We start from the raw sequence: 115,343 nt of genomic DNA, 5'->3' as shown, positions 1-115,343 counted from the left end.
GCCGAGGGCTACCGGGCGCTGTGGAACGCGCGGAAGCGGGTCGCCGCACGCACCGGCCTGCACGTCGTACGCGTGGAACACCTGCTGAACAGGTACGGCGCCATGGCGGAGGAGGTCCTGGAACTCATCGCCGCCGACCCCTCCCTCGGGGAACCGCTGCACGCCGCCGACGACTACCTGCGCGCCGAGGTCGTCTACGCCGCCTCCCACGAAAGCGCGCGGCACCTGGACGATGTACTGACCCGGCGCACCCGTATCTCCATCGAGACCTTCGACCGGGGTACGCGCAGCGCCCGCGAGGCCGCCGAACTGATGGCGCCGGTACTGGGCTGGGACAAGGACCAGGTCGAACGCGAGGTCCAGCACTACGAGAAGCGGGTCGAGGCCGAGCGGGAGTCGCAGCGCCAGCCGGACGACCTGACGGCGGACGCGGCCCGGCTGGGGGCGCCGGACATCGTGCCACGGTAGGGGCCGCCGGGGCGGGTGTGACGCAGGGTCACCCCGCCATGCTCCCTGCCCGCTCGCCCGGTTGGCGCCAGAGGCACCCTGGGCGTCGAGCGCTTGTCGGGTGAGGGACAATGAAGGCTCTGTCAGGGCGGGTTGCATGAGGGGACGCATGTCGGAGGCGGAGCGGGCGGGGACATCCCGTACGGACAAGAGCGCACGTCTCCTCGCCGGGCGGTACCGGCTGGGAGACGTGCTCGGCCGCGGCGGCATGGGGACGGTGTGGCGGGCCGAGGACGAGACCCTGGGGCGCACGGTCGCCGTCAAGGAGCTGCGGTTTCCCGGGAACATCGACGAGGAGGAGAAGCGGCGCCTGATCACGCGCACGCTGCGCGAGGCCAAGGCCATCGCGCGGATCCGCAACAACAGCGCCGTGACGGTCTACGACGTGGTCGAGGAGGACGACCGGCCGTGGATCGTGATGGAACTCGTCGAGGGCAAGTCGCTCGCCGAGGCCATCCGTGAGGACGGCCTGCTGGAGCCGAAGCGCGCGGCGGAGGTCGGCCTCGCCGTCCTCGACGTCCTGCGCTCCGCGCACCGCGAGGGCATCCTGCACCGCGACGTGAAGCCGTCCAACGTACTGATCGCCGAGGACGGCCGGGTCGTCCTCACCGACTTCGGCATCGCCCAGGTCGAGGGCGACCCGTCGATCACCTCCACCGGCATGCTCGTCGGCGCCCCCTCCTACATCTCCCCGGAGCGCGCCCGCGGCCACAAGCCGGGACCGGCCGCCGACCTGTGGTCGCTCGGCGGGCTGCTGTACGCGGCGGTGGAGGGCTCCCCGCCCTACGACAAGGGCTCCGCGATCGCGACGCTGACCGCGGTGATGACGGAGAACCTGGAGGAGCCGAAGAACGCGGGTCCGCTGCGGGACGTCATCTTCGGGCTGCTCAACAAGGACCCCGCCCAGCGGCTCGACGACACGGGCGCCCGCGCGATGCTCAACAAGGTCATCCACGCCCCGGACAGGGCGGCCGAGACCGAACCGGCCGACGCCACCAAGGTGGTGCCGCTGCCGGCGCAGCCGGACGAGCGGTCCCGTCGGGGCGGTTCGGCGGGCGCCGGGGGCAGGCGGGGCGAGGAGGCCGGGGAGCGGTTGCGCGGGGCGCTGCGTTCCGTGCGCAAGGCCGCCGTGGGGGCCGGTGCGGCCGGTGCCGCGGCCACCTCCCGCACCAAGCCGGGCGGGGCCGACCGGGCCGCCTCCGGCGCCGCGGGGGCCTCCGCCGCCCCGGGTTCCGCCGGGACCGCCGCCACGTCGGCGCCGGGATCGGGCGCCGGGACCGGAGTGGGCTCGGGCCACGGCGGGCCGAACGCGCCCGCGGGTACCCGGAGTTCCGGCTGGCCCGTCGTACCGCCGCCGGACCTGCCGCCCCGGTCCGTGCCCCGGGCGCCGCTCACCGACGTGGTGCCGCGCAGGACGCTGGTGATCATCGCGGTGATCGTGGCGCTCGCCGTGCTCGGCACCGTACTGGCCCTCACGCTCGGCGGCGACGACGAGAACGGCGCCCAGGGCGGCAGCGGTGACAAGGCCGTCGCCACCGCGACCGGCGACACCAAGCAGGACGAGGAGAGCGGGACCGGTACCGACGGCACCGCCTCGGACCCGGCGACGGAGGACGGGACGCCGGGCGGCGCCCCGGGCACCGGAGCCGGCGAGTCGGGCGACGCCGGGACCGGGTCGGGCGATGCCGGGAAGCCGGACGACGACGAGGGCGCGGCCGCCACCCACCAGGGCAAGCAGGGTTACACACTTGGACTCCCCGAGGGCTGGAAGTACCGGACCACGGGCTCCGCGGGGGACCGGTTCGCCGGACCGAACGGGCAGAAGCTGCTCGTCGCCTGGACGTCCACGCCCAAGGACGACCCGGTCGCCGACTGGAAGAACCAGGAGCGGAGCATGGTCCGCTCCCAGTACAAGAAGATCCGCATCGAGAAGGTGGGCTACCGGGGCTGGAACGCGGCCGACTGGGAGTTCACCTACACGGACGGCGGCACCAAGTACCGGACCGTGGACCGGGGGTTCGTCGTCAACGACCACCAGGGCTACGCGCTCATGTACACCGCCAAGGCCGCCGACTGGGACAGTGACCTGCGCCGGGACACCTGGCGGACCCTGACGAAGACCTTCGAGCCCAAGTCCTGAGTCGGCGGCGCCCGGGTTTGAGCGGTCCGATATCTGGCATCCCCTCTTTGCGGGTTGCCTCCGGCACGTATCGTGAGTGCTTGCGGACCGTACGCAGCCGGAACGGCCCGCCGGGCGAACGGAATTGACCGACGGGCTGCCGGGGGTGTCGACGTGGACGACTACGCGGGACGGGTACTCGCCGACCGCTACCGCCTGCCCCTGCCGCCGTCCGACGAGTACGAACTCACCGAGACCCGGGCCTTCGACACCTACAGCGGTCAGGAAGTGCTGGTCCGGCAGGTGCCGTTGCCGGAGGTCGTCGAGGCGGAGGTGCTCGACGCGGACGGCCTGCCCGACGGCTTCACGGCCCGGGACGGCGCCGGGCGGCCCCCCGGCAGGCGGTCGCCGGCCGCGCACGGCGGACAGCGGCGGCCCGCCGACCCGGTGGTACGCCGTGCCGTCGAGGCGGCGCAGGCCGCCGCCGCCGTCCCCGACCATCCGCGCCTGGACCAGGTCTTCGACGTGTTCGCCGAGGGCGGTTCGCTGTGGGTCGTCAGCGAGCTGGTGGCCGCCAGGCCGCTGGCCGCCCTGCTCGCCGAGCAGCCGCTGACGCCGTACCGGGCGGCCGAGGTGGCCTCCGACATCCTCCTGGCGCTGCGGGTTCTGCACACCTACGGCTGGGTGCACCGCAACATCACCGCGCGCACGGTGCTCGTCTGCGACGACGGGCGCGTGATGCTGACCGGCCTGGCGGTCGGGGCGGCGGAGGAGGCCCTGTGCGGATACGACCCGGTGCCCGCCCCCGAGGGCGAGGAGGGCCCCGGCTCCGCGGTCGCCCCTGACGGGACCTTCGGCCGGGGTGGTGGCGCGGGTGGTGGCGCGCAGACCGCCGCCCCCGGGCCTGGTGGGTCCGAGGGCGGGGCTGGGCGCTCCGGTCCCGGTGGTGGCGGGGTCACGGCCGCTGGTCCGGGTGGTGCCGGGGTGACGGCCGCCGGTCCGGGTGGTGTCGGCTCAGGGTTCTACGGTCCGGGTGGTGTCGGCTCAGGGGCCCCCGGTCCCGGTGGTGCCGGGTTCGGGGCCGTCGGCCCCGGGGGTGTGCAGACCGGGATGCTCGGGCCCGGCGGTGCCGATCCCGAGGCCGCCCGGCGGGCCGCCATCGAGGCACGGGCCGCCGGCGGGCTGCCGGTGCCCGGGGTCCAGGGGCCGGGTGGGGCCTCCGCCGGGCTCGCCCCCACGCCGCTCGACAGCGGCGGGGACGCCCGTGCCGCGCGCGCCGGAGCGATCGCCGCGTACCGCGCCGGTGCCCGGGCCGCGGCCCGCGTCCAGGAGGCGCAGAACGGCCGCACGGCCCTGCCCGGCGCCCGCCCCGCCCCCGACGACGACACCGGCCTGCCTCCCGGCACCCCCGGCACCGGACCCGTCGGGGTGCGGCCTTCCCACGCGGCCGGCCCCGAGCAGGCGCCGCACGCCGTCGGCCCCGGCGCGGAGCCCGGCCCTCCCCGCGCCGCCGGTCCGGGCACCCCCTCCGCGGCCGCCCGCTCCGCCTACTCCGCCGGCCCCGGCGCCGCGCCCGGCGCCGCCTCGCCCGGGCAGATCGCCGACCCCTACGGCGTACGCACGACCTCCTGGCACGGCGCCGCGCCCCGCCCCACCGGCGACCCGGCCGCCGCCGCGCCCCCCGCCCCCGCGGCCGGACGGGCCCTGCCCGCCGCCCCCCACCAGGAGGCCACCGCCGCGCCCGCCGGGCACTGGGACGACCTGGTCTCCCGCGCCCCCGCGCCGCGCGGTCCGGCCACCGCACTCGCCGCCGAGCGGGCCCGGCAGACGCGGATGGCCGTGGTCGGACCGGTGACCGAGCGCTGGGCGCCGGAACAGGCCGGGCCGGTGCACGAGAACTGGCAGCTGGCCGCGCCCATCGGCCCCGCCACCGACCTGTGGGCGCTGGGCGCGCTGCTCTACCGTGCCGTACAGGGACATGCGCCCTACCCGGAGGAGTCGACCGCCGAGCTGGTGCAGATCGTGTGCGCGGAGCCGCCGGCGTTCGCCGAGGAATGCGGACCGCTGCGGCCGGTCGTGGAGTCGCTGCTGCGTCAGGACCCCACCGAGCGCATCGACTTCGAGGAGCTGCGCGGCTGGCTGCGTTCACTGGTGCGGTCGGCACCCGAGCCGGAGGCCGGCCTGCACGTCGTCTCGGCCCCGCCCGCCGAGACCAGCCGGCTGCCCATCGTGCGCCGCCGCGGCGAGCTGGTGCGCAGGCGGCGTGCGGGACTGCCCGCGCACCACGGACGGCACAAGCGGGGCAAGCGGGACACGGCCCGTTCCCCGCGCAGCCTCGGCCGGACGCTGCTCCTGGTGATACTGCTCGCCCTGGCCGGAGCGATCGCCTACGCCATGTTCCTCATGCCGAAGAGTGACACGGACGGCGACGGGGCCACCGACCGGACGGGCGCCGTCGGCGAGGCGAGCCAGGCCCCGCCCGAGCGGTCCCCGGACCCCGGCAGCGAGCCCCGGCCGGAGCAGACGTCACCGAAGGACGACCCCAGTGCCTCGGAGACGGGCACCGGCTCCACCGAGACGCAGACCAACGACCCCGACGTCGCCGACGGGTTCGCCCTCCGCAAGGACCCCGAAGGCTTCCGCGTCGCCGTCGCCGAGGGCTGGAACCGCACGCCCCGCAACGGCAGCGGCCAGGTCGTCTACGCGAAGGGCGACTTCGAGCTCGTCGTCGTACCGGGCCGGGACCGCGCGGCCGAGTTCGGCGACGACCCGATGGTCTACCAGCGCGACAGCGAGCCCGAATTGGCGCCGTACCGCGCCTCCAGCTGGGCCACCTCCAGCGGGCTGAAGACCATCGAGGTCGGCGGACGGACCATGGCGGAGGGGCAGTTCACCTGGACCGGCGCCGGTGGCGGCGAGCTGTACGTACGTAACGTCGCGATCCTGATCGACGGGCGCTACCACGTGGTGCAGGTCCGTGGCCCGGAGGCGGAACGGGACGAGGTGAGCCGGCTGTTCGAACAGGCGTCGGCGACCTATCAGTACACCCGCTGACCGCAGTTCGGCCCGATGGTTGTCTTCTGTCACGGAAAGCGACAACCGTCACAGAGCGGTATCCATGCCACCCCGCCCGTTCCCCGGACGGGGGCCGGTCCCTAGTCTGACCCTGACAAGACCATTGCGGGGCAACGTGAATCAGATGCAGGGCCGGCTCGTCGCGGGCCGATACCGGCTCGGGGACGCCATCGGCAGCGGCGGCATGGGCCGGGTGTGGCGCGCACACGACGAGGTGCTGCACCGGACCGTCGCCATCAAGGAGTTGACCGCCGCGCTCTACGTCTCCGAGAGCGACCAGGCGATACTGCTGGCGCGTACCCGGGGCGAGGCGCGCGCGGCGGCGCGGATCAACCACTCGGCCGTCGTCACCGTTCACGACGTACTCGAACACGACGGCCGGCCCTGGATCGTGATGGAGCTGGTCGAGGGCCGTTCGCTGGCCGACGCGGTCAAGGACGAGGAGCGGGTCGAGCCGCGGGACGCGGCCCGTGTCGGCCTGTGGGTGCTGCGCGCCCTGCGTGCCGCGCACACCGCCGGTGTCCTGCACCGCGACGTCAAGCCCGGCAACGTACTGCTCGGTGACGACGGCCGGGTGCTGCTCACCGACTTCGGCATCGCGCAGATCGAGGGCGACTCCACCATCACGCGGACCGGAGAGGTCGTCGGCTCCGTCGACTACCTGGCGCCGGAGCGCGTCCGCGGCCACGATCCCGGCCCCGCCTCCGACCTGTGGGCGCTCGGCGCGACGCTGTACACGGCGGTGGAGGGCAGGTCGCCGTTCCGCCGCACCTCACCGCTCACCACCATGCAGGCGGTCGTCGAGGAGGAGGCCACCGAGCCCCGGTACGCCGGTCCGCTCGCGCCCGTCATCAGCGCCCTGCTGCGCAAGGACCCGGCCTCGCGGCCCGACGTGACCGAGACGGAACAGATGCTCGCGGAGGCCGCGGAGGGACGGCGGCCGAACGCGGCCCAGGCGTATGTGCCGACGCGGTACTCGGGCCCGCGGGGGGCGGGTGACACGGCCCGCCCCGGGACACCGGGGCCGGGACCGGTGCCGACGGGCGGGACGGCCGCGACGCCGTACCGGCCGATGACCGGTCCGGCGGCGGTCGGTCCCACGGCCGTCGGTCCCACGGCGGCGGGTCCCGGCCCGTCGGGCCCCACGGCGGCGGGGCACGCGCCGACCGGCCCCACGGGCGTCGCTCCCGTACGGTCCCGGCGCCGCCGCCTGCGCACACTCGCCCTGGTCGTCGCCGTCGCCGCCCTCATCGGCGCGGGCACCGCCGTGGTGCTGCAGCAACGGGACGGGGGTTCGACGGCCGGGCAGGACCCCACCCACTCGCCGTCCCCCTCCGCCTCCGCCACGACCGGCAAGGGCCCCGGCGGGTCCGTCCCGGCCGGTTGGGTCCGCCGGGACGACCCGGTGGGTTTCAGCCTCTACCTGCCCGAGAACTGGCAGCGGAAGGTCTTCGACGACGACGGCGAGCTGAAACAGGTCGACTACACCCCCGACGGGGGCGAGCACTTCATCCGCATCGCCGTCGACACCGCCCCCGACTACAACGACCCGTACGCCCATCAGCTCGACCTGGAGGTCCAGCTCCAGCGGCTGGTCGACTACCGGCGCGTCACCCTGGAGCGGACCACCTACCGCGACCGCGAGAGCGCCCGGTGGGAGTACACCTGGACCGCACTGGCCAAGGACACCCCCTTCCCCGGTCCGCGCCGCGCCGTCGAGGAGACGTACATGTCCCGTGACGGCGTCGAGTACGTCATCTACATGTCGGCGCCCGCCGAGGACTGGGAGACCGCGCGGCAGCAGTTCCGGACGGTGCTGCAGAGCTGGCAGGAGAAGACCGCCTGACCCGCGCCGTGTGATGGCCGGAAGCCGTCGCAACGACGCCCGCTGTCCGTCGGTTGTCGGCCACCCGGGTTACGGCGGCCCGGAGCCCGTCCGTCCGGTGGGGCATGATGGGCGCATGGTGACCGAGGGGGCGGGCGGGCGTGTCATCGCGGGCCGTTACCGGCTCCATGAGCGACTCGGCCGCGGCGGCATGGGCATCGTGTGGCGGGCGACCGACCAACTGCTCGGCCGCGAGGTGGCCGTGAAGGCGCTTCCCCTCGACGAGACCCTCTCCGCCGCCGAGGCCCGGCGGCGCCGGGAGCGCACCCTGCGCGAGGCCCGCGCGGTCGCACAGCTGAGCCACCCTCACGTCATCGTCGTGCACGACGTCGTCGAGGACGACGAACGCGCGTACATGGTCATGGAGCTGGTCGACGGCGGCTCGCTCGCCGACCGCGTCCTCGGCCACGGCCCGGTCGACGCCACCGAGGCCGCCCGGATCGGCGTCGCCCTGCTCGACGCCCTGCGCACCGCGCACGCGGCCGGGATCCTGCACCGGGACGTGAAGCCGTCCAACGTGCTGGTGGCCGAGGACGGCCGGGTCGTCCTCACCGACTTCGGCGTGGCCCAGGTCGCGGGCGCCACCACGCTCACCGAGACCGGCTCCTTCGTCGGCTCCCCCGAGTACACCGCCCCCGAGCGGATGTCCGGTGCCGGGACCGGACCGGAGTCCGACCTGTGGTCGCTGGGCGTGCTGCTGTGCGCGATCCTCAGCGGCGCCTCGCCCTTCCACCGCGACTCGCTGGGCGGCGTCCTGCACGCCGTGGTCACCGACGAGATCCGTCCGCCCGCTCAGGCCGGGCCCATCCTTCCGGTCGTACAGGGCCTGCTGGAACGCGACCCGGAACGGCGGCTGGACGCGGCGGAGGCCGAGCGGATGCTGCGCGCCTTCCTGACCACGGGCCGGACTCCCACGCCGCCCCGGTCCGGTGAGCCCCGGCGCATGACGCGGGGCGTGCTCATGGCGGTGGTGCTCGCGGTACGCCGACGGGTCCGGCGTCCGTGACGCCGTCTTCGCAACGCGCCTAAACAGGAGATAAGCGGCAGCGTGCGTCACGGGTCTGTGACCGCGGCGGACGGTTGGTGGATGCGGACACGCCTGGCGCGATATGGATGGACCCATGAGCAGCAACGGGGGACCCCGCAACGGGTCGGACGAGCCGACGAGTTTTGGCCTGCGACCACCGAATCAACCCGTCGCCGTGCCACATCCCGGCAACCCGTACGCGGCACCCACCCAGGCCGTACCGCCGCAGTCGCCGTCGCGGCCCGGTCTGTTGGAGTCGCCCGCGCAGGACGCGGGCGCCGGGCGGCTCATCGCCGGCCGCTACCGGTTGATCTCCAAGCTCGGGCACGGCGGCATGGGCACGGTGTGGCGGGCGAAGGACGAGACCGTGGACCGCGAGGTGGCCGTCAAGGAGCCCCGCGTACCCGACCACCTTCCCGAACGCGAACGAGACAACGCCTTCGAACGGATGCGCCGCGAGGCGCGCGCCGCGGCCCGGCTCGACCACCCCGCGGTGGTCAACGTGCACGACGTGGCGGTGGTGGACGACCAGCCGTGGATCGTGATGGAGCTGGTGCGGGGCCGCTCGCTGGGCGACGCGTTGCAGGAGGGCACGCTGGGCGCGCGGGAGGCGGCCCGGATCGGCCTGGAGGTGCTCGGCGCGCTGGAGGCCGCGCACGCGGCCGGCATCCTGCACCGGGACGTGAAGCCGGACAACGTACTGCTCGGCCGGCACGACCGGGTCGTCCTCACCGACTTCGGCATCGCCCAGATCGAGGGCGAGACCAACCTCACCGACACCGGCGGCTTCGTCGGCTCGCCCGAGTACATCGCCCCGGAGCGGGTGCTGGGCCAGCGCCCCGGTCCGGCGAGCGACCTGTGGTCGCTGGGCGTGGTGCTGTACGCGGCGACGGAGGGCGTCTCGCCGTTCCGCCGCAGCAACACCCCCGCCACGCTCCAGTCCGTGCTCAACGCCGCGCCCGCGCCGCCCGCCTCCGCGCAGGGGCCGCTGGCCGAGGTCATCACGGGCCTGCTGGACAAGGACCCGGCGCGCCGTCCGGACGCCGCCCGGGTCCGCGCCCTGCTGAGCGCCGCCGCGAACCCGCCGGAGCCGGCACCCACCCAGGTCGTACACATCGGCGGGGCGGACGGGTCGTCCCGGCCGGTGTCCAAGTGGAGTGTGCGGCTGGGCCGCAACGCGTGGATCACCCTCGGCGCGGCGGTCGTCGCGGCGGCGGTGGCGTCGTACCTGGTGATCGCGGAACCCTTCGCGGGGCCCCTGCCGGAGGGGTGGAAGAAGCACGACCTCGGTGGGAAGTCCGGCATGAGCGTCGGTGTGCCGGCGGCGTTCGTGAAGCTGAAGCACCCCGACAAATGGGACGGCACCACCGAGTCGTTCGCCGACCCGAGCGGCGCGATCACCGTCCACGTGGACCGTGACATCAAGGCCGACGACGAGGACGACGACATCCCGGACACCGCGGGGGCCAACGCCTGGGCGGACTGGGAGATGCTCAAGGACGGCGAGTACTCGTGGAACTTCGCCGACAAGCCCGCTCCCAGGGGTGAACCGAGCGAGACCGAGTACAAGGGCAAGAAGGCCGCCGAGAACACCATCGCCTACACGACGGCCGACACGCAGAACCCCCGCGAGCGCGAGTACCACATCCTCTACTACCGGGCGGACAACGGCGACATGTACAAGGTCTCGATCGACTACCCCCGCAAGGGGTACTTCGCGGACGAGGGACGGGAGATCGCCCGGACCGTCGTCGCCAACTGGGAGGTCGGCCAGCTCTGATGGAAGCCCAGGGGCACCTGGTCGGCGAGCGGTACCGGCTGCTGAGGCGCGTCGCCTCCGGCGCCTCGGGAACCGTCTGGCAGGCCTTCGACGAACGCGCGGCACACGACGTCGCCGTCAAGCAGCCGCGGCTGCCCGGTGACCCGGCGGACGAGACGTACCGCCGGGCCGCCCACCGCCTCTACCGCGAGGCACGCGCCGCCGCCCGTGTCGACCACCCCGCGGCCGTCCGCATCCACGACGTGGTCGTGGAGGAGGCCGGACTCGACGGACTGCCCTGGATCGTCATGGAGTGGGTCCCCGGCGAGTCCCTGCAAGAGGTGCTCCGGCGCGGCCCGGTGCCGGCGCCCGAAGCGGCCCGCATGGGGCTCGCGGTGCTCGGCGCGCTGCGGGCGGCGCACGCCGTCGGCATCGTGCACCGCGCGGTCAGGCCCGCCAAGGTGCTGCTCGGCCCGCACGGCCGCGTCGTGCTCACCGACTTCGGCACGGCCCGCGCACCGGGCGAGGACGCCCCCCGGGGCGCCGGTCCCGCGGCGGACCTGCGCTCGCTGGGCGTCCTCCTGCACACCGCCGTCGGGAACTGGTCGCCGTCCGGGCCGCTCGACCCGGTGATCGAAAGGCTGAGGGCCGAGGACGCCACCCGGCGACCGGATGCCGAGGAGGTCGCGCGGCACCTGGAGGCGGTGGCCGGCGCCCCCCGGTCCGCTCCGGACCGAAAAGAAGTGATCAGGTCCAGCCCCACCGGGTAACCTCCTGATCAGCGCATTTGTTGCCAGCGATCACTGGCATTGTGTGAGTACTCGGTGAATCCCGATTACCGACGGGTACACAAAGCCCTCGCGGCGTCATACCCTGCGGCTCATGACGGATGCGCAGGCCCCGGAAATCACCGGCACGAACCCTCTCGCCCCCGCCCCCGAGGGCGCCCGCACCGCTGCCGACGTGGTCACGCCCGAGCTGGTCGCCCAGCTCACCAAGGGCGTGGCCGGCTCCGGCCGCACCGCCAACCACACGCCGTTCACCGGCGAGAGGCTGGCCGACCTGCCCGAGTCGACGCCCCAGGACGTGGCCGGCGCCTTCGAGCGGGCCCGCGCCGCCCAGGCCGTGTGGGCGCGTACGCCGGTGCGGCAGCGTGCCGCCGTCCTGCTGCGCTTCCACGACCTGGTGCTGGAGCGCCAGGCCGAGGTCCTCGACCTCATCCAGCTGGAGACCGGCAAGGCCCGCCTGCACGCCCACGAGGAGGTCCAGGCCGTCGCCGTCGCCGCCCGGCACTACGGCCGCAAGGCCCCGGCGTACCTGCGCCCCAAGCGGCACACCGGCGCCGTGCCGACCCTGACGAAGGTCACCGAGCTGCGCCACCCGCGCGGCGTCGTCGGCCAGATCGTTCCGTGGAACTACCCCTTCGAACTCTCCGTCGGAGACGCGCTGCCTGCCCTCGTGGCCGGAAACGCCGTCGTGATGAAGCCCGACACCGAGTCCTGCCTGACCGCGCTGTGGGCTCGTGACCTGCTGATCGAGGCCGGACTGCCCGCCGACGTCCTCCAGGCCGTCATCGGCGTCGGCCCCGTCGTCGGCCCCGAGGTCGTCAAGCACGGCGACTACATATCCTTCACCGGCTCCACCCGCACCGGCCGCGAGGTCGCCACCGTCGCCGCCGACCGCCTGGTCGGCGTCTCGCTGGAACTCGGCGGCAAGAACGCCATGCTGGTGCTGGAGGACGCCGACATCGAGAAGGCCGCGGCGGGCGCCGTCCGCGCGTGCTTCTCCTCCGCCGGCCAGTTGTGCGTGTCCATCGAGCGGCTGTACGTCCACGAGTCGGTCGCCGACGTCTTCCTGGACCGCTTCGCCGCCCGCACCCGCGCGATGCGCCTGGGCCGGGCCCTGGCCTACGGCGCCGACATGGGTTCGTTGGTCAGCGGGCATCAGCTGGAGACCGTCAAGCGGCACGTGGAGGAGGCCGTCGCCAAGGGCGCGCGGATCGTCGCGGGCGGCGTCGCCCGCCCGGACATCGGCCCGTACTTCTACGAGCCGACCATCCTCGACGGCGTCACGGACGCCATGACCCTGTGCCACGAGGAGACCTTCGGCCCGGTCGTCTCCGTCTACCGCTTCAAGACCGAGGACGAGGCGGTCGAGCAGGCCAACTCCACGCCGTACGGCCTGAACTCCTCGGTCTGGACGAAGGACGCCCGGCGCGGCCACGAGGTCGCCGCCCGGCTGCGCACCGGCACCGTCAACATCAACGAGGGGTACGCGTCCGCCTACGGCAGCGCCCAGTCCCCGATGGGCGGCATGAAGGACTCCGGCCTCGGCCGCCGGCACGGCTCCGAGGGCATCCTCAAGTACACCGAGGCCCAGACGGTCGCCCACCAGCGCCTGCTGCCGATGGCACCGTCGCTGGGGATGGACGACGAGAAGTACGCGGCGTTCATGAGCCGGAGCCTGCGCCTGATGAAGGCATTCCGCTTCCGCTGAGCAGTCCGCCACCAGTACCCGTTCTCAACGAGGAGAGCACGTGTCGCAGGAGAAGTCTGTCCAGACCCGGGACGAGAACGGGTACGACTACGACGTCGTCGTCGTGGGGTCGGGGTTCGGCGGATCCGTCTCCGCCCTCCGCCTCACCGAGAAGGGCTACCGCGTCGGCGTCCTGGAAGCCGGCCGCCGCTTCACCGGTGAGTCACTGCCGAAGAACTCCTGGGACCTGAAGAACTACCTCTGGGCCCCGGGGCTCGGCATGTTCGGCATCCAGCGCATCCATCTGCTCGGGAATGTCATGGTCCTGGCAGGCGCCGGGGTCGGCGGTGGTTCCCTGAACTACGCCAACACCCTCTACGTGCCGCCGAAGCCCTTCTTCGACGACCCCCAGTGGCGTGACATCACCGACTGGCACGACGAACTGACGCCGTACTACGACCAGGCCAAACGCATGCTCGGGGTCCGCCTGAACCCGACCATGACCCCCTCCGACGTACACCTGAAGGGCGCCGCCGAGCGGATGGGCGTCGGCGACACCTTCCACATGGCGCCGGTCGGCGTCTTCTTCGGTGACGGTGAGGACGCCGACGGCACGGTGAAGGCGAAGCCGGGCGAGCAGGTGCCCGACCCCTACTTCGGCGGCGCGGGCCCCGACCGGACGGCGTGCAACGAGTGCGGTGAGTGCATGACCGGCTGCCGGCGCGGCGCGAAGAACACCCTCAACGAGAACTACCTGTACCTCGCCGAGAAGGCGGGTGCCGTCGTGCACCCGATGACGACGGTCGTCTCGGTCACCGACGACTCGCGCGGCGGGTTCGCGATCGCCACCCTCCCCACCGACCGGCAGAAGAAGGGCGCGGGCCGCACCTTCACGGCCCGCCGGGTCGTCATAGCCGCCGGCACCTACGGCACCCAGACCCTGCTGCACCGCATGAAGGCGAACGGACAGCTCCCGTACATATCCGACAAGCTCGGCGAGCTGACCCGCACCAACTCCGAGGCCCTGGTCGGCGCCCAGACCGACGACCGGCGCTACCGCAAGGCCACCGGCGAGTCACGGGCCGACTTCACGCGCGGCGTCGCCATCACGTCCTCGATCCACCCGGACGCCAACACCCACATCGAGCCGGTCCGCTACGGCAAGGGCTCCAACTCGATGGGCGGCCTGTCCATCCTCCAGGTCCCGTACGCCGGGCACACCGCCTCGGGCGCGTCCCGCGTCCTGGGCTTCCTGGGCCACGCGGCCAAGCACCCGATGCTGGTCCTGCGGTCCCTGTCCAACCGCCGCTGGTCGGAGCGGACCATCATCGGCCTGGTGATGCAGTCCCTGGACAACTCCCTGACCACGCACCTGAAACCGACGGGCGTCGGCAAGGGCCTGCTCACCGCCCGCCAGGGCCACGGCTCGCCCAACCCCAAGCAGATCAAGGCGGCCACGGAGGGCGCCTCCGCACTCGCCGCCGAGATCAACGGCTTCGCCGGCTCGAACGTCGGCGAGCTGATGGGTACCCCGCTCACCGCCCACTTCCTCGGCGGCTGCCCGATCGGCGCCTCCCGCGAGAGCGGCGTCATCGACCCGTACCACCGGCTCTACGGCCACCCCGGCATCTCGGTCGTCGACGGCGCCGCGGTCTCCGCCAACCTGGGCGTCAACCCGTCCCTGACCATCACGGCGCAGGCCGAGCGGGCGATGTCGTACTGGCCGAACAAGGGCGAGAGCGACCCGCGCCCGGCGCAGGGGACGGCCTACGAGCGCCTGGCCCCCGTCGAGCCCAAGGCCCCAGCCGTCCCGGCGGAGGCCTTCGGCGCGCTGCGGCTGCCGTTCCTGGGAATGCCGGCGGTGCCGCCGAAGAAGTAGCGCAAAGGTGAGAGGGACCTGCGCCCCCCTCCGAGCGCAGGTCCCTCTCACCCAGCCTGTGTTACGCCGGTCCGTGCTGTGTCACGCGTCCGCGCCGGCCTTGCGCCGCCGCACCGCGAACACGGCGCCGCCACCGACGACGACGGCGAGCCCGCCGACGAGGCCGATCATCGGCAGTGCGGAACTGGAACCGGTCTCGGCGAGGCTGCCGGTGACCTCGGGCGTGTCGGCGGCCGGCTTCTCGACGGCCACGGGAGCCTTGCCGCCTTCCTGCGGCTTGGTGCCCTCGGTGTCCGTACCGGCGGCCACGATCTGGAACTTGTAGGCGACGTCACCGAAGCCGGTGCACTCGCCGTCCGCGTCGCCGTAGATGGTCGCGCCGAGCGTGAAGCCGGCGCCGACCGGGGCGTCGGACCTCACGTTGATCCGCATCGGGATGTCGACCTCGTAGTCGGGCGCCAGCTCGTCGGTGTAACCGATGTAGCCGACCGCGTAGCCGAACTCGTTGAGGTCCTCCCAGATCTTGTCGTCGGGGTTCCAGGCCTGGAGGCTGACCTTCTTGCTCTCGAACAGCTCCTCGCCGTTCCGGTCGGCGGAGGCACCGGCCAGGTATTCGAGGTTCTGGAGTGTGGAGCCGGAGTTGTTGGCCACGTTCAGCGAGAACTTGTGCCAGCCGCTGCCCACCGCGATCTCGCCGGGCAGGCCCGTGATGCCGACGTCGACCTTGGTGTCCTCGCACACCGACGGCTCGGGGGCCGGGGTCTCGGTCTCCTCGGGCGCGGAGGTGCTCGGCGACGGCGAGGCGGGCGTGGAGGTGGACGTGCTGGGCGCCGGGGACTCGGGGGCCGAGGTGCTCGGAGAGCTGCTCGGGGAGTCGCTCGGCGGGGGAGCGGTCTCGCTCGTGGACTGGCTCGGAGACGGGTCCGTCGGGGGCGTGCTCTCCGGTGCGGTCTCGCCGGCGGAACTGGTCGGCGGCGGAGACGTCGGCGTGTCACCGGTCGCGTAGGCGGCCGGCGCCGCGAGCAGCGCCACCGGGGCGATCACTGCCGTGGCGGCCGCAGCTGCCATGGCGCGACGAAGCTTCATGAAGACCTCGGGTAGTCCGGCGTACCGCGCATGGCGATACGGGAGAGTCAGGGAGGCCTCCGCGTGTGGGGCGCGGGTGTGGCCCTTGGTTCGGTCCGTACGCCTGTTTGATCTGTGAAAGCTGTGAATGGTTGCCCTCGAACTCACAGAACTTTTATGTGGCGTGCGTCACTCAGGGCCGGCGAAAGAGGCGGCGGACATGGCGAAGGGCCCCGCGGGATGTGTGCCGCGGGGCCCTTCCTCGGCCAGCACCGGCGTCAGGGCAGCGCCGGTGCCTCGGAAGCGGCGCCGGGGGGTTGCGCCGCTTGCTTCGAATGGCATGCGGTTCCGAATGCCGAATGGCCGTGCAGTCGAGTGGGCCGAGGGACTCGGCCGCCCCGTCGGCCGGCCCCGGGCGTCCCCGGAGCCGGCCGTTCTCTTGGGTGACCGGGCTGCTGTCCCCTGCCGTCCGGTCACTTTCCTGGAGCGAGGTCCCACGACGTGCGGCACGATCCGCACGTCTCATCGCTCCAGTGAGCCACGCGTGGTTCTTTCGGGCCCGCCCCTGGCTGACACGGACACCGGGACAACGAAGCCGCTCGCGTGCCGGTCACGCGCCGTACGGGTGAGAAGGCGCCCGAACTCAGATGCGACGCTCGGGCCCGGCGCTCAGACGCGCCCGCGGCACAGTTCCAGCATCGTCATCGCCAGCGCCGTACCCGGCTTGCCCAGCGCCTGCCGGTAGTGGTCGAGGACCTCCATCTCGCGGGAGAGGTTCACGCGCCGGCCGCCGGAGGTGATCCGCGCCTCCTGGATGACCGCGGAGACGGCCATCCGTTCCTGGATCAGCCCGATGATCCGGTCGTCCAGTGCGTCGATGCGCTCCCGGGCGCCCGTGATCACGTCGGCTGCCTCGGTGGTGCGGGCGCCGGTCTTGTCTGCCGCGGTGACGGTCATGTCGGTGTCTCCTCGCCGAAGGGGGTGGTGCCTCTGGCCGACGGGATCCGCAAACGCCAGGCGCCCCGGGCCTTGTCGGCCCGGGGCGCCTGGGAAGTCGCTTGTCAGTTGCTCAAGCAGCACGACCATGGCAGCCGGTGGGCCGGTTGCCATAGGTAAACAGGAAGGTCTGGTGCGTGAGCATGAGGCCAGTATGCCCCGGGGGCGGACGGTGTCCAAGCCGGTTCGTATGGTGAGACGCGGGGGAGGGGGTGACCGTGACGCCGCGGGCGGGGCGGGGCCACCCGCCCACCTCGGTAGAATCGGCAGTACAAGACCCCCGCCCGACCGCCGGAAGGCACCCCGTGTCATCAGCGACTCCCGCTGCCGCCGCCCCCGACACCGTCCTGGTCGTCGACTTCGGCGCGCAGTACGCCCAGCTCATCGCCCGTCGTGTCCGCGAGGCGCGGGTCTACAGCGAGATCGTGCCGAGCTCCATGCCGGTCGCGGAGATGCTCGCCAAGAACCCGGCGGCCATCATCCTCTCCGGCGGCCCCTCGTCGGTGTACGAGCCGGGTGCCCCCACCCTCGACCGCACCCTGTTCGACGCGGGCGTCCCCGTCTTCGGCATGTGCTACGGCTTCCAGCTGATGGCGCAGACCCTCGGCGGCACCGTCGACAACTCCGGCGCCCGTGAGTACGGCCGTACCGAGCTGTCGGTCTCCAGGCCGTCCTCCACCCTCTTCGAGGGCACCCCGGCCGAGCAGGCCGTGTGGATGTCGCACGGCGACGCCTGCTCCGCCGCCCCCGAGGGCTTCACCGTCACCGGCTCCACGGACGTCGTGCCGGTCGCCGCGTTCGAGAACGACGAGAAGAAGCTCTACGGCGTCCAGTACCACCCCGAGGTGATGCACTCCACGCACGGCCAGCAGGTCCTGGAGCACTTCCTGTACCGGGGCGCGGGCCTGCGCCCGGACTGGACCACCGGCAACGTCATCGAGGAGCAGGTCGCTGCGATCCGCGAGCAGGTCGGCGACCGGCGCGCCATCTGCGGTCTGTCCGGCGGCGTGGACTCCGCCGTCGCCGCCGCCCTCGTCCAGAAGGCCATCGGCTCCCAGCTGACCTGCGTCTACGTCGATCACGGCCTGATGCGCCAGGGCGAGACCGAGCAGGTCGAGAAGGACTTCGTCGCCGCGACCGGCGTACAGCTGAAGGTCGTGGACGCGCAGGAGCGGTTCCTGAAGGCGCTGGCCGGGGTCTCCGACCCCGAGGAGAAGCGGAAGATCATCGGCCGCGAGTTCATCCGGGTCTTCGAGCAGGCCCAGGCCGAGATCATCGCCGACCAGGGCCCCGCGGTCGAGTTCCTCGTCCAGGGCACCCTCTACCCGGACGTGGTCGAGTCCGGCGGCGGCACCGGCGCGGCGAACATCAAGTCCCACCACAATGTCGGCGGGCTGCCCGAGGACCTCGAGTTCCAGCTCGTCGAGCCGCTGCGCAAGCTGTTCAAGGACGAGGTCCGGATGGTCGGCCAGGAGCTGGGCCTGCCGGACGAGATCGTCCAGCGCCAGCCGTTCCCCGGTCCGGGCCTCGGTATCCGGATCGTCGGCGAGGTCACCAAGGAGCGGCTCGACCTGCTCCGCGAGGCCGACGCCATCGCCCGCGAGGAGCTGACGGCGGCCGGCCTCGACCGCGACATCTGGCAGTGCCCCGTGGTGCTGCTCGCGGACGTCCGTTCCGTCGGCGTCCAGGGCGACGGCCGCACCTACGGCCACCCGATCGTGCTGCGGCCCGTCTCCTCCGAGGACGCGATGACGGCCGACTGGTCCCGGCTGCCGTACGACGTGCTCTCCAAGATCTCGACCCGCATCACCAACGAGGTCAAGGACGTCAACCGGGTCGTCCTCGACGTGACGTCGAAGCCGCCGGGGACGATCGAGTGGGAGTGATCCCCGGCCCTACGCGCGCCTGACCGTGCGCAAGGGCTCCCCGGGCTGCCAGATCTGGACGACCAGATTCTCGCCCTCGACGTAGGTCCGCACGACCTCCGTCAGCTCGGTACGGAAGAGGTGGAACGGCTCCGGCGGTTTCACCTCTTTCACGTATCCGGCCCGCGCCTCGGCGTCCTCGACCTCCACCGCCCGGCCGCCGATCCGCACGTCCCCACCGCCCATGCCGGTGCCGTCCCCCGGATTGGCCTGCAACGCGAACCGTGCGTCGCGGCGCAGGTCGAGCGCCTTCAGCGAGCCCGGCATCATGCCGAGCCACAGCTCGCCGCTCAAGAAACGCACCTCCAGGCCGGTGGTGCGGGGCGAGCCGTCCCTGCGCAGGGTGGCGAGGGTGTGGTGGGTGTACGCGCCGAAACGTGCCTCGACGGTGGCGGCCAGTGCGGGTTCGGCGGTGGCGAAGTCGGACCAGTTGGCTACGGCGCTCGTGGCAGCGGTTCGTGGTGTCATACGCCGAGTCTCCACCCGAAACCCGACACCTTCTGTCGGTATTGCGCCTCGCGGGGTCACGTTCAGAAGCCCCGGAGCACCGCCGCCTTCGTCATGGCGAACTCCGCGTCCGTGAGGACGCCGCCGCGGTGCAGCTCACCCAGTTCGCGCAGCCGGCGCAGCAGGACGTCGTGATGATCGGACGGCGGCGGTGCGGGACTCCGGATCCCGGGCCGTGGCCCGCTCCCGGCGGACTCCGGAGCGGTGCCGTCCGCGTCACCCGTACGGGCGGACGGATGCGGCAGCCGGGCCGTGACCGCGGTGGCGATCAGCGCGGTGAGCAGGTCGCGGCGGGCGCTGCCCCACAGGTCCAGGGCGTACGGGTCCTTCTCCGGCGGCAGCTTGGAGGACACCGTCTCCCGGGTCACGAACCGCAGGAAACCGTCCTCGGCCCCGGAGTTGGGCAGCCACTCGACCCGCACCAGGTCACCGACGTCGATGATCCGCGGACCGGTGGCGCGTTTGACCCGGTCGGAGGCGTCGGCCCAGTCGATCCGCACCTGGGTGCCGTCGAAGGAGACCGTGCCGTCCGAGGAGCGCACCGAGACCGGCACCGGCGGCCCGGGCAACAGGTAGTCCTCGGTGGGCTCCTTGGGGATCTGGTCGAGGAGCAGCGCGTGGCGGATCTCCTCGGCGACGTACTCGGCGATCCCGCAGCGGTCGATCTCCACCGTCAGCCGGTACGGGTCCGCCGCGTCGGGCAGCCGGCCGCCGGTTGCCTGGAGGAGGGGATCGGCGCCCTCGCGCAGCCTCAGCCGCAGCCGTCCGCGTTTGCGTTCCGGCTCGAAGCCGACGCCCGCGACGGCCTCCAGCGGCACCGAGACCTCTCCGTACGTCTGCCGGAACAGTGGCACCGAGCGGTGCAGGCCCGGCGTGATCCGGACCGTACTGCCGTCGAACGCCCAGGTCCCGTCGCGCTGGATGATCTCGGCCATAAGGGAATTCTCGCAGCCGGGTCAACACGGCGGTCCGCGTGTCACCCGCGCTGAGCAGAGCGGACCGGGGGCGCCGGGCGTGCGGGGGGTGGTGTACGGCACAATTCGCTGTCGTCCCAAGGGACTTACGGGTCCTCCACGGGCGGCGCGGCAGTGCTGTCGCGGATGCCGGCGCAGGTGTCGGCGTAGCTGGTGTCACTGGGTTTCGCAGGGGTTCGGGAAGGCAGGCGTCGGGCGTGGCGGTGCAGGAGGCGAGACGCGGGAGCGGCTCGGACAAAGGCGCGTACGAGGCGGCGCACGGGGGTGGCTGCACCTGCGGGGACTGCCCGCACGGCGCCCGTGAGGGGCACCGGCGGGCGGTCGCCGCGTTCCTGCTGCGGCGGGACGAGTTCGCGGCCGGACAGGGCCTGCCGGCCGCGGTGGCCCACTCGGCCTCCGCTTCCCGGCAGTGGGTCTCGGAGGAGTTGACCCAGTCCGCGGAAGTCGTCGCCGAACGCGGTCGCGCCGAGGGCGAGGCCTGGCTCGCGGCACTCGGGCGCCGCACGGCGACCGTCGTGTGGGCCGGGGTCGTACTGCTGCTGCTCGGGCAGTCGCTCACCGCGATCGGTGCCGGCTGGACCGCGGCGCGCACCGCCGGGCTCGCGGCGGCGCTGGCCGTGGCCGGTGCGCTGACGGCGGCGTCGTGGTTCCACCGCGCGCGGGGCGGGGCGCTGGCCCCGGTCATCGGCGAGGACAACCGCCTCTCCACCTCCCGGGCGGTGGCGGCGGCCTGGGTGCTCTTCGTCGCCTACGCGGTGCTCGTCCTGGCCGGACAACTGGCGGTGGCCTCGGGCCCCGGTCGACGGGACGCGTTGATCTCCGGGCTCGAACTCGCCCGCGGCGCCGGTGCGGTGACCGTGCTCGCGGTGGTGTGCGGGATCGCGGTCCTGGTGCGGCGAGTGGTCGGACTGCGGGTGCTGGGGCAGCGGCTGCAGAAGGTACGGGCGGACCGGCCGCGCGCGGCCGACCTGCTGACGGACGACGCGGGCCGCGGGGCCTTCGCCGACATCCAGTACGTGGTGATCAGCACCGTCGCGCTGGTGTTCGCGGCCGTACGGCTGGCCCGGCGCCCGGAACAACTGCCCGACCTGCCGTGGGGGCTGGCGGTCGTCGTGCTGGTGTCGGCGGCGACCTACGTGGCCGGGAAGTACGCGGAGGGCGGGCGCCCCGTGGTCCTCTCCGTGGTCCGGGCACGGGAGGCCGGTGACCTGGACGCCCCGATCCGCACCGGCGACGACATCGAGATCCGGGGCGCCGGCTTCGTACCGCCGGGCGCGCAGCGCGCGGACCGCCTGTCCCGGATGGTCGTCCGCATCGGCGCGGTCAACGTCCACGTACCTCTGGTCCCGGTGACCGGCGGCTTCAGCAACCCCACGGACGACCTGCTGACGGTCCCGGTACCGGCGGACGTGGAACCGGGCCGGGTGGACGTCCAGGTCGTCACGAGCGCGGGCGTGGAAACCAACCGGTACGCGATCGACGTGACGGACTGACGCCCGCCGAACCCGCTGCCGACCGTCAGCCTGTCGAAACCGGGACCTGTCGAAACCGGGACCTGTCGAAACCGGGACCTGTCGAAACCGGGACCTGTCGAAACCGACAGGAAGAATCCGGTCGCAGAGGGATTGAGAGAGGCCCCCACGTCGTACGTATGGTCTGGTGGGGGTCTCGGCACGCGCGGGCGAGAGGCGGCTGGCAGTGATGACTCACGGAATGCGGACGGATGCGTACACCTCGCATCCCGGCGGCGGAGACTGGCGTGACCACGCCACCCGGTACGCCCTCCTGCCCCTACGGATCTTTCTGGGCGTCACCTTCATCTACGCGGGCTTGGACAAACTCACGGACAGCGCCTTCATGAAGGACGCGGGCGCCGGCTCGGTCGGCGACATGATGCGGACCGTCCGCGACTCCTCGGCCATCCCCGCCCTGGTCGACCTGGCCCTGAAGAGCCCCGCCGGTTTCGGCTACGCCATCGCCCTGGGCGAGCTGGCGGTCGGCATCGGCACCCTGCTCGGACTGCTGACCCGACTGGCGGCGCTCGGCGGCGCGCTGATCTCGCTCAGCCTGTGGCTGACCGTCAGCTGGGCCTCCGACCCGTACTACTACGGCAACGACCTCGCCTACCTCATGGCCTGGATCCCCCTTGTCCTCGCGGGTGCCCCGCTGCTGTCACTGGACGCCGCGCTGCGCTCCCGCCGACGACAGCGGAGGGGCGGGTACCGGTAGTTGCCCGCGGGTACCGGTGGTCGCCCGAGGGTGCTGGTGGTCGTGCGCGGACGCCGTGGTTGCCCGCGGGATACCGGTAGTCGCGCGCGGACACCGGTGGTTACCCGCGGACGCCGGTGTTGCCCGCGGACGCCGGTGGTCGCCCGCAGGTACCGGTGGCCGTCCGCCAACCCGCGAGCCGCGAACCCGCGAGCCGCGAACCCGCGAGCCGCGAACCCGTCACCTGCCCACCGCGCCGCCCCTCCCGTCAGCCGGGGAGATCTGCCCGGCGCTCGTCCCTGCCCGCGCGGAGTGCTCCGCGGCGTCGGTGCACGGCCTGGGCCAGGACCCCGACCGCTCCCGCGGTGCAGAGGCCGCCCACGACGAGGGGGATCAGCACGAACCACGGCGTCTCCCAGAGGCCGCCCGCGTCGCCGACGTAGATGACGCCCGCCAGGGTCAGGAAGAAGCCGGCGACCAGTCGTCCGGGCTGGAACCTATGACGCAGCACGGGTCACCTCCGCCTGTCCGACGCCGACCTGGAGGTCGAGGTCGAGCGTGCCGGCGTTCTTGACGCCCGTGGCGGGGGTCAGGGTGACCTCCTTGTGCTTGCCCGGTGCCACGTCCACGTCCTTCTTGTCGTCGCCGGGCAGCTGGATGTCACCCACGCCCACCTCGACGCTCAGCCGCACGGTCACGTCCTGCGGCACGACGACCTGTATTCGGCCCATGCCCACGTCCGCCCGGGTGGTCACCGTCTGCCCCTCGGCCAGGTCCAGCCCGGACAGGTCGAGGGTGCCGCTGCCGGTACCGATGTCGTACTGCTCGCGTACGCCGGCCACCGTCGTGGGCTCCCAGGTGGTCCGGACCCAGTCGGTGCCGACGTCCTTGGGCACGGCGGCCGATCCGGCGAGCAGGCCCGCAGTGATGATCGCCAGGAAGATGGAGCCGGCCCCGGTGCGCCCGAGGAAGGCGCTGACCGCGATGCCGACGCCGAAGACGGCGAGGGCGCAGGCCAGGCCGGTCTGCAGACTGGTGCCGAGCGGGTGTTGGTCCCAGGTCAGCCGGGAGCCGAGGAACGCCGCGAGCAGGGCGAGGAGGAACACCCAGCCGCCGATCCCGCGGGGACCGCGCGGTTGCGGGGACCGCGAGCGCCGGTCGTTCGCGGCGGGGCGGTCACGGTACTGGCCCCCGCGGCCGATGTTGACGGCCGCCGCGATGTCGCGGGCCTCGGAGTCCGGTGGGCCCCACAGATAACCCGTCCCGCCGACGTGGGTGCCGTCCTTGACTATGGGGTCGCGCCACCAGGAGGGCCAAGTGATCATGATCGGGGGTGCCTGGGCCTCCGGTGGAGCGTCGGCGGCGGCCTGGGCGGAGAGCGGATCGGGGTCGGGAGCCTTCCGCTGCCGGGACCAGTACCCGGCGCCCGCGAGGACGAGGGAGAGGACGACGGCGAAGGTCAGCACCCCGCCGTTGTTCAGCATGGTCAGGAAGACCCCGCAGCCGACCAGGGCGAACAGCACGGCCGCCAGCGCCTGGCCGTCGACCCGGCCGGTCAGCAGCTTGCGCACCTCGTTCTCGTCCTCGTCGTCGTATGGGACGAAGAGCCAGGCGAAGCCGTAGAAGATGAGGCCGATGCCGCCGGTCGCGGAGAGCACGGCGAGGGTGATCCGGAAGATCACCGGATCCATGTCGCACTGCCGCCCCAGGCCCGCGCACACCCCGGCGAGCGTCTTGTGCCGCCGGTCGCGCCGGAACCTGTGGGGCGGACCGGGGACATCGGCGCCGGCGGGGGCGCCCGCGTCGGCCGCGGCACCGCCCGCGGCGTCCGCGGCATCCGCGGCGGGCGGGGCGCCCTGCGGCCCGGCGCCCAGCGGAGGGCGCGGGCCGGAGCCGGGTCCCGGACCCGTCGCGGCGTGCTCGTGATCTGTCATGAGTCCATGGTGACGGGCGCGGCGCCGTGACGGCAGTCGGTTCGACCCTGGTCGGACCCTGATATCGGCCCTGACACGACGCCGGGGGAGCGTTCGAAGATCCCCGGGCCCGAAGATCAGGGGAGTCTCGGGGACCGACCCTGATGCTCCGGCTCCCTCGGCCGTGTGACCATCTGTGTCATGCCGGAAGCCGCAGCAGCACCACTCGTCGAACCGCGGCCGCCGCGCAAGCTCTACCGCAGCAGCGACGGACGCTGGCTCGGTGGCGTGGCGCGGGGGCTCGCCGGACACCTCGGGCTGCCCGTCATCTGGGTACGGTTCGCCTTCGTCGGCCTGTTCATGGCCGACGGCCTGGGCGCGCTGCTGTACGCGGCCTTCTGGTTCTTCGTACCCCTGGGCGTCGGCGGTGTCGACGCCCAGCGGCCGCCGTCCCTCGTCACCTCCGAGCCCTCGCCGGACGGCCGCCGCAGACTCGTCGCCCGCAAGCCCGACAAGGGCCAGATCGTCGCCCTGCTCCTCATGGTCGTCGTGGCCCTGGTCTTCGTGGGCAACGTCGACCTCGGCGGCGGTGCCAAGGCCTACCTCTGGCCGACCGTGCTCGTCGGCGCCGGCGTCGCCCTCGTCTGGCGCCAGGCGGACAACGCCCGCCGGGCCCGCTGGGCCGAGGTCGGGCGCCACCGGCGCACCGTCACCGTGCTGCGCTCCGTGGCCGGCGTCCTGCTGGTGACGGCCGGCGCCACCGGCATCTTCGTCCTCCAGGGGTCCGCCGCCCACCTCGGCTCCGTTCTCCAGGCGGCCCTCGCCGTCCTCGTCGGTATAACGCTCCTCGCCGGCCCCTACCTGGTACGCATGACGCAGGACCTCTCCGAGGAGCGGCTGATGCGCATCCGGGCCCAGGAGCGGGCCGAGGTCGCCGCCCACGTCCACGACTCGGTGCTGCACACCCTGACCCTGATCCAGCGCAACGCGGAGAGCGCGGGCGAGGTGCGCCGCCTGGCCCGCGCCCAGGAGCGCGACCTGCGCGCCTGGCTCTACAAGCCGGAGGGCAACGGCAAGGACGAGGACGACGAGCCCACCACCCTCGCCGAGGCAGTGAAGCGCAACGCCGCGGAGGTCGAGGACAAGCACGGCGTCCCCATCGAGGTCGTGGTCGTCGGCGACTGCCCGCTCGACGAGAGAATCAGCGCACAGATGCAGGCCGGACGCGAGGCGATGGTGAACGCGGCCAAGTACGGTGGCGAGGGCGGCGCCGTACAGGTCTTCGCCGAAGTCGAGGGCAGGACGGTCTTCGTGTCCGTCCGGGACCGCGGCCCCGGCTTCGACCTCGACTCGATACCCGCCGACCGGATGGGCGTCAGAGAATCGATCATCGGCCGCATGGAGCGCAACGGCGGCACGGCGCGACTGCGCGCGGTGCCGGACGGCGGCACGGAGGTCGAGCTGGAGATGGAGAGGGCGGAGAAGACGTCATGAGCGACCCGACCGAGGCGAACGGAACGGCGGGAGAGGGCGAGGCGGCCCAGCCCGCACAGCCGGCGGACGGCGGCGCGGGGGAGCGTCACGTGCGCGTGGTGCTCGTCGACGACCACCGCATGTTCCGCACCGGCGTCCAGGCCGAGATCGGCCAGACCGCGCAGACCGGCGTCGAGGTCGTCGGCGAGGCCGCCGACGTCGACCAGGCCGTCACGGTCATCACCGCGACCCGGCCGGAGGTGGTCCTCCTCGACGTACACCTCCCGGGCGGTGGCGGTGTCGAAGTCCTGCGTCGCTGCGCTCCCTTGATGAGCGACGCCGACCAGCCCGTCCGCTTCCTCGCCCTGTCCGTCTCGGACGCGGCGGAGGACGTGATCGGCGTGATCCGCGGCGGCGCCCGGGGCTACGTGACCAAGACGATCACCGGCACGGACCTGGTGAACTCCGTCTTCCGCGTCCAGGAGGGCGACGCCGTCTTCTCCCCGCGCCTGGCCGGCTTCGTCCTCGACGCGTTCGCCTCCACCGACGCCCCGCCGGTCGACGAGGACCTCGACCGCCTCACCCAGCGCGAGCGCGAGGTGCTGCGCCTGATCGCCCGCGGCTACGCGTACAAGGAGATCGCCAAGCAGCTGTACATCTCGGTGAAGACGGTCGAGTCCCACGTCTCGGCGGTGCTCCGCAAGCTCCAGCTGTCCAACCGGCACGAGCTGACGCGGTGGGCCACGGCACGGCGGCTGGTCTGACCATGCGTGCACGGCATCTGGTCGGATCGGGTTCGGCCCCAGAGCCCCCGGTCCGCCGTTGCCGGAGCGGCCGGAGCGGCCCGGCGACTCGTCGGGCACGCGCGTGCAGGCGCTACGCCACCCGCGTAGCCCCCGCGAACGGCATCTGGTCGACGGGGGCGACGCGGACCGGTGCCGACGGGTTCGGGGCGTGGATCATCCGGCCGTCGCCGACGTAGATGCCGACGTGGCTGATGCCCGAGTAGAAGAACACCAGGTCCCCCGGAAGCAGTTCGGACCGTGGGACACGGCGGCCCGCGTCGATCTGGGCGTAGGTCGTGCGGGGCAGGGAGACGCCGGCGGCGCGGTAGGCGGCCTGGGTGAGGCCGGAGCAGTCGAAGGCGTCGGGGCCGGTCGCGCCCCACACGTAGGGACTGCCGAGCTTCTGGTGGGCGTAGGCGACGGCCGCCGCGGCGCGCGAGTTGGGGGCCTGGGCGGAAGAGGCGGGCAGGGAGTCCCGGGAGCCCGCCGACGAGCGCGAGGCACGGTCGTCCGAGCCGTGGCCGAGGCGGGCGCGTTCCTCGGCGGTCAGCCGGGACAGCAGGCGGCGGGCCGTGTCCAGCTTGCCGGTGATCGTCGTGCGGTGACGTTTCAGCTCGGCCCGGCGTGACTTCAGCGAGGTCACCTCGATGCGGGCGGCTCCGCGCAACTGCTCGATCTCCCGCAGTTCCTTGCGCGCCCGGCCCACGGCGGCCGTCTGGCGGCTGCCCGCCCGCTCGATGAAGGCGGCGCCGTCGAGATACCGGTCGGGGTCGGCGGAGAGCGCGAGTTGCAGGGCCGGGTCGAGGCCGCCGCTGCGGTACTGGGCCGCCGCGACCGAACCGAGTCGCTCCCGGGTGGAGTTGAGCCGGTCCGCCTTGCGGGCCGCCTCGTCCCGCAGTTCCTCCAGGCGCTGCTGGGCGGCGTCCGCCTTCTCCTTCGCGCCGTTGTACTTCTCGGTGGCGACCTCCGCCTCCTGGTAGAGCTTGTCCACCTTGGCCTTGACCTGCGCCGGCGTCGGTTTCGGATCGGCGTGCCCGGTGCCGCCGGCCAGCCCGGTCGCCGTTGCCGCGCCCGCGAGGGTGATCGTGGCCGCCGTACGGGCCCTCCCGCCGCCCGTCGTGCGCTGTCGCGGCCTGCGGTGCGTTCCCACCTGCGATCCACGTCCTTTCCGTACGACTCGACTCCGGTTGCCTGGGGGAGGACGCTAGGCGCGGCGGTAACGGCCGGGTGACGGGATGCGCGGAAGTGGCGGTACCGGATCGACAGGCGACCGAATGTGACTGAGGGCTCACCCTGCGGCCGTCGTCTTCACACAGGGTGATGACCGATGTCCCGGATCGGGGACGCACGAGGGGCGTGAGGTGTTATGGGGTGCATGTATGCACCTCGGTGTGCACCCCGGGCGGTTGCCTCCACCGGGCCGGTGTCCGAGGGTGTCCGGACCCCTGATTAGGCTCCGGCCTCATGGACGTACTCATCCACATTTTCGTCGGTCTGCACATCATCGGCATCGCCTCGCTCCTCGGGGGCTTCCTGACCCAGATGAAGGCGATGGGCCAGGGCACGGCCCGTTTCGTCCCCGCGATGCTGCACGGCGCACTGACGATGCTGGTCACCGGCGTCATCCTGATCGGCCTCAACCAGGCCGACGACCAGTCCGTCGACAACGTCAAGATGGGCGTGAAGCTCGCCCTGCTGATCGTGATCCTCGGCCTGGTCTACGTGAAGCGCGACGACGAGAAGGTGGAGAAGCCACTGTTCGGCCTGGTGGGCCTGCTGACCGTGGCGAACATCTTCATCGCGGTGCTGTGGACCTGATCTCCCCGGTGTCCGCGCCCGCGGACGACCGCAGCCCGGACCGGGCCTGGAAGACCGCCCCCGCCGCGACCGCCAGCCACGCGGCCACCGCGATCCACAGCAGCGCCTGACCGGGCGCGTCCAGCCACGGGACGTCGAGGACGGCGGCGACGGACAGCGTCGCCGCCGCCGTCATGCCGAGGGGGAACACGGTCGACCAGCGGCGCACGTCGTAGCGGATCCGGGGCCACGCGATCTCGGCGGCGAGCAGTACGGCGTACCAGGCGAGATCGAGGGCGAGCAGGAAGACGGTCACGTCGTGCAGGACTGCGTAGTCGTCGTTGTTCCACAGGTACATGCCCGTCCCGGCCGCCGCGAGGAGCTTGGCGCCGGCGAGGGCCGAGATGGCGAGCGCGCCGCCCGCCACCCAGTGGTCTCCGGAGCCCCGGGCCACCTGCCGCAGATCGAAGCGGAACAGTGCGATCAGGTAGAGCACGATCCCGAGCCAGAACGGCACCAGGGACGCGTGCGCCAGCCAGGCCGTCGAGGTGGCGCCGGCGAGTGTGGCGCCCAGCACGGCCAGGCCCTCCGTGGCCACGCAGCCCAGGAACACCGCCCCGGGCATCCGGCGCCCCCAGTGTGTGACGACCAGGAACAGCAGTATCGGCCACAGCAGCGCCGCCAGCGCCAGCAGCGCCGCCGCCACGGGGGACCAGCCGAACAGGGAGACGCGGGTGCCCAGCACGGTCGTCGCGGCGACGGCGGTGAGCGCGCCCGGCGTCCCGGCCCGCGTCACCCACTGGGCCCGCTCGACCAGCAGCAGGTAGAGGAAGTTCGCCGCCAGGGTCAGCCAGGCGGCGCAGGCCAGGACCAAGGCGATCCGGGACAGGACCTCGTGGCCCGTCAGGTGCAGGGCGACCGACAGGATGCCGGTCGCCATGACCGCGGCCCCGGCCGCCGGCGGACGCTGCGCCCACCAGGCGCGCAGGGGGTAGGGGGAGGTGGGAGAGGTGCCGGATGACATGCGCCCGATGCTATGGATCCGCGGGGCTCAGGCCGGGCGCACCACGCTGTGGATCGACGACTCGCCGTCGTAGAAGATCGACTCCTCACGGACGTACGCGCCCGGCTTCGGGGCGTGGATCATCATGCCGTTGCCGATGTAGAGGCCGACGTGACTGAGGTCGTCGTAGAAGAAGACCAGGTCGCCGGGCTGGGCCTGGGAGACCGGGACGGTCGTGCCGGCGTCGACCTGGTCGTAGGTGGTGCGCGGCAGTGTCACCCCCGCGTCCTTCCAGGCGGCCTGGGTCAGGCCCGAGCAATCGTAGGAGTCGGGGCCCGTGGCGCCCCAGACGTACGGCTTGCCGATCTGGGCGCGGGCGAAGGCCAGCGCTTTCTCGGCCTTGGTGCCGTATGAGGAGTCCGGCGTGGAGGACCCGGTTCCCGTGCCGGCGCCACCGGAGCCGGAGGAGCCGGAGGAGCCTGGTGATCCGGAGGAGTCCGAGTCGGCGTCGCTCTCCTGCTCCTGCCGGTCGGCCTGCTCCTGCCGCTTCCGCTCCTCGGCCTGCTGCTTCGCGAGTTCCGCGGCCTTGCGGGCGGCCTCCTCCTGCTTCTTCTTCTCGATCGCCGCGAGCCTGGCCTTCTCCTCGGCGGTCAGCTCCGACAGCAGCTCACGCGCGGTGGCGAGCTTCTTCTGGACGGTGGCCTTGGCCGTCTTGAGGTCGCTCTGCGACTCGGTGAGCGTCTTGAGGCTCTCCGTGGCCTCCCGGCGCTTCTCCATCGTCTCGGACTGCTGCGTGACGTAGTCGTCGACCGCGTCCTTCTGGCGGCCGGTGAGCCGGTCCATCAGGTGGGTCCGGTCGACGTAGTCCTGCGGCGAGTCCGCGAGCAGGAAGGTCGCGGTCTCCGGGACCGTGGAGCCCGTGCGGTACTGCGCGGAGGCGAAGGAACCCAGCTCCTCGCGCGCCTCGTTGAGCTTCTGGGTGCGCTTGGCGACGTCGTCGAGGAGGGTGTCGACGCGCTTGCGCTGCTTGGAGGTCTTCTCCTTGGCCGCGTTGTACGTCTCCGTCGCCGACCCCGCCTGGCGGTAAAGGTCGTCGACCTTCTTCTCGACCTCTTCGAGGCTCGGCCTGTCGTCGTCCGACGGCGCGGCGGTGGCCGTTTGGGACAGCAGGGCCACAGAGGTGAGGGCCGCCGTGGCGAGGGCGGGGGTCCGTATGCCTGCGACGCGCGTACCCGTGGGACGCGACTTGCGGTGCGACGCCAAGGAGGCGACTCCTTCCAAAGGTCCGCCTACCGGGTCAGCGGTGGGGGTACCCCCAGGCCTTTCGGGCCCTGGGGGAGGGTTCGGGCGGTGTGGTTCGGAAGGGTTGCCCTACGGCGGATCCGCCCCGTGGAGGGCGGTGCGGCCGATTCACCCCAAGGTTCTCGGTCGGGTCCCCGGCTCCGGGCGCCGTGCGGGCACGCCGGACTCGGCGGAGGCCGCGCGGCCCGGCGAGGTTCGCCGGAGGGGGTCGTGCGGCCTGCCCGCACCGTAGCCAACTCGTGAGGCGGCTGTGAAGGTTGGTGGGTGATATGCCCGATACATTTTCGTGACCTTCGACGTGCGGACCCTCTTCGGTCACTCTTCGTGGCCCGTCCTGTCGCAGGGCGTGCCGGTCGGCGGGTTGCCGGCCATTTTCCGGGGTGGCGGCGGGTTGTCGGTGGGGCGCCCTAGACTCGGAGAGCGATGAGCAGCCTCTTTGACGACAGCTTCCTGGCGAGCCTCCAGACCCCCCGGGGTCACGAGGAGGAACCTCCGCCGCCGCCCGAGGACGATCACGGACCGGAGCCGGTCCCGCACGATCTGTTCGCCGGGAAGTTCGACGCGCCGCCGGAGCGGGACGCCCACTACCGGGACGGCGCCCCGCGCCCCGCCCTGGACGCGGCCGCGCTCCTGGAGGGGCTGAACGAGAACCAGCGCGCCGCCGTCGTCCACTCCGGCTCCCCGCTGCTCATCGTGGCCGGCGCCGGCTCGGGCAAGACCCGCGTGCTCACCCACCGCATCGCCCACCTGCTGGCCGAGCGGAGCGTCCACCCCGGCCAGATCCTCGCGATCACCTTCACCAACAAGGCCGCGGGCGAGATGAAGGAGCGCGTGGAGCAGCTCGTCGGCCCGCGCGCCAACGCGATGTGGGTGATGACCTTCCACAGCGCGTGCGTCCGCATCCTGCGCCGCGAGTCGAAGAAGCTCGGGTTCACCTCGTCCTTCTCGATCTACGACGCGGCCGACTCCAAGCGGCTCATGGCGCTGGTCTGCCGCGACCTGGACCTGGACCCCAAGCGCTTCCCGCCCAAGTCCTTCAGCGCCAAGATCAGCAACCTGAAGAACGAGCTGATCGACGAGGAGGACTTCGCCGCCCAGGCGGCCGACGGTTTCGAGAAGACCGTCGCGCAGGCGTACGCCCTCTACCAGTCGCGGCTGCGCGAGGCCAACGCCCTCGACTTCGACGACCTGATCATGACGACGGTCAACCTGCTCCGCGCCTTCCCGGACGTCGCCGAGCACTACCGCCGCCGCTTCCGGCACGTCCTGGTCGACGAGTACCAGGACACCAACCACGCCCAGTACTCCCTGGTCCGCGAGCTGGTCGGCACCATCGAGCACGCCGTCGACGTGCCGCCCGAGGCCGAGGTCCCGCCCGCCGAGCTGTGCGTGGTGGGCGACGCCGACCAGTCGATCTACGCCTTCCGCGGCGCCACCATCCGCAACATCCTCCAGTTCGAGGAGGACTACCCGGACGCGACGACGATCCTCCTGGAGCAGAACTACCGCTCCACCCAGACGATCCTCACCGCCGCCAACGCGGTCATCGAGCGCAATGAGTCCCGCCGCCCCAAGAACCTGTGGACCAACCAGGGCGCCGGCTCGCAGATCACCGGGTACGTCGCCGACACCGAGCACGACGAGGCCCAGTTCGTCGCCGACGAGATAGACCGCCTCACCGACGCGGGCGAGGCGAAGGCCGGCGACGTCGCCGTCTTCTACCGCACCAACGCGCAGTCCCGTGTCTTCGAAGAGGTCTTCATCCGCGTCGGCCTGCCCTACAAGGTCGTCGGCGGCGTCCGCTTCTACGAGCGCAAGGAGGTCCGGGACGTCCTGGCCTACCTGCGGGTGCTGGCCAACCCCGAGGACTCGGTGCCGCTGCGCCGCATCCTCAACGTCCCCAAGCGCGGCATCGGCGACCGCGCCGAGGCCATGATCGACGCCCTCTCCCAGCGCGAGAAGATCAGCTTCCCGCAGGCCCTCAAGCGGGTCGACGAGGCGTACGGCATGGCCGCGCGCTCCGCCAACGCCGTCAAGCGGTTCAACACGCTCATGGAGGACCTCCGTACGATCGTCGAGTCCGGCGCCGGACCGGCGACCGTCCTTGAGGCGATCCTCGAACGCACCGGCTACCTCGCCGAGTTGCAGGCCTCCACCGACCCGCAGGACGAGACCCGCATCGAGAACCTCCAGGAACTCGCGGCGGTCGCCCTGGAATTCGAGCAGGAGCGGGCCGAGGGCGAGGAGACCGGAACGCTGGCCGACTTCCTGGAGAAGGTCGCGCTGGTCGCCGACTCCGACCAGATCCCGGACGAGGAGGACGGCGACGGCGTCGTCACCCTGATGACCCTGCACACCGCCAAGGGGCTGGAGTTCCCGGTCGTCTTCCTCACCGGCATGGAGGATGGCGTCTTCCCGCACATGCGTGCCCTCGGCCAGGCCAAGGAGCTGGAGGAGGAGCGGCGGCTGGCGTACGTCGGCATCACGCGCGCACGCGAGCGGCTGTACCTGACCCGGTCGACGCTGCGCAGCGCCTGGGGGCAGCCGTCGTACAACCCGCCCTCGCGCTTCCTCGAGGAGATCCCGGCGCCCCACCTGGAGTGGAAGCGGACCGGGGCGAACGGACCCGCGCCCTCCGCACCGGTCTCGGGCGTGGCGGCCTCGCTGTCGTCGTCCCGTTCCCGCTCCTCGGCGTCGGGCGCGTCCGGCTTCGCCACGCGCCGGTCCGCCGAGCAGCCGACGGTCGCGCTGTCGGTCGGTGACCGCGTCACGCACGACCAGTTCGGGCTCGGGACGGTGGTCGGGGTCAAGGGCACCGGGTCGAACGCCGAGGCGACGATCGACTTCGGGGACACCAAGCCGAAGCGGCTGCTGCTGCGGTACGCGCCGGTGGAAAAGCTCTGACGTGCGGGCGGCGTGGGTGGTGCGGGTGCTTTGGCCGCCCCCACGCCGGCCGGGGTTCGATCCCGGGTCCGGCCTGCTGAGACGTTACGGCGTCACGACGGGTTGAGGCCGTGGCTGCGCAGCCACGAGAGCGGGTCGATCGCCGAGCCGCCCGCGGGACGCACCTCGAAGTGCAGGTGCGGTCCGGTCGAGTTGCCCGAATTGCCGGAGAACGCGATCGCGTCGCCGGCCTTCACCGTCGTACCGGAGGGGACCTGGTAGCTGGAGAGGTGGCAGTACCACGTCTCCGTGCCGTCCTTCGCGGTCACGATCATCATGTTCCCGTACGCGCTGTTGTACTGCGTGCGGACCGTGCCGTCGGTCGCGGCCATCACCGTCGTGCCGTACGACACGGGGAAGTCGATGCCGCTGTGCACGGACATCCAGTTGATGCCGGCCTGGCCGTAGTACGCGCTGAGGCCGTGCTGGGCCACCGGGAGCGCGAACTTGGGGCGCAGCCTCTCCTTGCGCGCCGCCTCCTCCGCCGCCCGCCTCTTCTCGGCGGCCTGCTGGGCCTTGAGGTCGATGCGTTCCTGCGTCCGGCTGGCCCGGTCGGCGAAGTCGTCGGCTCCGGCGGCGAGGCTCGTGAGCTGGGTGTCCAGCTTGTTGTTGGCGGTGGACGGCTTCACCGGCGCGGCTTCCGCGCCGCCGCCCGCGTCCGCCGCGGAGGCCGTGGTCTCCGTGCCGTCGTCGCCGGTCAGGCCCCCGACGGAGGCGGCGGCGATACCGGCGACGCTCATCACGCAGGCCGACGGTACGGCGATGGTCATCAGTGCCGAGCGCTTGGCGGGCTGGCGGCGGCGGGAACGCGACCCGCCGCGGGGGGCGGTGCGTGCGGCCGGGACCCGGGCGGCCAGGGTGGCCTCTTCCTGGCCGTCCAGGAGAACGGCCACGGTGGGGAGTTCGCCGGTGGCGGCCGATCCGTCGTCGTGCGGGCCGGGTTCATCGGCGGCGGGTGACGCGTCCGGCGCGGTGTTCTCCGGTGTCTGTGGCGTCTCCGGTGCCTGCGGGGCCTGCGGTGTCTGCGCCGTGGTGCCGTCCGAGTTCCACTGCGTGGCGTCGTAGGCGCCGGTGTCGAACGTGCCGGTCGCGAAGGTGCCGGTCCCGTAGGTACCGGTCCCGTATGTGCCGGTTTCCGAGCCGTCGGTCGCGAAGGTGCCGGTTTCGAAGGTCTGCGTGCCCCAGTCCCACTGCTGGGTCCCGTCGGCCGGATCGCCCGACTGGTCCGGCTGGGCCCAGGCGCCGGTGTCCCATTGACCGGTGGCCTCGACGCTCGTGGCCTGCGGCGGCACGGAGGCGGGCTGCTGGACGTCGGCCGTCCACGTGGTCGTGTCGTAGGCGCCGGTGTCGTAGGCGGCGTGGTGCTGGGCCGCGTACGCGTCGTAGTTCAGGGACTGCCCGCTGCCGGTGGACCACTGGGTGGCGTCGTAGGAACCCGTGGTGTCGTACGAGCCCGTGGCGTCGTAGCCGCCGGTGTCCTGCCCCGGGAGGCTGCCGAAGAGAGGGTCGGCGTCGAAGGTCGCCGTGGCGGTGGCGCCGGTGGAAAAACCGGTGGTGTCGTAGCCGCCGTACGTGGTGAGGTCGCCGTACTGGGCCTCCCCTGTGCCGTACGACGCGTACTGCGCCGGATCGGCGTCGGAAGCCGAGGCCGGGGTGGTCATGGTCCCCGACGGGTGACGGTCGTTCACCAACTTCTCTTTCGCCTCGACAACAGGGGCTGCCAGAGCAGTGCGGCGACTGTACCCGGCGGTATACGGGCACGACAATCTTCGTCAGGTTTCACGCGCGAAGGAAACGGGCAATCGGCCGTGTTTTGGGGGACGGCGGGCGCGACTTTGGCTTTGTGTTCGAGATTTGTTCGATGCTGAACGGGTTGTGTCGGCCGAGTTCCGCGCCCTTCGCGCAGTCTTCGGGGCGTCTCAGGCGACCGTCAGGCCGCCGTCCCGCTTGCCGGTCTCCGTGTCCGCCGCCGGCGCGTCGGTGTCGAGCGCCTGGCGAATTCCGGTGGCCACGGCGGGGTGCACGGGCAGCGCGAGGTGACCGATGCCGCTCACCCGTACGTTCTGCACGGTCAGGTCGGGGTGGTCGAGGCAGGCCGTCTCCAGCGGGTCCATCACGCGGTCCAGGTCGCTCCAGAAGCTGACGAACTGCGTACGGCAGCCGGGCGAGGGGCGGGTCAGCTCCTCCAGTACCGCCGAGCCGGGCCGCATCTGGCGCACGATCGGGTGCGCGTTCGCCAGCGGGACAACCCGGGTGCCGGTGTGTGGGGTGCCGAGCGTCACGAGTGTCCGGACGCGGAGGTCTCCGGCGAGGCGCTGCACGTAATAGCGCGCGATCAGCCCGCCGAGGCTGTGTCCCACGATGTCGACCCGCTCGCTGCCCGTCCGCTCACAGATCTCTTCCACGTGCCGGCCGAGCAACTCGGCCGCGGTGCGGATGTCGCAGGTCAGTGGGGAGTAGTTCAGCGACTCGATCTGGTGTCTGCCGTGCTGGGCCAGGCTGCGGCGCAGGAGGAGGAAGACCGAGCGGTTGTCGATGAAGCCGTGCAGCAGGACGACCGGGGGGCTGGTGCGGGCCGGGAGACGGGGAGCGGGAGGGGAGGGCTGCGGGTCCTGGGACTCCGTCGTCGGGAGGGTGCACACCGGGCGGCGCTCCTGGATGATCCCCGAGGGGTAGAGGAGAAGGTGCCCGGCGAGGATCGCGGCCTCCAGGGCGCTTGCCTTCAGGAGGGTCAGGGAAAGCCCGGTCAGCCGACCCGGGAGGGCTGCCAGCTCCGGTAGTCCCGGTATTCCCAGTCCGGGTAGTCGCGGTAGTCCTGGCAGGAGACGCTGACAGAGCGGGAGAAGGGGCAGTGCTGCCGTGGTGACCTTCATGGGCCGACCTCCTGTCGGCACGCGCAGGGACGCCTCTGTCCCCCGTGTGCCCTCGTGGAGAGCCGTGACACCAGTGATTGGTGATGTTTGCGAGGTTTGCCCGTATGGGCGTGCCGATGTGCCGCGTCAGCGCTCTGTGAGCCCTGTGAGCCCTGTGGTGTCGGTGATGCGGCGACGAGGCCCGCTGCTGCCCTGCCCTGCCCTCGCTGCGGCTCTCCGTGCGCGTGTTGCCGCCGCGCCCCGGAACTGCTCGCGGCGAACGTGTCCCACCGTGTGATTTCCCCCTCTGTATCCACCGTGAAACTGCCGGTTGCGGGATGCTGGCGATAACGTTCGTTCACTTCCCCGGACGATGTGGTGCGGGGCGTCTGTGCCGCGGAGGCGTGCACTTTGCGCAAGCAGTGCGCGATCCGTGCGTTGATGGTCGCCTTGTGTGCGCCGTGCTGCTGTGTACGGCGTCGGCGAAGTGTGCGGTACTTGTCGGTACGGATGGATGTAGTCGCTTCATGGAGGCAGTGATGGGTGTGGCAGCCGGTCCGATCCGCGTGGTGGTGGCCAAGCCGGGGCTCGACGGCCACGATCGCGGGGCCAAGGTGATCGCGCGGGCGCTGCGCGACGCCGGTATGGAGGTCATCTACACCGGGCTCCATCAGACACCCGAGCAGATCGTGGACACCGCGATCCAGGAGGACGCCGACGCGATCGGGCTGTCCATCCTCTCCGGTGCGCACAACACGCTCTTCGCCGCCGTGATCGAGTTGCTCAGGGAGCGGGACGCGGCGGACATCCTGGTCTTCGGCGGCGGGATCATCCCCGAGGCGGACATCGCCCCGCTGAAGGAGAAGGGCGTCGCGGAGATCTTCACGCCCGGCGCGACGACGGCGTCGATCGTGGACTGGGTACGGGCGAACGTGCGGGAACCCGCGGGGGCGTAGCCACCCGATCCGCGGCGACGCGGGCCAGCTGGCCCACGGCGGCGCGGGCCACCTGGTCTCCGGCGGCGGGCCACCGGGTCTCCGGCGGCGGGCCACCTGGTCTCCGGCCGGTGCGGGACGCGCACCACGGCCGGTGCCGAGAGTCGGCTGTCCATGGGTGCCGACAGTCCATGGGTGCCGACAGCTCACGGGTGCCGGCACGACACGGCCGGCGCCGAGCGTCCACAGGCGGTGCCCGGCAGCCCATGGGCGGGTGCCGACACCGCACGGCTGGCGCCAACAGCCCACGGCCGGTGCCGGCAGCCCCAGGGCGGTGCTGGGCCGCGGGTGGCACGGGTGGCACGGGTGGCACCCCTGGGCGCCGCACGCTGCGGCCCGCCCTCGGCCTCAACGCCGCGCACCTCCTAACCCGCCCCCATTTCCTCGGCCATCGCGGCACGCAACCGCAATGTCCTCACGAGCCGCTGGAACGCCTCCGCCCAGTACCCCCCGGCCCCCGGCGACGCGTCCTCCGGTTCGTCCGGTATCGCCAGCAGGCCGTCGAGGCGGCCCTCCTCCGAGGGGTCGAGGCAGCGTTCGGCCAGCCCCATGACGCCGCTGAAACTCCATGGGTAGCTTCCGGCGTCACGGGCGATGTTGAGCGCGTCGACCACCGCCCGTCCGAGCGGCGGGGCCCACGGCACCCCGCACATCCCGAGCAGCTGGAACGCTTCGGACAGACCGTGCGTCGCTATGAACCCGGCGACCCACTCGGCCCGTTCTCCGGCGTCGAGGGTGCCGAGCAGTTTGGCCCGCTCGGCCAGGGACACCGCGCCCGGGCCCCCTGCCTCGGGTGCCGTGGGTGCGCCCAGCAGCGCCCTCGCCCACGCGCCGTTCCGCTGCCGTACCGCGGCCCGGCACCAGGCGGCGTGCAGGTCGCTGCGCCAGTCGTCCGTCACCGGCAGGGCGGCGATCTCCTCGGGGGTGCGTCCACCGAGCCGTGCCGACCAGGTCCCGAGCGGGGCCGCCTCCACCAACTGGCCGAACCACCACGACCGTTCCCCCCGCCCCGAGGGCGGCTTGGCCACGACGCCGTCCCGCTCCATGCCCGCGTCGCACTCGTGGGGCGCCTCGATGGCGATCGCCGGCGGGTACAGCGCGCGGTCGAGGGACACGCACGTCACGGCTCGCGCCGCCATCCGCGTGGCGAGCGCCGAATCCGGCAGCGCTGACAGCAACTCCGCGGCCGTCGCCCGTACGTTGCGGCTGCGGTCGGCCAGGGCCTGCTCCAGGAACGGCTCGTCCGCGCCCTCCAGCCCCGTCCGCAGCGAGTCGAGGAACATCAGCCGGTCCTCGGCCCGCTCGGTGGCCCAGGTCGAGGCCAGCAGCTCGCGCGCGGCGGCGGGATCGCGGGCGCGCAGGGAAGTCAGCAGGGCGACCCGCTCGGCGAACAGGCCCTCCTCCCAGAGCCGACGCACCCGCTCCGTGGCCTCCGGGCCGGGCAGCGCGGTGCCTCCGCCCGGCGTCGCGCGCAGGGCGAACCGCCAGTCCGGATTCAGCCGGGCCAGCCACAGGGCGCGGGGCCCCGCGAACGTCAGCGCCGCCGGACGCAGGTCCGTACGCCCCCGTGCCGCGTCCAGCAGAGCCGGGACCGCCTGGGGCGGTGCCGCGAAACCGCGGGCGTTCGCCGTCGCCAGCCACTGGGGCAGCAGCTCCATCAGGTCGGGCGCGGTGCCTCTGCGGCCGCCGCCCGCCGTCCCGGGGCGATCGGTGAGCAGCATCGTGAGCCGGCGGGCGGCCGCGGCCGGCAACGGTGGGCGGGGATCCTCGGGAGCCGGTTCGGGGCGGCGGGCCGCGCGGGCCGGGCACAGTCCGGCGCGCCGCCGAACGGTCTCCGCCGCCGCCGCGTCCAGCAGCGCCGCCGGTGCGTGCGGGCCGGGCTCGCAGCCCGGGGGAGTGCGCCGGTCCGTGCCGAGCAGCGCCGAGGTGACGAGTTCCTCCCAGACGCCCGGCACGGGCGCGTCCGCGGGAGCGGGCGTCCTGGTCATGCGGTTCCCTTCCGCTCGCATTCCGTTTCCGTTACGTGGGACGGGTCAGCACAGCGGCACCGCCGGGCCCGGTCCGGCCGGCCATGCCGTCAGCGGAGTGAAGCCCCGGTGGCCGCACTCGCCGAAGACCTTGACGGGCGCGCCGCCCGACAGGGCGACCAGACGCCACAGGCCCGGACGGTTTCCGGCCGCCGGGGCGAGCGGCAGCGCCGTGTCCCCGTCGGCGTCCGCCAGTTGCCAGTGGTCGCCGTCCGGTACCGGGACGACCTGATCCAGGGTCACCGGCACCGACTCCAGCCACGGGTCGTCGCGGAGGGCCTCGCCGTAACGAACGGCCGCCCGGGACGTCGTCAGCCCTTTCGGGCGTAGCTCCGTGGGGGTGGGCGGCGCGAACTGTCTGCCCAGGGCGGCTCGCTGCTGTCCGGCGCCCGGATACGCCGACACCGCCGCATCGAGGGCCAGCCCCACCGGCAGCGCCGGTTCCGGGGCCCGGCCCGCGGCGCCGTAGGAGAGGAGCAGCACGGCGCGTTCCGTCTGCGCGCCGTACAGCCAGATGCGACGGGTCGTCAGCCGCGTGTCCGCGGTGTCGTACTGGGCGAGGACCAGCCAGCGGTCCCGCACCGCAGGGCCGTCCGCGGACACCGACAGGCCGACGCGTGCACGGACCGTCGCCGCCAGGCCGTCCGGCAACTGCTCACGACGTAGCCAGCCCTGGTCGAGAAGATGGAGAAGGGCGCACTCCTCCAGCAGGCGGACCGGCCATCCGGAGCCGGAGGACGGTATGGTGCCCAGCTCCCGCGCACGCGAGGCCAGCCCCGACGCCTGGGCGTCGACCATGCGGGCGGCCGTCTCCTCCCACAGCTCATGGCCCGTCTGCTCCGCGCCGGCCAGGCCGCCGCGCAGCAGGTCCGTCAGCCGCTGCTCCAGCTCCGTCGCGCCCGCGGTGATCCGCCCGGCCCGCTGCTCCGCCCGGCGCCGCGCCGCCTCCGGATCGGCGGTCCCGGCCGCGGATCCGGACGATTCCGCCGTCCTCTTCTCCTCCGCGCGCTCGCGCCGTCCGGCGATCCACCGCTCCGCCCAGTCGGGAGCCGTCGCTCCCGGCACCACACCGTCGCCGCCCGCCCAGAGCAGCAGCAGCCCGAGCGCGTGCTTGCACGGGAACTTGCGGCTCGGGCAACCGCACTTGTACGCGGGCCCGGACATGTCCGAGATGTCGACGACCGTTTGATACGGCTCGCTGCCGCTGCCCTCGCACAGCCCCCACACCGCCCCCTCCTCGGAACTCCCCACCTCGGACCACGGCCCTGCCGCGCCGAGCTTGCCGCCCGCCCTGCGTGACGCGGCGTCAGGCGCCAGTGCCAGCACCTGGTCCGCGGTCCAGCGCACCCCCTGCTGAGTCATGCCATCGAAGGTAGGTCCCACCACTGACAATCGACCGATCGAGAGCGTTTTTGCAGGTCAGATCGATTGTCAGTGGCGTGGTGCACCGTGGATGACAGATCGAACCGGCCGAGCTGGAGGGGGAATCAGCCATGCCTGTGTCCGTGGAACCGACGCCCGCGGGACCGGCGCCCGTGGAACCGCCGTTCGTGGCACCGCCGTCCGTCGACCCGGGCCGGAGCGGGCCCGCGCCCGGGGCGGAGGCGTTGCGGCCGCACGCCGAGCACGCCTTCGCGGCCGAACTCGCCGCGCTGGCCGCGCAGGACGACCGCCCGCGTCCGGCCCGCTGGCGGCTGTCGCCGTGGGCCGTCGCCACCTACCTGCTCGGCGGCACCCTGCCCGACGGCACGGTGATCACCCCGAAGTACGTGGGCCCGCGCCGCATCGTCGAGGTCGCCGTCACCACGCTCGCCACCGACCGCGCCCTGCTCCTGCTCGGCGTGCCCGGCACCGCGAAGACCTGGGTGTCGGAACACCTCGCGGCGGCCGTCAGCGGCGACTCGACCCTGCTGGTGCAGGGCACGGCCGGCACACCCGAGGAGGCGATCCGCTACGGCTGGAACTACGCGCAGCTCCTCGCCCACGGCCCCAGCCGCGGCGCGCTCGTGCCCAGCCCGGTCATGCGGGCCATGGCGGACGGCATGACCGCCCGTGTGGAGGAACTGAGCCGTATCCCGGCCGACGTGCAGGACACGCTCATCACGATCCTGTCGGAGAAGACCCTGCCGATACCGGAGCTGGGCCAGGAGGTGCAGGCGGTCCGCGGATTCAACCTGATCGCCACCGCCAACGACCGCGACCGCGGGGTCAACGAGCTGTCCAGCGCCCTGCGCCGCCGCTTCAACACCGTGGTGCTGCCGCTGCCGGAGACCGCCGAGGCGGAGGTCGAGATCGTCTCCCGCCGCGTCGACGAGATCGGCCGCTCCCTCGACCTGCCGTCTTCACCCGACGGCATCGACGAGATCCGCCGTGTCGTCACCGTCTTCCGCGAGCTGCGCGACGGACTGACGAGCGACGGGCGTACGAAGGTGAAGTCGCCCAGCGGCACGCTGTCGACGGCCGAAGCCATCTCCGTTGTCACAGGCGGCCTCGCGCTGGCCGCCCACTTCGGCGACGGGGTGCTGCGGTCCGGCGACGTCGCCGCGGGCATCCTCGGCGCCGTCGTCCGCGACCCGGCCGCCGACCGCGTCATCTGGCAGGAGTACCTGGAGACGGTCGTCCGCGAGCGCGACGGCTGGAAGGACTTCTACCGGGCCTGCCGGGAGGTGAGCGCGTGAACGGCATGCGAGGGCGGACGCCGCTCCGGACGGGAGCCCCCGTGGCCGGCGCGACGGGGGACGACGGGGACTCGTCCTGGACCCGTAGGCGAGGGGGACGGTGTGACGGGCACTGACAGGGCCGGGAGCGGTGGGTCCGGCACGCCGGGTGGGGCCGCTGGCTCCGGTGGTGGGCCGCTGCTGCTGGGCGTACGCCACCACGGTCCGGGGTCGGCACGCGCGGTCCGCGCCGCGCTGGAGGCGGCCCGGCCGGGGGTCGTGCTGATCGAGGGGCCGCCGGAGGCCGACGCCCTGATCCCGCTGGCCGCCGACGAGGACATGCGGCCGCCGGTCGCACTCCTCGCCCACGCCGTGGACGAGCCCGGCCGCTCGGCCTTCTGGCCGCTGGCCGAGTTCTCCCCGGAGTGGGTGGCCGTCCGCTGGGCCCTGGAGCACGATGTCCCGGCCCGCTTCATCGACCTCCCGGCCACGCACACGCTGGCGTGGCAGGCAGCGGAGTGCGCCGGGGACGAGGGCAAAGAGGACGAGGGGAGAGACGGGGAGGAGCCGGAGCCCGGGGAGGGGGAGCCAGGCTTCGGCGAGGGGGGCGAGCCCGGGTCCGACTTCCCCGGCGTCCGGGCAGATCCGCTCGCAGCGCTCGCCGAGGCCGCCGGCCACGACGACCCCGAACGCTGGTGGGAGGACGTCGTCGAGCACCGGGGCACGGGAGACGGGGACGCGCTCGCACCGTTCACGGCGCTGGAGGAGGCCATGGGGGCGCTGCGGGAGACGGGGGAGGGCGGCGGGCGCGACCGGGACCTCGTGCGGGAAGCGTACATGCGGCTCCAGGTACGGGCGGCACGGCGCGAGTTCGCCCAGGGCGTCGCCGTGGTCTGCGGGGCCTGGCACGTGCCCGCGCTCCGCCGCAAGGCCACCGTCGCCGCCGACCGGGCGCTGCTGAAGGGGCTGCCCAGGACCAAGGTGGACATGACCTGGGTGCCCTGGACACACCGCCGGCTGTCCCGGGCCAGTGGGTACGGGGCGGGTATCGAGTCGCCGGGCTGGTACGGGCACCTGTTCGGCGCGGCGGACCGGCCCGTCGAGCGGTGGCTGACCAAGGTGGCCGGGCTGCTGCGGGAGGAGGACCGGATCGTCTCCTCGGCACACGTCATCGAGGCGGTGCGGCTGGCCGAGACCCTCGCGGTGATGCGCGGCCGTCCGCTGCCCGGGCTGAGCGAGACGACGGACGCCGTGCGCGCGGTGATGTGCGAGGGCTCGGACGTGCCGCTGGCGCTGGTGCACGACCGGTTGGTCGTGGGAGACGTGCTGGGGGAGGTGCCCGCCGGAGCGCCGGCGGTGCCGTTGCAGCGGGACCTCGCCCGGACCCAGCGGCGGCTGCGGCTCAAACCGGAGGCGCTGGAGCGGGAGCTGGAGCTCGACCTGCGCAAGGAGACCGACGCGGGGCGCAGCAGACTGCTGCACCGGCTGCGGCTGCTCGGCGTCGGGTGGGGTGAGCCGGCCGCCTCGCGGGGCAGCACGGGTACGTTCCGGGAGACGTGGCGGCTGCGGTGGGAGCCGGAGCTGTCGGTGCGGGTCGCCGAGGCCGGGGTGTGGGGCACCACCGTGCTCGCCGCCGCGACCGCCAGAGCCGAGGCGGACGCCGTCACCGCGCGGGGCCTCGCCGAGGTCACCGCGCTCGCCGAACGCTGCCTGCTGGCCGAACTGCCGGACGCGCTCCCCCCGGTGATGCGGATACTCGCCGACCGCGCGGCGCTCGACACGGACGTCGGCCACCTCGCCCAGGCCCTGCCGGCCCTGGTCCGTTCCCTGCGGTACGGCGATGTGCGCGGCACCGACACCGGGGCACTGGCCGAGGTCGCCGCGGGCCTCGCCGAGCGGGTCTTCGTCGGCCTGCCCCCGGCCTGCGCCGCGCTGGATGCCGACGCGGCCGAGGAGATGCGCCGGCACGTGGACGCCGTGCACGGTGCGGTGGGCCTTCTCGGCGACGCCCCCGCCCCGGGCCACGGCGATCTCCGGTCCCGTTGGCAGGCCGTGCTGCGCACCCTCTCCGCGCGGGACACCGTGCCCGGCGTCGTCCGGGGGCGCGCCGTACGGCTCCTGCTGGACGGCGGAGAGCTGGCGCCGGACGAGGCGGCGCGGCTCATGGGCCTGGTGCTGTCCCCGGGGACAGCACCGGCGGACGCGGCGGCCTGGATCGAGGGTTTCGTGGGAGGCGGCTCAGGCGGCGGCATGCTGCTCCTCCACGACGAGCGGCTGCTGGCGCTGGTCGACGCCTGGCTGACCGGCGTACCGGCGGAGGCGTTCACGGACGTGCTGCCGCTGCTGCGGCGCACCTTCTCGGCCTACGAGCCGGGAGTACGCCGCAGCCTCGGCGAGCTGGTCCGGCGTGGACCGGAGTGGCGGGGGAGTGTGACGACGGCCGGTTCCGGCATACCCGGCTTCGCGGCCGGGCTGGACACCGGACGCGCCGACGCCGTGCTGCCGGTGGTCCGGCTGCTGCTGGGCCTGGACGCATCGGGAGGGGCAGGCGCGGCGGACGCACCGGGAGCGGCAGACACGGCAGGCGCGGCGGGCGCGGCGGGCGCATCGGGCGCGGCAGACACGGCGGGAGCACCGGGGACGGCGGGTGCAGCGGGCACGGCGGGAGCACCGGGCACGGCGGGAGCACCGGGCACGGCGGGTGCAGCGGGCACGGCGGACGGGGTGGGAGCGGGCAACCGCACTGCCGGGGCCAGCGCCGGCGGCCGGCGGTCGGGTGCCGACGACAACGACCTCGTGGGGGTGGACGCATGACGACCGAGCCGGTGGACGCCGACACGGCACAGGAACGGCTGCGGCGATGGCGGCTCGTGCTGGGCGGTGACCCGGCCGACGGCACCGGCCGCACCCTCGCCGGACAGGACGCCGCGATGGACGCAGCGCTCACCGCGCTCTACGGAAAGGGGGACAGGCCACGGGCGGGGCGGGACCGTTCGGCGGGGCTCGGGGCCTCCGCGCCGGCCGTGGCTCGCTGGCTGGGGGACATCCGGACCTACTTCCCCTCCTCCGTCGTGCAGGTCATGCAGCGCGACGCGATCGACCGGCTCGGTCTCGCCGCGCTCCTGCTGGAGCCGGAGATGCTCGAGGCCGTGGAGGCCGACGTGCACCTCGTGGGCACGCTGCTGTCCCTCAACAAGGCCATGCCGGAGACGACGAGGGAAACGGCGCGGGCGGTCGTGCGCAAGGTCGTCGAGGACCTGGAGAAGCGGCTGGCCACCCGCACCCGAGCCACCCTCACCGGCGCCCTCGACCGCAGCGCCCGCATCAGCCGGCCGCGCCACCACGACATCGACTGGAACCGCACGATCGCGGCCAACCTCAAGCACTACCTGCCCGAGTACCGGACGATCGTGCCGGAGCGGCTCATCGGTTACGGGCGGGCGTCCCGGTCCGTGAAGAAGGAGGTCGTCCTCTGCGTCGACCAGTCGGGGTCGATGGCGGCGTCCGTGGTGTACGCGTCCGTGTTCGGCGCGGTGCTGGCGTCCATGCGGTCGATCGACACGCGGCTCGTCGTCTTCGACACGGCGGTCGTCGACCTCACCGACCAGCTCGACGACCCGGTCGACGTGCTCTTCGGCACGCAACTCGGCGGCGGTACGGACATCAACCGCGCGCTGGCGTACTGCCAGTCGCAGATCACCCGGCCCACGGAGACGGTGGTCGTGCTGATCAGCGACCTGTACGAGGGAGGCATACGGGACGAGATGCTCAAGCGAGTCGCGGCGATGAAGGCGGCGGGGGTGCAGTTCGTGACGCTGCTGGCACTGTCCGACGAGGGGGCGCCCGCGTACGACCGGGAGCACGCGGCGGCGCTCGCCGCACTGGACGCGCCGGCCTTCGCCTGCACGCCGGATCTCTTCCCGGAGGTGATGGCGGCGGCGATCGAAAAGCGTCCCCTGCCGATACCGGATGCCGGGTGACGATTTGTCGATCCGAGGTGGCCCGATTCCTGCCGGTAAACCGGACATGACTACCCAACGGTAGGAGCGGGCTTGCGCGACCTCCGGAGTCACGTGCGAGGATCGCGCGTCGTGTCGATGCGATGTTCGACGCGCGATCCGTTCCACCGCACGGGAGGAATCTCCCCCTCTTGATCTGGTCAGCAGTCCTGCCCGGTGCCGCTCTGCGCGTGATGCGCACGGTGGCCGGGCGGCGTGCGCTGCACGTGGCGCTGCTGGTGGGCGGGATGGTCGTGCTCGGGATCCTCTGCGGAGAGCGGGCGCAGGCGGCCGAGGGAACGCCGTCCGCGCGGGACGCGGTCGGACAGGTCGTCGACGTACCCACGGAGCGCCCGCGGGAAGCAGGGGAATCAACCGTCCCGCAGGACTCCCGGACCGGCCAGGGTTCTCTGACCGGCCAGAGCGCCAAGACCGGCCAGGCAACTGGGACCGGCCAGGCAACTGGGACCGGCCAGGCAACTGGGACCGGCCAGAGCACCAGGACCGCCCACCTCGGGGCCACCCAGGGCCTCGGGGCCGCCCAGCGCTCTGGCGTCGTGCTTTCGGAGCTTCGTCCGGTGGCCGAGGACGTCGTCCGGTCCGTGGAGGCGCGGGTCGTGCGGCCGGTCGGTGACGCGGTGGAGACGGTGGCCGACGGGCTCGGGGTGGTCGCGCAGACGGAGGTGCCGCCGTTGGAGGCGTTGCGACGGCTTCCTTCCCCGCCCTCCCCGCCCTCGCCGCCCTCGCCCTCGCTGCCCACGCCCTCGCGGCCTTCGCTGCCGGCGGTGCCCTCGCTGCCGGGCCCGTCCGACATGGCCGACGTTCCCGGTCGGTTGATGCCGGTCGGCACGGACACGCGGCCCGGGCCCTCGATCACCGTGCCGGACACCCCCGACGCCCCCGACACCGACGCCACCGACGCCCGGGCCTCCGACGGTGCCGGAGTCGCGCCACACGTCGCGTACGGTCCGGAGCCCGTCGTCGGCGGGTCGCCCGCCGCGGCGCACGCCGACACCCACCGCGGCATGCCCGCGCCCACCGAGCACGCCCCCGCCCACCAGGCACCCACCGGCGATCCCGACGGCACGCTGGGCACCGGAGCCGGTGCCGACCACGGCACGTCGCGCCACGGTGACGCGCACGCGGTCACCCCGCATCACCGGATCCCGTTCCGACTCGTGCCCGGCGCCTTCGCGCGTGCCGAGGCCGCCGAGACCCGGGACCGGTACCGGGACATTCCCGTCTCTCCCGCCTAGAGCAGGGCCTTCCCCCGCCGCAGACCCGCCGCGCGGGGGCGGAGAGGTCTGCCCACCGTCCGGACGCTTCTCACTCTTCCGGGCGGGTGCCGCCGGCGCCGCATCACCCGGCCCGGCTTTCGGAAATGTCCCCAAGCTCTTCGAAGGACCCTGACGTACCCATGAACAAGAACATCCGCCGTTCCATAGTCATCGCCGCCGGCGTCACCGGTGCCTGGGCGCTGGGCTCCTCCGTGGCGAGTGCCGACGAGTTGCCGACCGCCTCCGTGTCCGTTCCGGACGCCGCGACCGACAACGTGACGGACGTCGTGACGGACACCACCGCCAAGACCGACGACGACGCCACCGCCGCCGCCGATGTCACCTCCGACGTCACGTCTGACGTCACCTCCGACGTCACCTCCGACCGCGACCAGCTCGCCCCCGTCACCGACGACGTCGACTACCTCTTCGGCCCCCTCTCCGCCTTCGCGCCGGAGCTGGACCAGCCCCAGCCCCAGGCCCAGGCCCAGGCCCAGGCCCAGGCCCAGGCCCAGGCCCAGGCCCAAGCCCTGACCCAGACACGAACCCACGCCCAGCACCAGGCGCAGACCGCCGCCCACGAGACGGTCGACGCCGTCGCGCCACCGGTCGCCGACCGGGCCGTGACCGGTGCCGTGCCGGTCGCCGAGGCTGTCGTCGAGGACGTGCGGACGTACGCCACCGGGCTGGTCGGCCAGGCCACCGGTGACACCAGGGACGCCGTACTGCCGCCGGTCGCGAACACCGCCGTGGACGGTGTCGTGCCCGTCGCCGGGCAGGCCGTCCGGGACGCGGGCGGACTGGCGAACGGCGTCGTGGGCGACGTGCGGCCCTTCGCGGGCGGCGTCGTCGGGACCGTACCGCCGCTGGCGCAGGGCGTGACCGGGCAGGTGGGGCCGTTCGCCGAGGGCGTCACCGGTGCCGTGCGGCCGGTCGTCGACGCCGTCGCCGAGACGGTCCAGCCGGTCGTCGACGCCGTCGCCGAGACGGTCCAGCCGGTCGTCGAGGGCGTCGGCGGCAGCGCCACGACGCTGACGTACGGCGTCACCGGTGAGGTGGCGCCCTTCGCGCACGGCGTCGCCGGACAGGCCGCGCCCTTCGCGCAGGACCTGACCGGAACCGTCCAGCACACCCCGCTGGCCGGCAACGCCGTCACCGGTGTGGGGGACGTCACCCGGTCGGTGACCCCCGCCTACGCACCGGACCTCCGGGACAGCGCCTACGGCGCGCTCGGCAACCCGTACGGCGTCTGATACCCGCTCACCTGGACATCAGGTGAACCACGGGCTTCGCGGAGCGCGCGGCCCCGGACGGTCCGGCCGAAAGCCGTCGGCCTCCGTCCGGCCGTAGCCCCGCGGATCGGGCCGGCCGGTCCCCATTGGGGTGGGGGCCGGCCGCCCCGCACCCCGGGGTCCGCAGTGCTGCGGACCCCGGGGCGTTCCACGGGCCTCACCGGGTCGACCCCAGCCCGGTGAGGCCCCTCCGCCGGTTCGCGGAGTCATCCGCCCCGCGCCCTGCCGAGCCCTCACACCCGGCACCCCGTGCCAGTGAGCGCGGCATCATGTGACAGGCATCACCGCTCAGGTGTGACCCACGATTTAGAGACCCTCCGCAAGCGGCGATAACCTGCGAGACGGACATGCCGCGCGCTCGGACACCGTGTGCGCCCCCCTTGTGACTCACAGCGGACGTCACGTTGCCCTTCGCGGCACGCCCACGCATCCAACGAACCGCGAGATCACTGATAGGGACGGAAGCGCGTGGACCTGTTCGAGTACCAGGCGAGGGACCTCTTCGCCAAGCACGATGTACCGGTGCTGGCCGGTGAAGTCATCGACACGCCTGAGGCGGCGCGCGAGATCACCGAGCGTCTGGGCGGCAAGTCCGTCGTCAAGGCGCAGGTGAAGGTCGGTGGTCGCGGCAAGGCCGGTGGCGTGAAGCTGGCCGCCTCCGCGGACGAGGCCGTCGCACGGGCGACGGACATCCTCGGCATGGACATCAAGGGCCACACGGTCCACAAGGTGATGCTGGCCGAGACCGCCCCGGAGATCGTCGAGGAGTACTACGTCTCCTTCCTCCTCGACCGTGCCAACCGCACCTTCCTCTCCATCGCCTCCGTCGAGGGCGGCGTGGAGATCGAGGAGGTGGCGGCCACCCGTCCGGAGGCCGTCGCCAAGACCCCGATCGACGCGATCGACGGCGTCACGCCCGAGAAGGCGCGCGAGATCGCGGAGGCCGCGAAGTTCCCGGCCGAGGTCGCCGACAAGGTCGCCGACATCCTGGTCAAGCTGTGGGACACCTTCATCAAGGAGGACGCCCTCCTGGTCGAGGTCAACCCGCTGGCCAAGGTCGTCTCCGGCGACGTCATCGCCCTCGACGGCAAGGTGTCGCTGGACGACAACGCCGAGTTCCGCCACCCGGACTTCGAGGAGCTCCACGACAAGGCCGCCGCCAACCCGCTCGAGGCGGCTGCCAAGGAGAAGAACCTCAACTACGTCAAGCTCGACGGCGAGGTCGGCATCATCGGCAACGGCGCGGGTCTCGTCATGAGCACCCTGGACGTCGTCGCCTACGCCGGTGAGAAGCACGGCAACGTCAAGCCCGCCAACTTCCTGGACATCGGTGGCGGCGCCTCCGCCCAGGTCATGGCGAACGGCCTGGAGATCATCCTCGGCGACCCGGACGTCCGCTCCGTGTTCGTCAACGTCTTCGGCGGCATCACCGCCTGCGACGAGGTCGCCAACGGCATCGTCCAGGCGCTGAAGCTCCTGGAGGACCGCGGCGAGAAGGTCGAGAAGCCGCTCGTCGTCCGCCTCGACGGCAACAACGCCGAGCTGGGCCGCAAGATCCTCACCGACGCCAACCACCCGCTGGTCCAGCGCGTCGACACCATGGACGGCGCGGCCGACAAGGCCGCCGAGCTGGCCCACGCCGCCAAGTAAGCACTCAGGACGAGGACACCAACACACCATGGCTATCTGGCTCAACAAGGACAGCAAGGTCATCGTCCAGGGCATGACCGGTGCCACCGGCATGAAGCACACCAAGCTCATGCTCGGTGACGGCACCGAGGTCGTGGGCGGCGTGAACCCGCGCAAGGCGGGCACCTCCGTGGACTTCGACGGCAACGAGGTACCGGTCTTCGGCACCGTCAAGGAGGCCATCGAGAAGACCGGCGCCAACGTCTCCGTCATCTTCGTGCCGGAGAAGTTCACCAAGGACGCCGTCGTCGAGGCCATCGACGCCGAGATCCCGCTGGCCGTCGTGATCACCGAGGGCATCGCCGTGCACGACTCGGCCGCCTTCTGGTCGTACGCCGGCAAGAAGGGCAACAAGACCCGCATCATCGGCCCGAACTGCCCCGGCATCATCACCCCGGGCCAGTCCAACGTCGGCATCATCCCGGGCGACATCACCAAGCCGGGCCGCATCGGCCTGGTCTCGAAGTCCGGCACGCTGACGTACCAGATGATGTACGAGCTGCGTGACATCGGCTTCTCGACCGCCGTCGGCATCGGTGGCGACCCGATCATCGGCACGACGCACATCGACGCGCTCGCCGCGTTCGAGGCCGACCCCGAGACGGACCTGATCGTCATGATCGGCGAGATCGGCGGCGACGCCGAGGAGCGTGCGGCGGAGTACATCTCGAAGAACGTGACCAAGCCGGTCGTCGGCTACGTCGCGGGCTTCACCGCGCCCGAGGGCAAGACCATGGGCCACGCCGGTGCCATCGTCTCCGGTTCGTCCGGCACCGCCCAGGCGAAGAAGGAGGCCCTGGAGGCCGCGGGCGTCAAGGTCGGCAAGACGCCGACCGAGACGGCGAAGCTGGCCCGCGCCATCCTGGCCGGCTGACAAGGCCCCACCGGCTTCCCAGCCGATTCCGTACGCCGAGTGGCCCGCCCCTGATCACGGGGGCGGGCCACTCGGCGTACGGGCACGTCACTCGATCCGGGGCGTGAGCCGCTCCGGTCCGTCCTGCAACTGGTCCCGCAGCTTCTGCCGCAGCTCCAGCTCCTCGTCCGACAGCGCCCCCGGCGCCACCTTGGGCGGCACCCCACGCACCGTCTCCCCCGGGGACACGGGTGGCTCGTAGTGCGTGGGCGCGGTGCGCAGGGTCAGGGCCGTGGTGCCGATGAGGGCGACAGTGAAGGCGATCGCGGCCCGGGTCAGGAACCGTGCCCGGCGTTCGCTGCCCATCCGCACCGTCGGCGGCCTGGCGGTCCGCAGCCGCTCGGCCGACGCCAGTTCGGCCAGTCGCCGGTGCAGTACCTGCGGGTCGGCCAGCTCGGGCAGCCGGTCGGCGACGGCCTCGCGGGCGTGCAGCAGCCGGTTCGCCGCCGCCGGGGTGCTCGCCTCCGTCTCCGCGGCCGTCTCGGGCAGGCCCAGGCCCACACCGTCGTACAGCAGGAGCGTGCGGCGGTGCGGCGGGGGGAGTCTGAGGAAGGTGTTCAGCAGGGTGCGGTCGCCGGGGTCGGCGGGCGGCGGCTCCGGATGCCGGTGGCGCAGGCGGAACCGCTGCCAGGGCGAGAGCGCGTACTCGTACGCCGCCGCCCGCACCCAGCCCACCGGGTCGCGGTCGCGGGCCACCTCGGGCCAGTGCTCCCAGGCGACTTGGAAGGCCCGCTCCACCGACTCGCGCGCCAGCTCACGGCGGCCGGTCAGCAGGAAGGTCTGCCGTACGAGGGCGGGGGCGCTGAACTCGTACAGCGCGTCGAAGGCCTGAGCGGGCGTCAAGGCGACCGGCTCGGGCGTTGGCCCGGGTCGCGGTTCCGGTCCTGACTCCTGTTCAGCCTCATCACCCGGACCCGGACCCGGACCCGGACCCGGACCCGGTTCCGGACCCGGACCCGGACCCGGTTCCGGTTTCGGGCCCGGGTCCGACCGCCGCTCGTCCAGTGGCTTCGCGGGGAGTACGAGGCTGTCGGCGGCCTCCTCGGAGGCGTCCGCCGATCCGGCGCCGACGGCCACGACGACGGGTACCGGGGCCGCTTCAGGGGTCGGTTCCGGCGCCGCGGTGGGCCCCGGCTTCGCCCGCCGCGCCGTCGCCTCCTCGGCCAGGGTGTTCAGCAGCTTCGCGTACGCCTCCCGTTTCCGGCCGCGCGGGGTCGTGCGGCCGCTCTCCCACGCACGTACCGTCTCGCGGGTGACACCCACCCGCGCCGCGAGCTGAGCCTGCGTCAAGGCGGCGGCCTCACGCAGGCGTCGGCGTGCCTTGGGAGGAGGCAGCGGGGATGCAGGGCTCCGCGTCACAGGGCGCCCCTTCGTACGAAAAAGTACATAAACATATATTGAGCGACACAGCGGAGCTTCGCCTGTTACGCCGGTAAAGCGCGTGTCGTTGGGAGCATGGCGGGCGTGATCCAGACGACCGCTCGCCGAGCCCCGTTGTCCCTGCTGCGCACCCGCTGGCGCGACCGGTCGCCCGGGCTGGCCGCCGGCCTCCTGGGCGGCGTGGTCGCGGCGGGACTGGGGCTGGCGTCGTGTGCCGCGCTCGTGACGCTGCTGTGGATCAGCTCGCCGTACCCCGACAGCGGGCCCGACGGCGCACTGCACGTCGCCGCCGCCCTGTGGGTGCTCGCGCACGGGGCCGAACTGGTCCGTGCCGACACGCTCTCCGGCGCCCCCGCGCCCGTCGGCGTCACCCCGTTGCTGCTCCTCCTCCTGCCGGTGTGGCTGCTGCACCGGGCGGCCCGGGACGCCACGGACCCCGGGGACGGCGTGGGTGTGGCCGTGGGCGCGGGTGCGAAGGCGGGGGTCGGTGTGCGTCTGGGCGGGGGCGGGATCCTCCCGGACGCCGGACCACCGCCCGTCTCCGCGCGCAACGCCTGGGCGGGGGTCGTCCTCGGCTACCTCGCCATCGCCACGCCCGTCGTGCTGTACGCGGCGGGCGGTGCGCTGCGGCCCTCCTGGTGGTGGGCGGCGGTGTGCCTGCCGCTGGTCACCATGGGCGCGGCGGGCGCGGGCGTGTGGACGGCGTTCGGCCGTCCGGGCGGGCCGGTGGGACGGGCGCTGCGTGTGCTGCCCCGGAACCTGCGGGAGCTGATGGTGGAACCGGACGCGCGCCTGGGCGCCGCGCCGCGCGCCGCGGGCGCCGGTGCGGCGGTGCTCGTCGGCGGCGGGGCGCTGCTGCTCGCGGTGTCGCTGGTGTGGCACGGAGCCGCCGCGCGGGAGGCGTTCCTTCAGCTGACCGAGGGGTGGTCGGGGCGGTTCGCCGTGCTGCTGCTCTGTCTGGCACTGGTGCCGAACGCGGCGGTGTGGGCGGCGGCGTATGCCCTCGGACCCGGATTCGCGCTCGGTACCGGCCATGTCGTGGACCCCTTCGCTTCCGCCCCGGCACCGCTGCTGCCGCCGTTCCCGCTGCTGACGGCGGTGCCGGACGCGGGTCCGGGCACGCCGCTGCACTGGACGGCCGGGGCGGTGCCGCTGGTGGCGGGGGCGGTGGTGGGGTGGTTCACGGCGCGGGCGGCGACGGGGGCGGACCCGGGCGCTCATGAGGCCGCCGGGGCTGAGGATGCTGGGGCGTGGTCGTGGCGGCGGACCGTCGCCGCCTCGGTACTGGCCGCCGTGCTGTGCGCGGTCCTCGTCGCCCTGCTGGCCGCGCTGGCGGGCGGGCCGCTCGGGGATGGTGCCCTCGCCCGGTTCGGGCCGGTGTGGTGGCAGGCCGGAGGCGCGACGCTGGCGTGGGTCGGGGTGGTGGCGCTGCCGGTGGCGGTGCTGGTCAGGGCGTGGCGGGGCCGGGGCGCTGCCGTTTCGGCGCAGGTGGTGGAGGGCGGGGATGTGGCTGATTCCGGTGGCGGGCGCCGGTGGGGGTGGGTTGCGTTGCCCTCGGCGGGGCGGTGGTGGGGGCGGGGGGATGGCGCCGGCGCCGGTGGCGATGCGCCGTACGATCTGCTGCCGGTCGACTCCCCTGGGGAGGGGCCGCCGCGGGTGCCTTGAGTGGCGCCGGCGCGGCGTCGCTGCAGGGCTTCCTCGCCCCCGCCGCCCCTACCCTTCCCGTCCCCGGGGGCTGCCGCCCCCAAGCCCCGCTTCGGCCCTGAACGGGCTTTGTCCCCAAACGGGCCTTGTCCTCAAACGGGCCTTGTCCTCAAACGCCGGACGGGCTGATTGCCGCGACCGGCGTCGAGAGGTGAGCCGGCGTCAGCCCTCCGTGCCCAGCAGGTCCCGGAGCTGCTCCGGGAGGTGGGTCTCGCAGTTCTGCTTCGCCGCGTTGGTCAGGGCGTCGTTCCGGCAGGTGTAGTAGTCGCTGTAGACCAGCTGTGCGCCGAAGGACGCGGCGACCAGGACGATGGCCAGGGAGGACGTGACCAGGCCACTGATCGCGGCGGTCCGCTGCGGACGGCCGGTCTGGTCGGCGGGCGGTGCCGGGGTGTCCGGGTCCGAGGCGGCGCGGGGCTTGGCGCGCAGCGCGCTGATGCCCCAGTACAGGGACAGAGCGCCGAGCAGCAGAGCCACGTACGGCCAGGTGAAGAGCGCGAAGAAGAGGGCCCACATGCCGCACAGCAGGGCATAGCGGGCGCGCCGCTGGGCGGGGTCCGTCGGGTCCCAGCGCGGGCCCGTGCCACCGCCCGACCCCTCGGGGCCGGAACCGGAACCGCCGGGCCGCTCGCCGAAGCCGCCGGGGGAGCGGCCGGGCTGCCGGTCGCTCCACTGACGGCCCCACGGAGAACGTCCGCCGTCACCTCGGGAATCGCCGCCGTCGCCCGACGGGTGCCGCGGCTGCCAGGGGCGGTCCGGCGTGCCCTCCGGGGGCGGTGCGAACGGATTGTCCTTGTCGGTGGCGCCGTCCTGCTCGCCGCCGTCCGCCCGGTCCGAGGGGGTGTCGGGTGGTGAAGAGGGGCGCTCCCGCAGCAACACGGTGCTGCGCTCCCCTTGCTGCGCCGACTGCTGGGGGAGCGTGAGCAGTCGCAGGCTGCGGTCCGGCATCAAGTGAGCGTCTTCCCCTTGGCGACAGTGACGGGCGATCTGGTGGAACGGGCGATCTGGTGGAACGGGCGTACCGGTCGGCACGACTGGTGAACGCGTGACGCGCAGGTGGCGTTCCCGGGCCGGCTCCACGCAGACGCTACCTTCCGGCCGCGCCCCCGTCCCGAGGGGGCCGTCCGGTGTGCCGGTATCGTTGCTGACGGTCGGCCGCTTCGTAGACTTCCCCGTATCCCGGGGCGCGAAGCATTCGTATGACTGCACAAACCGATGAACATGCTCAACCGTCGGCCGTACGAAACCGACCGCACAGACCAGCTCCCCCGAGAAAGGCCCCCACCGTGGCCGCCAAGCCCGTGGCCCAGCGAGCCAAGCGCCTCGTCGTGCTGGTCTCCGGATCCGGCACCAACCTTCAGGCGCTCCTCGACGAGATCGCCGCCACCGGCGTCGAGACCTACGGAGCCGAGATCGTCGCCGTCGGCGCCGACCGCGAGGGCATCGAGGGGCTGGCCCGCGCCGAGCGCGCCGGACTGCCGACGTTCGTACGGAAGGTCAAGGACTACGGGACCCGCGACGCGTGGGACACGGCACTCGCCGAGGCCGTCGCGGCCCACGAGCCGGACCTCGTCGTCTCGGCCGGGTTCATGAAGATCGTGGGCAAGGAGTTCCTGGCCCGCTTCGGGGGGCGGTTCGTCAACACCCACCCCGCCCTCCTCCCCAGTTTCCCGGGGGCCCACGGTGTGCGGGACGCGCTCGCGTACGGCGCCAGGGTCACCGGATGCACCGTCCACTTCGTCGACGACGGCGTCGACACCGGGCCGATCATCGCGCAGGGCGTGGTGGAGATCCGGGACGAGGACGACGAGAGCGCTCTGCACGAGCGCATCAAGGAAGTCGAGCGAAGGCTGCTCGTCGATGTCGTGGGGCGGCTCGCCCGCAACGGCTATCGCATTGAGGGACGAAAGGTAGTTATCCAGTGACCGCCACCGCCGAGAGCAACAAGCGGGCCATCCGTCGCGCGCTCGTCAGCGTCTACGACAAGACCGGGCTCGAGGACCTCGCCCGCGGGCTCCACGAGGCGGGCGTCGAACTCGTCTCCACCGGGTCCACGGCCGGCCGGATCTCCGCCGCCGGTGTCCCCGTCACCAAGGTCGAGGAGCTGACCGGCTTCCCCGAGTGCCTGGACGGCCGCGTCAAGACCCTGCACCCGAAGGTGCACGCCGGCATCCTCGCCGACCTGCGTCTGGACAGCCACCGGCAGCAGCTCGGCGAGCTGGGCGTGGAGCCGTTCGACCTGGTCGTGGTCAACCTCTACCCGTTCCGCGAGACCGTCGCCTCGGGCGCCACCCCCGACGAGTGCGTCGAGCAGATCGACATCGGCGGCCCGTCGATGGTCCGCGCCGCAGCCAAGAACCACCCCTCGGTCGCGGTCGTCACCAGCCCCGCCCGCTACGCCGACGTGCTCTCCGCGGTGAAGGACGGCGGCTTCGACCTCGCCGCCCGGGGGCGCCTGGCCGCCGAGGCCTTCCAGCACACCGCCGCCTACGACGTGGCCGTCGCCTCCTGGTTCGCCTCCGAGTACGCCCCGGTCGACGACTCTCGGTTCCCCGACTTCCTCGGCGCCACGTACGACCGCGCCCACACCCTGCGCTACGGCGAGAACCCGCACCAGCCCGCCGCCCTCTACACCTCCCCCGAAGGTGGCGGCCTCGCCGAGGCCGAGCAGCTGCACGGCAAGGAGATGTCGTACAACAACTACACGGACACGGACGCCGCCCGCCGTGCCGCGTACGACCACGCCGAGCCCTGCGTCGCGATCATCAAGCACGCCAACCCGTGCGGCATCGCGGTCGGCGCGGACGTCGCCGAGGCGCACCGCAAGGCGCACGCCTGCGACCCGCTGTCCGCGTTCGGCGGCGTGATCGCGGTCAACCGCCCGGTCTCCAAGGAGATGGCCGAGCAGGTCGCCGAGATCTTCACCGAGGTCATCGTCGCGCCGGACTACGAGGACGGCGCCCTCGAAGCCCTCACCAAGAAGAAGAACATCCGCGTACTGCGCGCCCCCGAGGCCCCCGCGGCCCCGGTCGAGGTCAAGCCCATCGACGGCGGCGCCCTCCTCCAGGTCACCGACCGCCTCCAGGCCGAGGGCGACGACCCCGCCACCTGGACGCTGGCCACCGGCGAGGCCCTCTCCCCGTCCGACCTGGCAGACCTGGCCTTCGCCTGGAAGGCGTGCCGGGCCGTCAAGTCCAACGCGATCCTCCTCGCCAAGGACGGCGCCTCCGTCGGCGTCGGCATGGGCCAGGTCAACCGCGTCGACTCCGCGAAGCTCGCGGTGGAGCGGGCCGGCGCCGAGCGCGCGCAGGGGGCGTACGCCGCCTCCGACGCCTTCTTCCCCTTCCCGGACGGCCTGGAGATCCTCACCGCGGCCGGCGTGAAGGCCGTGGTCCAGCCCGGCGGTTCGGTCCGCGACGAACTGGTCGTCGAGGCGGCGAAGAAGGCCGGCGTGACGATGTACTTCACGGGGACGCGGCACTTCTTCCACTGACGCGGACGCCCGTGCCCCGGGCCGGTGCCCCGGACCGGTCCGGGGCACCGGAGAGGTCAGCGTTGACTGACGGTCTTGCCGCGGTGGTGGACGCGTGTCCCGCTCTCGAAGACCTGGACCCCGTCGCCCTGCATGATCTTGTGGAGATGGTAGGCGCCGCCGTCGCGGTACTTGGAGCTGTCGCCTCGATGGAGCTCAACGAAGCCGAAGGGTCCGCCGCTGCGGTATCTCACGACGGAGCCGCTCCACTGGAGACGGTCGTCGGCCTTGCTCCAAGTGGCGTCGCCGACCATGCCGTCGTCGTCGAGGCCGTGGCGCTGCTGCCACTTGATGGTGGCCGCCCTGGTCTGCGAACCGAAGTACCCGTCCACGTCCTGGAAGTCGAGCAGGTGCTCGGAGACCAGGATGCTCTGCCAGAGCATGACGATGTCGGTGTTCGAGGATTCCCCGCAGCCGGAGCACAGCGAGTTGCCGAGTTCGTCGAAGTGGTCGCCGAAGTCGTCGGTCAGCGAGCCGGCGCCGTCCACGAACGAGGTGCTGTAGGCCCCGGAGTTACCCGCGTACGCCGCGTGTGCGGGGCTGACGGTCAGCATCATCGACAGTCCTGCGGCGAGTGCCCCGAGACCGAGCCTCCAGCGAGGCCTGCGCATGAGTGTGTCCTCCTGGCATCGAGAGATCAGGTGTGCGGGTTCAGAGGGTGGTCAGGGAGCGGAACTGGACCCGCGTGCCGCGCATCGACTTGACGCCGTCGTACTGGTAGACCTCGGCGAGTTTGTAGGCCCCGCTGTCCGTCTGCTTCGACGTGCTGCCGCGGTGGAAGATCGCCGCGCCGGTGTTGTACTTCCCGGTGTAGGACACATCGATGTTGGACAGCCACACGAGCCGGTCGTCGGCCTTGCTCCAGGTGTTGTCGCCGACCTTCCCGTCCGCGCTGAGGCCGTAGCGCTGCTGCCACTTGATGGTGGCGTTCCTCGTCGTGGGGCCGAACTGGCCGTCGATGTCACCGAAATCGAGCAGATCCTCGGCCACGAGGATGCTCTGCCAGAGGACGACGATGTCGGTGTTCGAGGATTCTCCGCAGCCGTAGCAGAGAGAATTGCCGAGTTCGTCGAAGTGGTCGCCGAAGTCGTCGGTGAGAGAGCCGGCGCCGTCCACGAACGAGGTGCTGTACGCCCCGGAGTTCTGTGAGTACGCGGCATGCGCGGGGGTGATGGTGAGCACCGCGGCCAGTCCCGAGGCCAGGGCGGCGAGGCCGATCTTCCATTGCTTCTTCAACGTGAGTTCCCTTCCGGCGGAGGTCGTGTGCTCAATGTGCGGGATGTGCGGGAGCTGGAGTACCTGCAAAGTTCCAGGGCGCGCTGTGCGGAGCTGGTCGGCCTGGGCCCTGTTCGTCGGTGGGCTCAGCCTCGGGCGGACCAGGGTGCGGTGAGGACACCGGCCCCGGCTCCCAGCCGGTCGGACCACTCCTGGAACTTCGGGGCGACGCGCAGCAGCTCGCCGCTGCCCGGCCCGGCAGCCAGGTAGTAGAGGGACTCGTCGACGGAGTCGTCGTCGCCGCCCCAGCGGACCGTTCCCGCGCAGTCCCCGACGATGTCCCGGATCGTTCGGACCTGTTGCGGGAAGTAGCTGCCCCGCGACCTGGCGCCGGGGACGATCCGCAGGGCCGTGCCCGAGGACAGATTGGATGCGGGGCTCGTCAACGATGTGCGGCCGATTCTGCTCCAGCCCTGCAGATCGCCGGCGCGGAGCTCTTGGACCTCGTAGTGGAAGCGGCGCGCTATGTGGAGCAGAAGCAGTTCCGGCAGCCCGATCCTCACGTCCACGTGGAGCCCTGTCCCGGAGACGGAGCGGGTCAGGACCGTCGAGATGTGGTTGGCCTGGTTCTGGATCTCCCAGCCGTTCTCCGAGAGTGGGCGCCTCGTCGGCCGGGTGCGAGGTGTCGACGCGGTGCGGTCGGCTGCCGTGGCCGCGCCGGTCGGAAGGAGAAGAGCGGATGCTGTCGCGGTGCCGACGGCCAGGACGGAACGTCGGTTCAGGTGTGCGCTCATGTCGATGCCCTTCAGCTCGTCCGGATGGTCCGGTTGTACTGCTCCAGGACCTCGTACAGGCCGATCAGTTCGCGCCCGTACTTCTCGGCTCCGTCGCCCGTGCCGTTGTAGCGGGCGAGGATGGCCTGCGAGTCGCTGACGCTCGTGTCGAGGCCGGGGCGGGCGACGCCGATTTCGGCCGCGTCCCAGAGGGTGACGTAGGCGGCGGTGGTGATGTTGTAAATCGGGTCCTCGTGCAGGCGGGTCCACACGGACGACTTGTCGGCGTCGGTGAGACGGCTGCCGTTGATGATGCCCTGGTCGATGCAGTAGTTGCGGGCCTTGATGGCCGTCGAGGCGAAGATCTGCCCCCACCCGGTGCTGGAGTCGTCCCGGTCGCCGTTCTTGACCGCGTCGTCGGCGAACGCGTCCAGGGGGTTCCACTTCCGCAGCTCCCACAGGACGGGAGCCTGCACCAGGGCCTTGCGCAGGCGCAGCACCCTGGCGAGGTCGGTGAACAGCCGGTCCATGCCGATGACGGCGTCGAAGGCCTCGGTGGTGGAGATACCGCCGATGGTGGCCCAGTCGTCGTCGTTCCAGTTGTCGCCGCCGGTCTCGGGAACCCCGATCGACACCAGGTAGTCCTGGACGTCTCTCAGGGCGGCGTCGTGGTAGGAGTCGGCGAAGTCGGTGTCGAGGCCGGCGGCGTCCAGAGGCGGGTCGAAGGAGTCCTGTCCCTCGTCGCGGCCGGACACGATGTCGACGTCGATCTCGATCCTGCCGTCGCCGGAGCCGATCCACTTGGTGACGATCTGGTCGAAGGCCCAGTTGCTGGGCAGGGGATGGCCGAGGTTTCCGGAGAACCCGCTGGACATGTCGGACACGAAGCTCGTGACGGCGTATCCCTGGTTGTGGACGCGCTGGCACACGTTGCGGGGACCGTAAATGCCCACGTTGTAGTCGGAGTTCTCGCCGATCGTCCGGAAGATGCCCTTGAAGTGGGGAATGATGTGCTCGGTGACCTCCCAGTCGACGGCGTCGTAGTCGACGGCGAAGTAGATGGTGGTGCCGTTCTTGAAGCCGTAGAACCTCGCCCAGTCGATGGCCGCGAGCGCAGCGTGTACGCCCGCGCCGTAGAAGAAGTCGTCCACGCTGCGGTTCCACGTCTGGTAGATCGGGAAGCAGCGCAGGCCGTTGCGGGCGATGGTGTCCAGTTCCCCCGGCTGGATCTGCTTCTCCGGCACGGAGCTCCCGCCAGGGGTGAGATAGCGGCCGACGATCCTGATGCCCTCGGACTTGAGGGTCGCGGCGCGGGCGTTGGTGATCCTGGTGACGCCATCGCACGCGCCGCCCTTGCGGTCCTGGTCGCCGTAGGAGACCAGCAATGATGCCCAGGTCCGGACGTCTCCCTTGCCGGTCTCGTCGAGCGCCGCGAACCGCTGGAAGGAGCTGACGGCCTTGGACAGGGTGCTGTCGAAGGCCGCGGTGAACGCGCTGAACCGCTGATTGAAGATCATCGCTGCGGAGAACAGACGCACCCAGTTCCCCGAGGCCCCGACGGCCAGGACGTGCTGGCTCAGTCCGGCTTTGGTCTTGTCGCCGAACCAGCCGGTCGCGACGTCGTCGGACATGCCCAGCTCGTACTGGACGGCAAGGATCATGGACTTGGCGACGTCACGGGAGTAGTGGCCGTCGCACGGCATGACGAAGAAGTCGCGGCGCTTGACGTAGCGGCCGTTGAGCCACCGCTGGATGTCACGGACCGTGTCCGATCCGTTGTTCACCACCACGTAGGCGTCCATCGTCAGCAGGGCCTTGAAGACCTTGGGGACCAGGTCTGATCCGGGGTAGACGGCGGCGACGCCCATCCGCTGCATCATGAGGGTGACCGAGCCGGCGGTGCGTTCGTCGTAGATCCCGTTGATCCCGCTCCCGTCGTAGCCCTTGGCGTAGAGCGCGGACTGGATGATCATGGTGACGTTGGCGGGGGTGTCGCGCAGGCCGATGCTCGGCCAGGTCGCCTGCAGTGTGGCCAGGGTCTTCGGACCGAAGTTGTCCGACAGATCGGTGATACCGAGCTCGTACTGGAGGGCGCGGGTCAGGGCGTACATCAGCTGCCAGCCGGTGCTGCCGTTCTCCTCGACCTTCATGCCGATCTTGTCTGTGCCGTAGACGCTGTTCACGAATCTCTGGGCCCTGCGGACCATCTCGTCTGCCACGTGACGTCCCTTTCCGGAGGGGTAGGGGTTCACCGTGGCTGTGATCCGAGTGCGGGGGTACCTCCAAAGTTGTAGGGCGGCCATGGCCGGGCGTCCGTCCCTCGGAGCGCTCTCGACGGTGGGAACGCTCTCGGCCGTCAGGCCTCCCCGCCCTTCCGCAGCGCCCGCCAGGTCCGCGGCCCGACCATCCCGTCCGCGTCCAGCCCCGCCCGCTTCTGGAAGATGACGACCGCGCCGTGGGTCATCGGGCCGAAGTCGCCGTCCACCTCGCCGACCTCCTTGATGCCGTGCAGATGCCTGAGCAGGCACTGCAACTCTCTGACCTGGCTGCCTCCGTCTCCCCGCTTGATGGTGAAGTCCCAGGTGCCGCTGTGGCCGGCCGTGTAGCCGGTGCCGTGGGCGGCGTCCTCGTAGACCATGGGTTTTTCGCAGGTGGGAGGCGCCGCGGCCGCCGGGGCCGACTCCCACGGCGTGGTGTAGGCCAGGCTCGCCGCGCCCGCGATCGCCGCCGCGATCGCCACCGCCAGGGCCGGGCGCCGCCACCGCCGGGGACGCAGCCTCGGCAGCCGGGCCGAGCGGGAGGTGCCCGCGGCCTCCTCCACCTGGCGCAGCAGCGACGCCGAGTCGGTGGTGCGTTCCGCGTGGGTCGGGGCCAGGCAGTTCCGCAGGATGTCCTGCCAGGCCGCGGGGAGGGCGGGGGACAGGCGCAGTTCCTCACGGCCGCGGGCGTAGCGCATCGCCGCGTCGGAGCGTGCCTCCGAGGTGCCGCCGGGCAGCGGGAACTCGCCGGTCAGGACCACGTGGGCGAGGACGCCGAAGGCCCAGACGTCGGCGGACGGACGGATCCGCGTTCCGCGCTCGTCGACCTCGGGCCACAGGAGTTCGGGCGGGGTGTAGTCCGGGGTGGCGAAGGCGGGGGTGTAGGCGTGGGTGCCTTCCATCTCCGCGGCCAGATTGAAGTCGGCGAGCCGGACCGAACCGTCCGCCATCAGCAGCACATTGGCCGGTTTCAGGTCCCCGTGCACCCAGCCCGCGTGGTGCAGCTGGTGCAGGCCCTCGCAGATCTGGGCCAGCAGGGCTGGTCCGGCATCCGGGGACGGGGCCCGGGCCAGTACGGCGTCCAGGGACCCCTCGGCTCGTTCCAGCACCAGGACGGTGGCGCCGTCCAGCTCGGGATGGTCCGGGTCGTCGACCGTCAGCGTGTCGTACATCCGGATCAGCCGGGGCGACCGGAGCCGCCGCAGCAGCTGCACCTCGCGTTCGGCCAGGTCGCGCAGGTGGTGCAGCTGGCGCGGGGTGCGGGTACCGGTGGACAGGAACTTCAGCGCCGCCCGGCGCGGCAGCTCGCTGTCGCCGACGGCGCGGGTCGCGTCGTAGACCGTGGCGAACGCGCCGGACGCCAGCGGCTCGCGTACCTCCCACGGTCCGATCCGGTAGCCCTTCGGCACCGGGACCGCGTACGGCCGCCCGGTCACCGTGCCGCTCCGCTCGGGGCCGGGGCGAGTACGACGAGGTCGTCCTCGCGGACCAGGTCGAAGCGGAGGGCGAGCGAGACCAGGGACTCCTTCTTGCCGTGCGTGCGCCTGCCCGGCTCGGCCGTGTCCGGGCCGGGTCTCAGACGCAGCTTGACGGCGAGGTAGTCGATGTTCCAGTAGACGGCGGAGCGGCTGACCTTGGGCCAGCTCGGGCGCAGCCGTTCCACTATCTCCTCGACGGCGGGCAGCGGGGCGCGGGGCTCTCCGCGCAGGCGCCGCTCGCACAGGGCGGCCAGGACCGCGAAGTACCGTTTGGTGCGGTCCAGGGCGAACGCCGGGACGGTGCCGGCCCCTTCCAGCCCGCGGCGCTCGACGCTGCGGAAGGCGTGCCGCGGCGCCCAGACGTCGAAGGTGAGCAGGTCACCCGCGGCGGGCAGGGTCACGCGCGCCAGCTCGAACGGCACGGGCGCCTCCACGCGGCCCGGAGCGACCTTGATGTGCTCGCCGGCGCCCTCCGGGTTCTCCACCACGTAGGTCTGGTCCTCGCTGAGATTGCTCAGCAGCCAGAACGTCCGGTGCGCCGCGATCTCCCCGGCGACCCGGGGCACCCCCGCGTGCGCGATGGCGAGTCCCCCGCCGCTCGGCTCGGTCCTGCCGAACTCGATGCGCTCGCCCGCGCTGATCCTCAACTGGTCGGCCACACTGCCGCACGACGGCGGCACGATGATGACGCTGTACATGGAGTCGTCCCCCTCCCCCGATTGCTCGGGGTCAACATTCCCCAGTCCAACAACGGGCAGGCTACGGGAGGCGGGTGAGGGCGACCTAAGCATTCGGACGCGTCGGCGGGTCGACGGGCCGCCGGGGCGGCGGACTTCAGACGCAAAAGCGGCGGACTTCAGACGCAAAAGACGTGGCAGACGTGGAAGCGGCCCCCCGCCCCCTCCGCAGAGGGAACCGGGGGCCGCCGTGCAAACACGCTCCCGCGCGGATCAGCGAATCAGCAGGGGCGCAGCGACCAGATCGGGTCCCAGGTGGCCGTGCCCGCCTGGTAGGCCGTCGACGTCCAGCGGACGCTGCCGTCCTTGTTGAAGAACTTGGCGACCGTGCCGCGCGTCTGGTTGTTGGTGAAGGGTCCGTCGCCGGTCCAGTTGGTGACGTTCCACGTCTGGCACTTGTAGAAGTCGAACTTGGTGCCCTTGACGATCATGCACAGGTGGCCGTAGTCGCAGGCCAGGTCCTGGGCGCCCATGGTCCTGGGCGCCTCGGTGACGGTCAGCCCCTCGTACTGGACCGCGTCGGCGGACACGCGCAGCGGCGTCGGCTTGTCGGCCAGCACCTGGTCGGCGGCCTGCTGGAGAGCGGTCACCCGGGTGCCGGCCGGGTCGGCGGCGGCCGTGGCCGCGACCGTGGAGCCGGCGACCAGGGCCGAGGCCGCGACGAGCAGCGCGGCGGGCTTGATGATGTTCACTGTTGTTCCCCCATGAACGTCGGTGTCGTACCGCCGGAGCGGTGTGCTCACACCGTGCCCGGGGCGACCGCCGCGCGGTACCTCGGAACTCTCAGGGTCACTTCCTCTCCGGCGGCGTGTACTCCTTGAGGTGGTGAGCGACGCGGTCGGCGTAGTCGCGGTACTTCGGGGGAACTCCGCCCGCGTCGTTCACCTTGTCGTACGACGTCCGGTAGGCCACGGCGATCAGCACCCGGCGGTCGCCCGGCAGGCCGGCGTCGAGGCGCGGGGTGATCCAGCACAGGTAGCGGCCCATCGCCGGGACGGACTCGGCGGGCGGGAACGGTGGTTCGGGGACGGTCTCGCCGGGTGTTCCGTCCTCGTTCATCCACCAGCGCAGGACGCTCGGGGTCCAGCGGGCGATGCCGTACTCGTTCTTCGCGGGGTCGGAGAGGGCCGGGTCGAAGTCGCTCTCCACCTTCAGCATGGCCGCGATCAGTGGCGGGGTGACCTCCTCGCGGTCGCAGTCGTGCGCCGTCTCGACGATCAGCAGGCGGTAGGCGGCCGGCACGTCCCGGTCGGTGCGCAGTTCAGCGGCACCGTAGGAGGCGGCGGAGACGGTCGCGGTGCCGCCGGGACCCCGGCCGCCGGGGGCGGAGCGGGGGCCGTCGTCGCCGGTGCGGGTGCTGACGCCGTAGCCGAGCGCGGCGACGGCCACGGTGGCGGCCGCCGCGGCGAGGGCCACGCGCCGGGGGCCCGCGCGGCGCGGCGGGACGGACCGGCCGCCCGTACCTCCCGCGACTGCCGCCACCCGCCGCAACAGGGCGTCCGTGCCGATGCGTTCCGCGTGCGTACGGGTCAGGCACGCGCGCACGATCTCCCGCCACACCTCGGGCAGCGCGGGCGACAGACGCAGCTCCTCGGTGCCGCGCGCGTAGGCGGCCCCGGCGTCGCGGCGGGCCGCCGGGGTGCCGCCGGGCAGCGGGAAGGACCCGGTGAGGACGAGGTGGGCGAGGACGCCGAAGGCCCAGACGTCGGCGGAGGGACGGATACGGCGGCCGCGTTCGCCGATCTCGGACCAGAGCAGCTCGGGCGGGGTGTAGTCCGGGGTGGAGAAGGCCGGGGTGTAGGCGTGGGTGCCTTCCAGCTCGGCGGCCATGTTGAAGTCGGCGAGCCGGGCCGAACCGTCCCTCATCAGCAGTACGTTGGCCGGTTTCAGGTCCCCGTGCACCCACCCGGCGTGATGCAGCTGGGCCAGGCCCTCGCACACCTGGGCGACCAGCGCGGGCCCGGCGGCCGGGCGCGGCGACGCGGACAGCAGGGCGGACAGGGATCCTTCCGCCTTCTCCAGTACGAGGACGGTGGCGCCGTCGAGCGCGGGGCGGGCCGGGTCGTCGACGACGAGGGTCTCGTACATCCGCACCAACCGGGGCCGCCGCAGTCGGCGGTGCAACTCGACCTCGCGCTCGACGAGTTCGCGCAGGTGGGTCAGCTGGCGCGGGGTGCCCGTACCGGTGGGCAGGAACTTCAGGGCGGCCGTGCGCGGAAGACCGTCGGCGTCGCCCCCGCCGACCCTGCGGGCCTCGTACACGCTGCCGAAGGCGCCCGTCGCGATCGGTGCCCGCACCTCCCAGGCGCCGACCCGGTAGCCCTTCGGCACGGGGACGGCGTACGGCTCGGTCACCGGGGCACCCGGCGCGGCGGTGCCGCGAGGACCACGAGGTCGTCCTCCCGTACGAGGTCGAAGCGGAGCGCCATGGACACCAGGGACTCCTTCTTGCCGTTGAGCCGCGCGCCCGCCTCCGCCGTCTCCGGGCCCGGCTTCAGCCGCAGTTTCACCGCCAGGTAGTCGATGTTCCACTGGACGGACGTGCGCGACGCGGCCGGCCAGCCCGGCCGCAGCCGCTCGACGACCTGCTCGACGGTCGGCAGCGGCGCGTGCGGTGCCCCGCGCAGCCGCGGTTCGCACAGGGCGGCCAGGACCGCGAAGTACCGCTTGGTGCGGTCGACCGAGAAGGCCGGGGCGGTCGGCTCGCCGTCGGCGCCGTCCTCGGCGCGCAGGTAGTCGTGGCGCGGTGCCCACACCTCGACCGGCAGCAGGTCGCCCGCGGCGGGCAGCACGATCCGCGAGAACTCGAACGGCACCGGGGCGTCCAGCCGGCCCGGCGCCACCTTGATGTGCTCGCCGGCGCCCTCGGGGTTCTCCACCACGTAGGTCTGGTGGGCGGACAGGTTGCTCAGGGCCCAGAAGGTGCCGTGGGCGGTGATCTCACCGGCTCTGCGGGACACCCCGTCGTGCCCGATCAGCAGTCCGCCCTCGGGCACGGACCGCCCGAAGACGAGCCGTTCGCCGGGTGCGAGCCGGAACTGGGTGCGGGTGGGTTCGTCCTCCGTGGTCGGCGGAGGTACCACGATGATGCTGTACAAGGTGCGTCTCCCCGTGCCTGACGGCTACCCACGTCAGACTATTGCGACGCACCGGGGCCGTGTCTCCCCTCGTACGGGTGAGACACGGCCCCATGGCGTGATTGGCGCGAAGTGTGCCGTGGCGGGCGCCGGTTCAGTACTGCGGGCGGTTGAACCAGTAACTGCCGTTCTTGTTGGCGCAGAAGACGATGATCAGGATGCCGAGGACCAGGCTGATCAGGGCGAAGATGTTGGCACCCAGCAGGTTGATCACGCTGACCAGCGTCACGACCGAGCCGTAGATGATCGCGGAGACCCGCGGACCGCCCCGGCCGGTGGCGAACTTGACACCTGTGAATATCGCCCAGAACGCGAACGCCAGGAAGATCACGCCGACGCCGATCATGAGGCCCGCGCCGATGCTCGTGACGGTGTCCGCGTCCTGCGCCGAGATGGTGGGGTCGGAGTTGACCTCGTCCTCGATGTAGTCGGCGAACCAGGAGCTGGCCGCGATCATCAGCACGCCGCCGATGACCTGGCAGGCGCCCAGCACGAACAGCATCACGCGCGCGGCCTTCACCGTGCCGGGCATGACCGCGGGGGCGGGGGCGTAGCCGCCGCCGTAGGGCTGGACCGGCGGAGCCGCGGGGTAGCCGTAGCCGGGCTGGCCGCCCTGGGGCTGCTGCTGGGGGTAGCCGTAGTTCGGCTGCTGGCCTTGCTGCTGGCCCTGTTGGCCCTGCGGCGGACCGTAGGGGTTGTTCGGGTCGCCGAAACTCATGCGGGACTTCCTCCGTAGCTCTTACGTGCGGGGACGACGCGTGGCTCGATGAGGAGGAGGTACTCCGTGGCGGTTCGTCCCCCCGGTACGGCCCCGCGGCACTGTGCTGATGCCCAATCGTTCTTGACCTATCTCTTACTTGTCCAGCCCGGCCGCAAGGTGTTGTGCAAGTGCAACAACGTCGATCATGATCCGGCAGGGGGGACGCGCCCCTGAATGCCCGGTCGGCGCCCGGTGAGCGCCTCGTGGGTGCCCGGATGACGGCCGGATTGGAACCGGGGGCCGGTCATCCGCGAGGATGGGGGTATGACCGCCCAGATTCTCGATGGCAAGGCCACCGCAGCCGCGATCAAGTCCGAACTGACCGCCCGCGTGGCGGCGCTGAAGGAGAGGGGCGTCACACCCGGCCTCGGCACCGTCCTGGTCGGCGACGACCCCGGCAGCCAGAAGTACGTCGCCGGCAAGCACCGCGACTGCGCGCAGGTCGGCATCGCCTCCATTCAGCGTGAACTGCCGGCGACGGCGACGCAGGAGGAGATCGAGGCGGTCGTCCGCGAGCTGAACGACGACCCGGCCTGCACCGGCTACATCGTCCAGCTGCCGCTGCCCAAGGGCATCGACGAGAACCGCATCCTGGAACTGATGGACCCGGACAAGGACGCGGACGGCCTGCACCCGATGAACCTCGGCCGCCTCGTCCTGAACGAGCCGGCACCGCTGCCCTGCACCCCCAACGGCATCCTCACCCTCCTGCGCCGCTACGGCGTGGAGATCAAGGGCGCCGAGGTCGTGGTCGTCGGCCGCGGTGTCACGATCGGCCGCCCGATGCCGCTGCTGCTCACCCGGCGCAGCGAGAACGCCACCGTGACCCAGTGCCACACCGGCACCCGGGACCTGTCCGCCCACCTCAAGCGCGCGGACATCGTCGTCGCCGCGGCCGGCTCCCCGCACCTGGTCCGCCCCGAGGACGTCAAGCCGGGCGCGGCCGTCCTCGACGTCGGCGTCTCGCGCAACGCCGAGGGCAAGATCATGGGCGACGTCCACCCCGGCGTGGCCGAGGTCGCCGCCTGGATCTCCCCGAACCCCGGCGGCGTCGGCCCCATGACCCGGGCCCAGCTGCTCGTCAACGTGGTGGAGGCGGCGGAGCGCAGTGCCGGCTGACGACACCGACGCCGAGCGCCCGGAGCACGCGCAGGACTCGGAGCACCCGGAGGGCCTTACCGTCCGGGACCCCGTCAGCGCGCCCGACGCCGAGGGCAGGCCGCGGCGGATCACCCGCCGGTTCCCGCTCTTCACCCGCGACACCGCGCGCCCCGAGGGCGGTGGCCGGGCCGCGGCCGGCGACGCCCCGGCGCCCGCCCGGCAGTGGCCGATCCTCCTCGTGATCGGCCTGGTCGGCGTCGGCCTGCTGCTGACCGCGCTGGACGTGTTCCGCGTCGGGACGCTGCTGATCGGCGCCGCCCTGCTGGTCGGCGCCGCGCTGCGCTGGGTGCTGCCCGACGTCGGCATGCTCGCGGTGCGCTCGCGTTTCACGGACATCACCACCTACGGCGTCCTCGGCCTCTCCATCGCCCTGCTGGCGTTGATGGCCCAGCCGAACCCGATGCTGGAGATCCCGTTCCTGAAGGACACCCTGCACTTCACGGTGAGCTAGCGAACGGCCCGTCCTCACCCCCGTAGGAGGACGGGCCGCCGCCGGAACCAACCCTCCTGCACTGCGAACGCCCTGTTCAACGCCTGTCGGGGCGCTGTGGCACGGAAGTGACCGTTCCGCTACTCCGCTGCGCGAGCCGTGAAAAACGGGGTTCGGTTCCGGGCAGGGGAACGCCGGTGGGACACTGGACCACGGGTCGATGGGCGTGCGACGGTGCACGTTCGCGACCCCTGTGCTCCTGTGCGCCCCCACCCCGGGAACTGAGATCCTGACCGGGCGCATCCCTGTGGGTAGCCAGAACGAGGACTCCACGCGGGACGCCGCGCGCGAGGACCAAGCGGGGAACGAACAGCACGTCACCGGGGGGAAGAGGGGGGAAGCAATGCCTCGTTGGAAGGCCTTGCCGGATGAACTCGATCCGCAGATCAGAGAGTTCACGAGTCAGTTGCGCCGACTCGTGGACCGCAGTGAGCTGAGCATCGCGTCGGTGGCCGATGCCACGGGCTACAGCAAGACGTCCTGGGAGCGCTATCTGAACGGCCGGCTGCTGGCGCCGAAGGGCGCCATCGTGGCCCTTGCCGAGGTGACGCGGACCAATCCCGTCCACCTGACCACCATGTGGGAGCTGGCCGAGCGGGCCTGGAGCCGCTCGGAGATGCGCCATGACATGACCATGGAGGCCATCCGGATCTCCCAGGCGCGCGCCGCGCTCGGCGAGCTGGGCGCGCCCGCGGCCAAGTCGGGCAACGGCGGCAGGAACGGCAAGGGGAGCCGGACCGGCCGTCACGGCGGCGGCGCCACGGCCACGCCCGGTATCGCCGGGCCGGCCGGTGTGGCGCCCACGCTGCCGCCGACGGTGCCCGCGCAGCCGACGGCCGCCGACAGCCCCGACTCGGCCGTCGGCACGGGCTGGGGCGGCGGTGCGCCGGGCGCTCCCTCCGTCCCGTCGTCCGGCGGCGCGAGCGACGGCAACTCGTGGGGCATCGCCGGGTACCGGGGACCGGCACCGACCGGTGACCGTACGCCGCGGTCCGGGACCCGGGCCGACTCGGGGGAAGCCGCGCGGGGTTCGGTGACGCCGACCGCCGCCGCACCGAACGGCCACGGACCCTCGGGCTCCCCGACACCCTCGGGTTCGTACGGCGAGCCCCCGCACGGCGGCCCCCGTCCCCGGACCCGGCCCTCCGGGGGCGGCAGCAAGCGGATGACGACGTTCGTCGCGGGCGTCGTCGGCGTGCTCGTCGTGATCGCCGGTGCCTTCTTCCTCCTGAACGACGGTGGTGAGAAGAAGAACGAGGGCGCCGAACCGTCCCCGTCGCCCACCGTCAGCTCCGACCCCGAGCTGCCGCCCGGCGTGAAGTGCAGCGGCGACGCCTGCACCGGCAAGGACCCGGAGATCATGGGCTGCGGCGGCGACCTGGTGACCACCGCCGCGACCGCCACCGTCGGCACGGCCGCCGTCGAGGTCCGCTACAGCAAGATCTGCGGCGCGGCGTGGGCCCGTGTCACCCAGGCCGCCCAGGGCGACGAGGTGCAGGTGAGCGCGGACGGCGCGAGCCCGCAGACGGGCTCGATCACCGGGGCCGCCGACACCGTCGCGTACACCCCGATGGTGGCGGTGAAGTCCGCGGCCGACGCCAAGGCGTGCGTGACGCTGGCGGCGGGCCGGCAGGGCTGCACGGAGTAGCCGCGGGACCGCGAGGGGCCGCACGGAGCCGGGCCGCGATGCCGGTGGGCAACGGCCCGCGGCCGCACCGGGAGAAAATTCGTTCACGGCAGGCATGGCCCGCGTCGTCAGGGGCACGCGAGAAGTACCCCCACGGGAGTCCGGCAACGGTATCCCCGAACGGCGGTCGCCTTCGTCCCCCCTCTCCCGGACAGGCGGCCGCCTCTTATGTCCTCGGTTCCGCACGCCATGTCACCGGTTCCGCACGCCATGTCCTCGGTTACGCACGCCGTTTCGGCAGGCCGTTCGCGCGCGCGGGTGATCCGGCGGTGGTCCTGTGGGCCGGGCCACACCGACCCGGACGTCCCGGGCACGGGAGGCGCGATAGCCTGACGGCTGGATCGATCTCTTGATACCAAGAGATCGATCAAACGCCCGGGGCAGGGACGCCCCACCGCCAGCTGTCATACGGAGAACGCCATGACCCGCACTCCCGTGAACGTCACCGTCACCGGCGCGGCCGGCCAGATCGGTTACGCCCTGCTCTTCCGCATCGCCTCCGGCCAGCTGCTCGGCGCGGACGTGCCGGTCAAGCTTCGCCTCCTGGAGATCACCCCGGCGCTCAACGCCGCCGCGGGCACCGCGATGGAGCTGGACGACTGCGCGTTCCCGCTCCTCCAGGGCATCGAGATCACCGACGACCCGAACGTCGCCTTCGACGGCGCCAACGTCGCCCTCCTCGTCGGCGCCCGCCCCCGCACCAAGGGCATGGAGCGCGGCGACCTGCTGGAGGCCAACGGCGGCATCTTCAAGCCGCAGGGCAAGGCCATCAACGACCACGCCGCGGACGACATCAAGGTCCTCGTCGTCGGCAACCCGGCCAACACCAACGCCCTGATCGCCCAGGCCGCCGCCCCGGACGTACCGGCCGAGCGCTTCACCGCGATGACCCGCCTGGACCACAACCGCGCGCTGACCCAGCTCGCGAAGAAGACGGGCTCGTCGGTCACCGACATCAAGCGCCTGACCATCTGGGGCAACCACTCCGCCACCCAGTACCCGGACATCTTCAACGCCACGATCGCCGGCAAGAACGCCGCCGAGGTCGTGGGCGACGAGAAGTGGCTGGCCGAGGACTTCATCCCGACCGTCGCCAAGCGCGGCGCCGCCATCATCGAGGCCCGCGGCGCCTCGTCGGCCGCCTCCGCCGCCAACGCCGCCATCGACCACGTCCACACCTGGGTCAACGGCACCGCCGAGGGCGACTGGGCCTCCATGGGCATCCCGTCGGACGGCTCCTACGGCGTCCCGGAGGGCATCATCTCCTCCTTCCCGGTCACCACCAAGGACGGCAAGTACGAGATCGTCCAGGGCCTGGACATCAACGAGTTCTCCCGCGCCCGCATCGACGCCTCCGTCAAGGAGCTGTCGGAGGAGCGCGAGGCGGTCCGCGCTCTCGGCCTCATCTGAGCCGCTCCCGCCCGCACGGGCCCCGTTCCGGTTCCGGGACGGGGCCCGCGCCCGTTGTCAGGCTCCCGGCAGCCGCTTCTCGAACCAGTGCCCGGCGTAGACATGGTCGGAGTACGCCGGGATCTCGGTGTAGCCGGACGCCTCGTACATCGCCCGCGCCTCGGTGAGCACGGCGTGCGTGTCGAGCCGTACGACGGTCAGGCCGCGCGCGGCGGCCTCGCCCTCCAGCGCGTCGAGCAGGCGTCGGGCCAGCCCGAGCCGCCGGGCGCCGGGGTGCACCCACACGTGCTTGATCTCGCCGACCCCGGGTGCCGTCCGCCGCAGCGCCCCGCAGCCCACCGGCCGCCCCTCCTCGTAGGCGACGAGGAACGCCCCGGCGTCACCCGACACCTCCTCGGGCCCCACGAGGTCGGAGGGGGCGAAGCCCTCGGGGAAGCGCGCGTCCAGGTCGGCGGCGTAGGCGGCGAGGCAGGCGCGGGCGTCCGGGGCGCGGGCGTCGACCGGTGTGACGGTGACGGCGGCCAGCCGCAGCAGGCGCTGGGCGGTGGCCATGGCGTCGGTCAGCCGCCGGCGCTGGTCCGGGGCGAGCCCCTGGAGCAGCCCGGAGACGAGTACGTCGGCCCGGCGGTTCTGCTCCGCGACCTCGGCCCGTCCGGCGCGGGTCGGCTCGACCGTACGCAGCCGGCTGTCGTCGGGGTGCACGCCCAGCCGGACCATGCCCTGCGCCTCCAGGGCCTTCACCATCCGGCTCAGGTACCCGGCGTCCAGGCCGAGGCGGACGCGCAGGTCCCGCAGGGCCACCCCGGAGCCGCTCTCGGCGATCTCGAAGAGCAGCCGAGCCTCGCCGAGCGGACGGTCCTGGCCGAGATAGCGGTCGTCGAGGACGCCGATGCGACGCGTGAAGTAGCGGTTGAAGTGCCGCAGCGCCGTGACGTCCTCCGTAGCCGGGTCCTCTGTCACCGCGCCCGCTGTCACCGCGCCCGCTGTCACCGCGCCCGCTGTCACCGCGCCCGCTGTCACCGCGCCCTCTGTCACTGGGTCCATTCCTTTGACTCTAGTCAAAGGAAAACGACGCGTCCATGTGCGCGCTTCATCCCTCTCCGCCCCTTTTCTTAGTGATGCGCCGCACTTTCGGTCGCCGGTTCGGCATGCATGCGGGGCCGTTGGGCAGGGGCTCACGGTCCCCGGGAGTGACACGCGTGTGACACAGGGGGGTTGAACAGGAACGGAAGGCAATACCGATCATGGCGAACAGCACGGAAACTCCGGCGGAGCGGGCGCACCGGACCATTCACGCGGGAGGCGAGTGGCTGGCGGCGTCCTCCGGCGCCACCCGCGACATCCTCGACCCCGCGGACGCCCTGCCGTTCGCCGTGGTCGCGGAGGGCGACGAGCAGGACACCGACCTCGCGGTGGCCGCCGCCCGGCGCGCCTTCGACACGGGCGAGTGGCCGCACACCCCGGTCGCCGAACGCGCCGCCCTGCTGCGCCGCGTCGCCGACCTCCTCGTACGCGACCGCGAGACGCTCGGCCTGCTGGAGAGCCGCGACGCGGGCAAGACCGTCGAGGAGGGCCGGGTCGACATCGACTGCGTCGCCGACGCCTTCCGCTACTTCGCCGACCTGGTCGCCGGCGAGGCCCCCGGCCGGGTCGTCGACGCGGGCTCGCCCGACATCCACAGCGTCGTCGTGCACGAGCCGGTCGGCGTCTGCGCGATGATCACGCCCTGGAACTACCCGCTCCTCCAGGCCAGCTGGAAGATCGCCCCGGCGCTCGCGGCCGGCAACACCTTCGTGATCAAGCCCAGCGAGATCACCCCGATGACCACCGTCGCCCTGATCGACCTGCTGACCGAGGCCGGCCTCCCCACCGGCGTCGCGGGCGTCGTCACCGGCCCCGGCCACACGGTCGGCGCCCGCCTCGCCGAGCACCCCGACGTCGACCTGGTCTCCTTCACCGGCGGCCTGATCAGCGGCACCAAGGTCGCCCAGGCCGCCGCCGTCACGGTCAAGAAGGTCGCCCTCGAACTCGGCGGCAAGAACCCCAACGTCGTCTTCGCCGACGCCTGCGAGACCGAGGAGGGCTTCGACACCGCCGTCGACCAGGCCCTCAACGCCGCCTTCATCCACAGCGGCCAGGTCTGCTCCGCCGGCGGCCGGCTCATCATCGAGGAGTCGGTGCGCGAGCGTTTCGTCGCCGAACTCGCCCGCCGCGCCACGAAGATCCGCCTCGGCCGCGGCACCGAGGACGGCGTCGAGTGCGGCCCGCTCGTCTCGGAGCAGCAGCGCGCCAAGACCGAGGACTACGTCGCCTCCGCGCTGGCCGAGGGCGCCGAGCTGCGCTGCGGCGGCAAGCGCCCCGAGCCGTCCCCCCAGCGGCCGGAGACGGGCTACTTCTACGAGCCGACCGTCCTCGACCACTGCCACCGGGAGATGAAGGTCGTACGGGAGGAGGTCTTCGGACCGGTGCTCACCGTCGAGACCTTCCGCACCGAGGACGAGGCCGTAGCCCTCGCCAACGACACCGAGTACGGTCTGGCCGGAGCCGTCTGGACCGCCGACGCGGGACGGGCCCGCCGGGTCGCGGGCCGGCTCCGCCACGGCACCGTCTGGATCAACGACTTCCACCCCTACCTCCCGCAGGCGGAGTGGGGCGGCTTCGGCAAGAGCGGCGTCGGCCGCGAACTGGGTCCCGCGGGCCTCGCCGAGTACCGCGAGAGCAAGCACGTCTACCAGAACCTCGCGCCGAAGCCCGTCCGCTGGTTCGCCGGCTGACCCCGGCCCGGTTCACCGCACGCCCCGCCCAGCTTCTCGTCCGCTCACCCTCTGGAGTACCCCCATGCCCGAGACCTCCCACGTCTACGACTACGTCGTCATAGGCGGCGGCACCGCGGGATCGGTGATCGCCTCCCGCCTCACCGAGAACCCTGACGTCACCGTCGCCGTCATCGAGGGCGGCCCCAGCGACGTGGGCCGCGACGACGTGCTGACCCTGCGCCGCTGGATGGGCCTGCTCGGCGGCGAGCTGGACTACGACTACCCGACCACCGAGCAGCCACGCGGCAACTCGCACATCCGGCACAGCCGCGCCCGCGTGCTCGGCGGCTGTTCCTCGCACAACACCCTCATCGCCTTCAAGCCGCTGCCCTCCGACTGGGACGAGTGGGAGGCGGCCGGCGCCAAGGGCTGGGGCGCGGTGCCGATGGAGGCGTACTATGCGCGGCTGAAGAACAACATCGTCCCGGTCGACGAGAAGGACCGGAACGCCATCGCCCGCGACTTCGTCGACTCCGCGCAGAAGGCCCTGGAGGTCCCCCGCGTCGAGGGCTTCAACAAGAAGCCGTTCGCCGAGGGAGTCGGCTTCTTCGACCTCGCCTACCACCCCGAGAACAACAAGCGCTCCTCGGCTTCGGTGGCGTACCTGCACCCGGTGATGGACGAGCGGCCCAACCTCACGATCATGCTGGAGACCTGGGCGTACAAGCTCCAGCTCGACGGCAACCGCGCCGAGGGCGTCCACGTGCGCACCAAGGACGGCGAGGAGATCCTCGTCAAGGCACGGGGTGAGGTGGTGCTGTGCGCCGGCGCCGTCGACTCGCCGCGCCTGCTGATGCACTCCGGCATCGGGCCCCGCGAGGACCTGGAAGCACTGGGCATACCCGTGGCGCTCGACCTGCCCGGCGTCGGCGAGAACCTGCTCGACCACCCCGAGTCGGTGATCGTGTGGGAGACCAACGGCCCCATCCCGGACAACTCCGCGATGGACTCCGACGCCGGTCTGTTCGTGCGCCGCGACCCCGAACACGCGGGCCCCGACCTGATGTTCCACTTCTACCAGATCCCGTTCACGGACAACCCGGAGCGCCTCGGCTACGAGCGCCCGGAGTTCGGCGTCTCGATGACCCCGAACATCCCCAAGCCGAGGTCCCGCGGCCGCCTCTACCTGACCAGCGCCGACCCGTCCGTGAAGCCCGCCCTGGACTTCCGCTACTTCACCGACGAGGACGACTACGACGGCCGCACCCTCGTCGACGGCATCAGGATCGCCCGAGAGGTCGCCAAGGCCGAGCCGCTGGCCGGCTGGCTCAAGCGCGAGGTCTGCCCCGGCCCGGACGTCACCGGCGACGAGGAGCTGAGCGAGTACGCCCGCAAGGTCGCCCACACCGTCTACCACCCGGCGGGCACCTGCAAGATGGGCGCCGCCACCGACGAGCGGGCCGTCGTCGACCCCGAGCTGCGCGTCCGCGGCCTGGAGGGCATCCGCATCGCCGACGCCTCCGTCTTCCCGACCATGCCCGCCGTGAACCCGATGATCGGCGTCCTCATGGTCGGAGAACGCGCCGTCGAGCTGATCGGTGGTGACGCCCGATGAGTACCACCACCAGCGCCAGTACGCCGCCGGGTACCGACGAGTCCACCGCTCCCGTCTTCTCCGTGGACGGTCTGTGGAAGGTCTTCGGCCCCAAGGCCGCCCGGATCCCCGCCGACCCCGAGCTGACCGCCCTGAGCCCGGCCGAGCTGCGCTCGCGCACCGGCTGCACGGCCGCCGTCGCGGACGTCTCCTTCGACGTGCGCAAGGGCGAGGTCTTCGTCGTCATGGGCCTGTCCGGCTCCGGCAAGTCCACCCTCGTACGCTGCCTGACCCGGCTGATCGAGCCGACCGCCGGCTCCATCGCCATCGACGGCGAGGACGTCCGCGCCATGGACAAGTCCAGGCTGCGCGAACTGCGCCGCCACCGCGCCGCGATGGTCTTCCAGCACTTCGGCCTGCTCCCGCACCGCACGGTCCTCGACAACGTGGCCTACGGCTTGGAGGTCCAGGGCATGGGCCGCGCCGAGCGCCGCGAGCGCGCCGCCGCCATCGTCGCCAAGGTCGGCCTGGAGGGCCTGGAGCACCGGCGTCCCGGCCAGCTCTCCGGCGGCCAGCGTCAGCGCGTCGGCCTCGCCCGCGCCCTCGCCGTCGACCCCGAGGTGCTGCTCTTCGACGAGCCGTTCAGCGCGCTCGACCCGCTGATCCGGCGGGACATGCAGGAGGAGGTCGTCCGGCTGCACCGCGAGGAGGGCCGCACGATGGTCTTCATCACCCACGACCTCCAGGAAGCCCTCAAGCTCGGCGACCGCATCGCCCTGATGCGCGACGGCCGCGTCGTGCAGCTCGGCACGCCCGAGGAGATCGTCGGCTCGCCCGCCGACGACTACGTCCGCGAGTTCGTCCGCGACGTCCCGCGCGAGCAGGTCCTCACCGTCCGTACGGCCATGCGCCCCGCGTCCTCGGCCGACGAGGCCGGCACCGGCCCGGCACTCCGGCCCGACGCCACCGTGTCGGAGGCCATCGAGGCCGTCGCCCGGGCGGGCTCCCCGGCCCGCGTGATGGACGACGGCCGCTGCGTCGGGGTGGTCGACGCGGACGCACTGCTGGCAGTGGTAGCGGGCACGGCTGACGCGGCCGCCGCCGCAGCGGCGGCACCGGCCCAGCGCCGCGAGCCGACCACCCCGCCCCCCGCCACCAGCGAGGAGCCGGTCTAGTGGCAACGATCACCGCACCGGCCCAAAAGCCCGCCCCGCCAGGCATCCTCACCCACCCAGCCGTACGCAAGCTCCTGGTACTGGCGGTCGCCGCCGCCGTCCTCGTCCCCCTCGCCGTAACCCAGTGGGGCGGCACCACCTGGCCGACCGCCCTCACCGTCGACGTCTCCGAGCCGCTCGGCAAGGCCAGCGACTGGATCATCGACAACCGCGACAGCCACCCGCTGTTCCTCTACTTCTTCGGCCACGTCAGCAACGTCGTCGTCATCGCCGTACGCGCCGTGTACCTCGCCCTCCTCGCCGTCGGCTGGGCCGGGGTCACCGCGATCGGCGCCCTGGTCGCCTGGCGGGTGGCCGGCGTGAAGCTGGCCCTCGGCACCGCGGCCGCGTTCCTGGCGTGCGGGCTGCTCGGCATGTGGGTGCCGACGATGCAGACCCTCGCGCTCATGGTCGTCGCCGTGCTCGCGTCGGTCGTCGTCGGCGCCCTGCTCGGCCTGGCCGCCGGTCTCTCCGACCGGATGGACCGCGTCCTGCGCCCGGTGCTCGACACCATGCAGGTGCTGCCCGCCTTCGCCTACCTCCTCCCCGTCGTCCTGGTCTTCGGCATCGGCGTCCCCGCCGCCGTCCTGGCCACCGTCGTCTACGCCGCCCCGCCCATGGCCCGGCTCACCGCCCTCGGCCTGCGCGGCGCCGACAAGGAGGTGCTGGAGGCCGTCGAGTCCCTCGGCACCACCGCCCGCCAGCGGCTGCTGACCGCCCGCGTCCCGCTGGCCCGCAAGGAACTCCTCCTCGGCGTCAACCAGACGATCATGATGGCGCTCTCCATGGCCGTCATCGCCTCCGTCATCGGCGCCGGCGGCCTCGGCGACCGCGTCTACCAGGCGCTCGCCTCGGTCGACGTGGGCGCGGCCCTCGCGGCCGGCATCCCGATCGTGCTGCTCGCCGTCGTCCTGGACCGCGTGACCGGCGCGGCGGGGGAGCGGCTCGGGGAGTCCGGGAAGTCCCCGCTGAACTGGCTGTACGCCCTGGCCGCCGCCGCGGCCGTCGCGGTCGCCGGGCGGACCGCCGGGTTCCTGGAGTGGCCCGACGCGTGGGAGGTGGACATCGCCGAGACCGTCAACCGGGCCGTCGACTGGATGACCGCCCACCTGTACTCCGGCGTGCCCGTCATCGGCGGCACCGCCGACTGGGCCGCCCACTTCACCAGTTGGGTCCTCAACCCGCTCCGCGACGGCCTCCAGTGGCTGCCCTGGTGGTCCGTGCTGCTGATCGTCGCCGCCCTCGCCTGGCTGATCGGCACCTGGCGCACCGCGCTCACCGCCGTCCTCGCCATGGCCGCGATCGGCGTGCTCGGCGTGTGGAACCCGTCCCTGGACACGCTCTCGCAGGTCCTCGCCGCCGTCGCCGTGACCCTGGTCATCGGCTTCGCGACGGGCATCGCCGCCGCCCGCAGCGACCGCTTCGAGCGCGCGCTGCGGCCCGTCCTGGACGTCTTCCAGACGATGCCGCAGTTCGTGTACCTGATCCCGGTCGTCGCCCTCTTCGGCGTGGGCCGCGCGCCCGCCGCGGCCGCAGCGGTCGTCTACGCCCTCCCGGCCGTCGTCCGCATCACCGCCCAGGGCCTGCGTCAGGTCGACCCGGCCGCCCTGGAGTCGGCCCGCTCGCTCGGCGCCACCAGCGGGCAGCAACTGCGCCAGGTCCAGCTCCCGCTGGCCCGCCGGTCCCTGCTGCTCGCCGTCAACCAGGGCGTCGTCCTCGTCCTCGCCGTCGTCATCATCGGCGGCCTGGTCGGCGGTGGCGCGCTCGGCTACCAGGTCGTCTTCGGCCTGGCCCAGGGCGACCTGGCGACCGGCCTGGTGGCCGGCGCGGCGATCGTCTGCCTGGGCCTGATGCTCGACCGGGTCACCCAGCCGACCGAACGCCGTACGAAGAAGGGAGCCTGACATGCGGATGCGTACGACCTCCGCCCTCGCGGGCGTGGCCGCGCTGACGCTGCTCACCGGCTGCGGCGCCGCCGACATGACCAAGCAGGCGTCCCCGTACGCGGGCGCCCAGGGCGCCAAGACGGTGACCCTGTCCGTGCAGTCCTGGGTCGGCGCCCAGGCCAACGTGGCCGTCGCCCAGTACCTCCTGGAGCACGAGCTGGGCTACCGCGTCGACACCGTCCAGGTCGACGAGGTCCCCGCCTGGGACGCGCTCAGCCAGGGCCGGGTGGACGCCATCCTGGAGGACTGGGGCCACCCCGAGCAGGAACAGCGCTACGTCGAGGACAAGAAGACCATCGCCCCCGGCGGCGACCTCGGCGTCACCGGGCACATCGGCTGGTTCGTCCCGACGTACTTCGCGAAGAAGCACCCGGACGTGACGGACTGGAAGAACCTCGACAAGTACGCCGAGCTGATGCGCACCGCGGAGAGCGGCGACAAGGGCCAGCTGATGGACGGTTCCCCGTCCTACGTCACCAACGACAAGGCCCTGGTCAAGAATCTCGACCTGGACTACAAGGTCGTCTTCGCCGGCTCCGAGGCCGCCCAGATCACCCAGATCAAGCAGTTCGCCAAGGAGAAGAAGCCCTTCCTGACCTACTGGTACACCCCCCAGTGGCTCTTCGAGAAGGTTCCGATGACCGAGGTGAAGCTGCCCCCCTACAAGGAGGGCTGCGACGCCGACCCGGCGAAGGTCGACTGCGCCTACCCGGTCACCCCGCTGCAGAAGTACCTCAACGCCGGCTTCGCCAAGGACGGCGGCAAGGCGGCGGAGTTCCTCAAGAACTTCAAGTGGACGACCGAGGACCAGAACCAGGTCTCCCTGATGATCGCCGAGCAGAAGATGCGGCCGGAGGAGGCGGCGAAGAAGTGGGTGGACAGCCACGAGTCCGTCTGGAAGCAGTGGCTGCCCTGACCCTCACTCCGTCGGTTCCGTCGGTTCCGTCAGTTCGGCCGCGATCTCCCGCAGGGCCCGCGCCGCGCGTCGCTGGAGGCCCGGCCCGAACGTGATCCGGGTGGCCCCGAGTCCGCCGAGTTCGGCGGGCGAGGGGCCCTGGCCGGGCACCGCGCCCACGTTGACCGGTCCCTGGATCCCGGCCCGCAGCAGCGGCAGTACGCCGGGCGGGGCGAAGATCGGGTACACGCAGTCGGCGCCCGCGGCGACGTACCGCGCGGCCCGCTCGATCGTCGCGCCCGGGTCGTCGACACCGTGGAGGAACGTGTCGATGCGGGCGTTGACGAACAGCCGGTCCCCGGCCGCCGCCCGCACCTCGGCAAGCCACTCCGCGTGCTCCCGCGGCTCCTTGAGCGCCCCGTTCGCGGAGTCCTCCAGGTTGCAGCCCACGGCGCCCGCCTCCAGCAGCCGCTCCACCAGCTCCTTCGGCGCCAGTCCGTACCCGTCCTCGACGTCCGCCGACACGGGCACGTCCACGGCCCGCGCGATCCGCGCCACCGCCGCGAACATCTCGTCGGCCGGGGTCGCCCCGTCCTCGTACCCGAGGGAGGCCGCGACCCCCGCACTGGGCGTCGCGAGCGCCGGGAACCCGGCCTCCGCGAACACCCGGGCGCTCGCCGCGTCCCAGGGCCCGGGCAGGACGAGGGGGGCACCGGGGACACGGCCGTGGTGCAGGGCGCGGAAGCGGTCGGCCTCGGTCACCACTGCGTGCTCCCCGGGGGAATCCGCCGGCCGACCATCAGCCGGTTCCAGCTGTTGATGGCGGTGATCAGCGCGAGCAGATGGGCCAGCCCGGCGGCGTCGAAGTGCCGGGCGGCCTCCTCGTACACCTCGGCCGGCACGAAACCCTCGGTCAGGACCGTGACCGCCTCGGTGAGCGCCAGCGCGGCCCGCTCCCGAGCGTCGAAGACCCCCTCGGCCTCCTCCCACGCGGCGAGCAGATCGAGCTGCCGTTCACCGACCCCCTCCTTGCGCGCGATGCCCAGATGCATGTCCAGGCAGAACGCGCAGTGGTTGAGCTGCGAGGCACGGATCTGCACCAGCTCCGCGAGGGCCGGATCGCCGAGGCCCCGCTTGGCGGCGGCGCTCATCGCCCCCAGCGCCGAGCGCACCCCGTCGTCCAGACGGGTCGTACGGGCCGTCATCCGTGCTGCCCCGGCGTGTAGTGACCCGGCGTCATCCGGCACGTCACGCCGAAGCGGTTCCAGGCGTTGATCACCGTGATCGCGGCGATCAGCTGCGCCAGCTCCGGCTCCTCGAAGTGCGCGGCGGCCTTCTCGTAGACCGCGTCGGGCACGAAGCCGTCGGTCAGGACCGTCACCGCCTCGGTCAGCTCGATCGCCGCCAGCTCCTTCTCCGTGTAGAAGTGCCGCGACTCCTCCCACGCGCTCAGCTGCACGATCCGTTCCACACTCTCGCCGGCCGCGAGCGCGTCCTTGGAGTGCATGTCGATGCAGAGGGCGCAGTGGTTGATCTGGGAGGCGCGGATCTTCACCAGCTCGTACAGCGTCGGGTCCAGCCCCCGCTTGGCCGCGCTGTCGAGCCGGATCATCGCCTTGTAGACCTCGGGAGCGTGCTTGGCCCACTCCAGGCGGGGCGCCTCCTCGGGGGCGAAGGAGCCGGGGGCGGCGGTGGTGTTCTCGTTCGTCGTCATGGTCTTGAGCCTAGAAGCGAAGCAGCCCAGGAGTATGGTCCATTTCCATGGGGAAACCATGGGCCAATTTCGGCGTCGACCTGCACCTGGACCGCTCCGGCCCCGGCCTGCGCCGCGGCCTCACCGACGCCCTGCGCGAGGCCGTCCGCGGCGGCCGGCTGGCGCCCGGCACCCGGCTGCCCTCCTCGCGCTCGCTCGCCGCCGACCTGGGCGTGGCCCGCAACACGGTGGCCGACGTCTACGCCGACCTGGTCGCCGAGGGCTGGCTCGCCGCCCGCCAGGGCTCCGGCACCCGGGTCGCCGACCGGACGCCCGCCACCCCCGCCCGGCGCCCGGCACCGCACCGGCGTGAACCGGGCAGGCCCGCCTACGACCTCGTCCCCGGTACTCCCGAACTCGCGTCCTTCCCCCGCGCCCAGTGGCTGAAGGCGGCCCGCCGCGCCCTGACCGCCGCCCCCGACCGGGCCCTCGGCTACGGCGACCCGCGCGGCCGGATCGAACTGCGCACCGCCCTCGCCGGCTACCTCTCCCGCGCCCGCGGCGTGCGCGCCGACCCCGACCGGATCGTCGTCTGCGCCGGCTTCCTCGGCGGCCTCGGTGTGCTCGCCGACCTGCTGCGCCACAGGGGAGCGCGCTCCGTGGCGGTCGAGTCCTACGGCCTGCCCCACCACCGACGGCTGCTCCGGCGCGCGGGCTGCGACACGCCCCCGCTGCCCTTCGACGACCGCGGCACCCGCCCCCTCGACGACCCGGCCGCCGCCCGGGCCGTCCTGCTGACCCCCTCCCACCAGTTCCCCCTGGGCCTGCCCCTGCTCCCCGAGCGCCGCACGGCACTGATCGACTGGGCCCGCCGCACCGGCGGTCTGGTCCTGGAGGACGACTACGACGGCGAGTTCCGCTACGACCGCCAGCCCGTCGGCGCCCTCCAGGGCCTGGACCCCGACCGCGTCGTCTATCTGGGCACCGCCAGCAAGTCCCTCGCCCCCGGCCTGCGCCTGGGCTGGCTGGTGCTGCCGTCATCGCTGGTCGAGGAGGCCATGGACGGCATGGCGGGCCGTACCCCGGGCGTCCTGGACCAGCTGACCCTCGCGGAGTTCCTGGGCTCCGGCGACTACGACCGGCACGTCCGGGCCGCCCGCCTGCGCTACCGGCGCCGCCGTGACGCGCTGGTCGCCGCCCTCGCCGAGCGGGCCCCCGACGTGCGCGTCACCGGCATCGCGGCCGGACTGCACGCTGTCCTCCAACTGCCGCCCGGCACCGAGCAGCAGGCCGTCAGGGCCGCCGCCTGGCACGGCCTCGCCGTCCACGGCCTGTCCACGTTCCGCCACCCGGACGCGGCCGTCTCCCCGCTGGACGCCCTCGTCGTCGGCTACGGCACCCCGCCCGACCACGCCTGGGCGGGGGCCCTGGACGCGCTGTGCCGGGCGCTGCCGTAGAGTCCACCCGCGGCACGGGCCGTACACTCGATCGGCCCAACTGTCGTACAGCGGCGTGGACAACGGGGAGACAAGGAAATGGCAGAGACCCGGCGACGGCTGCGGTCGAGCACCGTGGTGCTCGGCGGCATGGGAGTGCTCGCGGCGGCCCTGAGCGCGTGCGGATCGGACCCCGACCGCCGCTGCGTGGACCGCGACAGCTACGACTACATCAACGGCTACAAGGTCGTCGCCGACAAGAACTGCAAGTCGGGCTCGTCCGGCGGTTCGTACGGCAAGGGTGGCAAGGGCGGCAAGAAGAAGCCCGGCTCGTCCAAGGTGTCCGACGCCGACTGGTACTACGACGCGGACGTCAGCAACGGCTGGGCCGACTACGGCACCTTCAGCCGCGACGAGGCCGTCGACCGCGGCGGCTTCGGCTGCTCCGGCTCCGGCAGCGGCGGCGGCTGAGGCCGGCCGTGGAACGCCGCACCACCGAGCCGCGCCCGGGCTGGCAGCAGACGGTGGAGGAACAGGGGTGCATCTACCCCCTGACCCGCTACCCCGACGACTCCCTGCGCCCCTACTGGGACGAGAGCGCCTACTACGTCTTCTCCCTCCCGGAGGTCGAGGCGCTGGAGGAGGTCGTCGAGGAACTCCACCGCATGTGCCTGGCGGCGGCCGAGCACATCGTCACCGCCGGCCGCTTCGCCGACCTCGGCATGACCGACCCGCGGGTGGTCCGGGCGGTCACCGAGGCCTGGCACCGCCGTGCCGAACTCCCCTCCGTCTACGCCCGCTTCGACCTGCGTTACGACGGCACGGGGCCCGCCAAGCTCCTGGAGTACAACGCGGACACCCCGACCTCCCTCGTCGAGGCCGCGTCCCCGCAGTGGTTCTGGATGGAGGAGAGCTTCCCCGGCGCCGACCAGTGGAACAGCCTCCACGAGCGCCTCATCGACGCCTGGAAGAAGCAGGCCGCCCTCCTCCCGCCCGGCAGCCCGCTGTACTTCGCGAACTCCGAGGCCGACGAGCTGGGCGAGGACCTCATGACGGTCGCCTACCTCAAGGAGACCGCCGAGCAGGCCGGCCTGGAGACCGAGTGGATCTCCATGGAGGAGATCGGCTGGGACCGCCTGTCCGGCCGCTTCGTCGACGGCAAGCTCCGCTTCATCCGCAGCATCTTCAAGCTCTATCCCTGGGAGTGGCTCACCACCGACCGCTTCGCCGACCACGTCCTGGACACCCTCGACAACGGCGGCGGCACCGGCACCACCCTCTGGATCGAGCCCGCCTGGAAGATGCTGCTCAGCAACAAGGCACTGCTGGCGATCCTCTGGGAGCTGTACCCGGACCACCCCAACCTCCTCCCCGCCTACCTGGACGGCCCCCGCGAGCTGGCCCACACCACCGGCTACGTCGCCAAGCCCCTCCTGGGCCGCGAGGGCGCCGGCGTCACCATCCACCGCCCCGGCACAAAAGCGCCCCCGCGCACCGACCTCTGCTGCTACCAGGAACTGGCCCCCCTGCCCGACTTCGACGGCAACCGCGTCGTCCTGGGCGCGTGGGTCGTGGAGAACGAGTCCGCGGGCCTGGGCATCCGCGAGTCGTCGGGCCTGGTGACGGACGAGTACGCCCGCTTCCTGCCCCACGTGATCCTCTGAGGACCGTCGCTCGCATGGTGGACGCCGGGGCCCGGCACTCCGTGCCGCCCGGTAGGCTGCGCGTGGGCCGTGACTGGCGCGCTGGGATGGACAACCATCGGGGAGCGGTCCGAAGAAGACGAGCGCCGTGCGCCTGGGCCGACCCGAACGCCGACCGCACCGTCCGGAGGTCCCCATGCCCGCAGATCTCACCCCCGAGTCCACCGCCTACCGCGCCGCGCTCGACGTCATCCGCACCGTCGAGCCCCGCGTCGCCGACGCCATCGGCCAGGAGGTCGCCGACCAGCGCGAGATGCTCAAGCTGATCGCCTCGGAGAACTACGCCTCCCCGGCCACGCTCCTGACCATGGGCAACTGGTTCAGCGACAAGTACGCCGAGGGCACCATCGGCCGCCGCTTCTACGCCGGCTGCCGCAACGTCGACACCGTCGAGTCCCTCGCCGCCGAGCACGCGCGCGAGCTGTTCGGCGCCCGCCACGCCTACGTTCAGCCGCACTCCGGCATCGACGCCAACCTCGTCGCCTTCTGGGCCGTCCTCGGCGCCCGCGTCGAGGTGCCCTTCCTGGAGAAGACCGGCGTCCGCCAGGTCAACGACCTGACCGACGCCGACTGGGCCGAGCTGCGCCGCGCCTTCGGCAACCAGCGCATGCTCGGCATGTCCCTGGACGCCGGCGGCCACCTCACCCACGGCTTCCGTCCGAACATCTCCGGCAAGATGTTCGACCAGCGCTCCTACGGCACCGACCCGGCGACCGGCCTCATCGACTACGAGGCCCTGCGCGCCTCGGCCCGCGAGTTCAAGCCGCTGATCATCGTCGCCGGTTACTCCGCCTACCCCCGCCTGGTGAACTTCCGGATCATGCGCGAGATCGCCGACGAGGTCGGCGCGACCCTCATGGTCGACATGGCGCACTTCGCGGGTCTTGTCGCGGGCAAGGTGCTCACCGGCGACTTCGACCCGGTCCCGCACGCCCAGATCGTCACGACGACCACCCACAAGTCGCTGCGCGGCCCGCGCGGCGGCATGGTCCTGTGCGACGACTCCCTCAAGGACCAGGTCGACCGCGGCTGCCCGATGGTCCTCGGCGGCCCGCTCCCGCACGTCATGGCCGCCAAGGCCGTCGCCCTCGCCGAGGCCCGGCAGCCCGCGTTCCAGGACTACGCCCAGCGCATCGTCGACAACTCGCGAGCCCTCGCCGAGGGCCTGATGCGGCGCGGCGCCACCCTGGTCACCGGCGGCACGGACAACCACCTGAACCTGATCGACGTGGCGTCCTCCTACGGCCTCACCGGCCGCCAGGCCGAGGCCGCCCTCCTCGACTCCGGCATCGTCACCAACCGCAACGCCATCCCGGCCGACCCCAACGGCGCCTGGTACACCTCCGGCATCCGCATCGGCACCCCGGCGCTCACCACCCGCGGCCTGGGCACGGCGGAGATGGACGAGGTGGCCGGCCTCATCGACCGCGTCCTCACCACCACCGAGGCGGGCACCACCAAGTCGGGCGCCCCCTCGAAGGCCGCGCACGTCCTCGACGCCAAGATCGCGGACGAGATCTCCCACCGCGCGACGGACCTGGTGGCGGGCTTCCCGCTCTATCCGGAGATCGACCTGGGCTGAAGCGCTCCGTAAGGGGCGCGGGGAACTGCGCGACCACCCACAGCGGTCCCGCAGTTCCCCGCGACAGCACCACCCGAGCTCTCTGAGAGAATGGTGCGCATGGCGAATGACCGACCTCGTGTGCTCTCCGGAATCCAGCCCACCGCAGGCTCGTTCCACCTCGGCAACTACCTCGGCGCCGTCCGCCAGTGGGTGGCCCTCCAGGAGTCCCACGACGCGTTCTACATGGTCGTCGACCTGCACGCGATCACGGTCCCGCAGGACCCGAAGGAGCTGCGCGCCAACACCCGGCTCGCCGCGGCCCAGCTGCTGGCCGCCGGACTCGACCCGGACCGCTGCACGCTCTTCGTCCAGAGCCACGTCCCCGAGCACGCCCAGCTCGCCTGGATCATGAACTGCCTCACCGGCTTCGGCGAGGCGAGCCGCATGACCCAGTTCAAGGACAAGTCCGCGAAGCAGGGCGCCGACCGCGCCTCCGTCGGCCTGTTCACGTACCCGGTCCTCCAGGTCGCGGACATCCTGCTCTACCAGGCGAACGAGGTGCCGGTCGGCGAGGACCAGCGCCAGCACATCGAGCTGACCCGCGACCTGGCCGAGCGCTTCAACGGCCGCTTCGGCGAGGCCTTCACCGTCCCTTCCGCGTACATCCTCAAGGAGACGGCGAAGATCTACGACCTTCAGGACCCGACCGCCAAGATGAGCAAGTCGGCGGCCACCCCCAAGGGTCTGATCAACCTGCTCGACGAGCCGAAGGCCACGGCGAAGAAGGTGAAGAGCGCCGTCACGGACACCGACACCGTGATCCGCTTCGACCGAGAGCACAAGCCCGGCGTCAGCAACCTGCTCACGATCTACTCCACCCTCACCGGTGCGGCGATCCCGGAACTCGAGCAGAAGTACGAGGGCAAGGGCTACGGCGCGCTGAAGACGGACCTCGCCGAGGTCGTGGTGGAGTTCGTCACGCCCTTCCGGGAGCGCACCCAGCAGTACCTGGACGACCCGGAGACCCTCGACGCGATCCTGGCCAAGGGCGCGGAGAAGGCACGGGCCGTCGCCGCGGAGACCCTCGCCCGGGCGTACGACATGCTGGGCCTGCTTCCCGCCAAACACTGACCGGGGCACCGCCCCGACCACCGCCCCAGCACCGCTCGCGCCCCGGCACGCCGCCGTAGCGCTGCACATCACTCCGGTTGCGCCTGCCCCGGGCACGGTCGTGGCCGTACAGTCGATAACCGGGTGTCCGACTCAGCGACATACCACGAGTGACACGTAACGACACGTAACGACAGGAGACGACGTGGGGACCGTAACGATCGGCGTGTCGATCGCGGTCCCGGAGCCCCACGGCAGCAAGCTCCAGCAGCTGCGCGCGGGCTTCGGCGACGCCGCCGCTCACGGCATCCCCACGCACGTCACCCTGCTGCCGCCGACCGAGGTCGACGGCGCCGCGCTGCCCGCGATCGAGGCGCACCTGGCGGAGGTGGCGGCGCGCGGCCGGCCCTTCCCGATGCGGCTGTCGGGCACCGGGACCTTCCGCCCGCTGTCGCCCGTGGTCTTCGTCCAGGTGGTCGAGGGCGCCGCGGCCTGCTCCTGGCTGCAGAAGCGGGTCCGCGACAGCTCCGGGCCGGTGCCGCGTGAACTGCAGTTCCCGTACCACCCGCACGTCACCGTGGCGCACGGCATCGAGGAAGCGGCGATGGACCGCGCCTACGACGAGCTGTCCGACTACGAGGCCCAGTGGGCCTGCACCGGCTTCGCGCTCTACGAGCAGGGCGCCGACGGGGTGTGGCGCAAGCTGCGCGAGTTCCCCTTCGGCAGCACCACCGTGCCCCCGCAGGCCGGACGCGTGGAGAGCGGCTCCCTGCCCGCCCGGTAGGCCCGCTCCGCGGCTCTACACCGGCAGCCGCCGGAACACTCCCCGCGGCAGATGCCGCAGCGCCGACATCACCACGCGCAGGGCGCCCGGCACCCATACCGTCTCCGAGCGCCGCCGCAGCCCCAGCTCGATGGCCGTGGCGACCGCCTCGGGAGTCGTGGCGAGCGGCGCCTCCTCCATCCCCGCGGTCATCCGCGACCGCACGAACCCGGGGCGTACGACCATGACGTGCACGCCCGTGCCGTGCAGCGCGTCGCCGAGGCCCTGCGCGAAGGCGTCCAGGCCGGCCTTGCTGGAGCCGTAGATGAAGTTGGCGCGGCGGGCCCGCTCGCCGGCCACGGAGGAGAGCACCACCAGGGAGCCGTGGCCCTGCGCCTGGAGCGCGCGGGCGCTCACCAGCCCGGCCGAGACCGCGCCGGTGTAGTTGGTCTGCGCGACCCGCACGGCGTTCAGCGGCTCACGCTCGTCGTGCGCCTGGTCGCCCAGGACGCCGAAGGCCAGCAGCACCAGGTCGATGTCGCCCTCGGCGAAGACCTTGCCGAGCGCCGCCTCGTGGGACTCGGGGTCGAGCGCGTCGAAGGCGACGGTGCGCACCTCGGCGCCGAGGCCGCGCAGCTGCTCGGCCGCCGCGTCCAGGGCGGGGGAGGGGCGGCCGGCCAGCCACACGGTACGGGTGCGGCGGGCGACCAGACGGCGCGCGGTGGCGAGCGCGATCTCGGACGTACCGCCGAGGACGAGAAGGGACTGGGGGAGGCCGAAGGCGTCCTTCACGACAGCTCCTAGAGGGTGAGTCGGCGGGAGAGATCGGAGGTGAAGACCCCGCGCGGGTCCAGCTCCGCGCGCAGCGCGCGGAAGTCGTCCAGGCGCGGGTACATCGCGGCGAGCAGCTCCGGCCGCAGCCGGGAGTCCTTGGCGAGGTAGACCCGGCCGCCGGCCTTCGCGACCTCCTCGTCGAGGCCGTCGAGGAAGGTGCCGAGCCCCGGCAGACCCGCCGGGATGTCCAGGGCGAGGGTCCAGCCGGGCACGGGGAACGAGAGCCAGCCCGGGTCGGCCTCCCCGAAGCGCTTGAGGACGGCCAGGAACGACGGGCAGCGCTGGGCGGAGATGCGTCCCACGACCCGGCGCAGGGCGTCCTCCCGGCCGTGGCCGACGACGAACTGGTACTGCACGAAGCCGCCGCGGCCGTAGATCCGGTTCCAGTGCGGGACGCCGTCCAGGGGGTGGAAGAAGGCGGAGATCCGCTGGAGTTCGCCCCTGCGCAGGCGGGGGGCCTTGCGGTACCAGAGTTCGTTGAAGAGTCCGACCGTGGCCCGGCTGAGCAGGCCCTCCGGGACGAGGTCGGGGGCGGCCGGGAGACGGGAGGTACGGAAGGCCAGCGGCTCGCGCCGAGCCCGGTCGGGCAGCGCCTCCAGGGGCGCGTGGTCGCCGCGGGTGAGCACCGCCCGGCCGGTCGCCGCGCCGCGGGCCAGCAGGTCGATCCAGGCGACCGAGTACCGGTAGCGGTGGTCGGTGGCCGTCAGGCGGGCCATGAGGTCGTCGAGGTCGTCGGCGCGCTCGGTGTCGACCGACATCAGTGACGTCTCGACCGGCTGGAGCCGCACGGTCGCGGTGAGGATCACCCCGGTCAGGCCCATGCCGCCGGCGGTCGCGTCGAACAGGGGCGTGCCCCGGTCCACGGTACGGACCCGGCCGTCGGCGGTGAGCAGCTCGAAGGAGAGCACGTGCCGCGCGAAGGACCCGGACACGTGGTGGTTCTTGCCGTGGATGTCCGCGCCGATCGCCCCGCCGACCGTCACGTAGCGGGTGCCGGGGGTCACCGGCACGAACCAGCCGAGCGGCAGCAGCACCTCCATCAGCCGGTGCAGGGAGATTCCCGCGTCGCAGAGCACGGTGCCGCCGTCGACGTCGATGGCGTGGACGCGGTCCAGGGCCGTCATGTCGAGCACGTCGCCGCCGGCGTTCTGCGCCGCGTCTCCGTACGCCCGCCCCAGACCCCGCGGGATGCCGCCGCGGACGCCGCAGTCGCGGACGGCGTCGGCGGCCTCCTGGAACGTGCGCGGGCGGATCACGCGGGCGACGGTGGGCGCCGTGCGGCCCCAGCCGGTGACGGGAACGGTGTCGGCAGACATGCCGGTGACCGTATCGCCCTCATGTGAACGATTAGTCCCAGAACATCTCAGTGGTCCCCGAAACGGGTGATTAATGGTATGTCGCTCGATATTGCCGGACTTACCGCGCAGTTGGCGTGAACAGTGAGTCCACATGGACGACCTCGACGACATGGACCACCGGATCGTCACGGCGCTCAGAGCCCGCGGCACGGACCCGCGCGTGGCCGGTGCCGCGCGTGCCCTGTCCTGGGCCGGGGAGCACGGAGCGCTGTGGCTCGCGGCGGGCCTCGCCGGAGCCGCCGTGGACGGCACCCGCCGCGCGGCCTGGCTGCGCGGCACCGCGCTCACGGCGGGCGCCCACCTCGCCAGCATGGGCGTGAAGCGGGTCGTACGCCGTCCCCGTCCCGCGCACGTCGTACCCCTGGTGCGCACGGCCGGCCGGCACTCCTTCCCCAGCTCCCACGCCACCTCGGCCACGGCGGCCGCCGTGGCCTTCGGCGCGCTCGGCGTCCACGCCGCCTGGCCGCTCGCCGCCGCGGTGTGCGTCTCCCGGCTGGTCGTCGGCGTCCACTACCCCTCCGACATCGCGGCGGGCGCCGCCCTGGGCGCGCTCACCGCCCGGCTCGGCACCGACTGGATGCGCGGAGGCACCCGTGACTGACACGGCCGTCCTGCGGCAACGCGCCCCCGAACAGCAGCAGGAACCCGCGCCGCGCCGCAGGGCGGGCATCCCGGCGGGGCTGCTGCGGACCGCACGCCCCCGCCAGTGGATCAAGAACGTCCTGGTCGTCGCGGCTCCGGCCGCCGCCGGCGAACTGCTCTCCTGGCACACCCTGACCCGGCTCGCCCTGGTCTTCGTCCTGTTCACCGCCTGCGCCGCCGCCGTCTACCTCGTCAACGACGCCCGCGACGCCGAGGCCGACCGCGCCCACCCGGTCAAACGGCACCGCCCGGTCGCCGCCGGACAGGTCCCGGTGCCCGTCGCCTACGCCGTCGGGGGCGCCCTGGGCGTCCTCGCGCCCGTCGTCGCGGCCTTCCTCTGCCCGCCGGCCGTCGCGGCCCTGCTGACCGCCTACCTCGCCATGCAACTGGCGTACTGCATCAGCCTCAAGCACGTCCTGGTCGTCGACCTGGCCGTCGTCACCACCGGCTTCCTGATGCGGGCGATGATCGGCGGACTCGCGCTCGGCATCCCTCTGTCCCGCTGGTTCCTCATCACGACCGGCTTCGGCGCGCTGTTCATGGTCTCCGCCAAGCGCTACTCCGAAGCCGTCCAGATGGCCGAAAAAGCGGGTGCCACGCGTGCGTTGCTCACCGAGTACACCACCGGCTACCTCCGCTTCGTCTGGCAGCTCGCGGCCGGCGTCGCCGTCCTCGGCTACTGCCTGTGGGCCATGGAGGAGGGCGGCGTCCCGCACACGAGCGTGCTGCCCTGGCGCCAGCTGTCCATGGTCGCCTTCATCCTCGCCGTCCTGCGCTACGCCGTCTTCGCCGACCGCGGCACCGCCGGCGAACCCGAGGACGTCGTCCTGCGCGACCGGGCGCTCGCGCTGATCGGCGTGGTCTGGGTGGCGATGTACGGCCTGGCGGTGGCCAATTGGTAGGCGGCCATCCGGCGGGCGCCCGGCGCGAGCTGCTGGGCTTCGTCTCCGTCGGCCTCCTCGCCTACGCCGTCGATCTCGGCCTCTTCATCTGGCTGCGCGGCCCGGCCGGACTCGACCCGCTCACCGCCAAGGCCCTGTCCTTCGTCGCCGGCTGCTCGGTCGCCTACGCGGGCAACGCGCTCGGCACCTACCGGCACACCCGCCCGCAGGGCCTGCGCCCGTACGCCGTGTTCTTCGCGGTGAACGCCGCCGGTGCCGCCGTACAGCTGCTGTGCCTGGCCGTCAGCCACTACGGCCTCGGCCTCACCTCGCAGCGCGCCGACACGGTCTCCGGCGCGGGAATCGGCATGGTCCTGGCCACCATCCTGCGTTTCTGGGGCACAAGAACACTGGTCTTCCGTACCGGGGCAGGAACCGGTGACACGACGGGATCATGGACCCGGGCGAGCGGGGGCAGAGTCGGATCATGGACTGGCTGAAGAAGCTCCCCGTGGTCGGGCCGTGGCTGGCCCGGCTGATGACCACGCACGCGTGGCGCTCGTACGAGCGGCTGGACCGGGTGAAGTGGACGCGGCTGGCCGCCGCCATGACCTTCACCAGCTTCGTCGCGCTCTTCCCGCTGCTCAGCCTGGCCGCCGCCATCGCCGCCGCCACGCTCAGCAAGGACCAGCAGGACCAGCTCCAGGACAAGATCGCCGAGCAGATCCCCGGCATCTCCGACCAGCTGAACATCCAGAGCCTGATCGACAACGCGGGCACCGTCGGCCTCATCGCCGGAGCCCTGCTGCTCTTCATCGGCATCGGCTGGGTCGACGCCACCCGGGGCTGCCTGCGCGCCGTCTGGGAGCTGCCCGAGGAGGAGGAGAACCCCGTCCTGCACCGGGTCAAGGACGCGGGCGTCCTCGTCGGTCTCGGCGGCGCCCTCCTGGTCACCGTCGCCATCTCCACCGTCGCCTCGGCGCTGGTCGGCTGGATCATCCGACAGCTGGGCCTCGACGGCGGCTTCGGCGGGGTGCTGCTCTACGCCGCCGCGTTCGCCGTCGCTGTATTCGCCGACTTCCTGCTGCTCCTGTACGTGCTGACCCTGCTCCCCGGCGTCCAGCCCGCGCGCCGCCGCCTGGTGGTGGCGGCGCTGATCGGCGCGATCGGCTTCGAGCTGCTGAAGCTGCTGCTGAGCGGCTACATGCAGGGCGTCGCCGCGAAGAGCATGTACGGCGCCTTCGGCGTCCCCGTCGCCCTGCTGCTGTGGATCAACTTCACCTCGAAGCTGGTGCTGTTCAGCGCCTCCTGGACGGCGACGGGAAGCAAGGAGCGGGAAGTCGAGGGGGAGGAGGCGGGGCCGGACGGGCGGGAGCAGGACGGGAAGGGACAGGGCGTCACGGGCGCGTCCGGCGGCGGACCAGGTCCGGCAGGGGCCACTTCCGGTTGATCAGGAACGCGCCGCCCGCGAGCAGGACCAGCAGCCCGGCGGTGATGCCGGCCGCGACACCGACGCCGCCGGCGCCGTCCGCGGCCGGGGCGCCGGCCACCGGCTGGGTGCCCGCGGCGCCCTTCCCGGTGCCGCCGGCCTCCGCGGAGGTGCTCGAACCCGGCTGCGGGCTCTCCTGGGCGGCGCTCTTCGGTGGCACCAGCTCGCCCACCGGCTCCACCTTGCCGGCCGCCTTGAAGCCCCAGTCGAACAGGCGGGAGGTCTCCTTGTAGACCTCGTTGTGCTCGTCCTTCGCCGGGTTCATGACCGTGACGAGCAGCACCTTGCCGCCCTGTTCGGCGACGCCCGTGAAGGTGTAGCCCGCGTTTGTGGTGTAGCCGTTCTTCACGCCCGCGATGCCCGGGTAGACGCCGACGTCCGAGTCGCCGGCGAGCAGCCGGTTGGTGTTCTGGATCTCGAAGGGCTTGCGGGACGTCTTGCCCTTCTTGTCCTTCTTCGTCTCGCCCGGGAACTTCGCGCTGACCGTCGAGGCGTACTCGCGGAAGTCCTTCTTCTGCAGCCCCGAGCGGGCGAACAGCGTCAGGTCGTACGCCGAGGAGACCTGCTTCGGCGCGTCGTAGCCGTCGGGGCTGACGACGGTCGTGTCGAGGGCCTGCAGTTCCTCGGCGTGCTCGTTCATGTCCTTGACGGTCTCGTCGACACCGCCGTTCATCGCCGACAGCACGTGCACGGCGTCGTTGCCGGAGCGCAGGAAGACACCGAGCCACAGGTCGTGGACGGTGTACGTCTCGTCCTCCTTGACGCCGACCATGCTGGAGCCGGCGCCGATGCCCGCGAGATCCGAGGGGGCGACCTTGTGCTTGGTCGTCTTCGGCCACTTCGGCAGCAGTGTGTCGGCGAACAGCATCTTCAGCGTGCTCGCCGGGGCCAGCCGCCAGTGCGCGTTGTGCGCGGCGAGCACGTCGCCGGACTCGGCGTCGGCCACGATCCACGAACGGGCGGTGAGGTCCTTCGGCAGCACGGGCGCCCCGCCCGCCAGATCCACCTGTGTCCCCGGCTTCCCGAGCCGCGCGCCGCCCACGGTCGACATCGACGCGGGCGGAGTGGCCGACGGGCTCGCCGAAGAACTCGCCGAAGGGCTCGGGGAGGCGAGTGCGGCGGGCGGGAGGAGAGCGAGAGCGGTCAGGGCGGCGGAGGCGACCGTCAGGGATCGCCTGACGGCCTTCTTGGGTGCGGGCACGAGCGAGAACGTACCTCCCGGGCGGGGCGCGGCCCCACCCCCCTCCCCACCCCGCGCACGGATCCGGACACCCGGCGGCGATACTGGAGGCATGAAGCTCAGCCGCCCCGTCTCCTGGTTCCTGCTCGCTTTCGGGGTGTGGAGCTGGATCATCTGGATCACTTTCGTCAAAAATCTGATCAAGGACAGCAGCGGGCTCGCGTTCGAGGACGGCGACCCCACGGCGTACTTCTGGGTGCACCTGCTGCTCGCCGTCGTCTCCTTCGTATTGGGGACGGTCGTCGGGGTCATCGGGTTGCGTGGAGTGCGCGCACTGCGCCGAAGGTCATAGGCGTCACGGACGCCGCAACCGAGGGGATACGACGGCATGGTGGTCGTCTTCGCGCTTGTCGCGCTGGCAGTGGTGAGCGTCCTCGTGGCGTCCAACTGGTACGTGTGGCGGCGCCTGTTCCGTGACACGACCCGGGGCCCCGGCCCCGTGCGCCGTATCGGCGCGGTGGTGATCGCCGGGGGCTGGGTGCTGGCCGTCGGCGCGCTGGTCGCCGAGCGCGCGGGCGCCCCCTTCTGGCTCCAGCAGGTCCTGGCCTGGCCGGGCTTCCTGTGGCTGGCGCTGTCGATCTACCTGCTGCTGGCGGTGCTGGCCGGCGAGGTCGTACGGCCGCTGCTGCTGCGGTTCCTGGAGCGGCGGGCGGCCGCGCGGCAGGCGGAGTCGGAGCCGCTGAGGTCCCCGGTCGCGGACACGGAGCGCATACCGGCCGGAACGGCACCGCCCAAGACACCCAAGGCACCCGAGGCACCCGAGGCACCCGAGGCACCTGGGGCGCCGGCCCCCGACGCCGCGGCCGGCGGTCCGCCCGAGAGCCCTCTCGCCCTCCCCTCCCGCCGCCTCTTCGTCTCCCGCGTCGTCGCCGGTGCCGCCGCCGCGGCGGCCGTAGGGACGGTCGGCTACGGGACGTACGGCGTGCTGAACGGCCCGACGGTGAAGCGGGTCACCGTGCCGCTGGCCAAGCTCCCCCGCGCGGCGCACGGTTTCCGCATCGCCGTCGTCAGCGACGTCCACCTCGGCCCGGTGCTCGGCCGGGGTTTCGCGCAGAAGGTCGTCGACACGATCAACTCCACGCAGCCCGACCTCATCGCCGTGGTCGGCGACCTGGTGGACGGCAGCGTGAAGGACCTCGGCCCGGCGGCGGCTCCGCTGGCCCAGCTCCGGGCCCGGCACGGCGCGTACTTCGTCACCGGCAACCACGAGTACTTCTCCGGCGCCGAGCAGTGGGTCGCCGAGGTGCGGCGGCTCGGCCTGCTCCCGCTGGAGAACGCCCGCACCGAGCTGCCCCACTTCGACCTCGCGGGCGTCAACGACATCTCGGGCGAGAACGACGGCCAGGGCCCGGACTACGCGAAGGCCCTCGGCGACCGGGACCGGGCCCGCGCGTGCGTGCTCCTCGCCCACCAGCCGGTGCAGATCCACGACGCCGTCGACCACGGCGTCGACCTCCAGCTCTCCGGCCACACCCACGGCGGCCAGCTCTGGCCCGGCAACCTCGTCGCGGGTGCCGCCAACCCGACGCTGGCGGGCCTGGAACGCTACGGCGACACCCAGCTCTACGTCAGCCGCGGCGCGGGCGCCTGGGGCCCGCCCACACGCGTGGGGGCGGAGTCGGACATCACGGTGATCGAGCTGGCCTCGCTGAAGGCCTAGGACCCGCGCCGCCGGCCCTCCTCGGGGGCGTCCTCGGGGGCGACCTCGGGGGGCGCCGCCTTCTTCGCCGGGTCCGGGAGCGCCTTGGTCATCCCGGGCAGGAAGTCCGTGAACAGTTCGTGCACCTCGCGCACCAGCGGGCGCAGCACCCGGAAGCGGGCCAGGACGACACCCCGCGCGGTGAGCCGGGCGCCGCGTTCGGCGAGGCGGTAGCTCCGCTCGCGGCCCTCCGTGCGGTCGAAGATCCAGTACAGGACGAGGCCCATCTGGGAGAGCCACATCAACTCGGGCAGGATGTCCCGCAGTTCCGCGGGCACCTTGGTCTTCGTACCGGCCAGCACCGAGCGGTGGACGCTGATGGCCTCCACGCGCGCGTGCTCCGACTCCGGGGAGAAGGGGCTGAGCGGGCTGTCCGGGTCGGCCGCGTTCTTGAAGAACTGCACCGCGAACTCGTGGTACGGCGTCGCGATGTCCAGCCAGACCTTCAGTACGCCCGCCAGCCGCGCCTCCAGGTCGGTCTCCCGTGCCAGCACCTCCCGGACCGCTGCCTGGTGCTCGGCGGCGATCCGGTCGTAGAAGCCCTGGATCAGGTGCTCCTTGCCGGCGAAGTAGTAGTACGCGTTGCCGACGGAGACCCCGGCCTCCTGGGCGATGGCCCGCATGGTCGTCCGGTCGTAACCGCGTTCCTGGAAGAGCCGCATGGCCGTCTCCAGGATCAGCGCGCGGGTCTGCTCGGACTTGCTGAGGGGGGCTCCGTCATCGGGGCCGTCGTTCTTCGCAGGCACAGGACGAGAGCCTAACGAGTGGCGCAGGTGCCGTCGTCGCAGCCGGGTCCGATGTACATCCACCCGAGGCCCGGCTCGTAGGCCCACCCGTCGGCGCGGCGGTACCCGTTGCCGCCCCATTGCCGCTGCCCGCCCCGCCACTTGGCGGCGGCCAGGACGGCCCCACGGGCCAGCCACGCCCCGGTGGGCGTGCTGAGCCGGTGGGCGAGCGCGCGGTGCTCGCGCAGCGCCCACAGGACGACGATCCAGGCGGCGGCGCCCCGGAAGACCTGCCCGGCGTCCCCGACCACGGTGACCTCGTCAAGGGTGACGGAGTGATCGAGGCCGGGAAAACGCCGGCGCGCCTCCTCCGACCCGGCCGGGACCATCTCCAGCGGCACCAGCCGCGGCTGCCGCAGCAGCCAGTCCCGCACGTGCGTGCACAGGGAGCACTCGGCGTCGTAGAGGACGGTGAGCCGGCGCACGGGGGCGCCGGCCGTCGCGGGAGCGGACGCCATCGGCTCAGGCCCCGGCCGTGGGAGCCATCCAGCCCTGCGGCTGGACCGGCGGCACCTGCTCCCGCTCCATCATCCCGCGCCGCCGGATCCTGTTGAGCACGTACACGTTGCCCAGGTGCATCACGCCGAGCACCAGCAGCACGACGCCCAGCTTGGTCGACAGGGCCTCGAAGATCCCGCGGGTGTCGGCGATGGTCTCGTCACCGCTCAGATAGAGGGCGACGAAGCCGAGGTTGACGAGGTAGAAGCCGACCACAAGGAGGTGGTTGACGGCTTCCGCGAGCTTCTCGTTGCCGTGCAGCACGTCGGCGAGGAAGACCCGGCCGTTGCGGCTGAGCGTGCGGGCCACCCAGATGGTCAGGCCGATGCTGACCAGCAGGTAGATGACGTAGGCGATGACGGTGCGGTCCATGCCCCACCCCTTCTTGAACGCGTTCAAAACGCTGACAGGGAAGACTGTAGACCTGCTTTTGAACGTGTTCAACTCGCGGGGGGAGTGGTCCGCGTCACCCGACTACGGTCGGCGGCCGAGCTCCGGACGCTTGGAGTAGTCCGTGAGCCCGATGACGTTGCCCCACGGGTCGGCGAACTCGACGGTCCAGCCGGTGGCGACGGAGAAGGGTTCGTCCAGCGGCGCCACTCCGGCGTCGCGCAGCGCCCGGGCGGCCGTGCGGGCGTCCGCCACCTCCAGCCACACCCGCGCGGACGGCCACGGCGGAGGCCGCTGCCCGAACTCCTCCTCCGCCCGCAGGAGGATGCCCGGCGTCTCACCCCCGGCCTTCAGCAGTGCGATGCCGGCCTCGTCGAGCCGGAAGGCGACCGGGAAGCCGGCCCGCTCGTAGAAGTCGACGGCCGCACCGAGGTCCCCGACGGGCAGCAGCACGTTGTCGAACCCGAGCAGTTCGTACGACTGGTCATCTGACATGGCGTCAGGGTAGGTCGATCATCGCCCGGAACGGCTGATTGTCAGTCCTGGTCGGGTGCCGGCTTACGCCGTCCGGCGGCAAGGATCGCATCGACGTCCAGCGTGACCTTGGCGCCGAGGGAGTCGGGGAGGGCGACCGACTCGCCGGGCGAGTGGACGCGGTGGCTGGCGTAGTCGCCCCCGTCCGGGTCGGTGAGGACGTGGAGGCGCTGGTGCTTGCGGTCGACGACGACGTAGACGGGGACCTTGGCGGCGGCGTAGGCGGCGACCTTCGTCCGCAGGTCGTTCTTCCAGTTGCCGGAGGTGACCTCCAGGACCAGCCGGAAGCAGACGGGGTCGTAGGCGTTGTTCTCGACGAGGTGCTCGTCGACGTCCGCGTCCACCACCGCGAGGTCGGGGATGGCGTAGTCCTCCGCCTCGGTGGGCAGCCAGAGGCCGACGCCTTGCAGAACCTCGGTTTCGCCGTCGTCCAGCCCTGCGGCGATGAACGGCCGCATGAGCTTGGTCAATGCGCGGGCGTGCGGGGCATCCGGGGACGGAGTCACGAGGAGATTCCCTCCGATGATCTCGACGCGGTAGCCCGGATGGCGCTCCATGATCTCGTCGGCGATGGTCGTCAGAGTGACCGGCTCGTCGTCGTGATCGAAGGGCTGCTCGACGGATGCAGCGGACATCACGTGCCTCCCGAGGGCTGGTGTCGAGACCATCATCCTAGGACGGAGACCGCCCGCGCGGCCCTCGTAGCACCCTCCACCCCATCGTGTGGCATATGCCAGAGGGCCCCGTCTCCAGCGGAGACGGGGCCCTCACGGACGTACGGCGTCATGCGCCGACGGACGTCAGAAGCGGCGCGTGATCAGCGCCCGCTTCACCTCCGCGATCGCCTTGGTGACCTCGATACCGCGCGGGCAGGCGTCCGTGCAGTTGAAGGTCGTGCGGCAGCGCCAGACGCCGTCGCGGTCGTTGAGGATCTCCAGCCGCTGCTCGCCGGCCTCGTCACGCGAGTCGAAGATGAAGCGGTGGGCGTTGACGATGGCCGCCGGGCCGAAGTACTGCCCGTCGTTCCAGAACACCGGGCACGAGGACGTGCAGGCGGCGCACAGGATGCACTTCGTCGTGTCGTCGAAGCGCTCGCGGTCCTCGGCCGTCTGGAGGCGCTCACGCGTCGGCTCGTTGGTGTCCTTCGTGATCAGGAAGGGCATCACGTCCCGGTACGCCTGGAAGAACGGCTCCATGTCGACGACCAGATCCTTGAGGACCGTCAGGCCCTTGATGGCCTCGACCGTGATCGGCTTCTCGGGGCTGATGTCCTTGATCAGCGTCTTGCAGGCAAGGCGGTTCTTGCCGTTGATCCGCATGGCGTCGGAACCGCAGATGCCGTGCGCGCAGGAACGGCGGAAGGTGAGGCTTCCGTCCAGGTCCCACTTGATCTTGTGCAGCGCGTCGAGGACACGCTCCTTCGGGTCGATCTCCAGCTGGAAGTCTTCCCAGGTCGCCTCGGCCGAGACCTCCGGGTTGAACCGGCGGACGCGGAAGGTGACCGTGATGTACGGGGAGTCGGCGAAGCCGGGCTCGGGGGCCGAGTCGCTCTTCTCCATGACAGGGGTAGCCATCAGTACTTACGCTCCATCGGCTGGTAGCGGGTCTGGACGACCGGCTTGTAGTCGAGCCGGATGGACTCGGTGCCGTCGTCGCCCACCTCGCGGTACGCCATGGTGTGGCGCATGAAGTTGACGTCGTCGCGGTTGGGGAAGTCCTCGCGGTAGTGACCGCCGCGCGACTCCTTGCGGGCGAGCGCGGACACCGCCATGACCTCGGCCAGGTCGAGCAGGTTGCCCAGCTCGACGGCCTCCAGCAGGTCGGTGTTGAACCGCTTGCCCTTGTCCTGGATCGCCACGTTCTTGTAGCGGGCGCGCAGCTCGGCGAGCTTCTCGACGGCCGTCTTGATCGTCTGCTCGGTGCGGAACACCATGACGTTGGCGTCCATGGTCTCCTGCAGCTCGCGGCGGAGCGTCGACACCCGCTCGGTGCCGGTGGAGGAGCGCAGCCGCTCGATCTGCTCGAGGACCAGGGACTCGGGGTTCTCCGGCAGCTCCACGAAATCCGCCTTCTGCGCGTACTCCGCGGCGGCGATGCCGGCCCGCTTGCCGAAGACGTTGATGTCCAGCAGCGAGTTGGTGCCCAGGCGGTTGGCGCCGTGCACGGACACGCAGGCCACCTCGCCGGCCGCGTACAGGCCCGGCACGACGGTGGTGTTGTCCATGAGGACCTCACCCTCGACGTTGGTCGGGATGCCGCCCATCGCGTAGTGCGCCGTCGGCTGGATCGGGATCGGGTCCGTGTAGGGCTCGATGCCGAGGTAGGTCCGCGCGAACTCCGTGATGTCGGGCAGCTTGGCGTCCAGCTGCTCCGGCGGGAGGTGGGTGAGGTCCAGGTAGACGTGGTCGCCCTCGGGGCCGCAGCCGCGGCCCTCGCGGATCTCCGTGTAGATGGAGCGGGAGACGACGTCACGCGAGGCGAGGTCCTTCATGACCGGCGCGTACTTCTCCATGAAGCGCTCGCCGTCCTTGTTGCGGAGGATGCCGCCCTCACCGCGGGCGCCCTCCGTCAGCAGGATGCCCATGCGCCAGATGCCGGTCGGGTGGAACTGGAAGAACTCCATGTCCTCCAGCGGCAGCCCGCGCCGGTACACGGCCGCCTGGCCGTCACCGGTCAGCGTGTGCGCGTTGGACGTCACCTTGAAGAACTTGCCGGTGCCGCCGGAGGCGTAGATCACGGACTTCGCCTGGAAGACGTGGATCTCACCGGTCGCCAGCTCGTAGGCGACCACACCGGCCGACTTCTTGACGCCGTCGACCTCGGTGATCAGCTGGTCCAGGACGTAGAACTCGTTGAAGAACTCCACGCCCTCCTTGACGCAGTTCTGGTACAGCGTCTGGAGGATCATGTGACCGGTGCGGTCGGCCGCGTAGCAGGAGCGGCGGACCGGGGCCTCGCCGTGGTTGCGGCTGTGACCGCCGAAGCGGCGCTGGTCGATGGTGCCGTTCGGCGTCCGGTTGAACGGCAGGCCCATCTTCTCCAGGTCGAGGACCGAGTCGATGGCCTCCTTCGCCAGGATCTCGGCGGCGTCCTGGTCGACCAGGTAGTCACCGCCCTTGACCGTGTCGAAGGTGTGCCACTCCCAGTTGTCCTCCTCCACGTTGGCGAGCGCGGCGGCCATGCCGCCCTGCGCGGCGCCCGTGTGGGAGCGGGTGGGGTAGAGCTTCGTCAGGACGGCGGTGCGGCTGCGCTTCGTCGACTCGATGGCCGCGCGCATGCCGGCGCCACCGGCGCCGACGATGACGGTGTCGTACTTGTGTACCTTCATGATTTTCGCAGCCCCGTGCCTAGCGGATGTTCGGGTCGAAGGTGAAGATCACCAGCGTGCCCAGCAGGATGGTGAACACCGTGGCGGTGTAGAGCAGGCCCTTGAGCCACAGCCGGGTGTTAGGGCGCTCCGCGTAGTCGTTGATGACCGTGCGCAGGCCGTTCGCGCCGTGCAGCATCGCCAGCCACAGCATCAGCAGGTCCCAGACCTGCCAGAACGGCGAGGCCCAGCGGCCGGCCACGAAGGCGAAGCCGATCTTCGAGACGCCGCCGTCCAGCACCAGCTGGATGAGCAGGTGCCCGATGACCAGGACGACCAGCACCACGCCGGACAGGCGCATGAAGAGCCAGGCGGCCATCTCGAAGTTGCCGCGCGTGGACTTCGGGGACTTCTTGGTCCGCTTGCGGGGCGGCTCGATCAGCGGCGCCGGGTTGTCCACGGTGTAGGCGGAGGCGCCCGCGCCCTCGACGGGGCCGATACCGGAGGCGGTGGTTTCAGTGGTGGACATCTGCGTCAGCTCCCGAACACTTCACGAGCGGCGTGGCCGAGGACGGGGTAGATCGCCCCGATCATCAGCACGACCCACAGACCGACGACGGTCCAGAGCATCTGCTTCTGGTAGCGGGCGCCCTTGATCCAGAAGTCGACCGCGATGACGCGCAGGCCGTTGAGCGCGTGGAACAGGATGGCGGCCACGAGGCCGTACTCCAGCAGCGCGACGATCGGGGACTTGTACGTGGCCACGACGGTGTCGTAGGCCTCGGGGGACACACGGACGAGAGCGGTGTCCAGCACGTGGACGAACAGGAAGAAGAAGATGAGGACGCCGGTGACTCGGTGAGCCACCCAGGACCACATTCCTTCCCGGCCGCGGTACAGCGTTCCAGCCGGCACGGAAGTTTCCTCCGGGAGCGGGGATTGGGGCCGCGCCGGCTTTCCTTGTCGGTCGGGCCCGGCCGGGTACGGTCCACCGGCCCCCAGCATCGTAGCGACGGTTGCCTGCGGCGCTTACGGGGGGCCTGGTTGTGTGATCAAAGTTGCACTCAAAGGAGCAGTGGGGTGGGCGCGGGGCGGCCTAGGGGGTGGGGGTTTGGGTGGTTTGCCGGGTGCGGGCCGTCGGTGGCTGGTCGCGCAGTTCCCCGCGCCCCTGGAGGACGTCGGTCAACCTGTTCCTTGCCAGGCGCCGGAGTTCCTCCGCCGCGACTGCGCGTTCCTCGTCAGGATCGTTTGCCAATCGTGACCGGATGTCCGCGAGGGCGTGGTCCAGGGCCTCGTTCGCGGGGAGGCCGTTCAGGCAGAGGACGAACGCGTGTCCGAAACGGCGCTCGTAGGCCGCGGTCGCCGCGCTCAGGGCCGTGTGGGCCGCCGCGTACGTGTCCTCCGGCAGGGGAGGCAGCACCTCCGTCGCCAGGGCCGCCGTCAGGTCGTCCGGGGAGAGGTCGTACGCCGCCTCGTCCGCCGCGGCCAGCAGGGACGGCAGGTCCGGATAGGGGCGGTGGGAGGCGAGGCGGTGGGCCCAGTGGTGGCTGTTCAGGCAGGTCAGGAGCGTGCGGAGGGCCTCATCGGCGGACGCGGCGTTGAAGCGCGCCAGAGCGGAGGCCGTTACCGGTGTGGCGCGGGTGGTTTGCGCCGGTACCGGTATGGCCACTCGGGCGGGGAGGTCTGGGAGACGGTGCGCAGGCAACGTGGGTCCTCGTGGGCGTCACGTGTGTGTCGGCAGGGGATTGTGCAAAAGATGTGGCGTCACGTTATCGAGTGACGGCATCGCGTGTCCGTCCAGTGCCCGAATTTCACCCGAACGGGAGAGTTTCAGAACATGTGGTGGACGCAGGGTGGAGCTCACGACCGTAGGTTGGCGCCGTGAGCCAGCACGGACGCCGGACGCCGGCGAACCAGGTGAGGCAGCGGGCCGTGATCGCCGGTGCGGTGGTCGCCGCGCTCGGCGTGGGAGTCGGCCTGTGGGTCACCGACGGTGAGGGTGACGGCGGGCCCGCGGGCTCGGCCGCGCGGACCTCTCCGGAGGCGGCCGCGCCCAGCCCCAGCCGCTCCTACGCGCTGTCGAAGGAGCCGCGCACCATACCCGCCGTACGCGAACACACCGCGGCCCGCGGCCCCGGCTGGCAGCCGGAGAAGGCCCACCGCGTCGTCGTCGCCGACGCCGGGCTCGCCGACGAGGGGCGCCTGATAGCCGGCGAGCTGGGGCTGACGTACGCGGGGGAGAAGGACGACGAGCGCGCCGGGGACGTGCTGCTGGACGTCAAGGAGGACAAGGGCGCGGACTCCGAGTCGTACACCATGACCGTGCGCGACGGCCGCGTCACCGTCACCGGGCCGGCCGAGGCCGGCGTCTACTACGGCACCCGCACCCTGAAGCAGGCGGTGGACGGCGGCGGCACCGCGCCGGAGGGCGTCGTGAAGGACGAGCCGGCCAAACCGCGGCGCGGCTTCAGCCTCGACATCGCGCGCAAGCACTACGACGCCGACTGGATCAAGGACCGGATACGCGAGCTGGGCGACCTGAAGTTCAACGAGCTGGGCCTGCACTTCTCCGACGACCAGGCCTTCCGCATCGAGTCCGACTCGCACCCCGAGATCGTCTCCGACGACCACCTGACCAAGGCCGAGGTCAAGGAGATCATCGACCTCGCCGCGTCCCGGCACATCACCGTCGTCCCCGAGATCGACTCGCCCGGACACCTGGGCGCCGTGATCGCCGCCCACCCCGACCTCCAGCTGCGCAACGCGCAGGGCACGCCGACGCGCGGCGCGATCGACATCTCCAAGCCGGAGGCCGCCGAGATCGTCGACGACCTGCTGAACGAGTACGCGGACCTCTTCCCCGGATCGCAGTTCCACCTGGGCGCCGACGAGTACCAGGCGCTCGTGGTGTCCGACCCCGAGGCGTCCTACCCGGACCTGGCCGCCGCGGCCCGCGAGGCCTACGGCTCCGGCGCCACCGTCGCCGACCTCACCACCGGCTGGCTCAACGGCCGCGCCAAGACGGTCATGGCGCACGACCGCACGCCGCGCGCCTGGAACGACGGCTTCTTCGAGGACACGTCCGTCGAGCCCCTGAAGGAGATCAAGGTCGCCTACTGGACCGGCAAGGAGATCGGCGCCCGTCAGCCGACCGAGTACCTGAGCGAGGGCCGCCAGGTCCTCAACTACAACGACGAGTTCCTCTACTACGTGCTCGGCGAGCCGCAGACCTTCGTCTACCCGACCGGCGAGCGCATCTACGAGCAGTGGACCCCGCGCGTGATCCGGGGCACGTCGCCGGTCGACGCCAAGTACGACGACCAGATACTCGGCGGCAGCTTCGCGGTCTGGGGCGACATCCCCAGCGCCCAGACGCAGGCGCAGGTCGCCGAGGGCATCCGGCTCCCGCTGGCGGCGACGGTCCAGAAGCTGTGGGACCCGGACAAGCCCGAGCTGTCCTGGGCCGACTTCAGGTCGCTGGCGAACCGGCTCGACTGATCCCGCACGCCCCCCGGGCACCGAGCGGATTGTCCGATACGGCTGCGAACTCCCGTACGGCTGTGGTGGTCTTTTGGCGAGCCGAACCGACACGCCGGGGGGACCGGGACATGGGCTACTGGGGGTATTTCGTCGTGGGCCGCGCCGAGCGGCCGCTCGCGGAGCTGGACGCGCTGCCGGGCGCCGCGGACATGACCCTGCGCCTGTCCACGCCGGACGGCTGGCAGGTGTGGGAGTTCCCGGGCGGTGACGGGGACGTCGGGAACATGAACGACCTGGCCGGGCAGACCGGCGCGCCCGCGCTGTTCGGGTACGTCATGGACAGCGACTGCGTGGTCGTGGAGGCGGCGGCGCCCGAGAGCGGGGCGTGGACGACGTGCCTGGCGCGGTCCGCGATGGCCGGGTACCTCGGCGCGGAGAAGGAGGGGCTCACCCTGGAGGACTACTTCCTGGAGCCCCGCGACGCCGCCGAGCGTGCCGTGGCCTGGGCCGCGGAGGCCGGGCGCACGGCGAGCGCCGGGGAGTTGGCGGAGGTGCTGTCGGCCGACCCCGGCCTCGGCGACGGCGCCGGCCCCTGGCCCGGTACCGACGCCGGGTCCGATCCCGAAGCCGTCGCCGAGGCCGGCTCCGGTCCCGACGGTGTCGCCGAGGCCGGTCCGGTGGCTGAAAACCTCTTCTTCCGGTTCCTCGACCGGCTCGGCGTGGTGCCGCTGTGACACTCCCGGGCCGTCGCACGCAGTAAGGGGAAGTGCGGGCTCCGTGGTGGTGAGCGGGCCGAGGCGGTAGGAACAGGGAGGCACCGGATGAGCCTGGTGGAACTGATCGCGCGGGCCGACGCACGCGGACTCGCCGGGAGCGGACTGGCTTGTTTGGATCGCTGCGTTCCCCTGCTGGACGGCGGCGACGAGGTCCTCAGACCCCTGTGGGCGACCCTCGCCGGCGACGCCGGCGACGGGCCCGACTGGGCGCGGGGGCTGGCGCGGGTGCGCGACAAGCTCGCCGGTCCCGACGCCGACGGCGAGGACGAGGCCGTGCTCCTGGCCCGCCGGATGCTGGCCGCGGCGCCGGCCGAGTGCTCCGGCGCCGCGGTCCGGGCGTGGGCCGACGCCTGCTCCGTCGCCTCGCTCCGCATCCACCGGCTCCTCGACCCCGCGACGGACACCGCCACCGAGACCGACGTCCGCGGGGAGGACCGCGCTCAGGACCGCACGGAGGGGCTGTCACCCCTCGTCGTCGCCGAACTGCGCCGCCAGGTCACCGTCCTCGAAGTGCTCGCCGGCCACGGCCCGGCCGGGCTGCGCCGGGCCCTGGAGGTCTCCACGGAGGGGCGCCGGGTGCTGCGTGCGGTGGTGTCCCGCCGGGCGCGCGGACGGGGCTGACCACAGGGCGTGCCACCGGGCCCGCCTGTGACCGTCCTGCGGGGAACACGCGGCGGCGGTGCGGCGGACGTGGTGGAGGTGGGGCGGTCCTGCGCCGGTTGCGGAACGGCCGGGGTACGCGTGTGACGAAACTCCGTCCGGCGGCGCTCTAGCGGTTGTGACGACTGTGACCAGCGGATTGACGACCCAGCAGGAAAACCGGCCGTCGGCCGCCGCGAAACCGGTGCGGTGGGCGGCGGACGCGGTGGCCACGATGCGCGAGGGCGCCCGGCTGCGCCTGGACTACTCGGCGCAGAGCCTGTGGCGCGTCGATCGCATGATCGACGGCATCCGGTGCGAGGGAGCACCGTACGCCGCGGTGGAGAGCGCACTGCGCGGACTCGGCGCCTACGCCGGTGAGGTGATCGTGCGTCAGACCGGTGGCGAATGGTGGGCGAGCGGCGGCGACCACTGGGTCCGCACGCCCGACGGCCGGCTGTGGGACCCGATCGACGAGGCCCGCCGTTGCTTCGCCGGCGACGGATCGCTCCGGCTGCTGTGCCGGGACGCGGCGACGGTCGGGTGAGGGACCGGCCGGCAACCGTACAGAAACGGTTCTCCGGCCGCGGACGTGTGACGCCCGGGGCACCCGGCCCGCTGGATCAGCGGGGGAGCCGGGCCGTGGGTGCCGGCCTCCCGTCGCCGAGCGAAGGGGTGGGGTGGTCCGGGTGGAGCAGCGGGGCGAGGTGGGCGGCGGCATGCCGCGTGCCCGCGAGATGCGGGCCTGCGCGACGGCGTTCGTCGGCCGTGTCGCGGTCGGCGGCCGGCTGCCGCTGGACTACTCCCCGGCCAGCCTGCGCATCGTCGACTTCCTGGTCGACGGGCTGCGCAAGGGAGGCGCCGACCACGAGCGGGCGCGCGGCACGCTGCTCGGCCTGGGTGCCTACGTCGGTGAGGTGCTCGTGCGCCGGGCGGGCGCGGTGTGGACGGACTTCGACCCGGACCAGCGGGCGTACTTCGGGCAGCCGGTCGGCGTACGGATGCCGGACGGGCGCGTCTGGAACCCGCTGGGCAGGGTGCACAACCGCCTGGCGGGCGGCGGCCCCGAAGAGTCGCTGCACACCTTCTACCTGACGCTGCACGGCCGGGCCCGGCGCGTGCGGCCCGCCGTGCGGTGAGGGGCGTCCGGTCCGATCCCTGTGACACTTCCGTGCGCGCCGACGCTGATGACCGTGGGGGCGGGCTCGGTCGAGCGCGCGGAGAACTCGGTACGGACGAGGACGGTTCTTGGGCCAGCGAGGGGAAGCCCGCCGCGTACAGGCGTACGACGGGGAACTGGGCGCGGCCGTCGCGCGGGCCCAGGAAGGTGACGAGGCCGCCTTCGCGGTCGCCTACCGGCTGGTGCAGCCCGGCCTGCTGGGCTACCTGCGCGGACTCGTCGGGGACGACGCCGAGGACGTCGCGGCGGACGCGTGGCTGGAGATAGCGCGCGATCTGCGGCGCTTCAAGGGCGACGGGGCCGGCTTCCGGGGCTGGACGGCGACGATCGCCCGGCACCGGGGGCTGGACCACCTGCGCCGCCAGAAGGTACGGCCCAGACCGACGGCGCTGGAACAGGACGTCCTGGACCTGCCCGGCCCGCACTCCACGCACGACCAGGCCCTGGAGACGCTGTCCACCGAGGCGGCCCTGGCCCTGGTCTCGGGACTGCCGCGCGACCAGGCCGAGGCCGTGCTGCTGCGGGTCGTCGTCGGCCTCGACGGACCGTCCGCCGCGCGTGTCCTCGGCAAGCGGCCGGGCGCGGTGCGCACGTCGACGTATCGGGGGCTGAAGCGGCTGGCACGGCAACTGGGCGTCGACGGTGTGACGGAAGACGCGCCCAGGACGCTGGGGGAGTCGACATGACGGGCACCGACGGCGGCGCCACGGCGGACCGAGCGGGAACGGAGGCGGACATGGGTGCGCGGCACGGCGAAGGCGACGACAACGGCCACCGCGTCGGCCCCCGGCCCGCCCGCCACGAGACCCCCGGGGTGGAGGGGCTGCTCGCCGCGGCGCTGCGGGGGGAGCACGTCGACGCGGAGGGCGAGCGGCGGGCCGTGGCCGCGTTCCGGGCCGCCCTGGACGCGGAGCCGGGCCGGGCCGCGCGCACCCGCCGGCGGGACGACTGGCGGCCCCTTGAGCGGCGGCGCGCGGGACGGACGCTGAAGACCGCGTTCTCCGTGCTGCTGGCGAGCCTCACCCTGGGCGGCGTCGCCTACGCGGCGATCGGCGGGGCCGGTTCCGCCACGGACACCGCCCGGCCGGAACGCACTCGCCCGTCCCTCGCCACGGACGGCCCCGCGGTCCGCCCGGTCCCCGCCCCCAGCCCCGCCACCACCAAGCCTCCCGGCGCCTCGGCACGGCCGGACCGTCCGGCCACCGCCCGGGAGACCGAGGCCCACTGCCGTGCCTACGAACGGCTGGAGGGCCGGGGTCAGGCCCTGGACGCCACGGCCTGGCAGCGGCTGGTCGCGGCGGCGGGCGGCGAGGAGCACGTCGCGGCCCACTGCGCCGAGCAGCAGCCCCGGCAGGCCCGACCGAGCGCCGCGACCGACGGTAACAAGCCGAGCAGGGCGGCCGACCCGGCCCCGCAGGAACGGTCGAACGGCAACCCGAACGGCAACGCCAACAGCGGCGGCAACGGCAGCGGCGAGGGCGGGAGCGCGGAACGGGCGGAGCCGGCGGACCGGGCTCCCGGCAAGGACAAGTAGCCTCGCACCAGGGGCGATCGCGGCGGCCAAGGCAACGGCCGGGGCCGCCACCCCCCACAGGAGAGGCCCCGGCCGTCGCGCGGCACGGGCCGCGCGGCGGCCCGTACTCCCTACAGCGCCGGGACTGCGTTTTCTGTCACACCCCACCGCGTCACGGCTTAGTTGCAGCTTGTACGGCAATGGGATGGGGACATGGACGAGCGGCGGTTTCAAGACGTAACGTGCCATTCGCGCCGACCAGCGGGGGCCTTCCCTCCCGCATCACGTGAGCGGTAGGCCACCGCAACCATCGATTGAGAAACCACGACGGCGAGTACCCGGCCCGCGAGAGCGGCGCCGGCTCAGGCGCAAGGAGAGGCGCGTTCGGTGCTGGGGGACGACGCGGAGCTGACCGCCGCGGTACGTGCGGCCCAGGGCGGGGACGAGACCGCGTTCCGGACTGTGTACCGCGCCGTGCATCCACGACTGCTGGGGTACGTGCGGACACTGGTCGGCGATCCGGACGCGGAGGACGTGGCGTCCGAGGCCTGGCTGCAGATCGCCCGTGACCTGGAACGGTTCGACGGCGACGCCGACCGGTTCCGCGGCTGGGCCGCCCGTATCGCCCGCAACCGCGCCCTGGACCACATCCGCATGCGCGGTCGCCGCCCCGCGATCGGCGGCGACGAGACGGAGCTGACCGGCAAGCCCGCCGAGTCGGACACCGCGGGCGAGGCCATGGAGGCCCTGGCCACCGACAGCACCCTCTCCCTCATCGCCCGCCTGCCCCAGGACCAGGCCGAGGCCGTCGTCCTGCGCGTGGTGGTGGGCCTGGACGCCAAGAGCGCCGCCGAGACGCTGGGCAAACGGCCCGGCGCCGTCCGCACGGCGGCGCACCGCGGCCTGAAGCGCCTGGCCGAACTGCTCGGCGGCGATCCGGAATCGGGCGGCGGGCTCGACGCCCTGCCGCCCCAGCGAGAACCGCGCGGCCGTGCGGTGACGTCCGCGAGTGTGACGCATACGCGTGCGCGGACGCAGAAGGACATGTGATGGCCGACGAGCAGGACAGGTGGCTGGACCGCGAAACGGCGGAACTCTTGCTGCGCGGAGAGTCACTGGAGGCTGTCGACCCCGCGGCCCGCGACCGGGCCCGACGGCTCGCCGAGGCCCTGGGCGCGCTCACCGCCCCGCCCGTGCCGACCAGCGAGGAACTCCCCGGCGAGGCCGCCGCGCTGGCCGCCTTCCGCAAGGTGCGCGCCGACCGGGCCGACGCGCCGGAGGGGGCGTCGGCCGCCCTCGGGCACGGCACCGCGACGCCGCCCTCCGATGCCGGACTGGTCCGTATCGGCCCGCGCGGCGACGGTACCCGGCGCCCCCGCCGGCACCGTCCACTGCGCCTCGGGCTGGCCGCCGCGCTGACCGTCGGCATGATCGGCGGGGCGGCGGTGGCCGCGGGAACCGGAGTCCTGCCGACGCCGTTCGACGGCACCCGGCCGGACCCCGCCGCCACCGTCTCGGCCGCCGCGTCCCCCGACCGGCCGCTCGCCTCGCCCTCGCCGCTGGACGGCGTGCAGGGCGGGTCGGCGCCGGGCAGCCCCACGCCCGGCGCGCCGGACCGGGGCAGCGCGGGGGACGGCACGGACGGCGGTGGTACGGCCGAGGACACCGACGCCGACGGCCGGGCATCCGGCGGCGCGCGGACCGGCCTCGCCGCGTCCTGCCGCGACGTACGCGCCGGCAAGGGACTCGACGGCGCCCGACGGCGCGCCCTGAAGGAGGCGGCCGGAGGTTCGTCGCGGGTCGCGAAGTACTGCGGGAACCTCCTCGCCGGGACTGACAGCGCCGCCCAGGACCGCAGCGGTGCCAGGGAAGGCGGCAGGGACTCCGACGAGTCCGCGGAGGGGCCCGGGGACCGGGAGACCAGGAGGGGCTCCGGCGACAAGAACGAAAAGAACGACAAGAACGGCAAAGGCGGCGAGGAGGGTAAGGGCGGTAAGGGTGGTGAAGGCGGTGAAGGCGGTGAAGGCGGTGAAGGCGGAAAGAAGGGCGGCGGTGACGAGGGCGACAAGGGTGATGACGACGACGGCCACCACATAGCCCCGCCCGCCGGGCAGCACCTCGGCCCGCACGCCCCCTCGGCCTTCGCGCCCCTGCCGCAGCAGCGGCCGGCGTATCCGCCGCACACGTCGCCCACCGTCGGTGACCACCCCCCTGACCTGCACTTTCCCGGGGTGGCAGGAATTTCCTCACCCGGGGTGTGACACTTTCGGCCGCCGTGGCGCAGTAATGAGTGAGCCGACTGGTCATCGGCTTTCGCACCGAGCCGGGGTTCCCCCCGTACCTACGGCTCGTGCACCTCGGCGCGGGCGGGACACGTTCCCCCGGTCCCGCCCGCGCCCCATCCACCGCCCCCGGCGGAGTCCCACCGCCTCACCGGTACACGACGACCTTGTCGCCGTTCCTCACCTGCGCGTACAGATCCGCGATCGCCGCCTCGTCCCGTACGTTGACGCAGCCGTGCGAGGCACCCGCGTAACCGCGCACGGCGAAGTCGTCCGAGTAGTGCACGGCCTGGCCGCCGCTGAAGAACATCGCGTACGGCATGGCCGAGTCGTAGAGCGTCGAGACGTGGTGGCGGGACTTCCAGTAGACCTGGAACACGCCCTCCCGGGTCGGCGTGTACTGCGAGCCGAAGCGCACCGGCATCGTCGACACGGTCCGTCCGTCGATCATCCAGCGCAGCGTCCGGCTCGACTTGCTGACGCACAGCACCCGGCCGGTCAGGCAGCGCGGATCGGGCGCGGCGGCCGGCTGCCCGCCCATCAGGTACAGCTCCCACTTGCCCGGTTCCCGCGTCATCCCCAGCAGCCGCTGCCAGGTGACGGTGTCGGTCCGGCCCGTCCTGGGCAGGCCGCGCTTGCCCTGGAAGCCGCTCACCGCGTGCTCGGTCAGGTCGTCGTACGTCCCGGTCGGCCCGTCGACGAGCCACTCGACCTGGCGCAGCCGGGCCTGGAGTTCACGGACGTCCCGGCCGGTGTCGCCCGGCCGCCACAGCACCGGGGGTTCGGCACGGGCGGCCGGCGCAGTCGCCGGCCGGTCGCCGGCCGGCGTGCTCTTGGGCTTGCTGGGCCTACTCGGCTCCTTCGGCGGGGCTCCGGTGACGTCTATGTGCACCGGCGCGCGCCCCGCGCCGTCGGCGCTCGTGCCCTGCACGGTGCAGCCGCCCGCCGCGAGCGCGGCCCCCAGGGCGACGGCGACCGCCCTCCTCATGTTCCCCATGCTCGTCATACGCATCACGGCCCCCCGCCGTCTCACCGTCCCGCACGGACGTCCCCTGAGAGGTTCCCCGCGGATGACGCGCCGTGAACGGCGCGGCATCGTTGTGACCGGGACCGCATCGAGGTTGTGAGCAAGGTCCCAGCGTGCGCCCCTGCACCGGGTGGCGCGTGCGCCGATACAGTCCGTCGAAGGGTCGGTCTGTACTGGCGAGTATCTGACGGGTAGTTCGAGCGGTTCGAACATGTGCTCAGCGGGAGGCAACACACCATGGCGCGCGAGTCTGAGTCCGGACTGCCCATCGAACCGGTCTACGGGCCCGACGCCCAGGCGGGCTGGGACCCGGCCGAGAAGCTGGGCGAGCCCGGGAAGTACCCCTTCACCCGGGGCGTGTACCCGTCCATGTACACCGGCCGGCCGTGGACGATGCGCCAGTACGCCGGTTTCGGCACGGCGACGGAGTCCAACGCCCGCTACAAGCAGCTGATCGCCAACGGCACGATGGGCCTGTCGGTCGCCTTCGACCTGCCGACCCAGATGGGCCACGACTCGGACGCGCCGATCGCGAGCGGTGAGGTCGGCAAGGTCGGCGTGGCGATCGACTCGATCGACGACATGCGGGTGCTGTTCGGCGGGATCCCGCTGGACAAGGTCTCGACGTCGATGACCATCAACGCCCCCGCCTCCCTGCTGCTCCTGCTCTACCAACTCGTCGCCGAGGAGCAGGGCGTCGGCGCCGACCAGCTCACCGGCACGATCCAGAACGACGTGCTGAAGGAGTACATCGCGCGCGGGACGTACATCTTCCCGCCCAAGCCCTCCCTGCGGCTGATCGCGGACATCTTCAAGTACTGCAAGGCCGAGATCCCGAAGTGGAACACCATCTCGATCTCCGGCTACCACATGGCCGAGGCCGGTGCCTCGCCCGCGCAGGAGATCGCCTTCACCCTCGCGGACGGCATCGAGTACGTGCGCACGGCGGTCGCGGCCGGCATGGACGTCGACGACTTCGCGCCCCGCCTCTCCTTCTTCTTCGTGGCCCGTACGACGATCCTGGAGGAGGTCGCCAAGTTCCGCGCGGCCCGCCGGATCTGGGCGCGGGTGATGCG

At 72.5% G+C, this 115,343-nt stretch carries 99 protein-coding genes, 2 pseudogenes and 1 riboswitch (1 of these 102 running past the window's edge); of the genes and pseudogenes, 58 read left to right on the top strand and 43 right to left on the bottom strand.

What is annotated here, in order from left to right:
• From ACFW48_RS10000 to ACFW48_RS09960, 9 genes and pseudogenes are all read left to right on the top strand, one after another.
• Positions 1-468: the final stretch of a glycerol-3-phosphate dehydrogenase/oxidase gene (locus tag ACFW48_RS10000; protein ID WP_386312341.1), read on the top strand. 1,239 nt of this gene lie to the left of the window's left edge; 468 of the gene's 1,707 nt are visible here — the last part of the coding sequence; the start codon falls outside the window, past its left edge; it ends in the stop codon at positions 466-468.
• Between the two features lie 148 nt (positions 469-616).
• Positions 617-2,647, top strand: a complete 2,031-nt coding sequence (locus tag ACFW48_RS09995) for a serine/threonine-protein kinase (RefSeq protein ID WP_386313042.1) — start codon at positions 617-619, stop codon at positions 2,645-2,647.
• A gap of 153 nt (positions 2,648-2,800) precedes the next feature.
• Positions 2,801-5,680, top strand: a complete 2,880-nt coding sequence (locus ACFW48_RS09990; protein WP_386312339.1) for a protein kinase — start codon at positions 2,801-2,803, stop codon at positions 5,678-5,680.
• Positions 5,681-5,825: 145 nt separating this feature from the next.
• Positions 5,826-7,547, top strand: a complete 1,722-nt coding sequence (locus tag ACFW48_RS09985; protein WP_386313040.1) for a protein kinase — start codon at positions 5,826-5,828, stop codon at positions 7,545-7,547.
• Positions 7,548-7,662: 115 nt separating this feature from the next.
• Positions 7,663-8,568 (top strand): annotated as a pseudogene (locus ACFW48_RS09980) (serine/threonine-protein kinase); the annotation flags it as partial.
• 139 nt (positions 8,569-8,707) lie between these two features.
• Complete coding sequence (locus ACFW48_RS09975; protein ID WP_386312337.1) at positions 8,708-10,393, top strand: serine/threonine-protein kinase; 1,686 nt, start codon at positions 8,708-8,710, stop codon at positions 10,391-10,393.
• Positions 10,393-11,112, top strand: a pseudogene (locus ACFW48_RS09970) (serine/threonine-protein kinase); the annotation flags it as partial. The gene ACFW48_RS09975 and the pseudogene ACFW48_RS09970, both read left to right, overlap by 1 nt.
• A 142-nt stretch (positions 11,113-11,254) precedes the next feature.
• Positions 11,255-12,868 carry a succinic semialdehyde dehydrogenase gene (locus ACFW48_RS09965; RefSeq protein WP_386312334.1) on the top strand — a complete coding sequence of 538 codons (1,614 nt, stop codon included), beginning with the start codon at positions 11,255-11,257 and terminating at the stop codon, positions 12,866-12,868.
• 40 nt (positions 12,869-12,908) lie between these two features.
• Positions 12,909-14,726: a GMC oxidoreductase gene (locus ACFW48_RS09960; protein ID WP_386312332.1), complete on the top strand. Its 1,818-nt coding sequence runs from the start codon at positions 12,909-12,911 to the stop codon at positions 14,724-14,726.
• Between the two features lie 81 nt (positions 14,727-14,807).
• Here ACFW48_RS09960 and ACFW48_RS09955 read toward each other — a convergent pair whose 3' ends face one another.
• A complete protein-coding gene (locus tag ACFW48_RS09955) occupies positions 14,808-15,812 on the bottom strand; it encodes an LAETG motif-containing sortase-dependent surface protein (RefSeq protein ID WP_386312330.1) in 1,005 nt (334 codons plus the stop codon).
• 648 nt (positions 15,813-16,460) lie between these two features.
• Positions 16,461-16,748, bottom strand: coding sequence for a chorismate mutase (locus tag ACFW48_RS09950; protein ID WP_386312327.1), 288 nt, complete (start codon positions 16,746-16,748; stop codon positions 16,461-16,463).
• Positions 16,749-17,092: 344 nt separating this feature from the next.
• Between ACFW48_RS09950 and guaA the strand changes: the two genes are divergently transcribed.
• Complete coding sequence (gene guaA, locus ACFW48_RS09945; protein ID WP_386312325.1) at positions 17,093-18,673, top strand: glutamine-hydrolyzing GMP synthase; 1,581 nt, start codon at positions 17,093-17,095, stop codon at positions 18,671-18,673.
• Between the two features lie 9 nt (positions 18,674-18,682).
• Here guaA and ACFW48_RS09940 read toward each other — a convergent pair whose 3' ends face one another.
• Both ACFW48_RS09940 and ACFW48_RS09935 read right to left on the bottom strand, forming a co-directional pair.
• Positions 18,683-19,180 carry a pyridoxamine 5'-phosphate oxidase family protein gene (locus ACFW48_RS09940; RefSeq protein WP_386312323.1) on the bottom strand — a complete coding sequence of 166 codons (498 nt, stop codon included), beginning with the start codon at positions 19,178-19,180 and terminating at the stop codon, positions 18,683-18,685.
• Between the two features lie 62 nt (positions 19,181-19,242).
• Positions 19,243-20,154 (bottom strand): DUF4429 domain-containing protein, encoded by a 912-nt coding sequence (locus ACFW48_RS09935; RefSeq protein WP_386312320.1) that lies wholly within the window; start codon positions 20,152-20,154, stop codon positions 19,243-19,245.
• Positions 20,155-20,390: 236 nt separating this feature from the next.
• Here ACFW48_RS09935 and ACFW48_RS09930 point away from each other — a divergent pair, with 236 nt between their 5' ends.
• Together ACFW48_RS09930 and ACFW48_RS09925 are read left to right on the top strand one after the other, a co-directional pair.
• Positions 20,391-21,686, top strand: a complete 1,296-nt coding sequence (locus ACFW48_RS09930; protein WP_386312317.1) for a hypothetical protein — start codon at positions 20,391-20,393, stop codon at positions 21,684-21,686.
• Positions 21,687-21,894: 208 nt separating this feature from the next.
• Complete coding sequence (locus tag ACFW48_RS09925; RefSeq protein ID WP_386312314.1) at positions 21,895-22,422, top strand: DoxX family membrane protein; 528 nt, start codon at positions 21,895-21,897, stop codon at positions 22,420-22,422.
• A gap of 247 nt (positions 22,423-22,669) precedes the next feature.
• On the opposite strand, the gene ACFW48_RS09920 is transcribed toward ACFW48_RS09925, so the two are convergent.
• Both ACFW48_RS09920 and ACFW48_RS09915 read right to left on the bottom strand, forming a co-directional pair.
• Positions 22,670-22,912, bottom strand: a complete 243-nt coding sequence (locus ACFW48_RS09920) for a hypothetical protein (protein WP_386312312.1) — start codon at positions 22,910-22,912, stop codon at positions 22,670-22,672.
• Positions 22,899-24,335, bottom strand: a complete 1,437-nt coding sequence (locus ACFW48_RS09915; RefSeq protein ID WP_386312309.1) for a PspC domain-containing protein — start codon at positions 24,333-24,335, stop codon at positions 22,899-22,901. The genes ACFW48_RS09920 and ACFW48_RS09915 overlap by 14 nt, the downstream gene beginning before the upstream one ends.
• Positions 24,336-24,515: 180 nt before the next feature.
• Between ACFW48_RS09915 and ACFW48_RS09910 the strand changes: the two genes are divergently transcribed.
• Both ACFW48_RS09910 and ACFW48_RS09905 read left to right on the top strand, forming a co-directional pair.
• Positions 24,516-25,808: a PspC domain-containing protein gene (locus ACFW48_RS09910; protein ID WP_386312306.1), complete on the top strand. Its 1,293-nt coding sequence runs from the start codon at positions 24,516-24,518 to the stop codon at positions 25,806-25,808.
• A complete protein-coding gene (locus ACFW48_RS09905) occupies positions 25,805-26,551 on the top strand; it encodes a LuxR C-terminal-related transcriptional regulator (protein WP_386312303.1) in 747 nt (248 codons plus the stop codon). Before ACFW48_RS09910 ends, ACFW48_RS09905 begins: the two co-directional genes overlap by 4 nt.
• 112 nt (positions 26,552-26,663) lie before the next feature.
• Here the strand turns inward: ACFW48_RS09905 and ACFW48_RS09900 are convergent, their stop codons facing one another.
• Positions 26,664-27,722: an NlpC/P60 family protein gene (locus tag ACFW48_RS09900; RefSeq protein WP_386312301.1), complete on the bottom strand. Its 1,059-nt coding sequence runs from the start codon at positions 27,720-27,722 to the stop codon at positions 26,664-26,666.
• A 314-nt stretch (positions 27,723-28,036) separates the two neighbouring features.
• Between ACFW48_RS09900 and ACFW48_RS09895 the strand changes: the two genes are divergently transcribed.
• Positions 28,037-28,390 (top strand): hypothetical protein, encoded by a 354-nt coding sequence (locus ACFW48_RS09895; protein WP_310871671.1) that lies wholly within the window; start codon positions 28,037-28,039, stop codon positions 28,388-28,390.
• Here the strand turns inward: ACFW48_RS09895 and ACFW48_RS09890 are convergent.
• Positions 28,368-29,393, bottom strand: coding sequence for a tellurite resistance/C4-dicarboxylate transporter family protein (locus ACFW48_RS09890; protein ID WP_386312298.1), 1,026 nt, complete (start codon positions 29,391-29,393; stop codon positions 28,368-28,370). The genes ACFW48_RS09895 and ACFW48_RS09890 overlap by 23 nt on opposite strands.
• Before the next feature lie 27 nt (positions 29,394-29,420).
• Entirely contained in the window at positions 29,421-30,635 is a 1,215-nt protein-coding gene (locus ACFW48_RS09885; protein ID WP_386312295.1) for an NlpC/P60 family protein, read from the bottom strand.
• Between the two features lie 462 nt (positions 30,636-31,097).
• Here ACFW48_RS09885 and pcrA point away from each other — a divergent pair, with 462 nt between their 5' ends.
• Entirely contained in the window at positions 31,098-33,578 is a 2,481-nt protein-coding gene (gene pcrA, locus ACFW48_RS09880) for a DNA helicase PcrA (protein WP_386312292.1), read from the top strand.
• Positions 33,579-33,670: 92 nt separating this feature from the next.
• On the opposite strand, the gene ACFW48_RS09875 is transcribed toward pcrA, so the two are convergent.
• A complete protein-coding gene (locus tag ACFW48_RS09875) occupies positions 33,671-35,305 on the bottom strand; it encodes a M23 family metallopeptidase (protein WP_386312289.1) in 1,635 nt (544 codons plus the stop codon).
• Positions 35,306-35,536: 231 nt separating this feature from the next.
• On the bottom strand, positions 35,537-36,490 hold the full coding sequence (locus tag ACFW48_RS09870; RefSeq protein ID WP_386312286.1) for an esterase/lipase family protein: 954 nt from the start codon (positions 36,488-36,490) through the stop codon (positions 35,537-35,539).
• A 518-nt stretch (positions 36,491-37,008) separates the two neighbouring features.
• Here ACFW48_RS09870 and ACFW48_RS09865 point away from each other — a divergent pair.
• Positions 37,009-37,425 (top strand): cobalamin B12-binding domain-containing protein, encoded by a 417-nt coding sequence (locus ACFW48_RS09865; protein ID WP_003974171.1) that lies wholly within the window; start codon positions 37,009-37,011, stop codon positions 37,423-37,425.
• 404 nt (positions 37,426-37,829) lie between these two features.
• Here ACFW48_RS09865 and ACFW48_RS09860 read toward each other — a convergent pair whose 3' ends face one another.
• Positions 37,830-39,452 (bottom strand): DUF5691 domain-containing protein, encoded by a 1,623-nt coding sequence (locus ACFW48_RS09860; RefSeq protein WP_386312281.1) that lies wholly within the window; start codon positions 39,450-39,452, stop codon positions 37,830-37,832.
• Between the two features lie 45 nt (positions 39,453-39,497).
• Positions 39,498-40,853, bottom strand: coding sequence for an SWIM zinc finger family protein (locus tag ACFW48_RS09855; protein WP_386312280.1), 1,356 nt, complete (start codon positions 40,851-40,853; stop codon positions 39,498-39,500).
• 131 nt (positions 40,854-40,984) lie between these two features.
• Between ACFW48_RS09855 and ACFW48_RS09850 the strand changes: the two genes are divergently transcribed.
• From ACFW48_RS09850 to sucD, 7 genes are all read left to right on the top strand, one after another.
• Positions 40,985-42,169 carry an AAA family ATPase gene (locus ACFW48_RS09850; protein WP_386312278.1) on the top strand — a complete coding sequence of 395 codons (1,185 nt, stop codon included), beginning with the start codon at positions 40,985-40,987 and terminating at the stop codon, positions 42,167-42,169.
• 102 nt (positions 42,170-42,271) lie between these two features.
• Positions 42,272-44,962, top strand: a complete 2,691-nt coding sequence (locus ACFW48_RS09845) for a DUF5682 family protein (RefSeq protein WP_386312276.1) — start codon at positions 42,272-42,274, stop codon at positions 44,960-44,962.
• Positions 44,959-46,128, top strand: a complete 1,170-nt coding sequence (locus ACFW48_RS09840; protein WP_386312274.1) for a VWA domain-containing protein — start codon at positions 44,959-44,961, stop codon at positions 46,126-46,128. Before ACFW48_RS09845 ends, ACFW48_RS09840 begins: the two co-directional genes overlap by 4 nt.
• Before the next feature lie 170 nt (positions 46,129-46,298).
• A complete protein-coding gene (locus tag ACFW48_RS09835; protein WP_386312271.1) occupies positions 46,299-47,402 on the top strand; it encodes a hypothetical protein in 1,104 nt (367 codons plus the stop codon).
• Positions 47,403-47,563: 161 nt separating this feature from the next.
• Entirely contained in the window at positions 47,564-48,676 is a 1,113-nt protein-coding gene (locus ACFW48_RS09830; protein WP_386312269.1) for a hypothetical protein, read from the top strand.
• A 507-nt stretch (positions 48,677-49,183) separates the two neighbouring features.
• A complete protein-coding gene (gene sucC / locus ACFW48_RS09825; protein WP_386312266.1) occupies positions 49,184-50,365 on the top strand; it encodes an ADP-forming succinate--CoA ligase subunit beta in 1,182 nt (393 codons plus the stop codon).
• Positions 50,366-50,393: 28 nt separating this feature from the next.
• A complete protein-coding gene (gene sucD / locus ACFW48_RS09820; protein WP_003974163.1) occupies positions 50,394-51,278 on the top strand; it encodes a succinate--CoA ligase subunit alpha in 885 nt (294 codons plus the stop codon).
• Between the two features lie 87 nt (positions 51,279-51,365).
• On the opposite strand, the gene ACFW48_RS09815 is transcribed toward sucD, so the two are convergent.
• Positions 51,366-52,676: a helix-turn-helix domain-containing protein gene (locus ACFW48_RS09815; protein WP_386312263.1), complete on the bottom strand. Its 1,311-nt coding sequence runs from the start codon at positions 52,674-52,676 to the stop codon at positions 51,366-51,368.
• A 96-nt stretch (positions 52,677-52,772) separates the two neighbouring features.
• Here ACFW48_RS09815 and ACFW48_RS09810 point away from each other — a divergent pair, with 96 nt between their 5' ends.
• Positions 52,773-54,362, top strand: a complete 1,590-nt coding sequence (locus ACFW48_RS09810; protein WP_386312260.1) for a DUF6350 family protein — start codon at positions 52,773-52,775, stop codon at positions 54,360-54,362.
• Positions 54,363-54,563: 201 nt separating this feature from the next.
• On the opposite strand, the gene ACFW48_RS09805 is transcribed toward ACFW48_RS09810, so the two are convergent.
• The gene (locus ACFW48_RS09805; protein WP_386312257.1) at positions 54,564-55,349 is read right to left on the bottom strand and encodes a hypothetical protein; all 786 of its coding nucleotides are present in this window, start codon (positions 55,347-55,349) and stop codon (positions 54,564-54,566) included.
• A 338-nt stretch (positions 55,350-55,687) separates the two neighbouring features.
• Here ACFW48_RS09805 and purN point away from each other — a divergent pair, with 338 nt between their 5' ends.
• Positions 55,688-56,326: a phosphoribosylglycinamide formyltransferase gene (purN, locus tag ACFW48_RS09800; protein WP_386312254.1), complete on the top strand. Its 639-nt coding sequence runs from the start codon at positions 55,688-55,690 to the stop codon at positions 56,324-56,326.
• On the top strand, positions 56,323-57,894 hold the full coding sequence (gene purH / locus ACFW48_RS09795) for a bifunctional phosphoribosylaminoimidazolecarboxamide formyltransferase/IMP cyclohydrolase (protein ID WP_386312251.1): 1,572 nt from the start codon (positions 56,323-56,325) through the stop codon (positions 57,892-57,894). Before purN ends, purH begins: the two co-directional genes overlap by 4 nt.
• A 56-nt stretch (positions 57,895-57,950) precedes the next feature.
• Here the strand turns inward: purH and ACFW48_RS09790 are convergent, their stop codons facing one another.
• From ACFW48_RS09790 to ACFW48_RS09745, 10 genes are all read right to left on the bottom strand, one after another.
• Positions 57,951-58,544: a peptidoglycan-binding protein gene (locus tag ACFW48_RS09790; RefSeq protein WP_386312248.1), complete on the bottom strand. Its 594-nt coding sequence runs from the start codon at positions 58,542-58,544 to the stop codon at positions 57,951-57,953.
• 40 nt (positions 58,545-58,584) lie between these two features.
• Positions 58,585-59,169: a peptidoglycan-binding protein gene (locus ACFW48_RS09785; RefSeq protein WP_386312245.1), complete on the bottom strand. Its 585-nt coding sequence runs from the start codon at positions 59,167-59,169 to the stop codon at positions 58,585-58,587.
• Between the two features lie 125 nt (positions 59,170-59,294).
• Positions 59,295-59,942, bottom strand: coding sequence for a hypothetical protein (locus tag ACFW48_RS09780; protein ID WP_386312243.1), 648 nt, complete (start codon positions 59,940-59,942; stop codon positions 59,295-59,297).
• Between the two features lie 11 nt (positions 59,943-59,953).
• A complete protein-coding gene (locus ACFW48_RS09775; protein ID WP_386312240.1) occupies positions 59,954-62,140 on the bottom strand; it encodes a glycoside hydrolase domain-containing protein in 2,187 nt (728 codons plus the stop codon).
• A 137-nt stretch (positions 62,141-62,277) separates the two neighbouring features.
• On the bottom strand, positions 62,278-63,615 hold the full coding sequence (locus ACFW48_RS09770; RefSeq protein WP_386312237.1) for a protein kinase: 1,338 nt from the start codon (positions 63,613-63,615) through the stop codon (positions 62,278-62,280).
• On the bottom strand, positions 63,612-64,355 hold the full coding sequence (locus ACFW48_RS09765; protein ID WP_386312234.1) for an FHA domain-containing protein: 744 nt from the start codon (positions 64,353-64,355) through the stop codon (positions 63,612-63,614). Before ACFW48_RS09765 ends, ACFW48_RS09770 begins: the two co-directional genes overlap by 4 nt.
• A gap of 260 nt (positions 64,356-64,615) precedes the next feature.
• Entirely contained in the window at positions 64,616-65,086 is a 471-nt protein-coding gene (locus ACFW48_RS09760) for a hypothetical protein (RefSeq protein ID WP_386312231.1), read from the bottom strand.
• Between the two features lie 97 nt (positions 65,087-65,183).
• Positions 65,184-66,749 carry a serine/threonine protein kinase gene (locus ACFW48_RS09755; protein WP_386312229.1) on the bottom strand — a complete coding sequence of 522 codons (1,566 nt, stop codon included), beginning with the start codon at positions 66,747-66,749 and terminating at the stop codon, positions 65,184-65,186.
• Positions 66,746-67,492, bottom strand: a complete 747-nt coding sequence (locus ACFW48_RS09750; RefSeq protein WP_386312226.1) for an FHA domain-containing protein — start codon at positions 67,490-67,492, stop codon at positions 66,746-66,748. The genes ACFW48_RS09755 and ACFW48_RS09750 overlap by 4 nt, the downstream gene beginning before the upstream one ends.
• Positions 67,493-67,625: 133 nt before the next feature.
• Complete coding sequence (locus ACFW48_RS09745) at positions 67,626-68,249, bottom strand: hypothetical protein (RefSeq protein WP_386312223.1); 624 nt, start codon at positions 68,247-68,249, stop codon at positions 67,626-67,628.
• Positions 68,250-68,555: 306 nt separating this feature from the next.
• On the opposite strand from ACFW48_RS09745, the gene ACFW48_RS09740 reads away from it, so the two are divergent.
• From ACFW48_RS09740 to ACFW48_RS09725, 4 genes are all read left to right on the top strand, one after another.
• Complete coding sequence (locus ACFW48_RS09740) at positions 68,556-69,410, top strand: bifunctional methylenetetrahydrofolate dehydrogenase/methenyltetrahydrofolate cyclohydrolase (RefSeq protein WP_386312220.1); 855 nt, start codon at positions 68,556-68,558, stop codon at positions 69,408-69,410.
• Positions 69,400-69,903 carry a DUF3017 domain-containing protein gene (locus tag ACFW48_RS09735; RefSeq protein ID WP_386312217.1) on the top strand — a complete coding sequence of 168 codons (504 nt, stop codon included), beginning with the start codon at positions 69,400-69,402 and terminating at the stop codon, positions 69,901-69,903. Before ACFW48_RS09740 ends, ACFW48_RS09735 begins: the two co-directional genes overlap by 11 nt.
• Positions 69,904-70,285: 382 nt before the next feature.
• Positions 70,286-71,590, top strand: a complete 1,305-nt coding sequence (locus ACFW48_RS09730) for a DUF2690 domain-containing protein (RefSeq protein WP_386312214.1) — start codon at positions 70,286-70,288, stop codon at positions 71,588-71,590.
• Between the two features lie 459 nt (positions 71,591-72,049).
• Positions 72,050-73,039 (top strand): malate dehydrogenase, encoded by a 990-nt coding sequence (locus ACFW48_RS09725; RefSeq protein ID WP_310871642.1) that lies wholly within the window; start codon positions 72,050-72,052, stop codon positions 73,037-73,039.
• A gap of 57 nt (positions 73,040-73,096) precedes the next feature.
• Here the strand turns inward: ACFW48_RS09725 and ACFW48_RS09720 are convergent, their stop codons facing one another.
• Positions 73,097-74,083, bottom strand: a complete 987-nt coding sequence (locus ACFW48_RS09720) for a GNAT family N-acetyltransferase (protein ID WP_386312211.1) — start codon at positions 74,081-74,083, stop codon at positions 73,097-73,099.
• A gap of 200 nt (positions 74,084-74,283) precedes the next feature.
• On the opposite strand from ACFW48_RS09720, the gene ACFW48_RS09715 reads away from it, so the two are divergent.
• From ACFW48_RS09715 to ACFW48_RS09695, 5 genes are all read left to right on the top strand, one after another.
• Positions 74,284-75,813, top strand: coding sequence for an aldehyde dehydrogenase family protein (locus tag ACFW48_RS09715; protein ID WP_386312210.1), 1,530 nt, complete (start codon positions 74,284-74,286; stop codon positions 75,811-75,813).
• A 64-nt stretch (positions 75,814-75,877) separates the two neighbouring features.
• Entirely contained in the window at positions 75,878-77,410 is a 1,533-nt protein-coding gene (locus ACFW48_RS09710) for a GMC family oxidoreductase (protein WP_386312208.1), read from the top strand.
• Positions 77,407-78,564, top strand: coding sequence for a glycine betaine/L-proline ABC transporter ATP-binding protein (locus ACFW48_RS09705; protein ID WP_386312205.1), 1,158 nt, complete (start codon positions 77,407-77,409; stop codon positions 78,562-78,564). Before ACFW48_RS09710 ends, ACFW48_RS09705 begins: the two co-directional genes overlap by 4 nt.
• The gene (locus ACFW48_RS09700; RefSeq protein WP_386312203.1) at positions 78,564-80,507 is read left to right on the top strand and encodes an ABC transporter permease; all 1,944 of its coding nucleotides are present in this window, start codon (positions 78,564-78,566) and stop codon (positions 80,505-80,507) included. Before ACFW48_RS09705 ends, ACFW48_RS09700 begins: the two co-directional genes overlap by 1 nt.
• A gap of 1 nt (position 80,508) precedes the next feature.
• A complete protein-coding gene (locus tag ACFW48_RS09695) occupies positions 80,509-81,465 on the top strand; it encodes an ABC transporter substrate-binding protein (protein ID WP_386312200.1) in 957 nt (318 codons plus the stop codon).
• Positions 81,466-81,468: 3 nt separating this feature from the next.
• Here the strand turns inward: ACFW48_RS09695 and ACFW48_RS09690 are convergent, their stop codons facing one another.
• The 3 genes from ACFW48_RS09690 to ACFW48_RS09680 are packed head-to-tail and all read right to left on the bottom strand — an operon-like array spanning position 81,469 to position 83,158.
• Positions 81,469-82,206, bottom strand: a complete 738-nt coding sequence (locus ACFW48_RS09690; protein WP_386312197.1) for an isocitrate lyase/phosphoenolpyruvate mutase family protein — start codon at positions 82,204-82,206, stop codon at positions 81,469-81,471.
• Positions 82,203-82,649, bottom strand: coding sequence for a carboxymuconolactone decarboxylase family protein (locus ACFW48_RS09685; protein ID WP_386312193.1), 447 nt, complete (start codon positions 82,647-82,649; stop codon positions 82,203-82,205). The genes ACFW48_RS09690 and ACFW48_RS09685 overlap by 4 nt, the downstream gene beginning before the upstream one ends.
• The gene (locus tag ACFW48_RS09680) at positions 82,646-83,158 is read right to left on the bottom strand and encodes a carboxymuconolactone decarboxylase family protein (RefSeq protein ID WP_386312190.1); all 513 of its coding nucleotides are present in this window, start codon (positions 83,156-83,158) and stop codon (positions 82,646-82,648) included. The genes ACFW48_RS09685 and ACFW48_RS09680 overlap by 4 nt, the downstream gene beginning before the upstream one ends.
• Positions 83,159-83,205: 47 nt before the next feature.
• On the opposite strand from ACFW48_RS09680, the gene ACFW48_RS09675 reads away from it, so the two are divergent.
• From ACFW48_RS09675 to ACFW48_RS09650, 6 genes are all read left to right on the top strand, one after another.
• Positions 83,206-84,594, top strand: coding sequence for a PLP-dependent aminotransferase family protein (locus ACFW48_RS09675; RefSeq protein WP_386312188.1), 1,389 nt, complete (start codon positions 83,206-83,208; stop codon positions 84,592-84,594).
• Positions 84,595-84,672: 78 nt separating this feature from the next.
• Positions 84,673-85,044: a hypothetical protein gene (locus ACFW48_RS09670; RefSeq protein ID WP_386312185.1), complete on the top strand. Its 372-nt coding sequence runs from the start codon at positions 84,673-84,675 to the stop codon at positions 85,042-85,044.
• Positions 85,045-85,052: 8 nt separating this feature from the next.
• Entirely contained in the window at positions 85,053-86,237 is a 1,185-nt protein-coding gene (locus ACFW48_RS09665) for a glutathionylspermidine synthase family protein (RefSeq protein WP_386312183.1), read from the top strand.
• 59 nt (positions 86,238-86,296) lie between these two features.
• Positions 86,297-86,383, top strand: a riboswitch (ZMP/ZTP riboswitch).
• Positions 86,384-86,412: 29 nt separating this feature from the next.
• Positions 86,413-87,858 carry a glycine hydroxymethyltransferase gene (locus ACFW48_RS09660; RefSeq protein ID WP_386312180.1) on the top strand — a complete coding sequence of 482 codons (1,446 nt, stop codon included), beginning with the start codon at positions 86,413-86,415 and terminating at the stop codon, positions 87,856-87,858.
• 99 nt (positions 87,859-87,957) lie between these two features.
• Positions 87,958-88,971: a tryptophan--tRNA ligase gene (gene trpS / locus ACFW48_RS09655; protein ID WP_383559046.1), complete on the top strand. Its 1,014-nt coding sequence runs from the start codon at positions 87,958-87,960 to the stop codon at positions 88,969-88,971.
• Between the two features lie 184 nt (positions 88,972-89,155).
• Positions 89,156-89,734: a 2'-5' RNA ligase family protein gene (locus tag ACFW48_RS09650; RefSeq protein ID WP_386312175.1), complete on the top strand. Its 579-nt coding sequence runs from the start codon at positions 89,156-89,158 to the stop codon at positions 89,732-89,734.
• A gap of 15 nt (positions 89,735-89,749) precedes the next feature.
• On the opposite strand, the gene ACFW48_RS09645 is transcribed toward ACFW48_RS09650, so the two are convergent.
• Complete coding sequence (locus ACFW48_RS09645) at positions 89,750-90,505, bottom strand: decaprenylphospho-beta-D-erythro-pentofuranosid-2-ulose 2-reductase (protein WP_337304184.1); 756 nt, start codon at positions 90,503-90,505, stop codon at positions 89,750-89,752.
• An 8-nt stretch (positions 90,506-90,513) separates the two neighbouring features.
• Positions 90,514-91,863 carry an FAD-binding protein gene (locus ACFW48_RS09640; protein ID WP_386312172.1) on the bottom strand — a complete coding sequence of 450 codons (1,350 nt, stop codon included), beginning with the start codon at positions 91,861-91,863 and terminating at the stop codon, positions 90,514-90,516.
• Between the two features lie 133 nt (positions 91,864-91,996).
• Between ACFW48_RS09640 and ACFW48_RS09635 the strand changes: the two genes are divergently transcribed.
• The 4 genes from ACFW48_RS09635 to ACFW48_RS09620 are packed head-to-tail and all read left to right on the top strand — an operon-like array spanning position 91,997 to position 94,878.
• A complete protein-coding gene (locus ACFW48_RS09635; RefSeq protein WP_386312170.1) occupies positions 91,997-92,506 on the top strand; it encodes a phosphatase PAP2 family protein in 510 nt (169 codons plus the stop codon).
• Complete coding sequence (locus tag ACFW48_RS09630) at positions 92,499-93,449, top strand: decaprenyl-phosphate phosphoribosyltransferase (protein WP_386312167.1); 951 nt, start codon at positions 92,499-92,501, stop codon at positions 93,447-93,449. Before ACFW48_RS09635 ends, ACFW48_RS09630 begins: the two co-directional genes overlap by 8 nt.
• The gene (locus ACFW48_RS09625; RefSeq protein ID WP_386312165.1) at positions 93,443-93,928 is read left to right on the top strand and encodes a GtrA family protein; all 486 of its coding nucleotides are present in this window, start codon (positions 93,443-93,445) and stop codon (positions 93,926-93,928) included. The genes ACFW48_RS09630 and ACFW48_RS09625 overlap by 7 nt, the downstream gene beginning before the upstream one ends.
• A complete protein-coding gene (locus ACFW48_RS09620) occupies positions 93,916-94,878 on the top strand; it encodes a YihY/virulence factor BrkB family protein (protein ID WP_386312162.1) in 963 nt (320 codons plus the stop codon). The genes ACFW48_RS09625 and ACFW48_RS09620 overlap by 13 nt, the downstream gene beginning before the upstream one ends.
• On the opposite strand, the gene ACFW48_RS09615 is transcribed toward ACFW48_RS09620, so the two are convergent.
• On the bottom strand, positions 94,826-96,118 hold the full coding sequence (locus tag ACFW48_RS09615) for a D-alanyl-D-alanine carboxypeptidase family protein (protein WP_386312159.1): 1,293 nt from the start codon (positions 96,116-96,118) through the stop codon (positions 94,826-94,828). The genes ACFW48_RS09620 and ACFW48_RS09615 overlap by 53 nt on opposite strands.
• Before the next feature lie 91 nt (positions 96,119-96,209).
• On the opposite strand from ACFW48_RS09615, the gene ACFW48_RS09610 reads away from it, so the two are divergent.
• Together ACFW48_RS09610 and ACFW48_RS09605 are read left to right on the top strand one after the other, a co-directional pair.
• A complete protein-coding gene (locus tag ACFW48_RS09610) occupies positions 96,210-96,449 on the top strand; it encodes an SCO4848 family membrane protein (RefSeq protein ID WP_055418236.1) in 240 nt (79 codons plus the stop codon).
• 36 nt (positions 96,450-96,485) lie between these two features.
• Positions 96,486-97,817, top strand: a complete 1,332-nt coding sequence (locus ACFW48_RS09605) for a metallophosphoesterase (RefSeq protein ID WP_386312156.1) — start codon at positions 96,486-96,488, stop codon at positions 97,815-97,817.
• On the opposite strand, the gene ACFW48_RS09600 is transcribed toward ACFW48_RS09605, so the two are convergent.
• The 10 genes from ACFW48_RS09600 to ACFW48_RS09555 all read right to left on the bottom strand — a co-directional run bounded on the left by ACFW48_RS09600 (position 97,814) and on the right by ACFW48_RS09555 (position 105,039).
• Complete coding sequence (locus tag ACFW48_RS09600; RefSeq protein WP_386312154.1) at positions 97,814-98,602, bottom strand: TetR/AcrR family transcriptional regulator; 789 nt, start codon at positions 98,600-98,602, stop codon at positions 97,814-97,816. The genes ACFW48_RS09605 and ACFW48_RS09600 overlap by 4 nt on opposite strands.
• An 11-nt stretch (positions 98,603-98,613) precedes the next feature.
• A complete protein-coding gene (locus ACFW48_RS09595; RefSeq protein ID WP_386312152.1) occupies positions 98,614-99,099 on the bottom strand; it encodes a thiol-disulfide oxidoreductase DCC family protein in 486 nt (161 codons plus the stop codon).
• 4 nt (positions 99,100-99,103) lie between these two features.
• Positions 99,104-99,511 carry a hypothetical protein gene (locus ACFW48_RS09590; protein ID WP_386312150.1) on the bottom strand — a complete coding sequence of 136 codons (408 nt, stop codon included), beginning with the start codon at positions 99,509-99,511 and terminating at the stop codon, positions 99,104-99,106.
• Between the two features lie 102 nt (positions 99,512-99,613).
• On the bottom strand, positions 99,614-100,024 hold the full coding sequence (locus ACFW48_RS09585) for a VOC family protein (RefSeq protein WP_386312147.1): 411 nt from the start codon (positions 100,022-100,024) through the stop codon (positions 99,614-99,616).
• Between the two features lie 41 nt (positions 100,025-100,065).
• Positions 100,066-100,698, bottom strand: coding sequence for a Uma2 family endonuclease (locus ACFW48_RS09580; RefSeq protein WP_386312145.1), 633 nt, complete (start codon positions 100,696-100,698; stop codon positions 100,066-100,068).
• Between the two features lie 165 nt (positions 100,699-100,863).
• A complete protein-coding gene (locus ACFW48_RS09575; RefSeq protein ID WP_386312142.1) occupies positions 100,864-101,637 on the bottom strand; it encodes a succinate dehydrogenase iron-sulfur subunit in 774 nt (257 codons plus the stop codon).
• Positions 101,637-103,391: a succinate dehydrogenase flavoprotein subunit gene (gene sdhA, locus ACFW48_RS09570; protein ID WP_386312140.1), complete on the bottom strand. Its 1,755-nt coding sequence runs from the start codon at positions 103,389-103,391 to the stop codon at positions 101,637-101,639. Before sdhA ends, ACFW48_RS09575 begins: the two co-directional genes overlap by 1 nt.
• 19 nt (positions 103,392-103,410) lie before the next feature.
• The gene (locus tag ACFW48_RS09565; RefSeq protein ID WP_121748811.1) at positions 103,411-103,899 is read right to left on the bottom strand and encodes a succinate dehydrogenase hydrophobic membrane anchor subunit; all 489 of its coding nucleotides are present in this window, start codon (positions 103,897-103,899) and stop codon (positions 103,411-103,413) included.
• A 5-nt stretch (positions 103,900-103,904) separates the two neighbouring features.
• Positions 103,905-104,285, bottom strand: coding sequence for a succinate dehydrogenase, cytochrome b556 subunit (sdhC, locus tag ACFW48_RS09560; RefSeq protein WP_121748812.1), 381 nt, complete (start codon positions 104,283-104,285; stop codon positions 103,905-103,907).
• 181 nt (positions 104,286-104,466) lie between these two features.
• A complete protein-coding gene (locus ACFW48_RS09555; protein ID WP_386312136.1) occupies positions 104,467-105,039 on the bottom strand; it encodes a 2-oxo-4-hydroxy-4-carboxy-5-ureidoimidazoline decarboxylase in 573 nt (190 codons plus the stop codon).
• A gap of 212 nt (positions 105,040-105,251) precedes the next feature.
• Here ACFW48_RS09555 and ACFW48_RS09550 point away from each other — a divergent pair, with 212 nt between their 5' ends.
• The 9 genes from ACFW48_RS09550 (at position 105,252) to ACFW48_RS09510 (ending at position 113,219) form a co-directional block, all read left to right on the top strand.
• Positions 105,252-106,868, top strand: a complete 1,617-nt coding sequence (locus ACFW48_RS09550) for a glycoside hydrolase family 20 protein (protein WP_386312133.1) — start codon at positions 105,252-105,254, stop codon at positions 106,866-106,868.
• Positions 106,869-106,978: 110 nt separating this feature from the next.
• The gene (locus ACFW48_RS09545; RefSeq protein ID WP_386312130.1) at positions 106,979-107,584 is read left to right on the top strand and encodes a hypothetical protein; all 606 of its coding nucleotides are present in this window, start codon (positions 106,979-106,981) and stop codon (positions 107,582-107,584) included.
• Positions 107,585-107,671: 87 nt separating this feature from the next.
• A complete protein-coding gene (locus ACFW48_RS09540; protein ID WP_386312128.1) occupies positions 107,672-108,247 on the top strand; it encodes a hypothetical protein in 576 nt (191 codons plus the stop codon).
• 178 nt (positions 108,248-108,425) lie between these two features.
• Positions 108,426-108,812, top strand: coding sequence for a hypothetical protein (locus ACFW48_RS09535; RefSeq protein ID WP_386313038.1), 387 nt, complete (start codon positions 108,426-108,428; stop codon positions 108,810-108,812).
• Positions 108,813-109,002: 190 nt separating this feature from the next.
• A complete protein-coding gene (locus tag ACFW48_RS09530) occupies positions 109,003-109,404 on the top strand; it encodes a hypothetical protein (RefSeq protein WP_386313036.1) in 402 nt (133 codons plus the stop codon).
• 109 nt (positions 109,405-109,513) lie between these two features.
• The gene (locus ACFW48_RS09525; RefSeq protein WP_386312125.1) at positions 109,514-110,131 is read left to right on the top strand and encodes an RNA polymerase sigma factor; all 618 of its coding nucleotides are present in this window, start codon (positions 109,514-109,516) and stop codon (positions 110,129-110,131) included.
• A complete protein-coding gene (locus ACFW48_RS09520) occupies positions 110,128-110,979 on the top strand; it encodes a hypothetical protein (protein WP_386312122.1) in 852 nt (283 codons plus the stop codon). The genes ACFW48_RS09525 and ACFW48_RS09520 overlap by 4 nt, the downstream gene beginning before the upstream one ends.
• Before the next feature lie 366 nt (positions 110,980-111,345).
• Positions 111,346-112,008 (top strand): RNA polymerase sigma factor, encoded by a 663-nt coding sequence (locus tag ACFW48_RS09515; protein WP_310875771.1) that lies wholly within the window; start codon positions 111,346-111,348, stop codon positions 112,006-112,008.
• Positions 112,008-113,219 (top strand): hypothetical protein, encoded by a 1,212-nt coding sequence (locus tag ACFW48_RS09510; RefSeq protein WP_386312119.1) that lies wholly within the window; start codon positions 112,008-112,010, stop codon positions 113,217-113,219. The genes ACFW48_RS09515 and ACFW48_RS09510 overlap by 1 nt, the downstream gene beginning before the upstream one ends.
• Positions 113,220-113,388: 169 nt before the next feature.
• Here the strand turns inward: ACFW48_RS09510 and ACFW48_RS09505 are convergent, their stop codons facing one another.
• Positions 113,389-114,252, bottom strand: a complete 864-nt coding sequence (locus ACFW48_RS09505; protein WP_386312118.1) for a L,D-transpeptidase family protein — start codon at positions 114,250-114,252, stop codon at positions 113,389-113,391.
• Between the two features lie 252 nt (positions 114,253-114,504).
• On the opposite strand from ACFW48_RS09505, the gene ACFW48_RS09500 reads away from it, so the two are divergent.
• On the top strand, positions 114,505-115,343 hold an 839-nt coding region (locus ACFW48_RS09500), incomplete at its 3' end, for a methylmalonyl-CoA mutase family protein (protein WP_386312115.1).

It is taken from the genome of Streptomyces sp. NPDC058812 (genome assembly GCF_042744565.1).
In the GTDB taxonomy this organism is placed as follows: domain Bacteria; phylum Actinomycetota; class Actinomycetes; order Streptomycetales; family Streptomycetaceae; genus Streptomyces; species Streptomyces thinghirensis.
Note: the sequence above shows the minus strand (reverse complement) of the source record. Positions and strands in the feature narration are given on the sequence as shown.

Bases quoted from the DNA above. Each gene is read 5' to 3' on its own strand.
- ACFW48_RS09995 (WP_386313042.1), top strand. From the start codon at position 617: ATGTCGGAGGCGGAGCGGGCGGGGACATCCCGTACGGACAAGAGCGCA.
- ACFW48_RS09595 (WP_386312152.1), bottom strand. From the start codon at position 99,099: ATGGCGTCCGCTCCCGCGACGGCCGGCGCCCCCGTGCGCCGGCTCACC.
- ACFW48_RS09740 (WP_386312220.1), top strand. From the start codon at position 68,556: ATGACCGCCCAGATTCTCGATGGCAAGGCCACCGCAGCCGCGATCAAG.
- ACFW48_RS09670 (WP_386312185.1), top strand. From the start codon at position 84,673: ATGGCAGAGACCCGGCGACGGCTGCGGTCGAGCACCGTGGTGCTCGGC.
- ACFW48_RS09905 (WP_386312303.1), top strand. From the start codon at position 25,805: ATGAGCGACCCGACCGAGGCGAACGGAACGGCGGGAGAGGGCGAGGCG.
- ACFW48_RS09705 (WP_386312205.1), top strand. From the start codon at position 77,407: ATGAGTACCACCACCAGCGCCAGTACGCCGCCGGGTACCGACGAGTCC.
- ACFW48_RS09715 (WP_386312210.1), top strand. From the start codon at position 74,284: ATGGCGAACAGCACGGAAACTCCGGCGGAGCGGGCGCACCGGACCATT.
- ACFW48_RS09520 (WP_386312122.1), top strand. From the start codon at position 110,128: ATGACGGGCACCGACGGCGGCGCCACGGCGGACCGAGCGGGAACGGAG.
- ACFW48_RS09855 (WP_386312280.1), bottom strand. From the start codon at position 40,853: ATGACTCAGCAGGGGGTGCGCTGGACCGCGGACCAGGTGCTGGCACTG.
- ACFW48_RS09890 (WP_386312298.1), bottom strand. From the start codon at position 29,393: ATGTCATCCGGCACCTCTCCCACCTCCCCCTACCCCCTGCGCGCCTGG.
- ACFW48_RS09585 (WP_386312147.1), bottom strand. From the start codon at position 100,024: ATGTCAGATGACCAGTCGTACGAACTGCTCGGGTTCGACAACGTGCTG.
- trpS (WP_383559046.1), top strand. From the start codon at position 87,958: ATGGCGAATGACCGACCTCGTGTGCTCTCCGGAATCCAGCCCACCGCA.
- pcrA (WP_386312292.1), top strand. From the start codon at position 31,098: ATGAGCAGCCTCTTTGACGACAGCTTCCTGGCGAGCCTCCAGACCCCC.
- ACFW48_RS09710 (WP_386312208.1), top strand. From the start codon at position 75,878: ATGCCCGAGACCTCCCACGTCTACGACTACGTCGTCATAGGCGGCGGC.
- ACFW48_RS09725 (WP_310871642.1), top strand. From the start codon at position 72,050: ATGACCCGCACTCCCGTGAACGTCACCGTCACCGGCGCGGCCGGCCAG.
- ACFW48_RS09680 (WP_386312190.1), bottom strand. From the start codon at position 83,158: ATGACGACGAACGAGAACACCACCGCCGCCCCCGGCTCCTTCGCCCCC.
- ACFW48_RS09640 (WP_386312172.1), bottom strand. From the start codon at position 91,863: ATGTCTGCCGACACCGTTCCCGTCACCGGCTGGGGCCGCACGGCGCCC.
- ACFW48_RS09935 (WP_386312320.1), bottom strand. From the start codon at position 20,154: ATGGCCGAGATCATCCAGCGCGACGGGACCTGGGCGTTCGACGGCAGT.
- ACFW48_RS09830 (WP_386312269.1), top strand. From the start codon at position 47,564: ATGAACAAGAACATCCGCCGTTCCATAGTCATCGCCGCCGGCGTCACC.
- ACFW48_RS09940 (WP_386312323.1), bottom strand. From the start codon at position 19,180: ATGACACCACGAACCGCTGCCACGAGCGCCGTAGCCAACTGGTCCGAC.
- ACFW48_RS09545 (WP_386312130.1), top strand. From the start codon at position 106,979: ATGGGCTACTGGGGGTATTTCGTCGTGGGCCGCGCCGAGCGGCCGCTC.
- ACFW48_RS09925 (WP_386312314.1), top strand. From the start codon at position 21,895: ATGACTCACGGAATGCGGACGGATGCGTACACCTCGCATCCCGGCGGC.
- ACFW48_RS09780 (WP_386312243.1), bottom strand. From the start codon at position 59,942: ATGAGCGCACACCTGAACCGACGTTCCGTCCTGGCCGTCGGCACCGCG.
- ACFW48_RS09675 (WP_386312188.1), top strand. From the start codon at position 83,206: ATGGGGAAACCATGGGCCAATTTCGGCGTCGACCTGCACCTGGACCGC.
- ACFW48_RS09685 (WP_386312193.1), bottom strand. From the start codon at position 82,649: ATGACGGCCCGTACGACCCGTCTGGACGACGGGGTGCGCTCGGCGCTG.
- ACFW48_RS09860 (WP_386312281.1), bottom strand. From the start codon at position 39,452: ATGACCAGGACGCCCGCTCCCGCGGACGCGCCCGTGCCGGGCGTCTGG.
- ACFW48_RS09605 (WP_386312156.1), top strand. From the start codon at position 96,486: ATGGTGGTCGTCTTCGCGCTTGTCGCGCTGGCAGTGGTGAGCGTCCTC.
- ACFW48_RS09730 (WP_386312214.1), top strand. From the start codon at position 70,286: ATGCCTCGTTGGAAGGCCTTGCCGGATGAACTCGATCCGCAGATCAGA.
- ACFW48_RS09765 (WP_386312234.1), bottom strand. From the start codon at position 64,355: ATGTACAGCGTCATCATCGTGCCGCCGTCGTGCGGCAGTGTGGCCGAC.
- ACFW48_RS09575 (WP_386312142.1), bottom strand. From the start codon at position 101,637: ATGGCTACCCCTGTCATGGAGAAGAGCGACTCGGCCCCCGAGCCCGGC.
- ACFW48_RS09865 (WP_003974171.1), top strand. From the start codon at position 37,009: ATGGGTGTGGCAGCCGGTCCGATCCGCGTGGTGGTGGCCAAGCCGGGG.
- ACFW48_RS09540 (WP_386312128.1), top strand. From the start codon at position 107,672: ATGAGCCTGGTGGAACTGATCGCGCGGGCCGACGCACGCGGACTCGCC.
- ACFW48_RS09805 (WP_386312257.1), bottom strand. From the start codon at position 55,349: ATGCCGGACCGCAGCCTGCGACTGCTCACGCTCCCCCAGCAGTCGGCG.
- ACFW48_RS09530 (WP_386313036.1), top strand. From the start codon at position 109,003: ATGCGGGCCTGCGCGACGGCGTTCGTCGGCCGTGTCGCGGTCGGCGGC.
- ACFW48_RS09985 (WP_386313040.1), top strand. From the start codon at position 5,826: ATGCAGGGCCGGCTCGTCGCGGGCCGATACCGGCTCGGGGACGCCATC.
- ACFW48_RS09635 (WP_386312170.1), top strand. From the start codon at position 91,997: ATGGACGACCTCGACGACATGGACCACCGGATCGTCACGGCGCTCAGA.
- sucD (WP_003974163.1), top strand. From the start codon at position 50,394: ATGGCTATCTGGCTCAACAAGGACAGCAAGGTCATCGTCCAGGGCATG.
- ACFW48_RS09870 (WP_386312286.1), bottom strand. From the start codon at position 36,490: ATGAAGGTCACCACGGCAGCACTGCCCCTTCTCCCGCTCTGTCAGCGT.
- ACFW48_RS09720 (WP_386312211.1), bottom strand. From the start codon at position 74,083: ATGGACCCAGTGACAGAGGGCGCGGTGACAGCGGGCGCGGTGACAGCG.
- ACFW48_RS09895 (WP_310871671.1), top strand. From the start codon at position 28,037: ATGGACGTACTCATCCACATTTTCGTCGGTCTGCACATCATCGGCATC.
- ACFW48_RS09565 (WP_121748811.1), bottom strand. From the start codon at position 103,899: ATGTCCACCACTGAAACCACCGCCTCCGGTATCGGCCCCGTCGAGGGC.
- ACFW48_RS09505 (WP_386312118.1), bottom strand. From the start codon at position 114,252: ATGCGTATGACGAGCATGGGGAACATGAGGAGGGCGGTCGCCGTCGCC.
- ACFW48_RS09975 (WP_386312337.1), top strand. From the start codon at position 8,708: ATGAGCAGCAACGGGGGACCCCGCAACGGGTCGGACGAGCCGACGAGT.
- ACFW48_RS09790 (WP_386312248.1), bottom strand. From the start codon at position 58,544: ATGCGCAGGCCTCGCTGGAGGCTCGGTCTCGGGGCACTCGCCGCAGGA.
- sdhA (WP_386312140.1), bottom strand. From the start codon at position 103,391: ATGAAGGTACACAAGTACGACACCGTCATCGTCGGCGCCGGTGGCGCC.
- ACFW48_RS09810 (WP_386312260.1), top strand. From the start codon at position 52,773: ATGGCGGGCGTGATCCAGACGACCGCTCGCCGAGCCCCGTTGTCCCTG.
- ACFW48_RS09620 (WP_386312162.1), top strand. From the start codon at position 93,916: ATGGACTGGCTGAAGAAGCTCCCCGTGGTCGGGCCGTGGCTGGCCCGG.
- ACFW48_RS09915 (WP_386312309.1), bottom strand. From the start codon at position 24,335: ATGACAGATCACGAGCACGCCGCGACGGGTCCGGGACCCGGCTCCGGC.
- ACFW48_RS09955 (WP_386312330.1), bottom strand. From the start codon at position 15,812: ATGAAGCTTCGTCGCGCCATGGCAGCTGCGGCCGCCACGGCAGTGATC.
- ACFW48_RS09840 (WP_386312274.1), top strand. From the start codon at position 44,959: ATGACGACCGAGCCGGTGGACGCCGACACGGCACAGGAACGGCTGCGG.
- ACFW48_RS09590 (WP_386312150.1), bottom strand. From the start codon at position 99,511: ATGGACCGCACCGTCATCGCCTACGTCATCTACCTGCTGGTCAGCATC.
- ACFW48_RS09695 (WP_386312200.1), top strand. From the start codon at position 80,509: ATGCGGATGCGTACGACCTCCGCCCTCGCGGGCGTGGCCGCGCTGACG.
- ACFW48_RS09910 (WP_386312306.1), top strand. From the start codon at position 24,516: ATGCCGGAAGCCGCAGCAGCACCACTCGTCGAACCGCGGCCGCCGCGC.
- ACFW48_RS09580 (WP_386312145.1), bottom strand. From the start codon at position 100,698: ATGTCCGCTGCATCCGTCGAGCAGCCCTTCGATCACGACGACGAGCCG.
- ACFW48_RS09745 (WP_386312223.1), bottom strand. From the start codon at position 68,249: ATGAGTTTCGGCGACCCGAACAACCCCTACGGTCCGCCGCAGGGCCAA.
- ACFW48_RS09965 (WP_386312334.1), top strand. From the start codon at position 11,255: ATGACGGATGCGCAGGCCCCGGAAATCACCGGCACGAACCCTCTCGCC.
- ACFW48_RS09610 (WP_055418236.1), top strand. From the start codon at position 96,210: ATGAAGCTCAGCCGCCCCGTCTCCTGGTTCCTGCTCGCTTTCGGGGTG.
- ACFW48_RS09850 (WP_386312278.1), top strand. From the start codon at position 40,985: ATGCCTGTGTCCGTGGAACCGACGCCCGCGGGACCGGCGCCCGTGGAA.
- ACFW48_RS09660 (WP_386312180.1), top strand. From the start codon at position 86,413: ATGCCCGCAGATCTCACCCCCGAGTCCACCGCCTACCGCGCCGCGCTC.
- ACFW48_RS09950 (WP_386312327.1), bottom strand. From the start codon at position 16,748: ATGACCGTCACCGCGGCAGACAAGACCGGCGCCCGCACCACCGAGGCA.
- ACFW48_RS09510 (WP_386312119.1), top strand. From the start codon at position 112,008: ATGGCCGACGAGCAGGACAGGTGGCTGGACCGCGAAACGGCGGAACTC.